Raw genomic sequence first — 115,343 nt, 5'->3', positions numbered from 1 at the left:
CGGGACTTGTAGCCCAACGACGGATCATTGGTGCAGAGGATAAAGGCGCTTCTAAAACGGTTGAACCGCGTCTAATTCTTTGAGTTCCAGACTCTGGGCCTTGCGGATTTTCAAGCGGAGAGTTTTTGTAATAATTATCATCATACCAGTCACTAACCCAATCAGTTGAATTACCCGAAAGCCCATATATTCCTAATTGGTTAGGTGCAAAGCGACCGACTGGGAAATTATGCTCTTCGTCTTCGATAGGAAAATTCTTTCCATAATCCAAGCTACCAGTATCAGTCGGAAATAATAAATGCTGCCCTCGACTGCGAGCGGCGTACTCCCACTGAGCCTCAGTAGGCAAATCCACCACATAACCGCTAAGATCGCCTAGCCATTGGCAATAGTCGTTAGCTTCCTGCCATCTTTTAGTTGGGGCAGGCAAATCAGACTGATAGAGAAATTTTAGATCCTCGCGCTTTCGATACTCCTCATCATAGAGCGGTTCACCATTGGCCACGAAAAACAGATCAAAATCCCCCAGCGTAGCTTGGTATTTCGAAAGATAATAACTGCTCAATTTAATCGGATGGACGAAATCATCATTGCCTTTGCTACTAATATTACAAAGCTGCTCCGGCTCCTGCCCGCAAGGCCAGGTACAAACATCTTTCTCGTCATACTCACAAATCCAGCCAAAATCCCCCATATCAAATTGCCCGCCCTCAACAAAAACCATATTGTCGATCGACTGCACAACCGTGTTGAGAACGTTGTCACGAAGCTCGCTGGAAAGGTCAGGGTATTTCGTTTTGATTGTCGTCGCGATCGAGGCCACCTTTTCAGGGGACATACTTTGACTGCTGGGTAAAGAACCCGATTCTGCACCGCATCCGGTGAAAAGCATCGTGCTTGCCAGGGCTAACGCATACGGACGTATCACTAAAAATTCCTTATAAAGTGCCCGAAAGGCAACGGCTAACCCGCATAAAAACCACGAAAAGCTGAAGAGCAACAGTCACATCATCAAAGCTGAGGCCCCGCATTCACAATGCATCTACTCAACCAGTTCCCCCGCCACGTCATACTTCACCACAACCTGATTCCGATAAAGCCTCTCCCTTTCCACCAACTGCCCCACCTGCCCTTTTTCCCTGACCTCTCGCCAAATCTCGTTCTCGCGAAACACCCTGCTGCCCTCTCGCACAAACCGGTGTGCCTCCTGGAACACGTGATAGCGATATTCCCTCACCCGATCACACAACAACTCCCCTTCGAGTTGTGTCTCTCCGACGTTCAACTTCAGCTGAAAGCTCCGATCCGTCGGGTTGTGCAGCACCAGATCAACGTAGTTGTAGAAAATCGCCGCCCCGGACCCGAACGGCAGCACCCGCCCCTCATCTGGAAACGGGTCGAAGCTGTGGTTGGAGCGCTCGACCACCACTAGCGGTGAATGAATCGCCATCCAGTGAATCAGGTTGCTCAGTTGGCAAATGCCGCCGCCGACCCCGCGTCGTGCCTCGCCGAATGACAGTTCCATGCCTTCAACGTAGCCTCGCTTCAACGTCGGACGGCCGACGAGGCGGCAGAAGGAGAAGTGTTCGCCGGGGGCGATGATGACGCCGTCGATGGCGGCGACGGCGAGTTTGAGGTTGATGACTTTGTTGTGTTGCAGGGCGAGGTCGGAGTTGCCGAGTTTGCGGATGAGTTTCGAGGTGTGTTTGAGGTAGCGATATGGCAGACGCTCGGCTGCGGCGACGGGGCGTGCGTAGCGTTTGCTGGAACAGTGCCAGGCGATCTGGCGGAACAGTCTTTTTTGCCACACGCGCAGCCAGTACAAGGCCGGGTGGTAGAGGGAAAGAGGTTTCATCCGTGACACAACGGCGTGCGCCGTTTCTTCCTTGAACCGTGAGAGGGGCGCGCATTTTATCCGCTTATGACCGGCAGCACCCCATGCATTTCATTAGACCAGCAGCCTCTCTTCGGCATACATCTACCGTCACATCCGCAAATTAAGGTTCGACTAAGGTTGCCTCGCTACGATCGCGGCAACGAAACCCTGTTGTCCTTGAATCGCAGATGAGTCCTTCCGACATGAACGCGTTTGATTTACCAGCCCAGCCAGCGTCGAATTTCAGCCTTGTCTTGGTAAATTACAAAACCCCGGACATCACCCGAATGTGCCTCGAGCTTTTGCGTGAGCACGTCCAGGAGCAGCGCATTCCGGTGTGGGTGGTGGACAACGATTCGGCGGATGCCAGTCTCGATTACTTGCGTTCGCTCGACTGGATCAACTTGATTGAACGGCCTTCCCCGGGCAAGGAAATCGGCCATATTGCGCACGGCAAGGCGTTGGATCTGGCACTGGAAAAAGTCGACACCGATTATTTGTTTCTGTTGCACACCGACACCTTTGTCTACGACAAGGAAGTGTTTGCGATGATGATGCGTGAATGCACGAAAAAACCGGATATGGCCGCAGTCGGTTGTGTAGAACAACTCAATCGCGGGGTTGTTCGTGACACTTGGCGGTTAACTTCGCGTTTCTGCAAGCACTATGCTCGTAAAGCGAAAGTGCGTCTGGGTCTGCGTTCGAAAATGCCAAGACCCTACAAAGAAACTCATCTGAAAAGTTTCTGCACATTGTGGAATGTCCGTCTGATGAAGTCCCTGGGCCTGCACTTCTGCATGGATGAGCAGGTGCCCGGTTATGCGCTGCAAGATCAAATGAGCAGCCTGGGCTATGGCATCAAGTTCCTGTCACCGCGCAAGATTTTCAGCTATCTGGATCACATTCAGTCCGGAACCGTCGCGGCGGCGGGCACCTACGGGGTAAATCACCGCAGGACAAAAATGTATCAGGCCACGCTGAAGCGCTTTCAAGGGGCAGCTAGACACAACTGAAGCGCACACCTCGGTCTAATTCACAGCAAACAAAAAGGGCGACTATCAAGTCGCCCTTTTTGTTTGCAGAAATTGTATACATCCACTCCGAAGAGGTGTTCGCCCAGTGTAATGGCCTGGCAATCCATGCACCGGTAAAGAGCCCTGACACTGGGCGAACGGGTAGGATTTTAATAGAAGTTGGCGCTTATGTCCTCATTCTTGAATATGAAATTTATGTACGGAAACGTTAATAGATATTTATCGGCGATTCCTTTCATTAAACTTTCAATGAGGTCAAACCACACTAATAGTATGACTACTCTCATACAAAAACTGTACAAGAGCAGTCACCCTGTAGAGTTAAAGCTCAACTTTCGTGTTGACTGGTCACTTTTAAGATATCGGTGTAAGTGACAATAACGCTCTGCCCTTCTTTCAGATCTTTCAGCTTGGCTTGAATTTCAGGCTGTTTCACGTCAAGAACTTTCGATTGACCTTGCGGGTTTTGCAGGGTCACCTGATTTGTCTTCAAATCAATTTTGGTGATTTTCAACTGCACCTGAACCTGACGATACGCCTCGCCACCGGGGTTATCGCTGCCCGGAGCCTTACGCAACTCACCAGTACGTTCGGTGGTACCAGTGCAGACCTTTATCCACATCGGTGTCGAGGTAAGCGGCGACAGAACGCTGCACCTGGATGGTGACCTGATCGCCGGCCTCGAGATTGTCGAGGTTTTTCGCCTTGTCGCTGAGCTGAACGTGAACCGGCTTGCCTTCGGCACCTTCCAGCACAACTTGATGGTTGGCGGCATCGACGGAGATCACTTTGGTGGTGACCTTATCCGCCTCGATGGAAGCGGACAGCGGAATATCGGCAGCGAAGGCGCCGAAGCTGGTGGCGGACAGTACGGTTGCGAGGGTGATGGCCTTGGCCAGTGCGTCGAGCTTCATAATCAATACTTTCCCTGTGATGAATGGCAGCGCTCGCCGCCGAATTGGCTTCGGCGACGAGCGTGCCACTGAGCATAGACGCAGTTCAGGGCTTGGCTTTGGTTTGTGACGGCGAGCTTTGTTGCTTGGCGGTGTCCTGCGCGGTGGATTCGCCACTGGGCGTGCCTTTGCCATTGTTTTCACGCTGTTTCGGGTCGGTGGGCCGCAGGGCGTCGTTGTCGCGTTCGGTTTCGCCCGGTGGACGGGGTTCGTCGGGGTGTTCGCCTTGGGTGATGGGTTTCATGGGGTTGTCCTCAAGCTTCGGGGTCGTCGAGTTCTCGGGCGACGTTGATCGCGGGTGAATCCTTGTGCAGGTCGTTGGCTTTGGCGCGCAGGATCTGCCATTGCTCAAGGTCGATGGCGCCTTGGCCGAGCAGGTCGTCGGCGATGCGTTGCAGATCGAAGTAATGTGCGTCGGGGGATTGCTGCCAGTAGGTCTGGTCGTCGAACAGGCGTTGCCAAGTGGTCATGTCTGGAGGTTGCAGGTCGTCGCTCATGGGGGAGTCCTCGACGGCGTTTCGCAAAGGTGTGAGAGATATTCGGTAGAGGGGTTGAGAAGTAGCGGAGTTCCAGCCAATTTCTCTGTGGTGTCTGGGCGGGCGCTTTCGCGAGCAGGCTCGCTCCCACATTTTGATCTCGGTCAGATCCGGATTCTGCGCCCGTTACAACTCACAGTTTTTACGAGGCGCTTTCAGTACCCGGTCATTTCCAGATAGCCTTGGCCGGGATGGCTGCCGCTGATGTGTACCGGGCCTTCCCAATAGGGAATGCGCAGGTTCATCCAGGCGTTGGGGTTGAGCGCGTCGAGGCTGATGTCGAGGTGTTTCTCGGGGATGCTGATCGACCATTTCACCGGCATCGCCCGGCCGGCGACCTTGGCCGTGGTTTGCGGGGTGAGCTGGATCTGCGAACTGCGCAGTGTTTGCGTCTGGCCGTCGGCAGCGATCCACGTGCCGGTGAGATACGGCGCACCGTCCTTCTGACGCATGCGGTAAAGCATCACGTGTTCGCCGCTGTCCAGGTGCAGAGAGAACCAGTCCCAACCGGTTTGATTGGCAGTCAGCGGCTGGCTGCTCCATTCGCGATCGAGCCATGCGGGGCCGCTGACGGTGTAGCTCTGGCCGTCAATCTGCAACGTGCCGTTGGCCTGAAAAAACGGCTGACTGTAGTAATACGACGCCTGACCTTCTTCGGATTTCTGGCTGAAACCCTTGTCGCCCTGCAACACCAGCGGGCGGTTGGAAGTCAGGTGCAGTTGATAGGCGAAGTCCTTGTCGCGAGCGCTGAGTTGCAGGTCGCTCAGGGGATCCTGCGCCTGACTGGCAAACCGCCAATCATCGATCCACGCCTCGAACGGCGCCAGTTGCACACCCGCCTGCCCCACCCCGCCTCGGGCGTAACGTTCGGCGGCGTGATGCACCGTGCTCGACGTCACCGCCGCATGCCCCAGCCAGATCGTTTGATTGCCCCACCCTGCCGTCTCCGCCACAGGTTTTAAAGCGCTGCGAAACAAGGTCCACTGCACGCCGAATTCATTGCCCTGCTGATCCTTGAGATTGGCGGTGACGTACCACCACTCAATGCGAAAGCCGTCATGCGCCCCGTGATCTGCGGGAAAACTGAACACCCGCCCCGGCACCACCGGCGTAAACGCCATCGCCTGATTGCCCATCCCGGCGAAGCCCTTCTGCTCCGGCGCCGATTGATCGCAACCGCCAAGCAGCAGCAAAACCAGGAGCACAAAGCGGTTAATCCTCATGGGCAAACGTCCTCAACAGGTCCGCCGGTTGCGTGCGGTACAACGAGTACAGCGGCCATGCCGACGCCAGCAATGTCGCCAGTAACGCCAGTCCCATCAGTTGCAGCAATTGCCATGGGAATATCCGCAACGGCAACCGCCAACCAAACGCCTGAACGTTGATCACCGCATCCAGGCACCACGCCAATGCGATCCCCAGCGGCAACGCTAACACCAGCGTCAGCACCGCCAACAGCCAGGTCTGACCAAGATTGAGCAGCATCAATTGCCGCCGCGTTACGCCCAACGCCCACAGCGGTGCGAGTTGTCCGAGGCGACTCTGGCTTTGCGTCAGCAGGCTGATGAACAGCGCCACACCCGCCACCGCCAGGGTCAAACTGTTCAACGCCGCCGTCGCCGCAAAGGTCCGTTCGAAGACTTGCACCGACCAGCCCTTGAGCCGCGCCTGATCAACGATGCGACTGTCATCGAGTTGAAAACGCGTCTGCAATGCAGCTAAAAATCCCGGGATGTTCTGCGGTTCGATGCGCAGATTGAAACGGTTCGGCGTCAGTTGCGGCCAGCCGCGCAACAGGTGGTTGATGTTGACCAGCAAATGCCCCTTGGGATTGCCGTAGTCGGCGTAGATGCCAACGATGCGCGGCGACCATGGGCCATTGGGTGTCGGAATCGCCACGTGTTCACCCACGTGCAATTTCAGGCGCCGGGCGATTTGCTCATTGAGCATCACCGCATCATCCGTCGCGAGATGCGCCCACGGATCGCCGCCAACGGCATCGAGCAGCGGCCAGTGCTGACGATAATGAGCGTGATCGATGACGCCGAACACTTCGGCCGGCCAGCCCTGCAGCGTCACCGCGACCTGCCAGTTGGGCAGAATCGCCGCGATGTTCGGCTGCTGCTTTAGCCAGCTGTACATTTCCCGCGACTGTGCCGGATTGCTCGGGTTGATATACAGCTCGGCGCTCAGGCGTTGTTCGAGCCAGTCATCGAAGGTCTGGCGAAAACCGGCGGTCATGCTGCCGGCACCGATGTTGGCGGCGAGCGCCAAAAGCAACGCCATCAGCGCCAGGCTCAGTGCCGGCAATTGCTGACGACAATCGGCGAGAAACCACTGCCCCAGCACCGAGCGACTGCGCCCGAGCAACTGATTCAACAACGCGCTGAGCAACACCGGCAAAGCCAACGCGGCGCCGATCAGCAACCCGGCCATCAGGACAAAACCGCTGGCCAGACTGTCACCCCAGATCAACGCCACCAAGGCCAGCAAACCGAGCACTGCCGCCAGCCAGCCTTGTCGGCGCAGCCAACGCGCATATTGCTGATGCCAGGCTTGCGGATCCGCCACGGCCAACAACGGCAAACGGGCGGCGCGCAGCAGACTGTTGGACCCGGCGAGCAACGCGCCGAGCAGGCTCAAGCCGATGCCGCTGAACCACCACCACGGACTGAGGCGCAACTGCCCCGCCACTTCCGCGCCATACAAACCGCGCAAGCTGGCGGCGACGTCCGGCAGCAAGACACTCGCCAACCAATAACCGCTGATCACACCGAACAATCCGCCGATCAGCGCCAGCACACCCAGTTCGACGATCAGACACACGATCAACATCCGCGCGCTGACCCCGCAGGCGCGTAACGTACGCAGCAGACCGCGTCGTTGCTCAAGAGCCAGGCCAATCGCGGCGTGGACGATGAACAAGCCCACCACGAATGACAAAAACCCTAACGCATCGAGATTCAGGTGAAAGCTCTCGGTCAGTCGCGTCAGATTGTTTTCCTCGCCGCTGCTTTTGAGCTGCAGCAGGCCTTTGAATGAATCTGGCAGCTCGGCGTGGAAATCCTTCGGCAGCAATAGCCGCGACAATTGCCCGGGTTGTTCCAGCAGCGTTTGCGCGACGCCGATGTCCACCAGCAACAGGCCAGGTGCCATGTCCTTTTGCGCGAGCAACGGTGGCAAGCGCAGCCCATTAGCCGTTTGTGGTGTGTCGCCTTCACGCAGATCCAGTGCCTGCAAGGTTTCCGGAGAAATCCAGGTAGTGCCGGGGGGCATGAAGAACTCGACGACACGCTCAATCGGCAGCGCCTGCCCGGCCACTGCGGAATCGGCCGGCAATGACACCGGCTCGATGCCCATCAATTGCAGGCGCTGATCTTCATGGCCCTTGAGCAGCAACCGCCCCTGCAGCAGCGGAGACACCGGCCAGCCCTGTCGGCGCAGGTCAACGAACCATTGCTGCGCGAACGTCGCGCCGTTCGGCGTACTGAGACTGGCCTGAGGTTCGCCGCCGATCAACTGGCTGGCCCGCGCGTAGCTGTCACGCGCCTGACTGTTCAGCGCCTCGACGCCAGTGAGCAGACTGGTCGCCAGCCACAAGCCGGTGAGCACGCTGAAGAACTGCACCGGATGACGCCGCCAATGGCTGAGCAGCGCGCGCAGGGTCTGGCGGAAAACGATCACGTCAGCCGCCCGCTGGACAACACCACTCGCTGCGCCAGTGCGCGCCGCGACGCGCGGGCTGTGGGTGACCATCAACAAGGTGGTCGGGGTGTCATCGAGCAATTCCAGCAACAGCCGCAGGACTTCGTCGCTGGTGGCTTCGTCGAGGCTGCCGGTGGGTTCATCGGCCAGCAGCAACTTCGGCTGCGACGCCAATGCCCGGCCCAAGGCGACCCGCTGCTGCTGGCCACCGGAAAGTTGCTCGGGATAACGCTTGAGCAAATCGCCCAGCCCTAAGCGTTGAACCAGATGCGCCTGCCATCGTGGTTCATGACGCCCGGCAAGACGCGCCTGAAACGCCAGATTGTCCTCGACGCGCAAACTGCCGATCAGGTTGAACTGCTGGAACACCAGACCGATTTCCGTCCGCCGCCAGTTCGCCAGTTGCGCTTCGTTCATCGCCTCAAGACGATGCTCGCCGCTGCGAATGCTGCCGCTGTCGACTTTGTCGAGACCGGCCACCAGGTGCAGCAAGGTGCTTTTGCCACTGCCGGATTCGCCCATCAGTGCCAGGCTGGTGCCGGACTCCAGCGTCAGGTCGACGCCTTGCAGCACCGGCAATGGGCCTTGCGGGGTGAGATAGCTTTTGAAGACGTTTTCAACACGAAGCATGCCGCCACCTGATCGGTCAGTGTGGGGCAAGGATAGCGGATGGCGATGACCGACTTGAACTCAGCGTTGAATTGACCGGCCCCTTCGCGAGCAAGCTCGCTCCCACAGGTTGATCGCATTTCAAAGGTGGGAGCGAGCCTGCTCGCGAAAGCGTCAGCCCAGCCAACTCAAACTTACTGCCCCGCCGCCACACTCGTCGGCGCCTGCGACGGCGTGACAATGCTGCCCAGATCAATGTGCTTCCACTCAGGCTTGGCCCCCAACCGTGCATTGAAGCGGTAGTTGAAGGTGAACTCATCCGCCGTCGCGACACTCAGTGGCTTGCCATAAACAGCCTCGATCCCCGCCAGGTCATAGCCCATCAACTGCAGCAACGTCGGAAAGATGTTGTAGTGGCTGGAGCGATCCTTGTTCGCCGCCAGTTGCGCCGACCAGTCCAGTGTCTTCAGATCGCTGCCCTGAATCACCACCAGCGGCACCAGCCCTTCCTCCTCCACCGGATCGCCACCGCAATGGGTGTTCAGGCCCGGATTACCGCGCTCATGTAAATCCTGACCATGATCAGAGGTATAGATCAGCAACGCATTGTTCAGATTGGCCTCGGCGAACACCCGCGCAAAGAATTCGCCGACATTCCACAACACAGTGTTCTTGTAGGCGTTGCGGTACAGTACCCAATCGTCTGGCTGACCGTTGAAACCTGTGCGTTCACCGGTATCGGCCACCTCGGTGAACTGCCCGCGCGGTAAGGTCGGGCGATAGGCCATGAACGCATCCGGGTATTTGTCGTGCACCGGAAAGTGCGCGCCGACCTTGTTGATCACCACCAGCTCTGACTGGTCGTCGTTGAGCAATTCGATGAGCTTCGCTGCCGCCGCCATGTCGCGATCGCGCACGCTGGTCTGGTCGAATTGCACAAACTGGTCGATGTCCTTCTTCTCGGTATCAGTCATCAGGTTCTGCAGATTGCCAGCCGTGCGCTGGGCATCGATGTATACCGTGCGCAGCCCAGCCTTCTTGGCGTACTGCCAGATCGACGGCAGTGTGCTGTTGATGCGCATGTAGTCGGCGCGGGTGCCGCCGTAACGCAGGGTCACGTTAGTGTCGGCGCTGCAATTGGCGATGGACGCAGCGTAGCCATAATTGAAGATGTCGACACCGGGATGCGCCTGCTTGAGGTTGCTGTGCACGCCGAACGGCGCGTTGATGTCCAGATAATTGCCGGAGATGCTTTCATCGATGATCAGCACAATATCGTGACCGACGGCTGGCGAGGTGCGCGTCAGTGTCACTGGTTCGCGCGGGCCGACGGTGTTGTGCAGGGCTTCATAGGCAAACAGGTTCAGGTAGGCCAGCGGCGTGTACATGATCGGCAAACCCCGCGCGCCCTCGCCCGCACGCAAGAACAGCACCGCACTGAGCAGCAACACGCCGCACAGCGGCGCCGCCACACGTAACGCGTTGGGAATCGCCAGGCCGTGGCGAGGCTTCAGACCGATGCCGAACAGCAACAGCAAACCACTGAGGGCGCCGTGCAGGATCGCGTCTCGATACTGGTACGCCGCTTCCTGGATGAAGCCGCCGGAATACACCAGCGAGACGAAGCTGCTGTAGCTCAGGTAATCCGCCGTGACCCGGGTGTAGACATCGAAAAACACCGCGGAGGCGAACATCACCAATGCGAATGCATGCCGGATGAGACTCTGCCGTATATAGGCCGTTAGATATAACGCTAAAGTTAGCGCCAAAAACATCGCGCCAAAAAGAAGTACAGCAAAACCGAGGCCGATAGCATTTAACCGCTCTATGTAATATTCGACATAAAGCAGAAAATAAATAATTAAAAGCAATTCTTTCGCATATCTGAACATGGCGATACCGGTCTTGCAAAACGGCGGAGAGTCAAAAGCTTGTCAATCAGAATCTGACACTAGCACCCGGCCATCAAAGCGCAAGAATTGACTGCCTTTTGTAAAAAGCGTCAAAAAACCGATGACTCAAATCTGACACACATCAAACCCCAGAAGCCTTTAAATTAAAGGCTTACGACCGTTTATCGCTTATTTTGAATCTGAACAAATCTGCAAAAAACCAACAAACTCAATCGCAGCAATGACTTGATGGCCAATCGCCAAAAAATGCTCAAGTGTTATACAGATGCAACATGTCATTTTGCTGACACGCTTTGCAAACCCTGCGCTATACCCCATTTACAGTCTTCTTCCGAACTTCTTCTTTTCGCTCTATCGAGGGTGCGCAGATGGACGTGAGCGTATTTGGCACGGGCTATGTTGGATTAATACAAGCCGCCGCACTTGCAGATGTCGGTCATCGCGTTTTATGCGTGGATATTGACCCAAACAAGATTAAACAACTGCAACAAGCGGTGCCGCCAATTAGCGAGCCAGGTTTGTCCAGCACTCTTGAAGAGAACATCAAGGCCGGCCGTCTGCTGTTCAGCACCCAGGCCAGCGATGCGGTCGAGCATGCCGAACTGATCTTCATCGCCGTCGGCACCCCGGCCGATGAGGATGGCTCTGCCGACCTCAGCCACGTGCTCAACGTTGCCCGGCAAATTGCCTCGCACATGGAGGCCGATCGCACCTTGATCATCAAATCCACGGTGCCCGTGGGTACGGCGGATCAAGTGCTGGCCACCGCCAACAGCGAATTGCAGCGCCGCGACAAGGCAGGTCTGACCGTACGGGTGGTCTCCAACCCTGAGTTTCTCAAGGAAGGCAGCGCCCTCGCCGACTGCATGCGCCCGGACCGGATCATCGTCGGCACCCGCGACGACCAAGCCCGTGAGCAAATGAGCGAGTTATACGCGCCGTTCTGCCGCAACCACGAAAAACTGATGTTCATGGACAACCGCAGCGCCGAACTGACCAAGTACGCCGCCAACGCCATGCTCGCCACGCGCATCAGCTTCATGAACGAACTGGCCAACCTCACTGAACTGCTCGGCGCCGACATCGAAGCGGTGCGCAAAGGCATCGGTTCTGATCCGCGCATCGGTTACCACTTCATCTATCCGGGCTGCGGCTTCGGTGGCTCATGCTTTCCCAAAGACCTGCGCGCCCTGCTGCACACCGCTGAACACAACGGCATGCCGTTGAAACTGCTGCGCAGCGTCACCGACGTCAACGACCTGCAGCGGCACATACTCTTCAGCAAACTGAAAGCGCAATTCCCGCAAGGCCTTGCCGGTAAGTCCATCGCGATCTGGGGCTTGGCGTTCAAACCCAACACCGATGACATGCGCGAAGCGCCCAGCCGCTACTTGATGGATGCGCTGTGGGCCGAAGGCGCCAGCGTGCAGGCCTATGATCCGGAAGCGATGTCCGAATGCCGGCGCCTCTACGGCTACCGCAACGACCTGCACCTGTGCGCCACCCGCGACGACACCCTGGAAGACGCCGACGCACTGGTGATCTGCACCGAGTGGAAAAACTTCCGCGTGGTCGATTTCGAGTTGCTCGCCGAAAAGCTCCGTTCGAAGGTGATCATCGACGGCCGCAACCTGTACAACCCGGAACAAGTGGCTGCCGCCGGTTTGCATTACAGCGGCATCGGCCTGCGCCACATTGCCCCCGAAGGGCTACGGCCATGAAGGTGCTGGTCACCGGTGCGGCCGGTTTCATTGGTGCCCATTGCGTGTTGCGGCTGCTGCGCGACGGGCATTCAGTGGTCGGTCTGGACAATTTCAACGCCTACTATGACCCGCAACTCAAGCACGACCGCGTGCAGTGGGTGCGTGAGCAGGCCGGCGATTTCCAGCTCGTCACGGTTGACCTGGCCGATGCCTCGGCCATTGACGCGCTGTTTGTCCGCGAACGGCCGCAAGTGGTGATTCACCTCGCCGCGCAAGCCGGGGTGCGTTACTCGCTGGATAATCCCAAGGCGTATCTGGACAGCAACCTCAACGGTTTCCTGAATATTCTCGAGAGCTGCCGGCATCACCCGGTCGAACACCTGATCTACGCGTCATCGAGCTCGGTGTACGGCGCCAATCAGCACACGCCCTACTCTGTGAAAGACGGCGTCAATCACCCGCTGTCGCTGTACGCCGCGACCAAGAAAGCCAACGAGCTGATGGCGCACAGTTACAGCCATCTGTTTGGCATTCCCTGCACCGGCCTGCGCTTTTTCACCGTGTACGGGCCTTGGGGCCGGCCGGACATGTCGCCGATCCAGTTTGCCCGGGCGATCAGCGAAGGCGAGCCACTGAAGCTGTTCAACTATGGCGAGCACCAGCGCGATTTCACCTACATCGACGACATCATCGAAAGCATCGCCCGCCTCACCGAATGCCCTCCGCACGCCGACCCGCACTGGGATCGCGAGCTGCCCGACCCGGCCAGCAGCATGGCGCCGTGGCGGCTGTTCAACATCGGCGGGCAGCACCCGGTCGAGCTGAAAACCTATTTGGCGCTGCTGGAAAAACATCTCGGCCAGAAAGCCATTGTCGAGCTGCTGCCGCTGCAACCGGGCGACGTGCTCAACACTTGCGCCGAGGCCAGCGACCTGGCCCAAGCCACCGGGTTTCAGCCCCGGATCGAGCTGGATGAGGGGCTTGGGCGATTCATCGCCTGGTTCCGCGACTACTACCCCACTGCCTATCGCCCACGCGCCGCTCGCGGCTGAATTAATGCGGAGGACTCCATGACTGGACATGAGAAAGGTGTGCCGATCCAGGAAATGCGCCGTGACAAGCGCGTTGACCCCGAGCACCGAATGCGTCTCGACGCGGCAATCCATCGCCAGGGTCGCGGCTGGTTCACTGGCCGCGACGGCGGTCGCCCATGGCAACTGTCACGCACCAATCGCGTGGTCGCCTGCCTCGGTGCGCTTATGATTCTGGTGCTGATCTCGCCACTGCTGCTGGGTCTGGCACTGGTCATCAAGTTCAGCAGCCCAGGTCCGGTGATGTTCGTGCAAAAGCGTACCGGTTACCGCGGCCGCAAGTTCGGCATGTACAAATTCCGCACCATGGTCGCCAACGCCGAAGAATTGAAAGAGTCGCTGCGTCACCTCAACAAGCACGGTGCCGACGCCATCGATTTCAAAATCGACCACGATCCGCGCATCACCCGCATCGGCGGTTTTCTGCGGCGCACCAGCCTCGATGAACTGCCGAACCTGATCAACGTGGTGACCGGTGACATGCGCCTGGTCGGCCCTCGCCCGACCTCGTTCAACGCTTACCGCTACAAGGACAATCACCTCGCCCGTCTGGCGATCTACCCCGGCATGACCGGCCTGTGGCAGATCTCCGGACGCAGCAATATCGACTTCGACCAGCGCGTTGAGTTGGACCTCAGCTACATCGCCGAGCAGAGCCTTTTGCTTGATCTGAAGATTCTGTTGAAAACCCCCTTCAAAGTATTCAGCGGCCACGGAGCAAGCTAATGGACGGTTCAACCAACAAAAGCCTGAGCATTGCCAACCCCAGCGAATCGAACCTGACCTCGACCGTGCTGGATCTCGACCTGCGGATCCTGTTCCTGACCGCCGCAAATCCCGGCGCCGGCACCACCACCAGTGCCTTGGCGCTGGCCAGCCAACTGGCGCAAATGAGCAGCGGCCAGGTGCTGCTGGTCGATGCCAGCCAGTCGGCGAGCAACCTCACGCAGCAGCTGAACCTGAGCAAGGAGCGCGGCCTGCGCGACTTGCTGTTCAACCCGGACAACCCGCCGCTGTTGCAGGACTGCGTGGTGCAGGTCTCGAGCCTGCCCTTCCACGTGCTGCCCAATGGCCGGCCGATCCGCACCATGGAGCACCTGACCGCCGAGCGCCTGAGCCCGTTGCTCGATCAATTGGGCAGCCAGTACCGCTTCGTGGTGATCGACGGCGACGCGGTGTATTCCGCTGCCGACACGCTGGTCATCAGCACTCAGGTCGACGGCGTGGTGTTTGTCGTACGCGCCGAAGACACCCGCTGGGAAGCCGCCCAGGCCGCCGTGCAACGCCTGACTCAGGCCGGAGCCAAAGTGGTCGGTAGCGTGTTCAACCGGCGCAAGTACTACATGCCCAAATGGCTTTACAAAAACCTCTAAGCGAACGCGAAGGATGACGCCATGAACGCCAAGATTCTTGTGCTGCTGATGCTGCCGCTTGCAGGCTGCTCGAGCACCTCCGAAACCCAGAACATGCCGGTGAATATCCTCACCGCCACCCCGGCCAACGCCCAGGCGACCGATATGCCGAAGATCGAGCAGACCCTGCGCCCGCAGGACGTGCTCGACGTGATCTTCCATATCAGCACCAGCGGCTCGGACGCTTACCGCGTGCAGTCGGGTGACCAGATCGGCCTGAACTTCACCGCTGCCAGCCAGCTCAACGGCAATCAACTGGTACTGCCCGACGGCACCATCGAACTGCCGGGCGCCAACACCTCGGTGAAAATCGCCGGGCTGACCAGCGATCAGGCACGCGAAGAAATCCAGCGCGCCTATCAGCGCAAGCAACTGTTCCAGCCCAACCGCAATCAGCTGACCGTGCAAATCATCAGCCCGCTGACCAATGAGCAAAACCTGAAAAGCGCGCTGAACCACCCGGCCACCGGCATGAGCCGCGAGATCACTGTCGGCACTGACGGCTACGCGAGTTTCCCGGAAATCGGCGCCGTGCCGCTGCAAGGCATGACCGTCAATCAACTGGAAACCTTCCTCAACCAGAAATACGCGCAACTGCCGGGCCGGATGACCGTGGACGTGCTGCTGAAATCCACCGCCGGCAACGAAATCTATGTGCTGGGCGAAGTCGGTCAACCAGGTTCCTACCCGATCCGCCGGCCGGTGTCGGTGCTTGAAGCACTGACCCTGGCCCGTGGCACCAACGTCAAGGCGCGCCTGGATTCGGTGGTGATCATGCGGCGCAATGGCAATCAGGTGCAGGCGGTGCATTACGACGTCGAAAAAGCCTTGTCCGGCGATGCCTCGCAGATCGCTTACCTGCAACCGGACGACATGCTGTTCGTGCCAAAAACCAAACTGGCCAGCGCCGGCGAACTCGCCCGCCAACTGGCCGATGTGGTGCTGTTCCAGGGCGTCGGGTTCAGCTTCGGCTACCGCGTCGACAACAAAGGCAGCAACAACAACTGACTCTCAGGTGACCGACATGAATCCAAAGGAAAACTACCTGCATGAGTTCTTCAGGATCTTCTTCGCCAACAAACAACTGGTGAAACGGGTCTTCCTGATCTTTGCAGTCATCGCCCTGCTCCTGCCGCTGGTGCTCAAACAGAGCTTCGATATCACCGCGCAGGTGATCGTGCAGTCGAAAAAACTCTCCCAGGGTGACGCCACCACGTCACTCACGGTGGACAACGCCACGTTTATTCCGCCGTCGCTGGCGGACATGGAAACCGAGAGCAATATCCTCCGCTCGCCGGCGCTGATCCGTCAGACCATCAGCGAACTGCGCGACAAGGGCGAATACACGCCTTCGCCGGGCATCTTCAGCAGACTGGTGGCCGAGCCGTTCAAGCGCTACGTCACTTCACCGCTGCGCCAATACGTGATCAATCCGCTGCGCAATGTGCTCGGGCTGGACACCGATCCGGTGCGTGACACCGCGCTCGACGCCTTCACCCAGCAAGCCATCGATAGCCTGAAAATCGAGACCCTGCCCGGCTCCAACGTGATCTCGATCATCTACAGCTTCCCCGATCCGCATCAGGGCACGACGTTTGTTTCAGCCTTGCTGCAGAACTATCTGTTCAGCCGTCAGGCCTTGCAGTCGATCGACTTGCCGCAGTCCTTCTATGAGTCGAAAAAGCATCTCTACCAGGTGCGCCTCGACGGCCTGGAAGGCAATCGCCAAGCCTTGCTGGAAAGTGTCGGCTCGTCGGATCCGAAGGAAGAAATCACCTTCCGCCTCAACGCGATCAACACCGAAGAGCAAGCCCTGAACCTGTATCAGGATCGCCTGTTGCAGAGCCAGCGCTGGCTCGAATATCTGAAAACCGCGTTGGCTGCGGCCAGCAATAACAAGCTCAACGACTACACCTTCCCCTACACCTTCACCACCACCGTCGACAACGTGGCGTTCGAAGATCGGGAAATCAAACAGATGGGCGAGCAACTGACCACCCAGGTCAGCCGCTACATGAATGACCTGGCGGTGTTCCAGCCCGGCAGTGAACCGATGCTGCTGACCCGCGAGCAGATCGCCCGCACCCGTCAGCAATTCCTCAAAGTGGTGAGTAACCGCATTCAGGAACGCACCAACGATCTGGCGGTGGTCAAGCAAGTGATCGATCAGAAAACCGCGCGCATCGCCGAGTTCAAGAACCGCATCCACGAGTTGCAGCAGACGCAAAGCAAGCTGCGGCAGATGGACACCGAAATCGATGCGCTGCACGCCGCCTTCTCGACTTACGCCCAACGTTTCGCCGAAAGCAGCACCACCGGCGCGCTCAACGACGATCTGTCCAACGCCCGGGTGCTCAGCCCGCCGTTCGAACCGACCGAAGCAGCGTTCCCGAAACCGGGCCTGATCATTCCATTCGGTTTGTTCACCGGGTTGTTGCTGGCGATTGCCTTGGTCTACGTGCGTGAGTTCTTCGATCACCGCTTCAAACACCCGGCGCAAATCAGCCACGAACTGGGTCTGCCGGTGCTGTTGGTGATCAACGACCAGAACGCGCTGCCGAGCAATCCGCACAAGAACTGGACGGTGCCAAGCTTCCTGCACTGGGTGCGCAATTGAGCACCGCATCCTCCCCGACTGCCGCGCTGCCGATCATTCATTTGCTCAGCAGCGGCGGCTTCTATGGCGCCGAGCGCATGTTGCTGGATCATTGTCTGGCGACGCCGGGTCAGCATCAGGTGCTGTTCCTCGACGCGCCGCCAGAACTGATCGCGCGCTTTCGCACGGCCGGGGTCGACTGTCGCGGCTGTGCCGGGCTGGGAGAATTGCTGCAGTATCTGCGTCAGCGCCGCAGTGAAAAACCGCTGATCAATACGCACAACTTCAAAGGGCTGTTGTTCGGTTGGGTCGGCGCAAGCCTGTTGCGCCTGCCGCTGGTGATCACCCAGCACGGCTTCACACCACGCAGTCGCAAGCAGAAGTTCTACACCTGGCTGAGTCTGCAACTGTGCCGCACCGCGTCGGTGGATCGGGTGGTTTGCGTGGCGGAAAGCATCGCCGCGCTGCACCGTCAGGCCAGCGTCCGCGCGGAGAAATTGCAGGTGATCCCCAATGGTTTGCCAGCCGCTGCGGCGCTGGTGCCTGACGCGGATCGGCAGCGCTGGCTGGTCGGTTACGTCGGCCGCTTGAGCAGCGAGAAAGGCCCGGATCTGTTTCTTGATGCGCTGATTCCGCTGTGTCACCAGCATCCACAACTGGATGCGGTGATGCTCGGTGACGGCCCGGAACGCGAAGTGTTGCAGACGCGGATCGACAACGCCGGTTTGCAGCAACGCATTCGTTTGCCCGGTTATCAGATCGCCATGCAACCGTGGTGGCGGCAACTCGATGCGCTGGTGATCAGCTCGCGCACCGAAGGCACACCAATGATTTTGCTTGAAGCCATGCAGGCCGGGGTACCGGTGGTGGCGTTCGGCGTCGGCGGCATTCCCGATGTGCTCGAACACCGGCACAACGGCTTGCTCGCCACACCGGCCGACTGCGCCGCCCTCGCCCGTCAGCTCGACACGTTGCTGAGCGAGCCGAAGCTGGCCCGGCAACTGCGCGACAACGCAAAACGCACACAACAGGATCGCTACGACCTCAAGGCGCTCGCTGAGCGCTGGTCGCAGCTGTACATCCGCACGGCACGGGAGGCACGCGCATGATTTTCCCGCTCTCGATCGTCAGTCTGCTCGGTCTGGTCTGCATCGGTTTGCTGGCCAGCCCTTATCCGTTTCTGGCGCCGGGGGCGGTGCTGGGCCTGGTGGGCTTTGCGCTGCTGTACCGCAAACCGACCTGGGGCCTGCTCGGCATTGCTGCACTGGTGCCGTTCGAGGGCTTTTTCAAGGACACGTCGTTCTCGGGCAGCAAGCTGATCGGTGCTTCACTGGCGGTGATCCTGATGCTGCAACTGGCGTTGCACCAGATTCCCTCGGAGCGCCTGCGCAGCAATATCTGGCGCTTCCTGATCTGGTTTCTGGTGCTGTACTTTCTGAGTTTGCTCAATACCGATGACCTGGGCATGTCGCTCGGCCACCTGCGCGAGCTCAGCGTCGGTCTGATTCTGTTTGTCATCACCCTGTTGATCGGCCGCGAGCTGAACCTCGATCTGTTCGCCCGCCTCGTCACCCTCGCCGTCAGCACCACCTGTGCGATGGCGATGTTCTCGGCCAAATTCCAGGATCAGGGTCGCGCCGCCGGACTGCTCGAAGACCCCAACGCGTTCGCCCTGCTGATCGCCTTTGCGATTCCGCTGGGGCTGCTACTGGTGATCCGCAGCCCGAACCTGCTGCACCGGTTGTTCTGGGGCGGTTGCTGCCTGATGCTGTTGGGCGGCATGACCAAAACCGAATCGCGCTCGGGTCTGGTGGTCTTGGCCTTGAGCCTGCTGATCGGCTGCTGGCATTACCGCACCCAACTGACACGGATTCGCCCTCGGCATCTGGGCTTCGCCATGCTTGGCGCAGCGATCGTGATTCCGCTGGCGATCTACGCAATGCCCGCCGGTTACATGGCGCGCATCCAGTCCCTGAGTATTCTCAGCGCCGGTTCCAAGGCTCAGGACGAATCCCTCGGGCGCCGCGCCTCGTACATCGTCGTCGGCAGTCAGATGATCCGCGAGAACCCGCTGCTCGGCTCCGGCCCCGGCACCTTCCCGCTGCACTACGCGACCACGGGTTACGCCAAGGCGTTTTCGGCCAACCGCAAAATCGGCGACCTCTATCGTCGTGCGCACAACACCTACCTGGAAATCTTCAGCGAACTGGGGATTCCCGCCGGGCTGTTGTTCGTCGGCATGCTCGGTCTCGGCCTGTACAACCTGATCCGCGCACGCGCCGCGTGGATGTTGCGCCGCGAATGGCATCAGGCGGACATGATGACCCACCTCGGCGTGAGCTTCCTGTCGCTGACCTTGTTCCTGATGTTCCTCAGCGCACCGAACCAGAAATACGTGTGGATCATGCTCGCCATGACCAGCGTCCTGCGCCTGAAAGCCGAGCAGGCGCCCCTGAGCACGGAGGCAAAGGCATGAGCCGCATCAGCATCGTCATCCCGATGTTCAACGAGGCGCGGCACATTGGCCGCACCTTGCTTGCCGCGCAAAAAGCTGCCCACGCGGCCAATGTCGAGTGCGAGTTGATCGTGGTCGACAACGGCTCGACCGATCAGGGACCACACATCGCCCGCCAGTTCGGCGCGCAGGTGCTGGTGCAGCCGGGTTTGTTGATCGGCGCCCTGCGCAATCGCGGCACGGCCATCGCCACGGGTGAATGGCTGGCCTTCATCGACGCTGACATTGAAATGCCGGAGAGTTGGCTCAAGCCGTTGTTCGACATTGAGGCCAGCGGCCAGGCCGATGTCTTCGGCCTTGATCTGCACACCCCCGCCGAAGCGCCGTGGTACGCCACAGCCTGGCAACGCCGCACCGCGCGCGCGTCGTCGCAGGCGTCCCACGTCGTTGACTGGCTGCCCAGCTCAAACCTGCTGATGCGCCGGGGCTGGTTCGACAAGGTCGGCGGTTTCAACGAAAGCCTGCGCACCGGCGAGGACAAGGAATTCACCCTGCGCCTGCACGAACAGGGTGCGCGGCTGCTGTCGATCAATGACAACGTCGCCCTGCACTGGGGTTACGAAATGAACTGGCGCGAATGGATGGGCAAGGAGTTGTGGCGTCAGGGCAGTCACCTGCAACTGCTGCGCACCCATGGCTTCAGCCTGCGCCTGTTGCGCTTTCCGGTGCTGTCGCTGCTGGTGTGGTTGCTGGACTTTCTGGCGATTTCAGCGCTGCTCGACGGCTTTCCGCATCACGCGATCGTCATGGTCAGCCTGACACTCCTACCGGGACTGGTGCTCAGCCTGCGGCAAAGCTTCAAACACCGCAATATCGGCCTGACCCTGCAGCTGTGGGGCCTGCACTGGGTGCGTCTGCACCTGGCCGGTGCCGCGTTCATTTTGAGTCTGTGTCATTGGAACGCCAGGAGGCCTGCCCGTGGCTGAGTTCATTTTCTGGATGTGCCTGGTGCTGCCGGTCTACGCCTATGTGGGCTACCCGCTGCTGCTGACGATTCTGGCGCCGCTGTTCCCGGCCTGGCGTCACACGCCGGCGCCGCCATTGAGCGTCAGCATCGTGATTGCCGCGCACAACGAGGCGCGGCACATCGAACACAAGTTGCGCACCTTGCTGGCGCAGGATTACCAGCCGGCCTCGCTGCAGATCATTCTCGCCAGTGACGGCTCGACCGACGACACCGTGACCTGCGCACACAAGGTCGTTGATCCGCGCATCACCGTCCTCGATCTACCGCGCCAAGGCAAAGCGGCGACGTTGAATGCCGGCGTGGCCCTCAGCACCGGCGACATTCTGGTGTTCACTGACGCCGACAACCAATGGTCGCGCGAAACCCTTGGGTATTTGCTCGCGCCACTGAGTGATCCGAATGTCGGCGGTTGTGCCGGGCACATGGTGATTCCGGTCACCGGCGGCGGTTTGAGCGTGGGTGACAGCCTCTATCGGCATTACGAAGGCTGGCTGCGCCGGGTCGAGAATCGCACCGGGTGCATGGTCTCTGCCGACGGCGCCCTGCTCGCCCTGCGCCGCGAGCTGTTCCAGAGCGTGCCGGCCGAGGTCAACGACGATTTCTTTATCAGCACCTGCGCGCCGGTCGCGCACAAACGCATCGTCTACGTGCCGGAAGCGCAAGTGATCGACCATGGCGTGGATGAGGCGGACAAGCAATTCCGCCGCCGCCAACGCGTCACCGTCGGCGGTCTGCAAAGCCTCGCCCAGCGCCGCGAACTGCTCAATCCGCTGAAATATGGCCTGTATTCGATCGCGCTGATCAGCCACAAACTGATCCGCCGTCTCGCACCGATCCTGTTGCTGCCGCTGCTGCTGAGCAACTTCTGGCTGTGGGAAGACCACGGTTTCTATCGCTTGGCCCTGATCGCGCAACTGTTCGGCTATGCCGTGGCGATTGCCGGTTTGCTGGATTCGCAACACCGCTTGCCGAAACCCTTCCGCCTCGCCGCGTTTCTGCTGGTCACCCTCGCCGGGATGAGTCTTGGCCTGTGGCAGTTCCTGCGCGGTCAGCGGTATGCCCAGTGGAATCCGGAACAGAACCGTTAAGAGGACCGAAGCCATGGCGATCAAACAATTACTCAAACGCACCAGTGGCTGGCTCTATCTCAACTCGTCCATGGGCCGCAACCAATTGCAGGGCGCCGGGGTGATTCTGATGCTGCACCGGGTGTTATCGAACGACCGCGCCGCCGACCTGCCGCACCGCAACGAACTCTGCGTAGGGCCGAAAGCCTTCGAGCATTTGCTGATGTGGCTGCGCAAGCATTTCGATTGCGTGCCGCTGATGGAAATCCTTCAGCCCAACTCACTGCGTACCGAACGCCCACGGGTGGCATTGACCTTCGATGACGGCTGGCGCGACAACGCGGTGAACGCCTTCCCGCTGCTGCAAAAACATCAGGTGCCGGCGAGCATTTTTCTCTCCACCGATTTCATCGGCAGCCGTCAGCGCTTCTGGTGGGAAAGCCTCGGCGAAACCCTGTGGGGCAGTCATGGCGACAAGGCGCGGATGCATCTGATCGAATGCCTGCATGCCATGCATCACCCGTTGCCGGTGCTGCTGGATGACATCGACGTCGACCGTCGCAGCCTGGCATTGCTCCATTACCTGCAAGGGCTGAAGTCGATTGACTCGCAGGAGCTGGAACGGCTGACCGATGAATGCCCGCAGGAGTCGCAACCGCAAGCGCTGGACTGGCATCAGGTGCGCGCGCTGGAGGCGTCCGGGCTGGTGCGTTTCGGTCCGCACGGCGCCAGTCACGCCATCCTCACCGGTCTCGACGATGTGCGCCTGAGCGAAGAAATCAGCCGCAGCCGTGACGCCCTGCACAACGGCTGCAATCGTGCGCTGCCGGTGTATTGCTACCCCAATGGCGACAACGATGAACGCGTGCGCCAACAGATTGCCCGTCACGATTACCCGTTTGCGCTGGGCACCGGCACCGGCATTTATCGCGGCGAAGGCGATCCGCTGAACCTGCCGCGCTTCGGTGTCAGTCAGCGCACCGCGCGTAATCCGGAGTTGCTGTCGTGGCGGATTTTTCGCGGGGCGCGGCCATGAGCCGAAGCAATTACCTCAAACATTTGGCGCTGAGCATGGGCACCAAACTGGCGATGATCGCCCTGCGCTTGCTGCGCAATGTGCTGCTGGCGCGGATTCTCGGGCCGAGCGAGCGCGGGCTGTTTGCGTTGCTCAGCACCCTGCCGGATCTGATCAGCGCCGCCACCAGTGGCGGCTTGAATTCGGCGGTGGGTTATCAGGCCGCCAAGCAGCGGCCGATGGGTTTGTTGCTGAGTCAGGTGTTGGTGTTCGGCTGTTTGCTCGCGGCGTTGCTGACCTTGCTGGTGGTGGCCCTGGTGCGTGAGTTTGGCACCGAGCTGGATGTGACGATGCAGCTCGGTTTGCTCGCTTGGCTGTTGTTGCTGGCAGTGCCGCTAACGGTATTGAAAAGCGGCCTGCTGACACTGCACAACGCCTCGGGTGGCGTAGTCGCATTCAATGCCTTGCGCCTGGTCGAGTCGCTGGCGCCGCTGTTGCTGTTTCTCGCATTGTTCTGGATGTGGCAAAGCGCGGCCCTGGAAGCGGCGCTGATCAGTTGGCTGGCCGGCATCAGTCTGGTAGTGCTGGTCGGTTGGGTCTGGCTCAAACGCGCACAACCGTTGCAACTGCAATGGGACCGCGCCAGCCAGAACGAACTGCTGCGCTACAGCGCGCGCAGCCATCCGGATCTGTTGTTCCAGCAAGTGATCCTGCGTTCGGATTACCTGTTCATCGGCGCCCTGCTCGGCAGCACCGCCCTCGGCCACTACGCTATGGCCAGCGCCGCCGCCGAACTGCTGCTGATCGTTCCGGAAGCAGTCACCACGCCACTGATGAAACGCCTGCTGCAGCAAGACGAAGGCATGGACAAGGTCACGCCGCTGGCCCTGCGCCTGACCGCCACGGTGATGCTCGGCGCGTGTCTGACCATGGCGGTGATTGGCGAATGGCTGATCGTCACCTTGTTTGGTACGGCGTACCAACCGGCGTATCCGGCGCTGCTCGCCTTGCTGCCGGGGCTGTTGGGCCTGTGCTACGCGAGCATTCTGCGCCTGGACCTGTTGGGCAAGAATCGTCCCGGCACGGTGTCGTTGCTGATGGGCCTCGGTGCCCTGCTCAATCTGGCGCTGAATCTGGTGCTGATTCCGGCTTACGGCATCGTCGGCGCGGCGGCGGCTTCGTCGATTGCCTACCTGGCGGTGACCGTGGCAATGCTGGTGCTTTACTGCCGTTTGAGCGACGTGCCGTTCTGGCAAACCCTGATCATTCTGCCGCGCGACGTCACACCGATGTGGCTGATGCTGCAACGGCGCAAAACCGCATGAAAGGCCTGGTCTTGCTGTTCGGTCTCGGCCTGTCGCTGGACGCCTTCGCGGCGTCGATGCGCTGGGCCGAGATTCGTGACGGCAGCCTGTATCTGCAAACCGATCGTCCGGACACGCTGACCGTGCGCTGGACGCCGGCGTGGCAGGCCGATGCCAATGAAGAGCATCTGTATTTGCTCGATGGCCAGGGCAAACTGGCAGGTGATCGTTTTATAAAGGCCAGTGAAATTCGTGGCAGTCAGAGCTGGCCACTGCTGCCCGGCGCGGCGAGTTATCGGCTGGAAATTCCCGGCTACAGCTTCCGCAATTACCGCGTCGAACATGACGAGCACACGGTCGCGCTGTTCGCCCCGGCGAAAGTGCATTTCAGCGTCGACACCCGCAACGGCGACGAGTTGTATTTCAAGGTTGCGCCAGGTGAACACGCGGTGCTGGCGGGCAAGTTTCACGGAGGTGTCAGCGGGTTGCAGGCACAGCGGGTCGGCGCTGAGCAGCAACTGACGCTGGCATTGAAACCGTATCGCGCCTACTGGCAGTTCGATCAGGTCGCCCTGCCCGTCAGCGAGCGCGAGCAAGTCTGGCGCTTGCGTCTGCAAGGCAGCGGCAAAGCGGCGTTCTGGCTGGATGGCACGGCCAACCTGTTCGCGCAGAACCCGCAGCAACTGAAAGCGCTGCGTGAAGACGCCGGTCAGACGCATCTGGTCTTGCACGACAAAGTGCTCGGGCGCACGCCGGACCTGGGCATCGCCCTGCCCTACGTGATGCCGCCACCCGCCAGTCATGCCGCGTTCGATGCGCTGAAACCGACGGCGGCGAGTTACTACAGTTTTGTCGACGTGACGGCGAAGAATCCGCAGTTCGAAGACGCGTTCCGTCAGGTGTATCAGGAGCGTTTCGGCATCAGGCAGGACATCACCTTGCTCGCCGGCAGTCAGCGCCAGGCTGACTTGCGCGCCGATGTGCAAAGCAACGGCGGGCTTGATGCGTGGTTAGCCAGCACCCGAGCGCTGGGTGGCAAGGGCACCCACTACATCGGTTTTGCCGATGAGCCGAACCTCAACTATTCCAGTTACGCGCAGTATCAGGCGATTTTCACCAGCATGGCGCGGCAGGTGCGCAGCGATCCGGCCAATGCCAAGGCCGGCGTGCGCATCGCCATGCCGGCCAGTTCGCGGCTGGTCAACGGGCCGTTTGCCAATAACGCTGCGGACAAGCGCGGCATCGATTGGGCGCGGCGTCTGCTCAGCGAATCCGGCGATCAGGTTGACGCACTGGCGTGGCACGAATGGATGATCCGCGACCTGCTCGCCACACGAGTCTATCGCGACAGCGTGCGCCGCGCGGCCGAATTGGTTGGCCTCGATGGCAAAGGCCAGCCGCGCAAAGCCTTGTTGCTCGACCAGACCAATCTGTCCAGCGGCTCCAGCCTCAGCCCTTATGATCAGGAAACCCACTACACCTCGCTGTGGTGGGCGTCGGTGGTGATCAACGCGTCGCAGGATGGCTTGTTGACGATGCTCAACTGGTTCCAGGCCGCCGATGAGCCGCAGTACCCCAAGGGCATGCTGCGCGTCTCGGCCGATGAACAACACTTCGAGCTGAAGCCGGTAGGCCTGGCCCAGCAATTCATAGCCCAACACTGGCTGCATCAGGTGCTGTGGCTGGAAAACGATGCCTTTGAAGTCGATGTGCTGGCGATGGCCGGCGACGATCAGCGCGTATTGCTCGGGGTAAATAAAGGCACTCGACTGCAACGTGTGGACCTGGCCGGCGCCAAGTGTCCGCTGAACAACGGCGCCCTGCGCTACTTCGGTGCTGACAATCGCAGTCGCGACGCGCCGTTTACCTGCCAGGACGGGCGTGTGCGTTTCGAGCTGCCGGGGCAAACCCTGTTCGCCCTCGGCTGGAGCGCTTCATGAACCGTCCGTTGATGTTCAGCCGCGCAGGCCTGTGGCCGCGCGATGCCTCGTCATCAGGAGCCAAAACCATGAACATGCTAAGCAAACTGACTGAACACCTGCGGCAGAAAGGACTCACTGCTACCGCCAAAAAAGCGTGGAAACACTACATCTTTTCCCATCAGGAACTGCTGTGGATGGAGCGCGATCTGGTCAGCCCGGTGCCGCCGCACAACCTCAAACCGTACCCGCCGCTGCGGGTGGTGAAGATCACGGCGGACAACGCCAGCGCCTTCGCGCGCTACTTCGGCGACCGCGTCGGCACCATGGCGGAGCTGGCCAAAGAAGGTCACACCGGGCACATGCACCTGGACGATCAGGGCGATGCCGTGGCGTTTATCTGGGGCAGTTCGCGGGACTATTTCGACCGGCACTATTACGGTTGCATGTTTCCGGTGAAACCCGGCGAGTTCTTCGAGTTCGGCGGTGAACTGACCCGCGCCTACTGGGGCAGCGAGTTGTCGGTGGATCTGCAACTGGAGCTGTGGAAAGCCATGGCTGCACAGGGTTGCGACAAGGTTGTCGACGTCTGCGAATTCCACAACATCCCGGCGCTCAAGCTGCACTTGCGCATGGGCTATACCGAGCAGAACCGCATCATGAATGTGTACACCTTGTTCGGTCGCTGGCGTTTCTACCGCGAAAGCCGCTACAGCGGTTCGCGTCTGGATGCGCTGCGCAAACCTTCCCGTCCACCCGTAACAGCCACGGCGGCCTGAGTCTATGGTGACGCGATTCGAATGGCGCACTTCGCTGTGCGCCGCCGATTTCCCGGAAGCAGCGTATGAAGCGCTGCGCCTGCGGGTGACGGATCACACGCCGTTCAACCACCTCGGTTGGTTGTGCGCGGCCGAGCAGGCCCTTGGCGCGGATGAGCGTTTGCACATTCTGCTGAGGTGGGAAGCGGACGAATTGCGTCTGTGCCTGCCATTGGTGGCGAGTCGCGAGCGCTTTGCCGGCCTGCCGTTCCGGGTCGTGCATCACTTGGGGTATCCACTGGCCGATCGTTTGGCGCTGTTGTCTTTGCTTGGCCATGAAGACATGCGCAAGGCCTTGCTGTTGATTCACCAACGGCTGCCCCACGCGTTGCTGCAACTCAATGAGTTGTCCGAACCTGCGGGTGAGGAAAGTGCGCTGACCGAATGGATGGCGCGCAGTTCCACCGCTGAACGACGCCTGAGTTGTCGGGTGCCGGTGCATCTGATCAGCGAGGCCGATCATCAGGAAGTCTCCGGCGACCCGCGCTACAAGCTGCGGCGGGCACGCAAGCGGATCGCCGCGTGCGGTGCCGAAGTGCGGCGCATCGTGCCCGATGCGTTGAGCATGGGCCCGCTGTTAAAGGTTATCAGCGACGTCGAAGCGGTGAGCTGGAAAGGCGACGAAGGCGTGGGGATTTTCGCCAGCGAACGCAGCCGCCAACTGATCGAGCGCGCCTTCACCGCCCTCGCCGGCCAGGGCCTGGTGCGGGTGGTGACGCTGGAACTGAATGGCCACTGCATCAGTTATCGCCTCGGTCTGCTGGAGCAAGGACGGCTCTACGATTACAACCTCGCCTTCCTGCCGCAATACGCCGATCTGGGCAGCGGCCGGGTGTTGCTGGAGGAATGGATTCGCTGGGGGCTGGACGACAACTGGCGCTGGATCGACGCCTCGCGGGTCAGCCTGGAAAACTCCAGTCATCAACTGCACGAACGCATGACCGGACAACTGGAGCACTGGCGCTGGAGTTTTTATTCCTGGCGGCCGAGTGGTCTGGTGCTCGGCCTGGGCCTGCGCCTGTGGCATCGCCTCAAACCGCACGTACAAGCCTGGCGCGCCCGTCGTACCGAGCCTGCGAAACCCACACCGAAACCTGTCGCGATCACCACGGAGGGCGAACATGCCTCGCCAAGTCATAGTCAACGCTGACGATTTCGGCCTTAGTCCGAACGAAAATTCGGTGATCTTCGCCGCGTTTCAGGCTGGGGTCATCAGTTCTGCCACCGCCATGGCCAACATGCCGGCGTTCGAAGCGGCGTGTGCCATGGCGCGGCATCCGACGTTGCAAGGTCGGGTCGGGCTGCACTTCAACCTGACTTACGGACGACCACTGAGCCTGGGGATTCTGGCGCGTCGCACCTTTTGCGATGACTTCGGCGTGTTTGACCTCAGCCTGCCCCGCCACAGTTTCTGGCTGGGCCGCGAGGATCGCGAGGCGGTACGCGAAGAATTGCAGGCGCAGTGGCAGCGCTGCGTCGATCACGGCATGCGTCCCAGCCACATCGATTCTCACCAGCACGTGCACAACATCTGGCCGATCGGCGAGATCGTCGCGCGGTTTGCCGCGCATCAAGGTGTACCGATTCGGCTGGCGCGCAACCTGGGGCAGAACCTCAATTTGCCCAAACGTGTGTTCAAGGGATTGCTCAATTGGCGTTTGCAGAGTCTGGCCGGCGTTACCGCCGACTATGTGTGCACGCCGATCGACCTGCGCAACGGCAACGCGCCGACCGACGGCGTGCTGGAAATCGTCGCCCACCCGACGCAACTCGGCGCCGATTTCGGTGACGCCTATCTCAACCCGAACGAGTCATTGAGCCTTGTGCTAGAGCAGCGGCTGACGGGCGTTGCGCGGGTTTCCTATAGCGATCTGAACAAGAATTTTCTACGCGGGGCGACGGCACTCGATTGAGTTACACACGTTGAAATACTTTCCAAAGTGGCCCTTTGAAATTAACTGGCCAGCCTGATCTATACCCACAAAAGCACCATCCACCACACCCGGGCTGCGGCCACGGAGGGCATCATGAGCGTGATCGAAAAACTACAAGAGCGCATCCGGCAAAAAGGCTTCGGCCGCACGTTCGGCACGTTGTGGAAACGCTACGTGTTCTTCCATTGGGAACTGTTGTGGATGGAGCGTGACCTGGTCAGCCCGGTACCGCCGCACAAGCTGCGGCCTTACGACGGACTGCGCAAAGTCGATATCACGCCGCAGAATGCCATCGCGTTCACCAAGCATTTTGGTGACCGGGTAGGCACCATGGCGGAACTGGCGGCCGAGGGTCACACCGGGCACATGTACCTCGATAAGGATGACCACGCCGTCGCGTTTATCTGGGGCAGCATTCGTGATTATCACGACCGTCACTATTATGGCTGCACCTTCCCGGTGAAGCCCGGCGAGTTCTTTGAATTCGGTGGTGAGATGACCCGTGCGTATTTCGGCAGCAGCCTGTCGGTGGACGTGCAGGTGGCGCTGTGGGAGGCGATGGCCGCGCAGGGTTGCGACAAGGTGGTGGATGTTTGCGAGACGCACAATATTCCGGCGCTGAAGCTGCATCTGCGCATGGGTTACCACGAGCAGGGCCGCGTGATGCACGTTTACTGCCTGTTCGGGCGCTGGAAGTTTTTCCGCGAAACGCGGTATGAGGGTTCGCGTCTGGAACCGCTGCGCAAACCGGGGCGGCCGGTGGTGAGTGCGGCGGCGCAGGCTTGATTCAACTCTGAAATATTCAGCGGCAGTGATGCCGTCATCGCGAGCAGGCTCACTCCTACATTTGAAATGCATTCCCCTGTAGGAGTGAGCCTGCTCGCGATGAGGCCGGTAGCCGCGCTGATTATTTTCAGGCCTTGCTGGCGACCAAGGTAAAACACATCGGCAGCTGCGCTTCCTGATTCAAATACCGGTCATACACCTCTTCCCGATTCGAATGCGCATACTCCCTGAAGTGCGCAATATTCAGCCCTGCCCCGATGGCACCACCGAAAATCGCCCCCAGCGTGTGCACAAACCAATACGACTTCGCCGCCTGCTGCTCAACCTTGCCGACATAGACAATCGGTTCTTCCTGCACAAACGGTTCGGCGCGGAAGTACGAACTGGCGAGGCGATAAGGATCTTCCGCATCCGGGTCGACCATTTCCAGGAACGGATGGGTTTCGTAGATCACCAGTTTCCCGCCCGGTTTCAGCGTTGAAGCGACATGGCGGAAAAACTCGCCGATGTCCGGCATCCAGTTCAAAACACCGATGGTGATCAGCGCCACATCGAAGCGATTGTGCAAGGACGCTGGCAAATGATGGATATCGCTTTCGATGAACTCGGCTTTGTGCGGTGAACGCTTGTTCAGCTCGCGGGCCTGTTCTAGAAACGCCGCCGATTGATCGACGCCGACCACGCTTCTGGCACCAAGCGCAAACAGCGAGAGACTCTCACGGCCATTGTTGCAGCCCAGTTGAATCACATCCTTGCCATCGACCTCCAGCAACCCGCTCAGGGTCTCATCGAGGCAAGAGAAATCCGCCTGTGCGACTTCGCCGAGCAAGGCCTGCCAATCAGGCGAATCCTGGTGATGGCGGGCGGAATCGTTCCACGCCTGTCGATTGCTTTCGATGGCGGTTTTATTGTTGGGCACTTCCATGGCGCACTCCGGACGATGCTCGTGATTGAGCGGATCCGAGTCTAGATCAGCCCGGCAATTGCGGTTGTTGCAAACTTGTAAGCCAATTCCTGCGGCAACTCCTACATATCAGGGTGTTCTGGCCTACAAATGTCGGCGAATTATCAAAACAGATAAAGGACACGGCTGACTATTCAACTCTGCTCACGTGGATACCCTCACAAAGCGCAGTCATCCGACGCGCACAAAAATGGCTAAGGAGGCTTAACCATGAGCCAGACTTTGACGAATTTCGACGTGATAGCACTGCTGGACAGTGACGAAGCCATCAGCGAATACCTGTCCCAGGTTCTTGCAAATGGGGATAACGAAGAGTTTCTTCGCGCAATCGGCTATGTGCTCAAGGCCTGCGCACAACCGGGGCACGTGGTCAATCACCCGGTTGTTTGAATGTCGGGCAGCTATAGTTAATAGCCTTGGGGAAAACCGCACTCGCAGGTGCCGCCATGCATATGCTCGATCGGCTGTTGTTGACCGGCTGTCTGCTCGCTGCCACTCAGGCGCAAGCGCTGGACAGCAATTTCAATTATTACGGGCCCAACCAGCCCTTCGCCCACCCTGCCCCGTATTCACTGAGTTCCACACCGCTTAAGCCTTACGACGATACGGCGCCGCAGGATTTTGTAGTGATCCCGGGTGACCATGAGTTCTACGATTCACAACTGCCGACTGTGGCGGACGCGACGGTGCGGGTGTTTATCCGCACGTACGATGCCGAGCGCGGGATTTATGTGAATGACGAGGTGCTGGATCCGGGTTGTTTGCTGGAGTGTTTGAGTCGGCAGCAGCATTGATCCTGACTACCAAGTATTAACCAGACACCACAAACCCTGTGGGAGCGAGCCTGCTCGCGAAAGCGGTGGATCAGTCACTTTAATGTTGGCTGACACACCGCATTCGCGAGCAAGCTCGCTCCTACAGGGGAAATGCGGTGTGCCTGGGTTACCACTGCCGTTTATCCGGGCGGGCGAGGCCGAGTTTTTCGATGCGGTAGCGCAGCATGTCGCGGCTCAGGCCCAGCAGGCGCGCGGATTTGGTGACGTTCCAGTCGGTCTTGTCGAGCATTTTGCGCACCATGTCGCGCTCGACTTCCGGCAGGTTCATCGACTCGGTGTTGCTCGCCGGCCGTGGTTCGTAGTGCATCGGTGCTTCATGAATATGCAGCGGCGGCTCGTCGACCAGGCTCATGCACACGTTGAGCTGATGCGCAGCGATGGTGTCGCTCGGCGCCAGCAACACGGTCTGCTCGAGCATGTTGCGCAGCTCGCGCACGTTGCCCGGCCAGGTGTAACTGAGCAGCAGCTCTTCGGCCTGCTGACTGAAATGCAGATTCGGTTTGCCATAGCGTTTGCCGTGGCTGGCGAGAAAGTGCCGCGCCAGCAACAGAATATCGTCGCCCCGGGCATACAGGCGTGGCACTTTGATCGAAATGATCCGCAGGCGGAAAAACAGATCGCGGCGGAATTTGCCCTGCTGCACCATCTGTTCAAGATTGCAGTTGGTCGCACTGATCACCCGCAGATTGACCTTGCGCTCCTTCACCGAACCGACCCGGCGAATGGTGCGGTCCTCCAGCAACTTCAAAATCTTCGCCTGCAAGAGCAGATCCATCTCGCCAATCTCATCCAGAAACAGCGTGCCACCATCCGCGGCTTCCACCAGACCAACGCGACGATCCTTGGCGTCGGTGAACGCACCTTTCTCATGGCCGAACAGCTCCGACTCGACCAGATTCGATGGAATCGACGCGCAGTTGAATTCAATGAACGGCCCTTTGCTACGCGGACCGTCGAAGTGCAACGCGCGGGCCACCAACTCTTTGCCGGTGCCGGTCTCGCCTTCCACCAAAACCGGCGGTAGATCGGTGTTGGCCATGCGTCGCTCGGCGTCGAGCAACTGGCCGATGGTATTTTTCAGGTACTGCATCGGCGCCGAATCACCAATCAGCGCCTGCACCCCGGATTTCTGCGCCTCGCGCTCCTGATAGAACGACAGCGTGCGCTCCATTCGTTCGGTGGCCAGAGCCTTGTCGAGCAGCAGTTTCAGCTCCGGTAAAGCCACCGGTTTGGTGACGTAATGAAAGGCGCCCTCCTTCATCGCCACCACCGCATCTTCGACGTTGCCGTAACCGGTCATCATGATCACTTTGAGATCCGGCGCGCTGATGCGCAGCTTCTGGATCAGGTCGTGACCGCTCATGCCCGGCAGCGAGTTGTCGGTCAGCACAATGTCGGGCATGAAGGTTTCCAGTTGCGCCAACGCGTCTTCGGCCGAATGGCAGACGGTCACCTCGAAGTCCTTGCGCTCCAGGTAGGTCTGAATATTCTCGGCCAGCAGTTCGTCATCCTCGACCAGCAGAATGCTGTGTTCCATATTCCCCTCCCGATGCCACTTTGAAGTTGAGACTGACGCGGGTTCCCTCCTGCTCGCGGCTGGTCAGCACGACCGAACCTTCAAAACGCTCCATGATTCTTTTGACCAACGCCAGACCAACCCCGAGGCCGCCCTGTTTGGTGGTGAAAAACGGTTTGAACACCAACAGTTGCTGCTGCGCGCTCATGCCCTTGCCGGTGTCGCTCACGGTCAGGCGCACGCGGTCGGGCTGCGGCGATTCGAATTCGACGCTGAGCACACCGCCCTTGGGCATCGCTTCCAGGGCGTTGGCAAACAGGCTATTGAGGATTTGCGTGAGCAGCACCTTCTGGCTGACGACCGGCGCGCAATTCTGCGCAGTGAAGCGCACTTCGACGTTGCAGCGTTTGATCAATGCTTCGAAGGCGCCAACGGTGTCTTCGACCGCCATCACCAGGTCCACCGCCTCGCCGTCGTCGTTCATCGGCCGCAGCGACACCAGCAACTCGCGCACCCAGCGCGACATGCGATCGACCTGGCTGATGATGTCGCCGATGTTGCGCTGCGCACCGGGGCTGGCGATTTCCTGGGCCAGTTCGGCGCTGGAGCGAATGGTCGCCAGCGGATTACGCAGACTGTGCGCCACCGCCGAAGACATCTCGCCGAGGGCGACAAAGGTCTCATTGCTGATCAACTGTTGCTGCTGGCTCTGCAGCAGTTTCGCCGCGCGGCGGACGATCCAGAACAACGCGAGAAAGATCGCCGCACCACCGAAACAGGTCGCCGCCCAGATCGAGGCGAATCCACGGTCGATGCGGTCGACCAGATCCGCCGGTTCCTTGTAGATCTCGACCATGGCGACGACTTTGCTTTTGTCGGCGTTGAACATCGGGATGTAGTTCTCGATGAACAAATACTTCGGCTCGCGCAGTAACTGCTGCTCGGGTTTCTCATCGTCGATCTTGTGATAACTGGAAGACACCGCGACTTTCATCTCGAACGATTCGTCGAGTTCGTCGTCATCCTCGAACTTGACCCCGATCAGTTCCGGATTGGTCGACCAGATCACCGTACGATCCAGCGCGTACACCGTGGCCAGGAGAACGTCGGGCAGGTGTTGGACATGGTCGAGGAACTCGGCGCGGGCGGCTGCATGGGCAACGGGATCGACATCGGGAAAGTTGTCGTCCTGGCGCGGGTCGAGCATTTCGCCCATGGTGCGCGCCGGGGTGATACCGGCGTGGCGTATTTCCGCTGCGCCGATGGCCTGAACGAATTGCGCCGTCAGCAACGCATCGCGCTCAACGCTTTCAGTGACGATGAAGCGCGTGGAGATATAGCCAAGGCCCACCGCCACGGCGGCAATGATGAAAAAACTCGCGAGCGAGAACCAGCGCAGCAGATTGAACTGTTCGCGCCAGCTCTTGCCCATTGCCGCCGGGGTGTCCGGCGCAGGTGTTTGTTGTGCTTCCAGTCGCTGCATGGGAGTGCCCTGGAGGTTTTGTATCGAGCCAGTTACTGCCATCAGTGTAGGTGGCTCTGACCGCGACACACGGTTCAATGATGCTATTTCGCCGCTACCGCATCTGACTCACCGTCGCGGCTGGATCGCCCGGTTTTACTGGCGTCAAAGCACCGTCGGCCACGGCCGTGGTGGATGGTTGCTGGCGCTCGGTTTCGTCACTGAGAAAATCGATGATCGACTGTGTTGATTGCTCGTCAAGGCGCAGGTTGGGCATCGGGATTCGCTCGAATTGTTCGTAGAGTTGCAAGGCAATCGGGTCTTTTTCCGCGAGCAGGCGATCCGGCTCGCGGATCCAGCGGTTCAGCCACTTCGGATCACGGTGACGGGTCACGCCGATCAGGTCAGGGCCGATGCTGCGCATGCCAAGGCCCTGGCCATCCATTGGGCCGAGGCTGTGGCAGGAGGCGCAGCGGGTGCGGAACAGTTCTTCGCCATTGCTCGGCGGACGAATGTCCGGGGCATTGGCGTAGCTTTCTTCGATGCTCGGCTGCTTCCAGTTCTGCAAGGTGTTGGCCAGTTGATCGGCGAGGATCCACGGGTTTTCGAACGGCGAAGCTTTCATCCAGCGCCCGGTGGTCTGGTTACCGACGATCAGGCTGAGGTTGTGGTCCTTGTTGCGGCCGTTGTCGACGCCTTCGATAAACAGCCCGAGTTTTTTGCGCAGGTCGGTGACGTCTTCGAACTCGCCGGTGAGAAACCTCCAGCCGGGGCCAACTTTAAAGCGCTGCGAATAGGCCTTGAGCACTTCGGGCGTATCACTGAGCGGATCGATGCTGATCGAGTAGAAAAAGATGTCCTGGCCGACCCGATCACCGAGCAGTTTTTGCACCTGGCGCAGGCGCGCGGTTTCCAAGGGGCAGGAATCGCTGCACGAAGTGAAGATGAAGTTGATCACCACCACTTTGTCTTTGATCAGGTCATCGAAGAAATGCACCTGCTGACCGTCCTGATCGGTCAGCAAGGTGTTGGGGAAATAGTCGCCACCCCACGGGGTGGCGGATTCACTGGCCGCAGGTGGTTCGCCGACGCTGGCCTGATGCGCCAGCAGCACACGGCTGGCGAGCACACAGACCACCAGCATCAACACCAGGTGCATGCCCAGCGCCCGGGAGCGCGGGGTATGCACGGGTTGGCTGTCACCGTGGCGACGGTTCATGGCTTGATCACCACTTGTGGGCCCATACCGTCGCCGCTGCGGAAGGTAGGCAGCGCGGCCGAGTTGACGTAGCGCACACCGTCCCAGCTTGGCAGTGGGGTTGGCATCAGTTGCAGCTGACCGGGTTTCTCCAGGTCCCAACGCAGCAGCATCGAGTTGTCCTCATGCTGAGTGTTGTGGCAGTGCTCCATGTAGGTCCCGGCGAACTCGCGGAAGTTGATCGCCATCTCGACGTTGTCCAGACCATCCGCTTCAGAACCAATCCGATAGACATCTTTGCGCGCCCATTTTTCCCATTCCGGCGGTGCCTTGCCGCCGCGACTGAGAATAATGCCCTCCTCGAAGTGCACGTGCACCGGATGGCTCCAGCCCGTGCCGCCAGCCTTGATCTTCCACACCTCCAGCGTACCGAACCCGGTGACACCGGCATCGGTCGGGCCACTGGACAATTGGGTCGAGGCATTGAGTCGGCGTGGGTCCATGTGGAAGCCGAACCCGCCGTCAGTCTTGACCGTCCACGGCGCTTCATCGGTGCCGTCGGAACGGCCGAAGGTGAAGGTGCGGTGGCGAGCCTTGGCCAGCACGGCTTTGTCGGCGGCGTTGTCGCGATGGAGTTTCAGCGGGATCATCACCAGCCCTTCAGCCTTGCCCGGTTTCGCCGGTTCGTAGGCTGCCGGGTTCATCGCCAGATCCTGACCGGTGTAAGCCTTGACGTTGAGCTGCAAGACCTTGCCCACCGCCGGATCGCCTCTGTCCCATTGCGGGCCTTTGCTGGTCTGCTTGATCACTGCCAGGTATTTTTCCGACAGGATGTCGCCCAACGGAATGACCTCTTTGGGTCCCTTGCCGTCGTCGTGGGCCTGCAGGTTGACGAAAAACAGCTTGTCCCCCGGCTTGATGCCGTTTTTCGAGAAGTTGACGATGATATCGAAGCGCTCGGCGATGCCCTGGGTCGGCAGGATCGCGTTGTGGTTCTGTTTATCGCCATCGGCGTCGAGGTCCATCGAGCCGTCGAACGGCACGCTGTGCTCCATGATGTTGCCGTCGTTGGCGATCATGTGGAACGGCACGCGGCTGTAGGTCACGCCGGAGTTTTTCGGCCCTTGGAACTCGCCGCCGCTGCCTTTGATTTCCCGCACCAACGCCAGTTTGAAGTAGCGCGACACCGAGCCATTGAGGATGCGGAAGCGATAACTGCGCGCACGCACGTCGAGGGCCGGTTTCCACTGCCAGTTGACCAGCACCTGATCACCGAGGAAGCCGTCGGTGTTGAACGGGTTGAACCACAACTGGCCTTCCTGATCCCACGCCTTGTCGGCGAACACCAGATTGACATCGTAGTCACGGTTACCCCATGGCAAGGCGCTGCCACTGGGGAATCGCAGGTTGACGCCGTCGTTCACCGACTCGTTGCCGCGATCCAGCGCGCTGTAGTAGTTCATCATCGCCGCGTTGCCCTTGTAGACGTTCTGCGCGGTGAAATCGAGCATGTGGTCATGGAACCAGTGGGTGCTCATGGTCTCGCGCCAGTCGCCCCGGATCTTGATGGTGCCGTTGTCACAGGTCTTTTTCGCCGGTGCGAGGTCGTTGACCCACAGGGTTTCACCCGGTGCGCACGGGAACGCCGCGCGCGGGTCTTCAGCCTTGGTGTTGATGCTGTCGTAACCGGCAAGCTGGATCGGCCAGCGATAGTCATAGAACTGCCCCGGAAAGAAGAACGCGTTGGCATAACCGTCGCTTTCTGCCGGCGCGTGACCGTTGTGCTCGTGGGTGCTGATGGTGTGCAGACCGAAACCACGGTTGGCCGACGGATCGATCGGCAAGCCGTTGTAGTGACGCATCATCACCGGTTGGCCGTAACGCACCATCAACAGTTTCGGCGGCAGCGTGCCGTCGAAGGTCCACACTGCGTTGTGGTTCTGCACCGGCATGGCCGGGTGGAAACGCGGGTCGACGCCTTTCGCAGTACCGTCAGTCAGCGGTACACCCGCGACGTTGTGGTACAGGCCACCGGGGCCGAATTCGCCCACCGCGTAATGGTGCATTTGCACGCTGTCACGCAGGCCACCATTGAGGCGCGCGCCGGTCTGCGCGGTTTTATAGGCGACCTGTGGGTAGAACTCGTTCCAGCGCTGGTGTGCCCAGCCTTTTCCTGGTGGCCGGCCTTCAGCGGACGAGCCGATGTGGCGATTGAGGAACACTTCGATCTGCGCCTGCCACGGGTTGCGGTCGACCACGTTAGAGAACTGGCTGGGAAACGGCGTCAGCCCCGGTTGGCGCAAAAACGCATCAAGGGCGGTGCCGGGTGGCGCGCTGCGGGCGACGTTGTTCGGGTCCTGAGCCGGTGCCGGGCCGATCGCAGCGGGCGGAAACGGCAATGGCGCGGCCGGGGTGGTCGGGTCGAGTTTTTCCGGGCCGAACTCTTCGAACAGGGTCAACTGCTGGGTGAACGGCTGCGCGCCATAGAGCGGGCTCGGCTTGCCGTTGGTGGGGTAGTTGAAACTGGTCTGCACGGCCGGCGGCAGGACGTTCTCCGTGCGTGTCGAGGCACGGGTGCCTTTGACGCCGTCGGGCAAATCGAAGGAGTCTTCGTTGGCCTCGGGCATGGTCAGGATGGCGTTGAGCGCCGTCGGTTCGTCTGCCGGCTCGTCGTAGTACGCCGACGGGTCGGAGGTTTCTGGCTGTCGTTCGTCATCGATCGGACTGGCGCGAACGCCGGCCACGGTGCCGAGGGTCAACATCAGAAAGACACTCAGAGGCGTCAGCAGAAAGGTATTGCTTGGGTTGCGCGTTGTTCTGTCCATCACCAGCCGCCTCATCAAGGAAGGGGTGATGGTGTTTTGCAACTAGTGCGCCAAGAAATTATTTCCAGTTGTAACAGGGACTTGGAAGGTCTGCGGGTTTCCCCACTCCCCGGTGACCGGGGCTTGACACCCAGTGATGGGGGAAGTTCATAAATTTTTGGCCCGTGAAATTCTGCAGCGGTGGAAGTGTTGATCGTTCCCACGCTCTGCGTGGGAATGCCTCAAGGGACGCTCCGCGTTCCATGGGACGCAGAGCGTCCCCGGCTGCATTCCCACGCAGAGCGAGGGAACGATCAGTCGATAGATCGCAGTCTTCGGCAGTCCGCGAAATGGAATAGGCCCGTCATTGGACTAATTGGAATGCCAATCGAACCGAGGTGCCCTCACCTTCGCGGCTGTCGAGGGTCACGCCGCCGCCGAAGCGCTCCATGATGCGTTTGACCAGCACCAGACCGACCCCGAGGCCGCCAGACTTGGTGGTAAAAAACGGCCGGAACGCCATGGTCCGTTGTTCTTCGTTCATGCCTTTACCCGTGTCACTGAGCACCACGCACACGCCACGGTCATCACTCGGTTCGAGGCTGACAGTCAATGTGCCGCCCTTGTCCATCGCCTCCAGCGCGTTGGCCAGCAGGCTGTTGAGGATCTGCGTCAGTTGTACCGGTTGGCTGAGCACCATCGGCGTGTGTTGCGGATGAAACACCACCTGCACGCCGGCCTTGGCGATCTGCTGTTCAAAAGCGACAAGGCTTTCGTGCAGCGCCGCTACCAGGTTCACCGGTTCCGGGTCATCGTTGAGCGGACGCAGGGACTGCAGCAACTCGCGCACCCATTTCGACATGCGGTCGACCTGGCCGATGATGTCCTTGATGTTCTTTTCTGCCGGGCCGGCATCGAACTCCAGCGCCAGTTCTGCACTGGAACGGATCGTCGCCAACGGGTTGCGCAGGCTATGCGCAACAGCGGAGGACATCTCGCCGAGGGCAACAAAGGTTTCATTGGCGATCAGTTGTTTTTGCTGGGCCGCGAGCAGAATCGCCGCGCGCCGGACGATCCAGTACAGGCCCAGGTAAATCAGCCCGCCGCCGAGCGCAGTGGCTAGCCAGATCAGGGCCAGCCCGCGCTCCATGCGCGTGATCAAATCCTTGGGTTCCTTGTAGATCTCGACCATCGCCGTAACGTTCTTGCCCTCGGCGTCGAACAGCGGAATGTAGTTCTCGATAAAGATGTAATCCGGCGGGATGACGAACTTCTGCTCTTCCCGGGCCTTGTCGACGTCGTGGTAACTGGCCGACACCGGAATCTTTTCGTTAAAGGAGCGATCAAGGTCTTCGTCGGCATGGATGCTGGTGCCGATGAGCGCTGGATTGGTCGACCAGATCACCTGGCGGTCCGGCGCGTAAATGTTGGCGAGAATCACGTCCGGCAGGTGTTCGATGTGGTCGAGAAATTCACCGCGCGCACCTGCCCGGGCCTGCGGGTCGACATCGGGAAAATCCTTGTCCTGACGTGGATCGAGCAACTCGCCCATCGTGCGGATGTTGGGAATCGACACGTGGCGCACTTCGGCGGACGCGATGGCCTGAATGAACTGCGCGGTGAGCAAGGCATCGCGCTGCACGCTTTCTTCGATCACGAAACGCGTTGAAACCGCGCCCAGTGCGATGGCCACGGTGCCGATCACGGCCATGCTGATCAGCGAAAACCAGCGCAGCAGGTTGAACGGTTGCTTGCGCGAACCCAAGCGTAGCGTGCCCTCCTCAACCGGAAGCGATTTCGACTGCATGTTCATGGCGGCGACTTCCCGATACGTCCTATAGGGTTATAGCCCACGGGTGGGGGTTTGCCCGGATGCGGGGATATCGACCCGGTTGAGTTGATCCCACAGACACCGCTAATCCCTTGTAGGAGTGAGCCTGCTCGCGATCGCGGTGGGCCTGTCGACATTTTCATCACAGACATACCGCTATCGCGAGCAGGCTCACTCCTACAAGGATCTGTGTTCGGCAGGCCATGATGGTCATCCCCACCGCCCCCGATTCTGGGGAATGACGCCCTTTCCCCGCGGGCCAAAAACCCCAACTTCACACCTGCAAATCCCTCTAATCCGGCCATCTCCCGCCCATCCACCACACCTTGGCATGGAAGGTGTACAGGCCCTGTGCAACTGACCCATCCCCAAGGGGCAGGTACTTCGATAGAGGGATTAACTCATGCACCCTTTACTGTCCAAAACCGCGACTGTCCTGGTCGTGAGCGCGTTGGCCCAGGGCATAGCCCAGGCCGCTTTGTTTGCTGTTGACCCGGGTCCGTACACGGTGGCCACTGGCGGTTTCGCCAGTTGGTATCAGGACACCCACGGTCGCACCCTGGATCTGTGCCTGTCCAAAGCACTCAGCTCACGCGTGCCGAGCACACCCGGCGCGCCTTCGTACATGTGCTCGCTGCTGCCGGCCCCCGGCATATTCGATGACGCTCAACCGCTGGCCTTCCCCAGCAACTTCCCCGACGAGGCGTTCTGGTTCACCGCTGACGGCACGATTGTCGACGCCGCGCGCGGCATCAACCTCTCCTACGGTTCGGCGATCGAAGCCGCGTTCAGTGGCGGTGACCCGGCGGAAGGCGATCAGATCAGCTTCGCGCGGATCCGCATCCGGGTCGATATTCCTACGGCCGGCACCTACGTCATCACCCACCCGTATGGCGTCGAAGTGTTCAACATCGACACGCCCGGCCGCCGCGCGATCAACATGACCCGCGACATCGGCATCGGCACACCGAAAACCTACGACGGCGCGCTCAAGGGTGACGTCGGACCGTTCCTGCGCAGTCTCAACGGGCCCTACACCGAAACCAACCCGGTGACTGGCTCGGCAGAACAGTTTGTCGGTGATCCGAACCTTGAAGAAGCCGTGACCGGCAGCCCGTTCAACACCAACTTCATCCGCATCGAAGGCCCCAATGGTCTGGATCTGCGGACGACGACATTTGCCGTCTCCGGCAAGTTGTCGACGGTAGTTCGACCCACACCAATGATTACCCAGCGCAGCACTTACTCACGCAAGGCGGGGACCAGCGCACCGGTCGCCCAGCAAGACGTGTTCGTCCTCGCACCACCAGCGCCCGGCACCGTCGCCGTGACCAGTTTCACCCCGGTGCTGAACATGACCGAAGCCAACTCCACCGGTGCCTGGTATGCGCAATCGTCGGCCAACCCGACCGTCCCGAGCGTCCTGCAAGTGACCGCCGACAACCACCTGGCCATCGCCAGCAGCACGCCGACCACCCTGCCCATGACCCTGACCGACCTGGTAGTGATCCAGAGCGCGCAATACAGCCTGAGCTCCGGACAACTCACCGTGGTGGCCTCGACCAGTGACGAAACCTCGCCACCCGTACTCACCGCCACCTCCGGCAGCGGCGCCGCCATCGGTGCACTGAGCGGCGACGGCGCGCTGAAAAGTCTGGCCACCGGGATCTCGCCGATACCGCCAGCCAAGGTGCGCGTGACGTCGTCCAACGGCGGCAGCGACACCGAAGAAGTGGTCATCGTGCAATGAACGCTCACATGCCCAGATCCGCATCAGGAGGCATCATGAACAAGTGGCCACGCTTTGCGCTCAACGCGCTCGGGCTCGCTCTCTCGCTGACCGGCAGTGCCTATGCGCAACTCGCCGCCGTCGACCCCGGCCCCTACACTTTTGCCACCGGGAAATTCCCGATGTGGTACCAGGACAACAATCTGCTGTCGATGGAGCTCTGCCAGTCGCGCGCCGCCAGCTCGCGAGTAGCGGTCAGCACGCCACCGGCCTACATGTGCACTCTGCTGCCGGAACCGGGCATCTTCGATGACAGCCTGCCGATGGTGTTCCCCGACAACTGGCCGCCGGAAGCCTTCTGGTTTCTCGCCGAAACCACTATTCCCAACAACGGCGCGGGCTATGGCATGGACGCTTATGTCGCGGGGATAGAAGCAGCGTTTTCCTCCGGTAATCCGGTGGACGGCGATCAAATAGCTTTCGCGCGAATTCGCATCCGGGTGAACGTTCCCGTAGCCGGCACATACACCATCACCCACCCGTATGGCGTCGAAACGTTCAACGTCACCACCCCCGGGCGCCGTGCGATCAACATCACCAAGGACATCGGCATCGGCGCGCCGGGCAACTTCAGCGGCGCATTGACCGGTGCCATTGGCCCGTTCCTGCGCAGCGTCAACGGCCCTTACACCGAAGTGAATCCTGACAGCGGCGGTGTCGAAACTTTCGTCGGTGATCCGAACCTCACCGAGGCCGTGACCGGCAGCCCATTCGACACCAACTTCGTACGCATTGTCGGGCCATCCGCTGCGGGTACGATTCAAACCAGCCTGTTTACCGTCGCCGGCAAAGTGCTCGACAACCGTCAGCAAACCGCTGTCGAACTCGACCGCGCCACCTATCGCCGCACCTCGGCCGGTGTGCGTGCCGAAGTGTTCGCCAAGGCTGACAGCAGCTCGACCCTGTGCTTCCGCGAAACCGTGGCGCTGCTGCCCGGCCCTCCGCCAACGCCTTGCCAGACCAGCCTGACCGGTGACAATACCGGTTTGTTCTTCGGTCAGCGCCTGGGCAACGGCACCCTGCCGTCAGTCATCGTCGTGACCGCGACCAACCCGGCCGGGACCACACGCCCGACATCGGTGTCGAGCAAGCTCACCGACGTGGTGAAAGTGCAGACTGCGCGCTACAACTGGTCCAACAAAACCTTGTTGATCGAAGCGACATCGACCGATGAAGTAGCGATCCCGGACATGGTTGCCCAAGGCTACGGACGTCTATCGAAGTCCGGCACCCTGCAGCGCATCACCGTCGCCGACCTGACTCAGCCACCGGCCACCGTGACGGTGAAATCCGCCGCTGGTGGCAGTGACACTGAAGCAGTCGTCGTAGTCGGCACCGCACCGGACACCGGCGAAAACCAGGCACCGATCGCTAACGCCGACACCGGCAGCACCAGTTTCGGCGTGCCGATCACCCTCAGCCTGTTGACCAACGACAGCGATCCCGACGGCAACAACCCACTGGGCATCACCGCGCTGACCCAACCGGCGGCCGGCCAAGGCACCGTCGCCCTCAGCGGCACCGCCGCCGTGGTCTACACGCCGCCAGCCGTGGTCAACACGCCACTGACCACGACCTTCACCTACAAAGCGCAGGACGCCAAAGGTCTGGCCTCGGCCAACCCGGCCACCGTGACGATCACCGTCGCGCCAAACCGGGCACCGACCGCCGTCGCCGACAGCGTCGCCACGTTGGGCGTTGCGATCCCGATCAACGTACTGGCCAACGACACCGATCCGGAAGGCAACGTACCGCTGGGCGTCGCCAGCCTGACCCAACCGGCCGCCGGCCGTGGCACGGTCAGCACTGACGGCACGGTAATCACCTACACCCCACCGGCCACCGTCACCACGGCGTTCACCACGACCTTCACCTACATCGCCCGGGACAGCTTCGGCGCCCTGTCGACGCCGGCCACGGTCACGGTGCAAGTGTCGCCACGGCCAGCAGCGGAAACCTTCACCGTTACCGCTTCCACAGTGCAGGCACGCTCGGGCGGGCGCTTCAACTGGGACTTCACCGGCACCTCGTCAGTGACCACCGGCAACACCATCACCGTGCAGGTCACCACCCCGACCGGGCTGGTCACCCTCGGCACCACCACCGTACCGGTCACCGGACGCTGGCGGCTGACGCTGAACAACACGACGGTAGTGCCATCGGCCAACCCGACCGCGACGATCCGCTCGTCCCAGGGCACCGTGCGCACGGTCTCGGTGACCACGCTGTAAACCAGACCCCCAGCCACTCGCGGGTGGCTGGGGCCGACTTCGAACCGGTTAACGCCTGACAGGATGTGAGCCATGAACACGCCGACCGCCGCCCTGCTTTGCCTGCTCCTGCTGTGCAGCACTGCGGGCGTGCGCGCCGACGACCTGATGGACAACGACGACCTGGCCCCGACCAGCAGCGACCTCGGCGAACTGCCCCCTCCGGTGGGTCAGCAAGCCCTGATCGACCAGCTCGGCCAGGCCAACGTCGCCCTGCTGCAACAGAACGGTCAGTCGCTGCTCGGGCAGATCGTGCAGTCGGGCAGCAATCAGGAGGCGTACATCCTGCAACAGGGCAGCGACCTGATGGCGCTGATCAACCAGAACGGTTCCGGCAACGCCGCCTCGATCACTCAGAACGGCAGCCACAACCGCGCGCAGATTTCGCAAAACGGCAACAACAACGACGCCAGCATCGAGCAGGCCGGCGCGGGGCTGCAAAGCGCCGTGACCCAGTCGGGCAACGGCATGAGCGTTTCGGTCAAGCAATATCGCTAAGCACTGCAAATCATCGGAGAGATCATCATGTTCAAACTGACGCCCCTCACCGCCGCCCTCCTGGTCATGATCAGTGCCCAGGCGATGGCCGACGACAGCCTGTCCAACCAAAGCCAGGTCGGTACCGCCAACATCGCCGACGTGAAACAGACCCAGGCACCGTTCAGCACCGCCACCCAGACCCAACTGGGCCAGGGCAACGACGCCGCCGCCGTGCAAGACCACGCCAGCAGCGTGATCACCCAGGACGCGGTCGGCGACTACAACGCCGGTTACGCCGAACAACTTTACGAAGACAACGCCACCATCACCCAGCAACAAGTCGGCGCCTTCAACACCGCCCACGCCAGCCAGTCGTTGGGCTTCGGCTCACCGAACAGCGCGCTGCAACAGCAGCAAGGCACGGGCAACTTCTCGTTCATCTATCAGGATTCGCAGAACGGCAGCGAAGGCAAAACCTTCCAGTTCGGCGACAGCAACGAAGCCAACATCGAACAACTCTATGAAGGCAGCGGCAACAGTTCAGTGATCACCCAATACGGCACCGCCAACTACGGCACCGCCGAACAGGTCACTCATAACGGCGGCCAGATCGGCATCAACCAGGCCGGCGAAAGCAACTACGCCTACGGCGACCAGCGCAACGGCACCGGCGGCAACATCACCATCAACCAGTTCGGCAACCTCAACGGCAGCGAAATCTGGCAGGACGCGCAACTCGCCAGTCAGGCCACCGTCAACCAATACGGCGACAGCAACGAAACCGTGGTCGACCAAAGCTTCGGCGAAAACAACAGCGCCGCCGTCACCCAGGTCGGCAACACCAACGCGATCTACGCCGACCAGTTCGAATCGGTCAACTCGACACTGGCGCTGTATCAAGTCGGCAACGGCAACGTCCACTACACCTACCAGAGCGGCGACGGCCACACGCTCAGCGCCACCTCCGTGGGCAACGACAACAAGGTCTACGCCAGCAACTGGAAAGGCCCGCAATCGGGTGGACAGTTCGGCAGCAACCAGCGTGCGACCGTCACCCAAGCGGGCAATGGCAACATCGCCAGCTTCACTCAGGATGGCGTCGGCCATGTGATGACCACGCACCAGACCGGGACTGGCAACAAGACCACGGTCAGTCAGGCGGAGTCGTATAACGAGCTGTATTTTGATCAGAACGGCAGCGACAACATTTTGATCTCGGATCAGCGCGGCACGGGTAACCTGGTGCAGGGTTCTTCGAATGGCACCGGCAACAGTGCTGAGTTTGATCAGTCCGGGTCTGGCAACCAGGCGTATACCGCGCAGTTGTATGGCAGTGACAACATGATCACGGTGAAACAGGCGGACACGATGAACGTGGCGTACGTGACCCAGGGCGGCACGGGGAACATTGCCAATGTCGATCAGAGTGGGGTTACGCAGACGGCGAATATTCAGCAGTTTGGGTCGGCTAACCAGGCGACGGTGTTGCAGCAGTAGGGGTTGGGTGTTGATGGGCCGCGATTCTCTGGTGAGGGGGGTCGCGGTTTTTTTGTGTCCGTAGGACCGATCAACGACACGCGTTGTTTAAAGCCCAGACGCGCCACGTCCTACAGAAAAATGAATGGTTTATGGAAAAGCTGCACGTTTTCCTACCACGTCTAGCGGTTGGCCGTCGGAAGCGGGGCGTCTAGGATTCTTTGGGACAAATTGATCCTCATGGAGCTTGACCAACGTGCTATTCATCCAGCCAGCGACGACAGCAAATGCTTTACCGAATAGACTTCGAGGCATTAAACCCGGAGGTGCCATGATCGACCCGTCTTTAATCGACCCACTGTGCCCAGTTGTTTCAGATCTTGACCCCGAAGAGCAGGCCGCGAGCTATGACCGTTGGTTAATCGCCAAAGTGCAGGCTTCGATGAGTGATACAAGACCGAGCATTCCAAATGATCAGGTTATGGCCGAGATGCGTGCCCTGATGGAAGCAAAGCGTAAAAAATACGATGCAGGTTGAGTGGCAGCCCGAAGCTCGGGCTGAACTCCTGAAAATACTTGATTACATCAGTGACAGGAACTTAGTAGCGGCTGACAGACTTTCCCAAGCTATCGAAGGCGCTACGGTTACCCTTGCTCAACATCCACACCTCTATCGAATGGGTCGAGCGCCCGGTACTCGCGAGATGGTCGTGCACCCCAATTACCTGATCATTTATCAAGTGGTGGGTCGGATAAATATTTTGAGCGTTTTGCATGCGCGTCAGGAATATCCATAACGCAGATCAAACGTAATTATTTGCTAACGAAAAAAGACGCGACCTTTTCCAGGGTCGCGTTTTTGTTTTCTATTTTTCCTGAGCTATGGGGAACTCTTTGATGTTGATTCCGAGCGAATCGAAGAGTCAGCCCAGTCCCGCACTGTTTGATCATCGATGACGCGATCAGCATCCACATCGGCCAACGCTTCCAAGGTCGGACGGAGCTTTTCCACTTCCTTATCGTTTTGGATCTTCGGGGAATTAGCCATCCTTCAGCTCGACGTGATCGAGGGCTTGATTCACCGCCAGTTCGCCCAGCATGACGATTTCCACCTATCGGGGTGTCCAGGGAAATTAGACCACTGCAGAAATTAGACCACTGCACGCAGCCCTCACCCTAGCCCTCTCCCAGAGGGAGAGGGGACTGACCGAGTGGTTTGGCAGAGGTACGCCGACGTGCGATACCGCGTTGAACTCAGGTTTTGAAAAGCCCAAAAATCGACGCCCTCTCCCTCGGGAGAGGGCTGGGGTGAGGGGTAGCCACAACACAAATCAACAGCCGAACACCGCTTGGCCCTTAACCACTCAATAGGCCGAGTGTCAGCTCGCCTGCTTTTGATCTTGATCCACAGGCGACGTCGGAAGGCTGAGTGGAGGGTTTCATCCGGGAGTGGGAGCGCAGCGACCGTTTGGCGCAGCCAAACACAGCGAGAGGAGGTGCAGCGAAGCAAACCGTAGGCGCTGCGCCCGGATGGAGCCCGGAGCGAAGGGACCCCGAGCCCCAGCGAGCGGGCCGTACGTAGGAGCAAGCGTTTTTTTGCTTACTTTTTTTAGGCGTTTGTAAAAAAAGTGAGTCGCCGTAAGGGCGAAACCCTAGGTGGCCGTTACCGCAGCAACGGATATGCACCCAGTCAACCAGAACTCACTGCCCAACCAGAACCTGGTCGGCCCGAAGGCCGCCACGTTCACTCCGCCTCCGGATCAACCTTGTTCTGGCTCAAATACCGATTCAAAACATCATCCTGCCCAGGCGTAGAAGCGTCCCCCGCCACCTGCCACAAATGCCGCTCAATCCCCTGCGCCACCATATGCCCCACCGCCGCCTCAATCGCCGACAACACACACAACTGCGCCGGCTCATTCGTCGTATACCCGACCTCAGCCTCAAGCAACTTCTTGAACTCGATAAACTTGAAAATCCCCGCGCTACGCGCCACCGAATAAATCGTCTTGCTGGTCATCACATTCGCCAACACCTGCCCGCTGCGAACATCCACCGCCCGCAAATTCACGGTCACCTGATCCACCCGATACTCACGCTGCAGATCAATCCCCAGATACCGCGCCCCTTCCCCACCGCTACGCACGTTAGTGTCATAAGCGATGATCCCACCCTCGAGCATCATGTTCGCCGCCTGCAACGGTGGTAGCTCACCCTGAATATTCACCGGCGTATTCGGCTTCTTCTGCGACGCGCGAATAATCTTGCGCTCGGTCAACAGGTTCTGCAGCCCTTCCCGCTCCAGCACCACAAACCAGCCACTGGCCTGCATCGCGTCCATCAACATCGACGCCGCACCCTGAGTCACGCTGGTGGAAAACGAACTCGCCGGCGTCGGCTTGTACTGCCCGGTCTGGTCACGGAACCCGTACACCACCGCCATCAATCGCCCCTTGGGCCGCGGCATCTTCAGCAAGTCGTAATAAGTCGAAGCCCTTGGAGTCAGGGTCGGGGTTTCGGTGTCCTGCTCGGCCGACATCGGCTCACGCAGACTGCACCCTTGTAATGTCGCCAACAGCAGCCCTAGCGCGATTAATTTTTTCATGTCCATCACTCCCCGGAACCGTCAGCCCGTCATGGGTTGAGGCCGTTCACCTGAATTTCCGAAACCTCACCGGTCGCTCGATCGGTCACTTCAATGCTCAGTGCCCCGGAGTCGTCGATGACGTTGACGATAAAAGAGTCGGTGGACAGGCTCCCCGTGTTGCCGGTGGAGATGTTGTCCAGCAACTGCCCTAGCAGCCGCGATTGCAATTGACTGGTGAAGCGCTCCAGCGCCGAGGTGCCGGCCACGGTCGAACGGCTCTTGAGATCAGGGTCGTCGTAATCGTTTTGCGCCTGCGCGTTGTTGAGCAGCCAGGTGCCGTTGAGCGGGTTGCCGCCGAACGACGGGTTGACCGGCGTGTAGACCAGTTCAGTGGCCTGGACAGCCGCAACGCTGGCGAGCCCGATCAACAACCCCGAGATCCAGAATCCGCTGCGCCGTGAGAACGTTGTGCTGTTCATAATTCGTCCTTCTCAAGGTCGGTGGTGTCCTGCAACAGAGCCTCCAGCTTGCGCTGGACAACCTGGCGTCGAACCCAGTCGGCGGCCGCGTAGGCCTCGTCCTTCAGTTCCACGGTGTTCGGCGGCAGGAAGCGCCGATAAACCAGGCGTTGCTGATATTCCACGGTCACCAGGCTGCCCCAGCGCGCGTCGGGGCGCTCGCGCACCACCAGGTTGAAATCCATCGGGCTGGTGTCGCGCAGGCGTTCACTGAACGAGTAGTAAAAGTCGTGGCCGATGTGCGAGATCGTGTCGTCGACGATGAAGCCCATCATTTCGTCTTCTTCACCGGCGTGGGCGCAGCACGCCACAGCGGTGAGGATCAGCGCGCACCACCATTGGCGAGTCATGGCTGCAACGCCTGCGGCAAATTTGACTGGCCTTTGGCCGGGCCCCCGCTACTAGTGCCAGTGCCCTCAAGAAAGGCTTTTTCAGCCACGAACTGCCAGTCCGAATAACGCTGCATGCCTTCGAAATCCGACCACTGCGACGGGAAGCCCGCCTGCTTCAACGGCAGCTCGGTCGACGGGCTGTTGAGGCCGGTGATGCGTCCATCGAAACCGCGTTGTACTGCCCATTCACCCTGACCGATCGGGTCTGGATAAAGCTGACGCAAATGATGTTTCGCTTCTGGAAAACGTTGATCGTCGAGCAGATCGACCAACTCTTTCGGGTACTGCGCCAGCCCCGGCGAACTGCGGTAGTAGCTGCGCAGCGCCTGCGCGTACTGAGTGCCGACCCAGAGCAACTGGCGTTCACGGTCGCGGCGCGAAGCGGTCGACCACAACTCGCCGGCACTGGCCAGGCCCATGCCCATCACCACAATCAGAAACAGCACGCCCAGGTAAGTGAAACCACCCTGCTGCGCACGGTTACCACTCGGAATACTGGCTGCCATCACGCGCCCTCCCGGTAGCACCGCTTTTGATGTCGGCCACACCACCGGCGACGCCGTCCGGTGGCGCGATCAGCACCCACTGGTCTTTGCGTTCGGTGATCGGATCGAGTGGTGCGTTGCGCAGGTAACGTTGTTCGATCAGTTGCTCGATGGAATCCGGATACCGCCCGGTGTCGCCGTAAAAGTGATCCAGCGCCTCGCGCATCGCCGACAGGCTCTGGCGCAAGGTGGTTTCCTTCGACGCTTCGAGGCTGTTGAAGTAGCGCGGCAGCGCTATGGTCATCAGCGTGGCGATGATCGCCATCACCACCATCAGCTCCAGCAAGGTAAAACCTTTTTCCCGGCGCATGAGGTTCACCACTCGCGATAGGCGATGCCGTTGAGGCCCTTGCCCCGGGCGTGGGAGTAGACGTCAAAGACGTCCTCGCCATCGCGCGGGTTCTGAGCCGAACTGTCGTAGGCGCGCACGCCCCAACCCCCTTCGTCATCCCGTTTCGCCGGCACCAGCGGATCGCGCGGGATGCGGCGTAAAAAGTAGAACTTGGCACCCTTCGCGCTGCGCACATCGCGCACGCCTTCGACCAGTACTTTCAGGTTCGGCGGGTAGCCGCTGCTGTTCAGCGACTTCTCGATGTACCCGGCATCGAAGGCGCGTTTGTAGGCGTCGATGCCGTCGCGAATCTGGTACAGCGCGTTGCGCAATTCCTGCTCCTTGCCACGCCGCACCAGGGTCTCGGTCAGCGGCGCGGCCATGCTCGCCAACAGGCCGATCAAGGCCAGCGTCACCACGACTTCGATCAGGGTGAAACCGCGTTGGGAGGCGTTCATGATCAAGGCTTCTCGACAGTGACGCGGGTGGTCGCCACGGCCGATTCACCGACGGCACGTGGCTGCGCGGCAGGCGACGGCATCACGTAACTCTGCGAACGATCCGGTGCCTGAATGTGCATGCTGGTTTCGGTGCCGGTGGAGAACTCCATGTCCGACGGGCTCTGGTACGGCAGGTTGCGCACGATCCGTGGGGTGATCGACAGCACCAGTTCGGATTTGCCGATGGTGTCTTTGTTGCTGCCGAACAAGCGGCCGAGTCCGGGAATGTCACCGAGGCCGGGAATCTTGTTGCCGGTGGCGCCGTGGTCGTTGCGCACCAGCCCGGCGAGGATCTGGGTTTCGCCGTCGTGCAGACGCAGCGAGGTCTGCGCGTTGCGGGTATCGACCTGCACCGGGATCGTGCCTTGGCGGGTCGGCTCCAGCGGCGTGGCATTACTCACTTCCAGGGCGATCTTGATCGCCACTTCGTTGTTCAGGTGTACGGTGGGGGTCACTTCGAGCTTCAGACCGACATCCAGATAGGTCACGCTTTCGGTGATCACCGGCCCCTGTGTCGACGGCACCGAGGTGGCGCTGATGATCGGCACACGCTGGCCGATGTGGATGCGCGCCTGCTCACGGTTGCTGACACGAATCACCGGGCTGGCGAGGGTGTTGATGTCGTTGTCCTGCGCGTTGATCTTGGCTTGCGGCGACGGGCCGATGGAGATGCGGTCGGAGTTGATGCCTTTGAGTTGCCCGAGCAGCGTGACCGGCGAACCATCGGAGTTGACCACGCCGAAGGTGCTCGGCCATTGCAGGCCAAGGTCGAGAATGCGCTGGGTGGCGACTTCCATCACCTCCACTTCGAGCACCACTTCCGGGTTGGACTGGTCTTGCGATTGCAGAAGTTTCTCGGCCATGCGCACGGCATCTTCGGTGTCGCGCATGGTCAGGGTATTGAGGCGTTCGTCGACAAACACGTCGCGGGTCTTGAGCATGGTTTTGACCATGTTCAGCGCGGTGTTGGCGTCGATGCTGGTCAGGTAGAAGGTGCGCATCACCAGTTCCTGGTAATCCTTCACTTTCTGCGGCGAATCGGGGTAGATCAGCAAGGTGTTTTCGTTCACCACTTTCTGGTGCAACTGGTTCTGTTGCAGCAGCAAGGTCACGGCGTCTTCGATGCGCACGTCACGCACGAATATTGTCGCTTTCATGTCCGGGCGCAGGTCTTTGTCGAAGATGAAATTCAGCCCGGCGACCTGCGACAGCACTTCGAAAATGGTCTTCAGGTTGGCGTCACGAAATTCCAGGGTCACCGGGCGATCGAGCTTGGTGCGCAGTTGCGGATAAGCAATCACGTTGCGGCTCTGCACCAGGCGAATGTTGCCTTGCAGCTCCAACGCACCTTCATTGGCCGGGTCGAGTTCGAGGATCTGTTTGACCTGACGATCAGCGCCGTAGATGTCGCCGCGACGCAGATCGCCACGGGCCAGCTCGAGTTTTTCATCCATGCTGCGCAGGTACTCCATCTGCTTCAGGGCATCCTGGGCGCGGCGGTTGTTCGGCTCGATGGTCAGCACGCGCATGTAAGCGGTGCGCGCCGAGGTGAAATCGCGACGCGCGCGGTCGGTGTCGCCGGCCGTCAGCAACGCCGTGATCGCCTTGGCCCGGCCGGTGTTAAGCAGCAGGTGCAATTCGGTGTCGCGAGGGTTTTCACGCAGGCCTTCTTCGATCCGCGCCAGCCCCGCCTCGTACTGACCCTGTTCAATCAGGTCGGCGGCTTCCTTGTTGGCCACCTGCGCAGTGCTGCACGCGGCCAGCCCGGCACACAGGCCCAGGCTCATCAGCAAACGGGAACGGTTCATTGCGTACTCCCCACAGACAAGGTCTGCGACAAATGCAAAGGCAGGTAAACCAGGCTCAATTCCAGATCGGAAATGCCGGTGATCTTCCAGGTGTCGTCGATCACATCCCCGTTGCGCACGACGTAGATCTTTTCGCCGTTCTGCAAAAACACTTGCAGGTCGCTGCGGTCATGCAGCCGACCGACGAACTGAAACGGCACCGGTGGCAGGCTCGGGGCTTGCACCACTGTGGCCGGGTTGATCGCTTGTTCGGTGACCGTGGCCAGGGTCGGCGCGGCCTTCCAGGATTTCGCCGCGAACAGATCGCCGGCCGGGCTCAGGTCCCTGATCGGCGCGTCTTTGGCCTTGGCGGTGCTGGCCGGCAGCGCGCCCCGGGTTTTCCCCGGCGTGGCGACGGCGACTTCGTTGGAATCGGCGTCTTCGCTCGGCGAGAAATACGCCGGCAACCACGCCAGCGCCGCCGCTACGCCGAAGAACGCCAGCCACCCTGTCACGCGCTTGGTATTCATCACGACCTCGACAGGTAAAGGGTCATACGGATCCGGCCATTGAGGTCGGTGTCGCCAATCTTCTTGCGTTGCAATTCGAGGTCTTCCACCACCACTGCCGGCAACTGACCGAGCAAGGCGTGCACGAAGCGGCGCAGTTGCGGGTAGCTGCCGCGCACTGGCAAGAGGATCTGATAGCGCGCCAGATGGGTTTTCGGGTCGACACCGAGGGCGTACTCACCGCGCGCCAGGGTGATGTGCTCCTGGGCTGCGAGGGCGTAGATGCGGTCGATGGCGACCGTGGCTTGCGGCTGCGCCGGCAGTTTGTTGCGGAAGTCGTCGAGCTGACGCTGCGGCACCACCGGCGGCGCGATGCTGCCGTCTTCAACCTTGGCCAGGTACGCGCTGGCTTCCTGAGTCTGCTGGCTCAAGTGCTGCAACGATTGCCAGCCCGGCAGCAAGCCACCGAGTGCCCAAGCCACGGCGACCAGCATCAGCGCCAACCCGGCCAGGCCCGGAATGCCGAGGCCTTGCAGGTATTCGTGGACGATCAGTCTAGGGATTCGCATCGCCCATCTCCCAGGTCGCCGACAGGTTGAATTGCACCGGTTGTTCCGGCGATTTGACGACAATTTCGTGGCTCAGCAGCGACACGTCGGACAGCTCGTCGCTGGCTTCCAGTCGTTTGTGGAAATCGAGCATCGCTTGCAGATCCCGCGCTTCAGCGCTGATGCGGACCTGGCCTTTGCGCGCATCCGGGGTCAGGCTCAGCAGCGCGACGTCATCGCGCGGCATCGCTTCGAGCATGGCGAACAGGCGTTCCCACGGCCGGCGCAGTTGTTGCGAGACCTTGCGCATCTCGGCGAGGTTCTGCGCTTGCTCGCGGATTTGCGCCGGGCTCAGGGTGGACTTGGCGCCGCTGTCACCGGTGAGCTGACGCTGCGTGGTTTGCAGATGACCTTGTTGCTGTTCGGTGTGCGCGTCGAGGTGCTGTTGAACGCCGAAGCACAGCAGCGCCAGCAGCACGCCGCCGCCGAGCAGGCTCCAGCCCAACGGGCCGGAACGTGGCCGTGGCTGAAAATCGAGGTTGAGGGTGCGCATGTCAGGCCACCGCCCGGGACATGACGTACAAGCCGTCACGCACGGTCATCGCGTCGTCTTCAAGGGTGCGCAGTTGCACCCCCGCCACGTCCGGATGCGCATCGAGCCGCGCCGGCGCATGCAGATATACATTGAAGGCGCGTTCGCTGGTCGAGGCTTGCAACTGCCGTTCGCGACCGATCAGTGCATTCAACGCGGCATCGCTGTCGCTGCCGCCCACCGAACGCACGCCAGCCCAGCGCCCTTCCCTTGCGAGCAACAACACGCTGCGCTGCGGCTCGGCGACGACGAAGAGGAAGTCGCCGGCATCGAGACTTTTGTCGAAGCGGTTGAACGCCGCCATCAGGTACGGCTGCACCGAGCGCAGACGCAAGCCGCGAGCGCTGACCAGCGTGCGCAGGCGTTCGAGCAGGTCTTGCGGCAAGGCGCTGGCGATGCGGTCGTAACCGGCAGGTTCGGCGGACAACACCAGACTCCACGGCTGGGTTGGTGCACCGAACAGGTCTTCGAAACACAGTTGGGCAAAGCCGCGCAGTTCCTCAGGGCTGCTGATCTGCGCGCTCCATGGCACCAGGCAGAAGCGGCTGAAATGCCCGGAGATGACCACGCTCAATTCGGCACCGGCGCGGGCGTGTTCACCGAGCAGGCGATCGAGGGTGTCCAGCGCCACCGCGTAGCTCTGGAAGCCTTCGTCGATGTAGCCGACGCTGCCCAGCCACAGGGTGTCGCTACCGCGCCGCTGACCGAGGCCAACACCGCTGGCGCCGACCACGGCGACAAAACGCTCACGAGATAAATGTGACACGATTGATCTCCTCCAGCGTGGTGCGACCTTGTTCCACCAACTCCAGCGCCGATTCGCGCAGCAGGCGCAAACCACGGGCACAGGCCAGGGCTTTGATTTGGGTGATCGGTTGGCGCTCGACGATCATCTGGCGCAGTTCGTCGTCGAGGTGCAGCAGCTCGGCAATCGCCGTGCGCCCGCGATAACCGCTGCCCCGGCAGTGTCCGCAGCCCTTGCCGTGGACGAAGTGGTAGTGGTCGACTTTCTGCGGATCGAGGCCCGAGGCGCGCAGTTCTTCATCGCTCGGATTGACCGGCGCGCTGCAACTGGCGCACACCAGCCGGATCAGGCGCTGGGCGAGAATCGCGTTGAGCGCCGAGACCAGGCTGTAGGGGTCGATTTCCATTTGGGTGAAGCGGCCAATCACGTCGAAGACGTTGTTGGCGTGGATGGTGGTGAACACCAGGTGGCCGGTGAGCGCCGACTGAACGGCGATCTGCGCGGTGTCGGGGTCGCGGATCTCACCGACCATGATTTTGTCCGGGTCGTGGCGCAGGATCGAGCGCAGGCCACGGGCGAAGGTCAGGCCTTTTTTCTCGTTGACCGGGATTTGCAGCACCCCCGGCAATTGATATTCAACCGGGTCTTCGATGGTAATGATCTTGTCCACGCCGTGGTTGATCTCGGTGATCATCGCGTACAGCGTGGTGGTTTTGCCGCTGCCGGTCGGGCCAGTCACCAGCACCATGCCGTAGGGCTCGGCGGCGAGGCGGCGCAACTGGCGCAGTGTTTCGTCTTCAAAGCCCAACGCCTGCAATTGCACGCCGCAGACCTTGTCGGCCAGATCCTGTTTGTCGAGCACCCGCAGCACCGCGTCTTCGCCGAAGATGCTCGGCATGATCGACACGCGAAAGTCGATCTGGCGGCCACTGATGCCGATCTTGAAGCGACCGTCTTGCGGCACGCGTTTTTCGCCGATGTCCAGTTCGGCCATGACCTTGACCCGCGAAATCACCTGCTCGGCGAATTCGTTGCCCTGGACTTTGCTGATGTTGTTGAGCACGCCGTCGATGCGGTACTTGATCACCAGGCCATGGCCGGTGGTGCCGAGATGGATGTCGCTGGCGTGCATTTTCAGCGCGTCATAAAGGGTCGAGTTGACCAGTTTCACCACGCTGCTGGCGTCTTCGCTGATGCTGGTCAGCGACAGGCTTTGCAGGGTGTCGATTTCGTGGTGAGTGTCGCCCTGAGCGTTCAGCGATTCGACGGCATGAAAGCTTTCTTCGTGGCGGGCCAGATAGGCCTTGAGGTCATCGGCGTGCACCAGATACAGCGGCGCGCCGTGCAGGCAATCGTCGATCCAGGCCAGCCGCGCCGGGTCGAAGGGGTCGGCAAATACGCCGATGACTTCGTCGTTGTGGCGCAGCAGGATGAATTCACGTTTCAGGCATTGCGCGAGGGTGACCCGGTCGAACACCGGCGTCGCGGCAAACAGGCTGTCGGTGTCGAGCACCGGGTAATGCAGGGTGGCGCCAAGGGTGTGAATGAACGGCATCGGCGCCAGTTCGCAGAGCACGCCGAGGGCTTCTAGGACGCGTTCGCCGGAGGTGGCGGCCCGCGCCCGGGCTTGGGCAAGCTGTTCACTGGAAAAACGCTCTGGGGCGCTTTCGGCCAGCAGCGGTTCGACGACAACGGACAGACGTTCCATGGCTTGCTCTCCAACCGGGGCTCAGAGCCCTGTCGGCGCGGCAAACCTTGGCGGCAAGTGCCGGAACGTCTGTTCGCGCCATTACTCCCCGGTGAGCATTTGATCGTCGTCCGGTGCCATGGCGTGCAACTGTCGTCGCCGATCCGCCAACACCCAACTGCCATCGTACAACTGCAACGGGAAGCTCTCGGTCCTGCTCTGGCGTCGTTCGACAAAACCCTCGGAAGGGCTCGCACCGGGTTTCGCTTCGCGCTTGATGCCCAGAAGGTCGCAGACCGCCCGCGCCAGTTCCGCCAAGGGAAACGGTTTGAACAGGATGTGGCTGACCCCCAGTTGCCGCGCCCGCTCACAGACTTCAGCGGTCGGGTGACCCGTTATCAGCACAAAATGGCACGTCCTGTTCTGGCGGACCGCGTCGAGCACCTCAAAGCCTTCCATATCGGGCAAGCGGTAATCGAACACCAGCACGTCGGGGGCAAAGGTTTCGGCCAAACCGATAGCCGTCGCTCCGTCATGTGCAATCGCGACGTCCAGCCCCTGCGCCGACAGATAATCCTGAAGGTTCTGTGCAAGCAGCTGCTCGTCTTCGACAACCAGTACTTTGTTAACCAAGGTCGACTCCTTGAAACAGCAGGTCCGATGACCCCGCCCTGAGAGTGCGCCTTACCAGGGGTAACGCACACTTCATGCCAGGCTGAGCGCCGGTAATTTTATCTGTTCATGTCCTTGAATTTAATGACAATGCCCGCTCGTCCTGGTACCCCGTTCCCCAGAAACGGGGAAGCACCTGAATGGGCATCGAAGCCATTCCCCACTATTGGGGGGGAACCTTCAGTCGTCGTCAATTCGTTCGATCCTGTTCTGCACCCGTAATTGCGCGAGCACTTGGCGACGAGCCTGGGTCTGTTGCTGTCGGGCGAGCTCTGCCCTGACTGTATCCAGCCCCTGTAAATCTGGGACATCGGCGGCCTCCAAGTGGTTCGGCAAATAAATCACGTGCCAGCCAAACGGTGAACGCAGTGGTTGGCTGGCAAAACTCGCCCCGCTGACAATCGAGGCGCGCATTTGCATCAAGCGTAGACGCGCTTGAGCCACTGTGGCTGCATCTGCTTGCACGGGCACGCGGATCAACAGGTGACGGGGTTGCAAGGTATTGGCGCGGATCAGTTCGGCGAACATCTGCTGCGCCGCCAGTTCGCGGCGGGTGTACTCGGTGAAGGAGACCTCATCGAAACCGGCGTCCTGCAAGCGCCGGACGAATTTATCCGCGCCGCCGATGGCCATGCGGGTTTGCTCGATCTGCTGACGCAGCGCTTGCTCGTCGATCTGCCGGCCACGTTTCTGCGATTCCTGCCACAGCAATTCTTTGTCGATCAGCATTTGCAACGCGGCCTGGCGCAGTTCCTTGTAGGCCTTGGGGCTGCGAATACTCGTCACCGCGCGGCCCTGATCTTCCAGGTATTCGGCGAAGAAGCGCTCGAAGCGAAACCCGGAAATCTCCGCGCCGTTGACCCGTGCCACGGCCGGCTCGTTATTCGCCCACGCCAGCGGCAGCCAGCAAGTCAGCAGCAAGATCAGCGTTGTGAGTTTCATGATCGGGCCCTCCGTTCAGGGGCTGGCAACCATCGGTTTATAGGGTGCGACCAGATAGAAACGTTGATCGGGCAAATCCACGGTAACCACATGCGCGCCGCTCAAGCCCAGCCGTCGACCGGGACCGAAACTCAGGCGCGGGGTCAGGCCGGTGTCGAAGTCGTGCAGGCCTTCCAGCGCCGTCACCAGTTTCTCGCGGCTGGCGTCGCGGCCAGCCTGTTTCATGCCCTCGCTGAGCAGCAGCATCGAGGCGTAGGCGCCGACTTGCAGCACCGCGTGCTGAGCGCCGAGGCCTTGGCCTTCACGCAGTAACGTCAGGGCCATGCGCCCAGCCTCGGGTCCAGTCGCTGGGCACGAACGGATAGGCGAGAAACACCCGCCGGGTGAATCCGTCGGGGACTTGCAGCAGATCACCCGCCACCTGACTAGAGGCGGCAAACAGGTAAGGCACTTGCCCGGCGCTTTGCAGCCGCGTCGCCAGACGACTGAAGCCGCCGCCAGTGCCCAGATAAAACACCGAACGCGAACCCAGCGGCAGCGCATCCGCCGCCGGGTCGTAGGCTTGCAGATGGACTTTCTGCCAGCCGTGATCCTGCAAGTACTGGCCGAGGTTTTGCGCGGCTTGCGTCTGGATCGGGTCATCGGGATAAGCAATCAGTGTCGGCCCTTGCAGCACGCGCAAACTGGCCGTGGCGTAATCGGCCAGCGCGATCAACTGCTCACGCAATCCCGGTAATGGCTCGAATATCTGCGGACTGGCCTGCAGGGTGCCGAGGATCGACATCGGCCCGATCAGCGGCATACCGGCCTGTTCCAGGCGTGCCCCCAGTTCGCTGTCAAGAGCCGGTGCCAGTGGTGCGATCAGGGCGAACACCTGCTCCTGCTCGATCAACTGCTGCAAGGCTTGCTCGGCACTGGCGCGGTCCGGGCCGGGATCGATCACCGTCAAGCGCAACTGCCGGCCGTGAATGCCACCGGCCTGATTGATCCGCGCGACACTGCCGTTGAGCACCGCCGCAACGGTCATACCCTCCTCGGCCAGCGGCCCTTGGCTGGGCAGTAAGGTGCCCAGATGCAAGGTCTCGGCATCGAGGCCGGGATCACGCTCATCGGCGAGGCGTTTGAGATAGGCGGTGAGGTTGCGCTGATCCTTCATCGACAGCAGAAAGCGCGGCATGCTCGGGTCGAGACGGTTGTGGCCGGGGTCTCGGCCCTGCTCAATGGCCGTGGCCAGCGTGCTTTCGCTGTAGGCCGGATAGCTGCGGCCGTTGACCTGTTGCTGGCCATACGTGCTGGTCAGTCGCGCCCAGTTCAATTCGGGGGGACGCACGCCACCTTCAGGTCGGCCGAGGCCATCGGCGCCATGGCAATTGGCGCACGGCAGGCTGGTCGCCGGCAGCAACACATCCGCCGCGCCGACCCGTGCCATGATCGCTTCGCCACTGGCCGACAAACCTTGGCGGTACAAGCGTTTTCCCGCCGCCTCTTCGGGTGTCAGCGGCGCAGCGCTCGTGCCAAGGCTGACGCCGGCGAGCAGGACCAGGGCGAGGACGCGGCAGCGTTTCATGGCGCGGACTCAGCGGCCGGCCACGGGCATTGTCAGCAACTGCAAGCGCTGGGCAATGGCGGCAGCCGGGGCGTCGGGACGGATTTTGCTCCAGCGTTTATTGGCGACATCGCCGACGATCAACTGCGTGGAGTGTTGCTCTGGCGTCGGTACGATTTGGCCGATGCGACTCAATACCAAGTCCATCTGCGCCTTGTCGCCGGTGAGAAAAAGCCAATGAGGGTCATCGGAACCCTGCTTCAAGGTGTAAGCCTTGAGCACCGCCGGCGTGTCGCGCAGCGGGTCACTGGTAAGGGAAATGAAGGTGATGTCCTGCGCCTTGTCACCCAGCAGCTCGCGAACTTCCTTGAGCTTTTGCGTGATCAGCGGGCAGGCGTCATTGCAACTGGTGAAGATCACGTTAAGCAGGACGATGCGGTTTTGCAGCGCATCGCTGTAGAAGCGCAGGGTCGCGCCGTTCTGATCCTGTAAAGGCGTGTCGGTGAACCAGGTTTTCGCGTCGTGGGTGCCTTTGGCCGGGGCGGCGGCCACAGCGGCTGGCGGCTCAGAGACGTGGTCTTCGTGAGCAAACGCGACGTTACCAAGAATCCAGAAGCACACGGTCAGGGCGATCCAGTCGAGCAGTCTCATGGCTGTTGCTCCATGGCGATGGCTGTGTGTTTGGCGTGGGTGCGCAGGCCGCTGAGTTTTTCCACTTCCTTGGCCAACAGTGCTGGATCGGTGAAGCCGTAATAGCGCATCCAGTGACGATTGTTGCCGTCGCCGACGAGGATCAACGGTTGGTGATTCTTGAAGTCGCCGCTGAAACTGCCGAGGCCCTTGAGGGTTTCATTGATCGACTGCGGCGAGCCGGTCAGCCAGCTCCAGCCCGGCCCGCGCTGGAAGGTGCGGGCATAATCCTGCAGGCGTTTCGGGTCGTCGCGCTGCGGGTCGATGCTGATCGACACCAGTTGCACTTCGTTGCCGACCCGCGCACCGAGCTTTTTCTGCACCTTGCCCATGATCGACGAGACCACCGGACACACCGTGGTGCAACTGGTGTAGATGAAGCTCATGACGACGATTTTGCCCTGCACCAGATCCTGCTCCAGGCGCACTGTTTTGCCGTTCTGGTCGAGCAGCGGCACGTTGGCGAATTTCACCTGGGCGTGTTCCTGAGTGCTGCTGGCCGGGGCTTTGTGCCCAGCGTGTTCGTCTGCCGAGTGAGCGTTGGCGTATTGGATGCCAAGGCTCAACAGGCACAGGGTCAGCAGGCCACTGGATGCAAATCGGTTCATGTCGAAACTCCTCTTCAACGGGCTTGGCCGGGGCTACCCGAACACTGGCAAAGGTCTTGTCATCGAAACCGGCGCCCAAAGAGGCCGCACGCACATGCAGATACCAAGCGCCGCTGCGGTCGAGGGTGATCGGCGCTTCGTACACGCCGTCGGCGACTTCCAGCGCCGCCACTTCGCGGGGATGCGAGGTGGGCGCGAGGTAGTAGCGCAATTGCACGTCTTTCACGCCGCTGCGCTGGGTTTTGTCTTTGCCCTGCACGATGCGGAAACGCACGACGTAGGGGTCGTTGAGCGCCACGGCAGTCTTGTCGAGGAGGAACTCGACTTTCGGTGCGCCGAAGTGTTTTACCAGGGCGCCATTGGTTTCGATCTGCGCGGTAAAGCAGTGAATGATGTTCGGTTGATTGAGCAGGAACGCCACGTCAAAGCGCCCCGCTGCCGGCAGTTTCACGCGGGCGCTGTAGAGGCCCGGCGAGACTTCGCGCAAGCTGCGATCGATGACCATGGCGGCGCGGGCGATCTGGCCACGGTTGGGGTAGCCGGACATCGGCGCGTTCATGCCTTCGGCGTAGAAGTAGGTGGTGTTGTCGACCGGGTTGACCACGAACACCGCGTTGTCGTCGCGCGACACCGCCAGGCTTGAGGCCAGCGGCAAATCCCCAGCCAGACGCGGCGCTTGCGGGCCGGCTTCGAAACTCTGGCTGATCGGCTGGCGGCCTTCGCCTAAAGAAGACAGGTTGATCATGGTGACTTTCGGTGAAGCGAGTCCGCGGATGTAGGCGTAGGCCTGGGTGAACACCACCTGGTAGGGTTCGGCGCTGACGTCGAGGTCGTGAATGGCGCCGTTGGTCGCGGCGTCGATGATGCTGGCGCGGTTTTCCACGGTGTTGAGCACCACGCCGAAGCGGCCGTCGGCGCTGAAACCCATGGGGCCGAGGCCTTGTTGCAGTTTGATCACCCGGCGGATGGCGTGCGTGTTGGCGTCGATCACGGTCACGGTGCCGTCCTTGCCATCGGCCACATACACCGCGCCGGACAATGGCGAATAGGCAACTGATAACGGATGCGAGCCGGTTTTGATTTGCTCGACGATGTTCAGGCTGGCGATGTCGACCACGCTGACGGTGCCGTCGTCACGGTTGCTGACGAAGGCGAAGCGGCTGTCCTTGCTGAAGCTGATTTCGTGGTGGCCGCGCCCGGTCTGCAAGTATTTGAGGGGTTTGAGGCTTTGGCTGTCGATCACTGTGACGCCGGAGTCTTCGGTTTTGCTGGCGTTGTTGCCGACCCAGAGCAGACGTTCATCCGGTTGCAGCGCCAGGCGCACCGGTTGGCTGCCGGCTTTAATCGAATCGAGAACCTTGAATTGTTCGCTGTCGATGACGGCCACTTCGCCGGCCGTCGGCATGGAAACGAACACGCGTTTGTTGTCTTTGGGCGTGACCCAGTCCATCGGCGATTGCTTGAGTTCGATTCGCGCGAGCGTGCTGGTGATGCCGCCGACCGACACCGACGGATCGACCACAGCGATGCTCGCGTCGCGGTTCATCACCAGCAGGAAATAGCTGTTGAGGTCGAGCAACGGTCGCGCACCGATGTTGGATTTGAGAAACACCCCGACCCGGGCCTTGCAGCTCTGGTCGCGGCCCTGGGCCTGATCGGCGGCGAGGGTTTGCGGATCGACCCAGTGCCCCCGGCGCTACCCCGGACAACGGCTGGCCGGAGGCGCTGTCGGTGACGCGAAACTGCACATCGGCGAATTCACCTTCACGCAGTTTGCCGTCAGCGGCCAATGGCTTGAGGTTGAAATCCACCGCCACGCCGTCGCGGTTCAGCGTCTGACCCGCACCGGTTTGTGCCAGCGCAATCTCACTCAGCGTCAGCAACGCACCGGCCATGGCCAGCGTGCAAATACCGATGATGTTGATGATCCTGTTCATCTAACTCTCCCCTACCTCTTCACCTGGCAAAACACCGCCCCCCATGTGGGAGCGAGCCTGCTCGCGAAAGCGTCTTCCGCCTCACCCTCACAAACCGAGTTGCCCCCATTCGCGAGCAAGCTCGCTCCCACAAGGGATTTGCGTACATCCACTTCCTCACTGCCAACCACTGTCCCCTGTGGGAGCGAGCTTGCTCGCGAAAGCGGTCTGTCAGCCAACACACCTGTTGCATGTGCCGCCCTCTTCGCGAGCAGGCTCGCTCCCACAGGGATTTGCATCCACCGGGGCATTGCCGCTCTGCTACTGCCCCTGCGGCGCCGGTTCGGGTTCGTTGGTTACCCGCAGCAGTCCCCATAACCCGGAGGTGTTGCCGTAGGCGGCGTAATCGCGGAACAGATAATCCCCCGGGATCGCATTGCTGCCACCAGCGCTCGGGATCATGAAGCTGAAGTGCGCGGCCGGCAGGACGCTTTCGTGGGCGCCGATGTACATCGACATCGGGTTGTAGCCGAAGCGCACTGAGCCGACGCCCGGCGAGCCCATCGGATAGCCACCGACATCGCTCTTCTCGGCCTGGAACGGGTTCACTGACCAGACGTGCCCGTCGAGCTGGAACGTGGTGCCGCGACTGCCACCGCTCGGCATCAAAATATGCGTGCGGAACGGTTGCCCCGGTTTGGCATACAACACCGGCGTCTGCGGATCGCCACCCACCAGCGCATTGCTGTAGGCCATGTGCGCGTTGGTCATGTCGCCATAACCCGCGCCATCGGCATGCCCGAACGGTGCATCCGGGGCGAGGCCGAAGCGGTACCACAGCGGTTCGGTCTTGTAGTTGATCGCCATGCTCGAGTTGTCCTGCGGATCGGTCGGCACGCCGAAACCCTCAGCAGCAATCCCTTCCACCGGCCGACCATTGGCCCAACGGGTGTTCAACGCCTTGTGCCAGACCATCGCAAAGTCGCGGTAGCTGGTTTGCCCAGGCGCGGTGACCGTGGCGTTGACCTTGCGTGCATCGTCAATCCAGGTCGCGCCGATTGGCAGAATGCTCATCGCACCACCGAGGCCTTTTTGCGGTTGCTTGATCACGTCCGCCGGGGTGATGTTCAAGCCGCCGAACTCCACCGCTGTGGCGTTGATGTTGTCGACGCTGCGGCCCAGTTGAGTTACCGGTTTGCCTTCACGCTCCAGGTGCCCGGCGTAGTACTGATAGGTACGGGTCGGGTACGCGCCGCTGTTGCCGACACGCGGTGGCACGGTCTGAATCGGGTTGGCGCCGACATTGGCGCCGTCGGATTTGGTGATGTCGTACGCCAGCAATTGCGCATGCAGGCCGACGTGGCTGGACGGCCGCATCAGGTTGTTGCTGAAGGTGGTCGAGCCCAGACCACTGTTGCGATCACGCTTGACCATACCTTGCATCACCGCAGTTTGGGTCAAGTCGGGCATCACGCTCGGCAGACGGTTTTCCAGAGTGATGTTGATGCAATCCCCCGCGGCTGCACGCAGCACCAACGGCTCGACCGGAATGCCGGGTTTCAGCTTGCCACTCACCGGATCGAGATCGGATTTACGCACATAGAGAATCGCGGTCGGGTCATGCAACGGCCCGCTCTGCCCGCCGATGGTGATGGTTTCGCCATCTTCCGGATCGGTCACGGTGACTTGGGGAATGCTCACCGTGCGCGAGTTCAGCACCAGGGTGCCACCCGCCGGATTCAGCGGCCCGCCGACATGCTGACCAAGCCCTTCCGGGTCGCCGATGGTCAAGCCCAGCGCATTGCCGAGAATGTCGTTGGCCAGCGCCGCGACCACTTCGTAGTTGCGCTGCACCGTAGGCCGGGTGCCAATGCCGTTAGGGTTGGCGCCATAGCGCGGGCAACTGCCCTCGAACGCCACGGTGTTGCGCATGCCCGCCGGATTCGGGTTGTTGGGGATGGCGAACAGGTCGGCGCGTTTGGCGGTGTAGTTGCGCATCACGCCCCAGATACCGCTCCAGTAGCCTTCGATCGAAGCGTCCATCGAGTACAGATAATCACCCGTGGTCGCCGCCGAACTGGAGAGCATCGACACCGGCGCAATGAAGCCCATCTGCTCGGAAATACCGATCATCTGCGACGCGCGCCAGCCAGAGTTGGAGCTGTTGCCGAAACCGGAACCGCTCTGCAGCCATTTCACACCGTGCAGGGTGACGTTGTGCTCTTCCTCATGGCCGCCGGCATGCACCCGCAACCGCACGTTGTCGCCGGTATAGGTGCGCAGCATCGGCGTGAACGGATCGCCCGGCTCGGCGCCGCCCTTGTTGATGTGCGGTGGAAACAGCGTGGTACCGCCGGTGGGTCCGGTCGCCGAAGTGAGCAGATTCGGCGCCAGATTCATCGCCGGAATGGCGCGGTCGGTACGGCTTTGCATGGCGAACGACAGATCACCGCCGAGGCCGTCAGCCTGCATGCCGCGTTTGCCATCCGGGCCGACCTTGTTCGGGTCGTACACGCGCAGGGCCAGCGGTTCGTTGCGATAGTTGACGACGAACATGCCCGGATCATCCACCGAGATCGCCTGCGGACATGGCCGGCTCGGGCAGCCCGGCACCTGACCGCCCTGCACTTCCAGCACGCCTTCTAGCAAGTTGCTGGCGTTGTTGCGCACTGGCGGGTTGATCGCGTAACGGAAGCTGTCGGCGGTGGCCGGGAACGCCTGCGCATTCGGCACACCGTTAGGGCCGGCACCGACGTAAACGCCAGCTTCATAGGCGTGCTGGAAGTCGCTGTATTCGAGGAAGAACTCGCGGAAGCTGTCGTTCTTGCCGTCGCCATCGAGGTCGCCGGTGTTGATCACCGCCTGCCATGAGGTCGGCCCACCATCCTGGCGCGCGCCGCTGTACAACGGCTCGCCGGTTTCGGCGTGGAACCAGGTGGAACCGGCCGGCTCGGCAAGCACAGTCGCGTACAGTCCAATCTGCTGATGCGTCGATGGGCCTAAGTGGTCGTGGGTGAAGATGGTGCCGAGGCCGCGATCGACGCCTTTGGCGTTGACCACCGGATCGACGAACCAGCGCTGCATCGCCGTGCGCGCACCCAGCCAGTCGGCGCGACCATACTGGCCGAAAAATGGGTGGTTCCTGGCTATCGGGCAGGCCTGGGTGCCGTCACGTGGATCGGTGCCGGCGCACTGGTTGAACTCGCGGATCGCATGAATGCGTTCCTGCACGGCGCCGGGTGAGAGCACGCCGTCCTCGTAGTTCCAGCCGTTGGAGGAGCCGTCCGCCGAGGTCAGATCCCACTTCGGCAAGTGAATGTGCTGGCCGATTACGTCGGTCGGCGTGCGCACCTGATAGTCGTCCATCTCATAGGTGGCCGGGACCAGGTTGGTTTGCTGGTATTGCACGCAATCGAAAGTGTTCATGCGCATCACCAGCGGCTCTGGTGGACGTTGCTTGGTGATCACCGGCCAGGCGTCTTCCCACAGCGCGAGAATGCGCGCCTGCGGAAAGTGATAACCGACTTTGTTGTACACCGCGTCGAACTGAATGTTGGCGGCTTTGTAGATCCGTGGCCGGTCGGCGGTGAAGCTCGAGGCGCCGACAAAGGACATACCGTCGATGCGCTCACCGCTGGCGAACTCGCCGCTGCCGGCGTTGCTGGTCAGGCGTTTTTGCCGATCGTCCATGCACGGCTCGTAGTACGGCGCGCCGGCCATCGGCAAGGCACCGTTGGTGCGGAACGCCTTGGCGACCACTTGATTACCGGGCAGCAAGGCATAGCTTGGGTGATCTTTCTTCGCGTGGAAGGCCATCGCCGCTTGTTCGACTTCGGTGCCTTCTTCAGGCAGGTAAATCGGCTTGGCACGGCTGACTTCCTTGGAGAAGTCCAGCGAAGTGGTCACGGTGTGCGCTTCGCCACCGGCCGCGACGCCATCCAGTGCGTGACGCTGCAAGCCGCCATTCCAACCGCCGGACTGCGCCGGGTCGAGATTGGCCCACAGTGCCTTGCCGCTGGCCTTCAAAGACTGCGCGGTGGCCGCGTCGAGCATGTCCAGCGGCGGCGTTGGCGGACGTTGGCCGACCGAGCTTTCCATGCCGCCGATCCAGAACGGATAGCCAGGGTTTTTCAGGCTGCCGTCGGCATTGCGATTGGCTTCGCTGCGATCGACCAGCGCCAGCGAACCGATGGCTTGACCAGCGGCATTGCCGCCATGGTGCTCACCGTCGTCATCGCCCTCTTCTTCGTCATCGTCGTGATCATTTTCGGCGACCAGGATTTCGCCGATCTTCGGCACGACCACGACTTTGCCCGGCATTGGCGCCATGGCTTTGCCTGGAAGCGGCACGATGGCCGGAATCGGCGTACCGGCGACGATTTCGCCATCGGGCAAGGCCCGTGCGCCAGCCGCCGGTTTGCCACTGCGCAAGGCAAACGGTTCGCTGTGATAGCCGTCGGCGCCCTGCTGCGAAACATCGAGTCGCGTGCCTTCTTCGAACACGTCGTGCACCCGCCACATGGCCCACATGCCTTGGGCGAAGTGCGGATAGAAATGGCAGTGATAGATCGCATCACCGGCCACGCGGTTGCGGTTGCCCGAGCCACCGTTGGCAATTTCATAGGTATAACCGGCACCCGGGCCGATACCCTGGGCGTCGACGTAATCGGAGTTGTCGTCGTTGGGATTGAACAGCCACTGATGGCCGTGCAGGTGGAAGATGTGCTGCTCGTGGCCATTGTGGGTGTTGCGGAATTTGACGAAGTCACCGATGTAGCTGTGGTTGACGTTCGACGGCTCCGACGGATACAAGGCCATGGTGGCTTTCACACCGATCTGATCGGCGCGCGGTGTCTGCCCCGGGGCGATGTTCTCCAGCCCGGTGTTGGCCGGCACATCCACCAGCATCGCCACATCACCGACGGTGTGCGAGCTGAGGAAGAATTCTTCATAGGCACACGACAGGCAGTCGTGCATCGGCCCCACACCCAAGCGGTTGGCGACCACTTCGGCGCCCATACCGCCGGAGCCGTAGTTGATCATGAACGAGTCGCGGGTCGGCTCCAGCACATGGGCCATTACCGGGTCAGCCCAATAGGCCGGGAATGCTTGAGTAGCGGCGGTTTCGTCCTGGAATTGCGAGGCGAAATCGCGGAACGCTTCGAGGCGATTGGGAATCGCCGGGTTGCGTTTGCCCATCGACTCCAGCGGGTAGGTGCTGGATGGGAAACTGCCGTCGGCGTTGCTGCCCATGACAATCGCATCGCTTTCGCTGGAGATGATTTCATTGCCGTCGACCATGCCGATGATCGGCGTACCGGCCTTGCCTTCGCGCAACCACGGTTCGCGCTGCGGGTAGCGCGCCTGGTAATCGACGATCGGTTGGCCGGTGGGTGCGCGGCCGGTGGTGGCCAGGCGCATTTCTTCTTCGGTGAGGGTATTGCGATAGGTGCGACCGCCCTTGGGCAGCACGACGACCTGGCCGAACAGACCATTGGCAACGTTGCCGGCCGCGCCCTCGCCACCAAACGTCGCGCCTCGGCTGCTGACGGCAAACGCGCCCTCACGTTCGGCGAACAAGGTGTAGGAACGGCTGGAGCCCGGAGGCACCAGGCTGTTGGCGTTACGCCCGGTGAATGAAGAGATGTCATCAATGCTGTTCACTGCTTGCAGGCCGTTGACCTGGAAACCGACGTGACGATCCGCCACCTGCTCATCGACTTTGAAGGCTTCGGCGCCGTTGGCGTTTTCCGCGCCCTCTTCTTCGCCCAGGTTTTCAAAGTGCTTGTTCGGGTTGGCCTTATAGTCGAGCAGGTTCTGCAGATTGATCGTCAGGCAATCGCCGGCGGCCACACGCAATACCAATGGCCGAGGGCGCTTGTCCGGACGCAGCGAGACTTTGCCCGGCACTGCGGCGCCGCCGTAAGCCAGCGACTGCTCATGTTCATCGACCACGTCGCGGCGCAGGGCGAACATCATGCCGTTGATGTTCTGCGCACCGAGGCGGTTGAACATCAGTGGTTGATCGAAGGCGACGACGTTGGCCACCAGGTTGCGCTCGCAACGCACGGCCGCGCCGGCCAGCTCGACGCTGAGCATCGAGGCCAGAATCACCAGCCAATTCAACAGAGACGGAGCGTGATGAATGCCAACCATGATCAGTAACCTCGTAGTGGGTGCTCTTGGGAACACTTCTCGACAAATGCCTCGGAGCAATCCGCGTGCCACAAAAAATCTCATTACCGTTCAACCAGTTACCGCAACCATTTGAGGATCCGGGGGATATTCCCCACCGGTTTTCCCCACTTTTCGGGCCTCTGCGGTTTGCCCCCGAATGTGGGGAAAACCGGGTTGGGTCACAACGGCGCATCCATGGCCAGGCCCTGCAGACGCCGGTACTGACGCAATACGTTCGGTACATAACGCTGGGTTTCGGCGAACGGCGGAATCACCCGGCCACGGCTGAGCACCGCGTCGGGCCCGGCGTTGTAGGCCGCCACGGCGAGAGCAATGTCGTTGTCGAACAAGGTCATCAGGCGTTTGAGATATTTCGCCCCGCCCTGGATGTTGGCCTTGGGGTCGTAGACGTCGGTCACACCGAGTTCGCGCGCGGTGTCGGGCATCAACTGCATGAGTCCGCCCGCGCCTTTGGCTGAGGTCGCACCAGGGTTGTAGTGGGATTCGGCGTTGATCACCGCGTGCAGCAGCGCCTCGGGCAATTGATTGACCTTGGCCGCCGCCGACACCAGTTCCGCGTAGGGCTGGTTGGCGATCATTTGTGGCTGTTGATCGAGGCTGGCCACAGGCATTTCAGCCTCGTGGATCACCCGTTCGTAGGTGCGTCCGGGCCGGTGAACGTTGGACAGGACATAGCTGCCCTTGGCGTCCACGGAGATGAATACGTCGGCTTGCGCGGCGCCGCTGAGCAGCACACATCCGAGCAATCCGCTGGCGAGAAATTTCATGTCGGGCCTCCCCGGATCGACCCCGATAAATTGGGGGAAATGCCCCAATGGCCGATCACGTTTGAGCCATACGCAAGCACTGTGCCGACTCTTGAAATGCCCGATTTACAAGGGCTTCAGCCAATCAGCCGATTTTCAGTGAGGCTGAGCATGGCAATTGCATAGGCCCTTCAGGCGACACGGCTGCCACTTACGGGAGGTCATCATGAAGCTGCAATTTCGTCCGCGTGGCCAACGCGGTTTTACCCTGCTCGAATTGCTCGTGGTGCTGGTGGTACTCGGCCTGTTGGCCGGGATCGTCGCGCCGAAATACTTCGCCCAACTCGGTCGCTCGGAAGTGAAAGTGGCCAAGGCGCAGATCGAAGGGCTGAGCAAAGCGCTGGATATCTATCGACTGGAAGTCGGCCACTACCCGTCCACCGAACAGGGCTTGCAGGCCTTGGTCACTGCACCGAGTGACGAAGCGAAATGGACCGGCCCGTACTTGCAGAAAAAGCTCCCGCAGGATCCGTGGGGACGTAATTACACCTACCGCTATCCCGGCGAAAACAGCGAGTACGACTTGCTCTCGATGGGCAAGGACGGCCAGCCCGGCGGTGAAGGTGAAAACGCTGAAGTGACCAACTGGCAGTAAACGGAGCGCGGCCCATGCGATTTCATTTGAAAGCGGTCGGCAAGGCGGGCGTGGTGTCCTTGAGCGTCGAAGCGGCGGGTGACAGCGACGCACGGCGGATCGCCGAGGATCAGGGCTTGCGTGTGCTCAGCTCGCACGCCGACAAGCATTGGCGCTCACTGAAACTGCGCCAGCGCGAGACCTTCAACCTGGTGTTATTCAGCCAGGAATTGACCACCCTGCTCAACGCCGGCCTACCGTTGATCGATGCGCTGGAAAGCCTCGCCGAAAAAGAAACCGCCCCCGCTGCCCGGAAAACCTTGAGTGAGCTGGTGCGCCTGCTTTATGAGGGCAAATCCTTCTCGCAGGCGTTGGGCCAGTTGTCGGCGGTGTTCCCGCCGTTGTACGTGGCGCTGGTACAGTCCAGCGAGAAGACCGGCGCGGTCGGCGATGCATTGGGCCGTTACGTCAGTTACCGGCAGCGCATGGACGAGGTGCGGCAGAAGATCATCAGTGCCTCGATCTACCCAATGCTGTTGCTGATCGTCGGTGGTGGCGTGGTGTTGTTCTTGATGGGTTACGTGGTGCCACGCTTCAGTCTGGTGTTTGAAGGCTTGGGCAATAACCTGCCGTGGCTGTCGCAGGTGCTGATGAGCAGCGGCATGTTTTTGCATGCGCATCAGGCTGAGTTTTTTGGCGGGCTGGCGGCGCTGGTCATTGCCCTCGCCGTCCTGCAGAAGCAACCGGCGTTTCGCCGTGGGCTGGATCGGCTGGTGGAGAAACTGCCAGCCGTGCATCAACGGATTTTCATGTATGAGCTGGCGCGGTTTTATCGTTCGCTGGGGATTCTGCTGCAAGGCGGAATTCCGCTGGTGACCGCCATGAGCATGGTGCGCGGCTTGCTCACCGTTGCCTCGCGGGTGCGCCTGGATCAGGCCTGCGAGCGGGTGCGCGAGGGGCAGTCATTGTCCACCGCGCTGGAGCTCAATCACCTGGTGACACCGGTGTCCCTGCGCCTACTGCGCGCCGGCGAACAGTCCGGCAACCTCGGGCAGATGATGGAACGCAGCGCCGACTTCTACGACGAGGAAATCAGCCGCTGGCTGGAGTGGTTCGTTAAATTGTTCGAGCCGCTGCTGATGACCTTCATCGGCCTGCTGATCGGGGTCATCGTGATCCTGATGTACATCCCGATTTTCGAACTGGCTTCGAGTATTCACTGACCCCCGGGAACGGGTCCGGTCCCTGCAACAATGCACTTTTACGTTCCCAACAAAACCACAAAGACGGAGAACGATATGCACATTCAAAAGCTCGTGCTCGCAATGGCCATCGGCGCAGTTCTGTCAGCGTCTACGGTGCTGATTCCGGACAGTTTGTCCGGGGTATCCAGTGCTCATGCCAAGGATGGTGGGAGTGGTGGTGGAGGCAGTGGTGGCGGTAGCGGAGGGGGCGGCGGCGGCGGCGGCGGAAATGGTGGGGGCGGAGGTGGAGGAAGTGGCGGGGGCGGGGGCGGTGGCAACGGTGGTGGCAGCGGTGGAGGTGGCAGCGGTGGAAATGGTGGGGGCGGAAGTGGCGGCGGAGGCAGTCACGGCGGTGGCGGCAACAGTGGCAGTGGTGGCAACAGTGGCCACAGCGGCAGCGACCACGGCTCGGGACACTCGGGCGACAGCGCCTCATCCGGCCGCAACGGCGCCCATGCTGAAGCGGGAGATGATCATGGCGTCCACCGCGCCGGTGAAGTCGGCGATGACCACGGGGTCCACCGCGCTGGTGAAGTCGGTGATGATCGTGGCGTCCACGCTGCGGCTGAAGCCGGCGATGATCGCGGCGTACATGTCGGCGGCGAGCCGGGCGATGACAAGCGCGCCAACTGATCATTAGACACACCGCAAAACCTGTGGGAGCGAGCCTGCTCGCGAATGCTGTGGGTCAGCCAATGATGTTTTGACTGACACACCGCTTTCGCGAGCAAGCTCGCTCCCACAGGGTTTTGTGGCATACGCAGATTACGCAGACAACCACCATCAATTGTAGGAGTGAGCCTGCTCGCGATAGCAGTCATTCAAACACTGAAGCTGTGACAGACAGAACGCTATCGCGAGCAGGCTCACTCCTACAGGGTTTTGCGGCGTTTACAGATTACGCAGACGACCTTTATCAACTGTGGGAGCGAGCTTGCTCGCGAATGCTGAGGGTCAGCCAATGATGTTTTAACTGACACACCGCTTTCGCGAGCAAGCTCGCTCCCACAGGGTTTTGTGGCGTGCGCAGATTTCACAGACAACCACCATCAATTGTAGGAGTGAGCCTGCTCGCGATAGCGGTCATTCAGACACTGAAGCTGTGACAGACGAAACGCTTTCGCGAGCAGGCTCGCTCCCACAGGGTTTTGTGGCGTGCGCAGATTTCACAGACAAACACCATCAATTGTAGGAATGAGCCTGCTCGGATAGCGGTTGTTCAGACACTGAAACTGTGACAGACAGAACGCTATCGCGAGCAGGCTCACTTCTACAGGGTTTTGTGGCGTGCGCAGATTTCACAGACGACCTTTATCAAATGTGGGAGCGAGCTTGCTCGCGAATGCTGAGGGTCAGCCAATGATGTTTTAACTGACACACCGCCATCGCGAGCAGGCTCACTCCTACAGTTTGATCTGCGTATAAATCAGAGGTCGACGTGGCTCTCGTTCAGGCGTTCACGCAAAAACTCGACCAGCGCCTGCACCGGCCTTGAGGCCTGACGATGCTGCGGATACACCGCCGATAACGTCAGCGGCTCGGGGCGCAAGTCATCCAGCACCGGCACCAACCGGCCATCCTTCAGCGCCGCGCCGACAATGAACGTCGGCAAATAGGTAATGCCCATCCCCTGCACTGCGGCATCCCTGAGCAACTCGCCGTTGTTAACGCGCATGCGCCCGGTGACATTCACCAACAACGGCTTACCCTGCCCCGCGTTAAAGCGCCATTGCACCGAACGCCCATGGCCATAAGGCAGGCAGTCATGGCTGTGCAGGTCTTCAGGCTTGAGCGGTGTGCCGCGCTCGGCGAGGTATGCCGGGCTGGCGCAGTACACGCGTTCGATCGACGCGATGCGCCGGGCAATCAGCGTCGAGTCTTCGAGCACGCCAATGCGCAGCGCCAGATCGTAGCCCTCACCGAGCAAATCCACCGGCCGATCACTCAGATCGACCTCTACCGTAACCTCACGATAGCGCTGCAAGAACAGCGGCAGCAGACAGCCCAGATGTGCCACGGCAAACGACAGCGGCGCGCTCAAGCGAATCGTCCCGCGTGGTTCGGCGGTTTGCCCGGCGATGCCCTGCTCCACTTGCTCGACTTCACCCAACAGGCGCAACGCCGATTCGTAATAACTCTGCCCCAGCGGCGTCACGTCCAGACGCCGAGTCGAGCGGTTCAACAACCGCACGCCGAGACGCTCTTCCAACTGCATCAAGCGACGGCTGACGAACTGCTTGGACAGGCCTAACTGATCGGCCGCCGAGGTGAAGCTGCCGGAGTCCATGACCTGGCAAAAAATACGCATGTCTTCGAACGGGTTCATTGTCACTCTCTGGTAGACAGTTAAACGCTTTATAGCCGCTTTTTCACTTTTGAGCAGCCCATTAATCTGTGCTCACGGTGTTGCTGAGGCCTGAAGCCCAGCGCCACAGCAGCCCGCAACCCAGGCATAAAAAATCAAAAACATTCAAAAGGATTTCCACCATGAACATCGTCAAGAAAACCCTCACCGCTTCCCTCCTCGCCCTGTCCATCGGCAACGCTTTCGCCGCCGAAAACAGCGGTGTCGAACACAACACCCAAGCCTTCCTCAACGCCCTCGCCGCCGGCGGTGGCAAACCCCTTGAGCAACTGAGCCCGAAAGACGCCCGCGCAGTACTGACCGGCGCGCAGGCTTCGGTGAAAGTGGATCTGTCCGGTGTTGAAGTCAGCGACAAGGCGATCAAGGTCGATGGCCAGACCCTCAACCTGAAAGTGGTGCGTCCGGCCAAGGTCAAAGGCGAGTTGCCGGTGTTCATGTTCTTCCACGGTGGCGGCTGGGTGCTCGGCGATTTCCCGACCCACCAACGCTTGATTCGTGACTTGGTGGTGGGTTCCGGTGCGGTCGCGGTGTACGTCGACTACACACCGTCGCCGGAAGCGCAGTACCCGACCGCGATCAACCAGGCCTACGCCGCGACGAAATGGGTGGCTGAGCACGGCAAGGAGATCGGTGTCGACGGTAAGCGCCTGGCCGTGGCCGGCAACAGCGTCGGCGGCAACATGGCGGCGGTCGTGGCGTTGATGGCCAAGGAGCAGAAAGCCCCGGCGCTGCGCTTCCAACTGCTGATGTGGCCGGTGACCAACGCGCAGTTCGACGACGGTTCGTACCAGCAATTTGCTGAGGGCCACTTCCTCACCAAAGGCATGATGCAGTGGTTCTGGGACAACTACACCACCAACCCGGCCGAGCGTGCGCAGATCCATGCCTCGCCGCTGAATGCCAGCGCCGAACAGCTCAAGGGCTTGCCTGCGGCACTGGTGCAGACTGCCGAGTTCGATGTGCTGCGTGACGAAGGCGAAGGCTATGCGCGGCACCTGGATGCGGCGGGTGTAGCGGTGACCTCGGTGCGCTACAACGGGATGATTCATGACTTTGGTTTGCTCAATCCGCTGAGTCAGATTCCGGAAGTGAAAGCGGCGGTGCGTCAGGCGGCGGCTGAGCTGAAGACTCATCTGAATCCTTAACAGCAAAAGATCGCAGCCTGCGGCAGCGCCTACATTGGAATACGTTCTTCTGTAGGCGCTGCCGCAGGCTGCGATCTTTTTATTGGCAGACACTGCGGAGCATCGGCCATGACCTTTTTCTACACTCACCTGCTGTCCTGGAGCGCTGCCCTGCTGCTGCTCGACGCGGTGCTCTGGCACTTCTCGCCCTTCAGCCATCGCGCCCCGAGAGTCGGAGTGCGCTTGGTGTTGTTTCTGGCGTTCACGGCGCTGGTGATCAACGCCGGCGTCAGTCCGTTGCAAGCACCACAATTCACCGATGATCGCGTGGCGCAACTGGGTGCGACGGCACAGGGGATTCTCTGGTGGCTGTACGCCGCGCGGGTGCTGACCGAAGTCATCGGCCTGGCGCTGATGCGCCGCATCGGCCACAGCGGTCGTTTGCTGCAGGACGTGATCGGCGCCCTGGTGTTTCTGGTCGCCACCGTCGCCGCAGCCGGTTACGTGTTGGAATTGCCGGTAAAAGGACTGCTGGCAACCTCGGGCGTGGTGGCCATCGTTGTCGGTCTGGCGCTGCAAAGCACCTTGGCCGATGTGTTTTCCGGGATCGTGCTCAACACCACCAAGCCGTATCAGGTGGATGATTTCGTGGTGATCGACGGCGTCGAAGGCAAAGTCTTCGACATCGACTGGCGCGCTACGCACTTGCTGACCAGCGCTGGCACCATGGCCGTGGTGCCGAACTCGGTGGCGGCCAAGGCGAAGATCGTCAATCTCAGCCGCCCGAACAACATGCATGGCGTGTCGATCAGCATTCAGGTGCCGAATCACATCCGCCCGCGGCGGGTACTCGATGCGCTTGATCGCACTTTGCAGGGCAGCAGTTCGCTGTTGCTGACGCCAGCGCCGAAAGCCGTGCTGAAAGAGGCCGGCGAAACCATGTCGGAGTACGTCGCCAGCGGGTTCATCGCCGAGCTCGGCAAGAAAAGCGAAGTACGCAATCAACTGTTCGACCTCGCCCACCGGCATCTGGAAGCGGCAGGGATTTCGCGGCATCCGGATGGCGTGATCGAACCCTCGACCCGCGCCCGTGCGTTGCTCGATGAAGTGAAAATCTTCCGCTCGCTGAGCAGTGATGAGCGCGATCGTCTGGCGGAATCGATGGTTGCCCAGCAGTACACGGCGGGCCAGGTGGTGCTGGATCTGGACGAGGTTCCGGACAGTCTGTTCGTGATTGCCACCGGGGTGGTCAGTGCGACGGTGCCGGACGGCGACAGCCAGGTCGAGGCCGGGCGCATGGGGCCGAGTGAGGTCATGGGTGAACAAAGTATTCTCGCCGATACGCCGTCGCAGGCGACGTTCACGGCGTTGACGTCGAGCATCATTTATCGACTCGACAAGAGCCTCACCCGTCAGTGCATGGAGCACCGCACGGAGGTGGGTCAGGCGTTGAATAAATTGCAGGCGGTGCGTCAGCAGAACAGTCGCCTCGCGTTGATGGCTAAACCGGTGGCGGTGAGGAAAGGTGGTTTTCTCGGTTGGTTGCAGAAGCGTTGAAGCGGCAAGATCAAGATCAAAAGCCTCCCCCTCACCCCAACCCTCCCGAAACGTCGGACCGCCCCCAAGGGGGCGAGGGGGAAAGGGAGCCGATCTCCATGTATTTCAAGATTGAAGTTCGACTCGGTATTGCAGGTCGACGTACCACGAAAGGAGTCGATCTCCGGGCATTTCAAGACCTGAGTTCGGCTCGGTATTGCACGTCGGCGTACCTCGCAAGACCCCCTCGGTCAGTCCCCTCTCCCTCCGGGAGAGGGTTAGGCGGGCGGCGTTCCGATGAGGGGTTCTTCAAGATCAGCCGATTACTTGGCAGTGAACTTGGTATAGCTGTTGATCAAATTGCGATAGTTAGGCAGACGCTCCGACAGCAAATGCGCCAAACCTTCCATGTCGTTGCGCCAGTCACCCTGCAGCTCGCACGCCACCGAGAACCAGTTCAGCAGGTGGGCACCCGCCGCCGACATCCGCGCCCACGCCGCCTGCTGCACGGTGGTGTTGAAGGTGCCGGACGAGTCAGTCACCACAAACACTTCGTAGCCTTCAGCAATCGCCGACAGGGTCGGGAACGCCACGCAAACGTCCGTCACCACACCGGCGATGATCAGTTGCTTGCGACCGGTGGCCTTGATCGCTTTGACGAAATCTTCGTTGTCCCACGCATTGATCTGGCCCGGGCGCTGAATGAATGGCGCATCCGGGAACTGCTCGCGCAGCTCAGGCACGATCGGGCCGTTGGGGCCGGCATCGAAACTGGTGGTGAGGATGGTCGGCAGCTTGAAGAACTTGGCGATGTCGCCTAGCGCCAGCACGTTGTTCTTGAATTCGTTCGGAGTGAAATCCTGGACCAGCGAGATCAGACCGGTCTGGTGATCGACCAGCAATACAACCGCGTCATCTTTGTTCAGACGTGTGTAAGGAACGCTCATGGGAAAACTCCTGATGGACGGATGGATGGATGAAGCGTGAAGCGCCGACCGGATGGCCGGCGCTTCAGGGAAAATCAGAAAGCGAAGCAGGAACAGCCAAACGCGCCCCAGAAACCGGCGAAATCGCTGACCGGTGCGTTCGACATCCGCGCCTTTTCATGGCTGTGGGTGTGCACCGCACACGGCCCGCTGCACTGATGAACCTGCGCCTGCAACGGCGAATTTGGCCGCCAGTGGCCCGGGACTTTGACCACCGGCGACCAGTCCGGCAGCACCGGAATCGAGCGTGGGCCGAGGTCTTCGAAGTCGCCGGCCGCGTAGACAATCTTGCCGCCGACCACGGTCATGACCGATTCGATCCACTTGATTGCTTCTTCCTCGACATGGAAGAAGTCCGCGCTCAGCGCCGCCAGATCCGCCAGTTGCCCAACCTTGATCTGGCCTTTCTTGCCCTGCTCCGAGGAGAACCAGGCACTGCCGTGGGTGAACAGTTCCAGCGCGGTGGTGCGCGGCAGACCTTCTTCGTACAAGGCCAGACCGCCGACGGTGCGACCGCTGACCATCCAGTACAGCGACGTCCACGGGTTGTAACTGGAAACGCGCGTGGCATCGGTGCCGGCGCCGACCGGAACACCTTCGGCGAGCATGCGCTTGATCGGTGGCGTCGCTTCGGCGGCTTGCTTGCCGTAGCGGTCGACAAAGTATTCGCCCTGGAACGCCATGCGATCCTGAATCGCAATGCCGCCGCCCAGTGCTTTCACCCGTTCGATGTTTTGCGGGGTGATGGTTTCAGCGTGGTCGAAGAACCACGGCAGACCGTTGAACGGAATGTCGCGATTGACCTTCTCGAACACGTCGAGCATGCGGCTGATCGACTCGTTGTAGGTCGCGTGCAAACGGAACGGCCAGCGCTGTTCGACCAAGTGGCGCACCACCGGCTCCAACTCCTCCTCCATTGTCTGCGGCAGGTCCGGGCGCGGTTCGAGGAAGTCTTCGAAATCGGCTGCCGAGAACACCAGCATTTCCCCGGCGCCGTTGTGGCGCAGGAAGTCGTCGCCCTGATGCAACTTGACGCTGCCGGTCCAGTTCTGGAAATCGCTCAACTCTTCTTTCGGCTTCTGGGTGAACAGGTTGTAGGCGATGCGCACGGTCAACTGGTCGTCTTTGGCCAGTTGCTCGATCACCTGATAATCGTCCGGGTAGTTCTGGAAACCACCGCCGGCATCGATCGCACTGGTCAGGCCGAGGCGATTGAGTTCGCGCATGAACTGGCGGGTCGAGTTGACCTGATATTCCAGCGGCAGCTTCGGCCCCTTGGCCAGCGTCGAGTAGAGGATCATCGCGTTAGGCCGCGCGACCAGCATGCCGGTCGGGTTGCCGTTGGCATCGCGAACGATCTCGCCACCCGGCGGGTTCGGCGTATCGCGGGTGTAGCCGGCCACGCGCAGGGCGGCGCGATTGAGTAGCGCACGGTCATACAGGTGCAGGATGAACACTGGTGTGTCCGGCGCGGCCTGGTTGATTTCTTCGAGGGTCGGCATGCGTTTTTCAGCAAACTGGAATTCATTCCAGCCACCGACCACGCGCACCCATTGTGGCGTCGGTGTGCGATCGGCCTGATCCTTGAGCATGCGCAGCGCGTCGGCCAGCGACGGCACGCCTTCCCAGCGCAGTTCGAGGTTGTAGTTCAAACCGCCACGGATCAAGTGCAAGTGCGAGTCGTTGAGACCCGGAATAACGCAGCGGCCATGCATATCGACCACTTGCGTGTTCGGCCCGCGCAAGGCCATGGCCTGGTTGTCGTTGCCAACGACCACGAAGCGGCCGTCGGTGATGGCCACGGCACTGGCCAGCGGTTTGGTGCGGTCTACGGTATGAAACTGGCCATTGAATAAAATCAGATCGGCGCTCATCGCAGTTCCTCAAGCAAAGTGAAAAGGAGCAAACCCCGCGCGCTCAGCGTGGCGAGGTCTCTTGGGAATCGAGGTGTTCATGGGCTTGGCTGGCTTCGAGCCACGGCGTAAACAAACGGGTTACCGGCGGCATCACCACGTACACCACCGACAGAACGATGGTCAGGGTGATCAGGAACGTGGCCACCACGTAGTTGGAAAGAATCGGATGCAGCGCCAGCAGCGGTCCCCAGATCAGCGGCACGAGCAAGGTGTGCGGCAGAATCACCAGCAGCGTGACGACCGCTTGCTTCCAGCGCGGCGGCGGCGAAGCGGCATCGGCCAGTGGTGTAAACCAGAACTCCTTGATCGGCGCGACTTCAGTCTGATCGCCGTCAGCCAGCATCGGCGCCGCTTCGGCGACCAGTGCCTGACGCTGCGGCGACTCCAGCCACCCCTGCATCGCTTCAGTGGAGCTGAAACGCAGCACGCAAGTGTAAAAATCGAGACGCCCGCGCTTGCCGCGCACCACGTCCACGCCCAAATGGCCTTCACGCTGGCTCGCGACGCGGACGATATTGCGCAGCCAGGTTTCATACGCTGACTCAAAACCGGCCTTGACCCGGTGCTTGATGATCAGCGTGACCGTCTCATCGGCCCCCGACGTTTGTGGATTGAGGACTTCAGGCATAACGCAGCACTCCGGGCAAACGAACAGGAATCACCAGCCGTCCCGGCCCGGCGATCAACACAGTGGTAAACAGGATCAACAGCAACCAGCCGAACTGCCCTTCGGCCACACTCCATTGCGGATGCACGACCAGCAGTGCCACCAGCAGCACAAAGAGAATAGGCAAGCACGCCAATCGTGCCAGCACCCCGGCGACGATCAGTAGTGGACAGAGGACTTCGGCGAAGATCGCCAGAATCAACGTGAGGTGAGATCCGAGGTGGAACGGGTCTTCGATCAGTTGCAGTTGCGCAGTGAAGTCGAGCAGCTTGGGCAAGCCGTGGACCCAGAGCAGAAACAACCCGCCGCTGACCCGCAGGAACAGCAAACCGATGTCGCGTGCCTGTTCATCTGTTGAGGCATTCATGACCCGACCCTTGAAATGTCATTGACTGGAATCATGCCAATGATGGTCGGGAGGAAATTGGATAGATGTGCTCAGTTCTGCGACATTCCAAAATTCTTGGAGCACCGCAAATCCCTGTGGGAGCGAGCTTGCTCGCGAAAGCGGCGTGCCATTCAAAGTATTTATAACTGACCCGACGCCTTCGCGAGCAAGCTCGCTCCCACAGGGAATGGGTTCAGGCCGGTGGTTCGAGGTTATCCAGCACCCGATTCACCGCCAGTTCACCGAGCATGATCAACTGCGCAATCCCCAACAACGCCCGACGCTGCGGCGCGGGCAACAGGTGGGCGACGTCCTGGGCGATGGTTTTGGCCGATGCAAGTGTTTCGCTGGCGTCAGTCAGCAGTTCTTCGGCTTTGGTGTCGGCGGTTCCGCGAGTTCTGCGTGGCGGTGGCGTGGAGCCGGGTGGAAGGAGGTAGTGGTCGAGGTGGCGACCGTATGCAGGTTAGCGAACCGGTAAAAAGGCAACCCGGTAGACCCGAAGGTCTCCCGCATACAGCCGCCATAGCGAAGTGCAGACGATAGCCTGCTACGAAGTATGGAGCGCTGATGCACTTTTTTTGGTCCGAGTCGCTAAACCCGATCGCTGAGTTTTCAGCGACCACCAAACGATAGAGACCCGACCGCAAGCGCACAAGCCGGCGGATTCTGGCGTAGCTGTAGGCAAAGGCGCAAGGTTGCGTAGCCTGAAAGAGTGTCTGATGGTGTTGCTTAAACGGCGATGTTTAAACCACCAACAACTCAGGGATCACGCCGTCCCAATGTGGGAGCGAGCTTGCTCGCGAAAGCGGTGTGTCATTCGAAATATTTATCGACTGATACGACGCCTTCGCGAGCAAGCTCGCTCCCACAGGGATCAGTGCTGTATTTGAGATTGGCGTAGGGATTCAGCTAGCCGGGATATTCAGCGGCGCCGCCATGAACTGACTGATCCGCGAGCGCAGCCATTTCTCCGCCGGATCGTTGTCATGCACCCCGCTCCAGGCCATCGACAATTGCGCCGCATCGATCGGAAACGGTGGATCTTCGGCGCGCAGCGCACACCCTTCAACCAACGCGCAGGCGGCGTAATCCGGCACAGTGGCGATCATCTCGGTGCCGGCGAGCAAGGCGCGCAGGCCGCTGAATTGCGGCACGCCCAACACCACGCGGCGGGTACGACCGACCTTGGCCAGGTCCATGTCGATATTGCCGCTCAGGTCGCCGGAGAACGACACCATCGCATGCGGACGCTCGCAGTATTCGTCGAGGGTCAGCGGCCCGGGACGGTCGTCGCCGCGCAGGACTTTGCAGGGAATGTCGCGCAATGTCTTGCGCTTGGCGTTGGCCGGCAGATCGGTGGTGTAGCTGACGCCCACTGAGATTTCCCCAGAGGCCAACAGTGCCGGCATCAACAAGTAATTGGCGCGGCGCACGACCACGACAATCCCCGGCGCCTCTTGCTGAAGCTGACGCAACAACGGCGGAAACAGGCCGAATTCGGCGTCGTCCGACAGGCCGATGCGAAACACGTCGCAACTGCTCGCCGGTTCAAACTCCTTGGCCCGGCTGACCGCGCCAGAGATGACGTCCATCGCCGGTTGCAGCTCTTTGAGAATCGCTAGCGCCCGCGCGGTCGGCTCCATGCCGCGACCGTTGCGCAGCAGTAACGGATCGTCGAACAGATCACGCAAACGCCCCAACGCCGCGCTGACGGCCGGTTGCCCCATGAACAGCTTTTCGGCAACGCGGGTCAGGTTCTTTTCGAACATCAGCGCTTCGAAAATCACCAGCAGGTTCATGTCGACGCGACGCAGATCGTTACGGTTCATGGGCATGTTTTCCTTTTCGGTGTCAGCTGCTTTTGCGGGTGGGCGCTGCGCACTTTACTCGATTAACGGCACCTTGGCCGCGCGCTTGTATGGACCGTATTCCACGGGCACCCACTGAAAATGTTTGCCCTGCGCGGTAATGTGACCGATGCCCGGGAACGGCAGGTGCGCCGCCGTCACCCACGTCTTGCTGGCGACCGCCGCACTGAAGACTGCCTGACGCGCATTGATCGCTTGCGCACTGTTGACGTCAAAGCCGATGGACACCTCCGGATGCTCAAACTGCACAGCGAGGTTATGCACCAGATCCCCCATGAAGACGATGCTCTGAGTCTGCGAGGTGAACCGGTAGGTGGTGCTGCCCGGTGTATGTCCGGCTTCCAGTGTCGCTTCGACTAACCCCGGCAACGGCGACTGGCCCGCGGCGAAGGTCTTGAAACGCCCGGCGGCGACGTAGGGCGCGGTTGAGTCCTGGGCAATCTTGAAAAACTCTCGGGCGCCGACCGGAGCTTTGGCCAGCGCGGCCGGATCGAGCCAGTAATCCGCTTCAGCCTTGGCGGCATACACCGTGGCATGGCTGAACAACGGTTGTTTCTGGGCATCGACCAGACCACAGACATGATCAAGGTGCAGGTGCGTCAGCAAAATCGTATCGACCTGCTCTGGCTGGTAGCCGGCGGCCTGCATATTCGCCACGAGCTGCCCGGCGGTGGCGCCGATGCATTGCCCGGCGCCACTGTCGACCAGAATCAGTTGCTTGCCGGTGTTGACCAGAAAGGCATTGAACGCCGTCTGGACACCCGGGGTTTCAATCGAACGGCGTGCCAGCAGTGCGCGGATCTGACTCTGACTCATGCCCTGCAACAGCTTGGGCGACAGGTCGTTGTAGCCATCGAACAACGCGGTGACCTCGTAATCCCCCACGGCCAGGCGGAAATAGCCCGGCGCCTGAGTGCCCTGCTGTGGTGCCTGCGCCATCGCGCTGGAAGTGGCCAGCGCAAACGTCAGCGCCGCCGCTTTGAAAATGCCTTTCATTTGATTCCCCTTGGACCTGCCGATTGCGGCGCCCCCTCGGTTCGCCACGCTTGCAGTCATCGTGCCGCAAACCGCGGGGCGCAGACTTGCAGGGATGTGCTGAGTTCAGGCCAATGCGCTGGAATTAACAACGATTAACTCGTCAGCCTCCCGCCCTCGGCCAACAATGAAATCCTCTGCGCAGCGTTGTTTTTTTGACCTGAGGGGATGCGCCGACCGTGCATTCCCCATCAACACGGACTTTGGCCATGGCTCACTTACAGCACAGCGTCGCCCTTGCCCCTGCCAACGAACCACGCAAGACCGGGGTCGGCGGACTCAGTCCGCAACGCGAACGACAGGTCAAACAACTGATCCTCGAACGCCTCGGCGAAAGCCTGGAAGTCACCGAACTGGCCCGCGCCTGTTCACTGTCACGCAGCCATTTTTCCCGCGCATTCAAATGCAGCACCGGGGTGTCGCCGCAGGACTGGATTCGCACCCAGCGTCTCGCGCGAGCCAAGCTGCTGATCCAGCACACCGACCTGAGCCTGACGCAAATCAGCCTGGAATGCGGGTTCTGCGATCAGGCGCATTTCTGCCATATGTTTACCCGCAGCGAGGGCATTAATCCGTTTGCCTGGCGCTGCCAGATCATGCGTGAACCCAAAGCCCAGCGTTCACAACCCGCCATGTTTTGATCGCGGCACCCGTTGCACTGACGCTCAAACCTGAGGATTATGCCGGGACACCCCGGAATAGAAGGCCTGCGCACGCGCCCGGCCCTACTCCGCTCTGTCCGCCGCAGCACCGCAGGAGTGAGCTGTTGAGTCTTTCCCCGAATCAGGCCCTCGGTTTTGGCCCCTATCGGATTCATCCCGGCCAACGCCTGGTGCTCGAAGGCGAGCAGCCGTTGCGCCTGGGCCGACGGGCGATGGACATCCTCCTGATTCTGCTGGCCCATGCCGGCGAAGTGGTGAGCAAGCAGCAACTGATGGCCGGGGTCTGGCCGGACAGCGTGGTCGAGGACATCAACCTGCGGGTGCACATGGCGGCACTGCGCAAAGCCCTCGGTGACGGTCAGGCCGGCCAGCGTTACATCATCACCGTGGCGCAACGCGGTTACAGTTTCGTCGCCCCGGTTCTACCGCAATCCATGGAGGAGCGTCCTGTGGGCGATGCTGGCGGTCGGCACAATTTGCCCTTGCGGCGCACGCGGATGCTCGGCCGCCAAGCGCTGGTCGACAGCTTGATGACGCAGTTGCCGCGCCAACGCTGCATCACCCTGGTCGGCCCCGGCGGGATCGGCAAGACCACGGTGGCCTTGCGCGTGGCCGAGCAGTTGATCGGGCATTACCGCGACGGTATTCGGCTGGTGGACCTGGCACCGCTCAACGATCCGCGGCTGATTTGCTCACACCTGGCCGCCGTGCTCGATCTGGCACTCCCCGAAGGCGATCCGCTGGCGGCGCTGGTCAATGGCCTGCAACAGCGACAGATGCTGTTATTGCTCGACAACTGCGAACACCTGATCGATGCCGTCGCGATGCTCAGCGAAAGCATTCTGCGCGGCGCGCCGAAGGTGCATATCCTCGCCACCAGCCGCGAGAGCCTGCGGGCGGAAGGCGAATTCGTGCAGCGTCTCGATTCGCTCGAATACCCATTGATGAACGCGACATTGAATCGTCAGCAAGCGCTGGATTATTCGGCGCTGCAACTGTTCATCGAACGGGCCACGGCCGCGCAGGAAAGCTTTGAACTGAGCGATGCGCAGTTGCCGCAAGCAATCGAAATCTGCCACCGACTCGACGGTATTCCTCTGGCGCTGGAGCTGGCGGCAGCGCAGGTCGCCGAACTGGGCCTGGAAGGTTTGCTGAGCCAACTGCAGGGCCGTTTGCCACCGCTGGCAGCGGGTAATCAAAGCAGTCTTGAGCGCCATCTCACCCTGCGCGCCACGCTGGACTGGAGTTTCAACCTGCTCGACCGGTGCGAACAAACCTGCCTGCGCCGTCTGAGCGTGTTTTGCGGAGGGTTTACCCCGGAGTCGGCGGCGGCCGTCATCGTCGGCCAACAGATCGATCCGGGTGTGGTGTGTGTATCGATCACCCAACTGGTGGCGAAATCCCTGCTCAGCGTCGAAGTCGGTGACGAAGAGGTGTTCTATCGTCTGCTCGACACAACCCGCCGCTATGCACTGGAAAAACTCGAGCACGCCGCCGAATGCGAAGAAACCCGCGAACGCCATGCCGAACGCTGCCTGGCATTGATGCAACAGGCGCAAAGCGATTGGGAAATGACACCGACGGCTTTGTGGATCGAGCGTTACGCCCGAGGGCTGGAAGACCTGCGCGCGGCACTGGACTGGAGCCTGAACGGTGTCAGCCCGGATAGTCTGGGGATTCGCCTGACAGCAGCGTCGGCGCCCCTGTGGCAAGAGTTGTCGCTGCTCAAGGAGTATGGCGGCTATGTGCGGCGGGCGCTGAGCCTGCTCGATGAACTCGGTGCCCCCTGCCCGCGTCTGAAAATCTCCCTGAAACTGGCCCTCGGCAGTGCCTGTTATCACACGTGGGGAGGCACCCCGGAAACCATCCAGGCGTTCGTCGAGGCTCGCCAGTTGGCCCTTGAGCACGACGACGTCGCCGGGCAATTGCGCGCGGTGTCCGGACACATGGCGGTCAACCTCAGTTGCGGGCACTACCGCATGGCGCTGGCGCAGAGTGAGCACTTCGATCGCCTCGGCGTGCACGGCGACCCACTGCTGTCATTGAGCACCCACCGTTTACGCGTGCTGGCCCTGCACTATGCCGGCGACCAGCCGCAGGCGCGCATTCATGCCGAGCAGGTGCTGCAGCGCATGGCACACAGCGGCCACGTCAACCGCTTCACCCACGGTTTTGGCGTGCAATACGACCAGAGCGTCGCGTCGCTGACGGTGCTGGCGCGGGTGCTATGGATGCAGGGATTGCCGGAGCAAGCGTGGCATTCGGCGCGACTGGCCCTGGATATTGCCGTGCAGATCGACCATGGCACCTCGATTTGTTACACCCTGGCACTGGCCAGTTGCCTGATCGCTCATTACAACGGCGATCAGCAGAACGCCCGGGCGCTGTTGCAACTGCTGCTGGAACAATCGCAGAAGCATTCGGTGCTGCTGTTCAACACGTGGGCGCGACATTACGCGCAGGTGATCGACACGCAAACCAGCACGCCCGTGCCGAAGAACAGCAGTGGGCTGATTCGGGAAATCATGGTGACGCTGGATGACCGCTTTGTGGATGACGCACTGTTTGAGCGAGCGCTGAGTGGTGATGCGGGATGGAGCACGGCGGAGATTTTGCGGGCTCGGGCTGCTGCGTTATTGAAAGACGATCCGGATTGCCTGGACGGGGCCCTTCGCGAGCAAGCTCGCTCCCACAGGGATTTTGGGTGTACTCGGAACCCATGTGAGAGCGAGCTTGCTCGCGAAGAGACCCTCAAGGAAGCCGAAGCACTCCTGCAACAATCGCTGACCATCGCCCGCAGCCAAGGTGCGCTCGCCTGGGAACTGCGCAGTGCCACCTCACTGGCGCAACTCTGGCAGCGCCAATCGCGCAGCCAAGAGGCGCTGGATTTGCTCACGCCGATCTATCAGCGCTTCACCGAGGGCTACGCGACCCCGGATTTGCGCAAGGTGCGCCTGCTGATCGACGATTTACGCGAGCACAGGCACGCCTGAGGCCCGGCGTATCCGGTTGATATAGAGCGTATGCCGGCGCTCAAGATCAATCCCTTCACCGCAACGCTCCAGTTGCTTACGCGCATAGCAGCGAGTGGTGTGGAGCATTCGGTATCGGCCTGTGCTGCCGCCCCGCTCCGCCACCAGCAATGACTTGCACGCCAGGCCTTCAATGATCGCAGCAAGCCGCGACGACGCGAGTTGCGCGCAACTGATCACCGCCAGTGCCGCCTCCAGGGTAAACGCCATTTTGAACACCGATAAACGCTGTAGCGCGCGTTGCTCCTGCTCGCTCAAGCGTTGATAGCTCCAGTCGAGTGCTGCCTGCATCGATTGATGCCGCGGTACCGCGGTGCGCCGGCCATGGCTGAGCACTTGCAGACCATTGCTCATTTGCGCCTGTAAGCCGACCAATGCCAAGGCATCGATCTGCGCCGCCGCCAGTTCGATCGCCAGCGGCAAACCGTCGAGTTGGCGACAGATCTCCAGGACGGCTTTGACATCCTGTTCACGCAGGCGGAAATCATGCTGTCGTGCGCGAGCGCGGCTGACAAACAACTGCACCGCAGAATGGCCCATGGCTTCAGTGATGCAATCGCCTGCGGAACGTTTCGGCAGGGTCAGCGGTGGCACGCCCTGAAGGGTTTCCAGACCGACCTGCAAGGCCTCGCGGCTGGTGGCGAGAACCGACAGGCGGGGAGCGGCCTCGAGCAACGTTTCAACTGCTGCCCGGCAAGCGCCGAGACGGTGGTCACAGTTATCCAGCAGCAGCAACGCATGGCGAGTCGACAGTCCGGGCAAATCGCTTTCAAGAGTGCGTAGCACCTGATCGAGCAGCGGTGTGTCGTCGTCGATCAAGCTCAGATCGATCTGCCACACGCCGTCTCTGTAGTACTGCAACAGCAGTTCCGCGACCCGCAACGCGACAGTGGATTTACCCACACCAGCCGCCCCCGTGACGGTCATCAGCCGACACAGCGGCATTTGCCGCACCAGCCCGCCGACCAGCGAGTCGCGCCCGGCGACCGGGGTCAGTCGCGCCGGCAGATTATGCTCGGGCGTTCGCAGCCCCTCAAAGACCACTTGCGCGACGCTGTCGCAACGCACCGGGGCGATAAAACTGTAACCGCATTGCGGCACGTTAACGATGTAGCGCTGACCGTTTTCGCCGTCACCCAAGGCGCGCCTGAGCGCGGCGATGTGCACGCGCAGGTTGATCTCCTCGACCACCGACGTTGGCCAAACCAGGGCAATCAATTGCTCCTTCCTGACCACTCGCCCGGCACGCTCGACCAGCACCTGCAAAATGTCCAGCGCACGACCGCCCATGCGTAAAGGCCGATCTCCGTCGAGTATCAGCCGTTGGCGCAGGTGGAAGGCGAAGGGGCCGAAATGCAGCACCGACGCCGTGTTCAAATCGATGAGGCTATCCATGCCAACTATCTTGGCAGCCTCAGATGAGGCGACAACCGCTACACGAGACTCAATTCGGACATACGGGTGCGCCAGACGGACAACAGCGCTCTAGCTGAACTGTTCGCGGTATTGCGCGGGCGTCAGGCCGAGCTTTTCAGCGAACAGCGAACGCATGTGCCGCACACTGCCGAAACCACTTTTGTAAGCCACGGTTTTAAGGGGCAGATCGCTGGTTTCCAGCAAGTTTCGTGCGCAGTCGATGCGCGCACTTTGCAGAAACTCCATCGGCGTCATGTTGATGTCGCGGGTGAACACCCGCGCGAAGTGCCGCGCGCTCATATTGGCAATCGCCGCCATGCGCTCGACCGTGAAGGCTTCGTCGAGGTGTTCCAGCACGTAACTCTGCGCGCGGGTAATCGGCGTTTCCTGCGGTGCCACGGCAGCCATCAACGGGCTGAACTGCGCCTGCCCGCCCTGGCGTTTCATCACCACCAGCAGGACTTTGGCCACATCCTGCGCGAGCTTCTTGCCGTGATCGCGGGCGATCACAGCCAGCGCCATATCGATCCCCGCCGTAACGCCTCCCGAGGTGATCAGGTTGCGATCCTCGACATAGATCTGATCAGTCGTGACATGGGCTTTCGGGAACCCCTTGATCAGGCGCTCGGTGTAGTTCCAGTGCGTGGTTACACGGTAACCGTCAAGCAAACCGGCGTGCCCCAGGACAAAAGCACCAGTGCAGATAGATCCGAAGTACTCGACGCGCCGGACTGCGTCTTTGAGCCAGGCAAACAACGACGGGAACTGCTGGTTGTAGGCACCGGGGCCTCCCGGCACCAGCAGCAAATCATAACGCTCGGTGTCGTCGCCAATGATCCGGTCGGCCTGCACCATCACACCATTGGAGGCCCGCAGCGGGCCCTCTTCGGTGCCAAGGGTGATCAATTGATAATGCGCATCGGGTTTCAGGTAGCGATTGGCAACCGAAAAAACCTCCAATGGCCCGGCCATGTCGAGCAGAAGAAAGTCGGGAAACAGCACCATTGCCACGGTTTTCATGGGAAGACATCACTTCAATCAGAGAGACATGATACGGACCAGACATTATGGCCAACTGTAGCCGTTTGAGCGCAAAAGTTTTGTGTGAAGGCTATCGCAAAACTGTCAACCTGACAGGGACAGTCTTTCAGTTTTCATCTACTTATTGCGCAGTACAGTAAACAGTAACCTTCTCCTCACTCGGACGAATTCACGTCCCGCAAGGAGATTTCATCATGCTGACCCTTCGCAAAGCCTCCGATCGTGGCCTCGCCAATCATGGCTGGTTGAAGTCCTTTCACACCTTTTCCTTTGCCAGCTACCGTGACCCGCGTGAGCAGGGTTTTTCCGATCTGCTGGTGATTAACGATGACCGCGTCGCTGCCGGCAAAGGCTTCGGCCAACACCCGCATCGCGACATGGAGATCTTTTCCTACGTGCTGGAAGGTGCACTGGAACACAAAGACACCTTGGGCACCGGTTCGGTGATCCGCCCAGGCGATGTGCAACTGATGAGTGCTGGTAGCGGCGTAGCGCACAGCGAGTTCAACCATTCGGCGACCAAACCGGTGCATTTCCTGCAGATCTGGATCGTGCCGGAAGTCAGCGGTGCCAAACCGCGTTATCAACAGGAACATTTCAGCGCACAGAAAAAACGCGGTCGCCTGCAATTGATCATCTCGCCGGACGGCAACGGCGGTTCGCTGAAAGTGCGTCAGGACGCACGGGTCTTTGCCGGGCTGTTCGACGGTAAAGAAACTGCCACGCTGGAGCTGCCAGCCAACCGTTATGCCTACGTGCATGTGGCGCGTGGCAGTGTTGAACTCAATGGCCAGCCCTTGCAGGAAGGTGACGGCGTACGGGTTCGCGAAGAACAGTTGCTGACCTTGAGCAATGGTGTCGATGCCGAGGTGCTGGTGTTCGACTTGCGGCCGCAGGAGTTGCCAGAAATGCCATGATGCGGTGTTTCAATGCTCACGAAAAACGGCCTTCTTTGAAGGCCGTTTTCTATTGTGGTGATTCGGGTGCTTGTTGCGAAGCAGGTCTTGGTGCACTTATATCCTTGCCGATCTGGATTGCGGCGAGTGTCGTCTGCAAGGTGGTTAATACCGCTGCTTGATTGGCAAAGTGCGCCCCTACGACGACGGTGATCATTCCGAGAAAATGAACGGCGGTCGTCGCCCAGTAATGCGCCTTCACTGTCGAGGCATGTTTGATGGCTTCTTTTGAGTCTTCGGCGATTTGTTGTACGCCGTCCCACATCAGATCGTATCGTTTGTCCCTCTCCGCCTGAGTCAAAAGATAAGCATCGATTCTCGCCGACACACCTTCGACCCGAGCGTCCATCCTGCTCTCAATGGTCTCGATCCTGGCATTGAATTCTTCACGACTGATAGCGTTCATGGCTTGAGTATTCCGACCTTTGCTCGCAAGGTCACTGATTGGGTTTTGACTGAATTCCGTGGTTCTCAATTCGACACCTTCCTGGGTTTACCGATACCGTCCCTGGTATCAACATCAGTGCGAGCCCTGCGCCCCTCACCGACATGACGAAACAATAGGCCCCATCCAACCGCCTCACAAGCCGGGAGATTCTGCCTCTGATGTAGGCCGTTTCGTCAGAGCTTGTAGCCCTGCCAAAAGAACGTCTGCCTAGTCATTCTCCGACGCGAACACGTCGACAATCTGCTCAATCACCGCCCGCACCCGCGCGGTATGCCGCAAGTCCGCGTGGGTCACCAACCACACTTCGTACGGCAATGGTCGAGTGCGCTCCGGCCAGAGCCTGATCAGGCCATCGCGCTCGCCCATGTACACCGGGATTTCTCCTACACCCAACCCTGCGGCAATTGACCGGCGGACGAGCAAACTGGAACTGAGGCTGGCGACGATGCGACCGCGACTTAGCGGCTCCGACACCAGGGTCAGGTCCTTTTTGCTTTGCAGATACGGTTGATAGACCACCAGATCATGCCCCTCAAACGCTGTGTCCGGTTGCGGCACGCCATTGGCGTCTATATAGGCCTGAGAGGCGAACAGGCCCACCGGCCATCGGGCGATTCGCCGAGCGATCAGATCAGGATTGTCCGGCCGGGTGTTGCGCACCGCGATATCCGCCTCGCGCTTGGCCAGGCTGAGGATCTGCGTGGACGCGTCCAGTTGCACTCGTACGTCCGGGTGCTGCTCGTGCAAACGGGCGATGGCCGGGATCAGAAAGTCGATCGCCAGCGAATCCGTGGTACTGACGCGCACCGTGCCGGTCAGGCGATCATCCAGGCCCTGAATCTGCCGCTCCAGCTCCAGTGCCGAATGCTCCATTTTCTCCACAATCCTGAGCGCCGCCTCACCGACAGCGGTCAACGCGTAGCCGTCGGAGGTGCGCAGGAACAACGTAGCGCTCAGGGACTTTTCCAGCGCCGTGATCCGTCGCCCGACAGTGGCCTGATCCACCCCCAAAACCCGTGCAGCGCCACGTAGCGTCGACTCGCGGCAAACGGCCAGAAATACCCGTGCGTCATCCCAATTCATGCTGCCTCCAAGTGATGCAAATTCGCATCGCAGCAACGCTAAATCGCTGCATTAACGCAGCAACAATAGCCGATATGCTGAACGCCATAAACCTTCCGCGAGATCGCTATCATGCGCACTTCAACCTCCACCGGTATCTGGCTGCCGATTTTCGCCGGCCTCTGCGCCAGCCTGGTCAGCATCGGGCTGGCGCGTTTCGCTTACACCCCATTGATCCCTTCGCTGATTGAGGCGCAGTGGTTCAGCGCCAACGATGTGGTCTACCTCGGTGCGGCCAATCTGGTGGGCTACCTGATCGGAGCTCTGCTCGGCCGGCCGACAGCGCGCCAGCTCGGCAATAAAAATGCCTTGCGATTGATGATGCTGGTGGTCACGGCGGCATTTTTTGCCTGCGCGTTTCCGTTGTCGGTGAGCTGGTTCTTCGGCTGGCGACTGCTGTCGGGGATTGCCGGCGGTGCGATCATGGTGCTGGTAGCCGCGACAGTTCTGCCGCATGTTCCGCCGGCGCGTAAAGGGCTGGCCAGTGGCGCGATCTTTCTCGGCATCGGTCTTGGCATTGCCGGTTCCGGGACGCTGGTGCCGCCGCTGTTGAGCCTCGGTTTGCAAGCGACATGGCTGGGCCTGGGGGCTTTGGCTTTGTTGCTGACGGCGCTGAGCTGGTTCGGCTGGCCGTCCGATTTCCCGCACCCACAGGCTGCGCAGGAAAAGGCGCCCGTTGAACCGACACCGCGCGGTGTGTATTTGCTGTTCGCCCAATACGCCTTCATGGCCGCCGGCCTGGTGCCGGCCATGGTGTTTCTGGTGGATTACGTGGCGCGTGGACTCGGTGCCGGGGCGCATATCGGCGCGCTGATCTGGGTGATGTACGGTTTGGGCGCAATTGTCGGCCCGGTGAGTTATGGCTTTCTTGCCGATAAGCTTGGCGCACGTTCCGGCATTCGCCTGGTGCTGGTGGTGCAGGCGATTGCCCTTGGGTTGCTGGCAATGACTCACTCGTTTCTGGCGCTGGCGTTGCTGGCGGTGATTCTCGGTTCATTTCCGCCCGGCATTGTGCCGCTGGCTCTGGCGCGAGTGCATGAGCTGGTGCCGGAACATCATCGCCAGCAGATCGCCTGGAGCCGTGCCACGGTGTCATTCGCCACCTTTCAGGCGCTGGCCGGATTTGCCTATTCAGCGCTGTTCAATGCCAGCGGCGGTCATCACGCGCTGTTGTTCGTCATTGCCGCTGGCGCAATCGTCGTGGCGCTGCTGCTGGAGCAAGCCATGAAATGGCTGCCCGCCCCTACTGAGTCGCGCTGCTGTGCAAATTGAAGGGAATCATTGCTTGCACAGCACGCTCCCATCTACAGAACTTATGCCAACAGGAATCGATATGTCCCTGCCCAACGAAATGACCCGAATCGAAATCAGCGAACCCGGTGGCCCCGACGTCTTGCAACCCAAACGCGTGGCGCTTCCAGCCGTCGCAGAAGGCGAGGTGCTGATCCGCGTACACGCCGCCGGGATCAACCGGCCGGACGCCTTGCAGCGTGCCGGCAAATACCCGATGAAACCCGGCATGAACCCAATTCCCGGGCTTGAGGTCGCCGGCGAAATCGTGGCACTCGGAGCCGGTGTCAGTCAGTTCGCCGTGGGCGACAACGTCTGCGCGCTGACCAACGGCGGCGGTTATGCCGAATACTGCGCCGTCCCCGCCGGCCAGACCCTGCCGATTCCACACGGTCTGGACTGGGTGCACGCCGCCGCAATCCCGGAAACCTTCTTTACCGTGTGGGCCAACCTGTTCGGCCTCGGTGGCGCCAGTCGTGGTCAGCGCGCACTGATTCACGGTGGCACCAGCGGCATCGGCACAACCGCACTGATGCTGTGCCGCGAATTCGGTATTGAAGCGTTTGCCACCGCCGGCAGCCCGGACAAATGCGCAGCGATTCGCGATCTCGGTGGCGCAGCGATCAATTATCGCGATGAGGATTTCGCGGCAGTCATCGCCGAGAAAACCGCAGGCCAAGGCGTCAATGTGATCCTCGACATCATGGGCGGCTCGTACCTCAACGATAACGTCAGCGCCCTGGCGATGGATGGCCGACTGGTCATGCTCGGTTTCCTCGGCGGCGCACGGGCCAATGACTTTGACTTGCTGGCAATGATGGCCAAACGTGCGGTGATCACCGGTTCCCTGTTGCGCGCCCGTACCGCTGCTGAAAAAGCTGCGATTGCCGATCAACTGCGCGAGCACGTATGGCCGGCGCTGGCTGCCGGGCGCTGCCTGCCGATGATCGACAAGGTCTACCCGCTCGCCGACGCCGCTCAGGCTCACGCGCACATGGAGGCTGGCGACCATATCGGCAAGATCGTTCTGCAGGTCGTGTGAGTCTTTGCAGCATTTGGTAATTGTTGCGCCGGGGCAGTGGTCGAAAAACTCACGCGCAGACCGAGGCATCTGGTAAAAAGCCTTCTTTGTCTGCGCCTGGGTGAAACGTTTAATGTTCCTGTCCTTCATGACGCGTCTGCGACGCCGCCGTTTGGCGTTTGCCTGCATGGCCGCGCTGATTATCGGCGTGCCGACCAGTTGTGCCGTGCTCGAACACACCGAACGCAAACTGCTGTTTCGCATCGAACCGGGCACCGCCGGTTGGTATCGCGGCTTGCCCGGCAGCGTGCAGGAACTCGACCTGCAACCGAAAAGCTTCAAGGCCGGGGAAAACATTCATGCCTGGTGGTGGCCGGCGGAAAAAGCCAATGCGCCGGCCATTCTCTATCTGCATGGCGTGCGCTGGAACCTCACCGGGCAGTTGTTCCGCATCGAGCAACTGCGCGCTGCGGGCTATTCCGTGCTGGCCATCGACTACCGAGGATTCGGCAAGAGCCATGGTGATCTGCCGTCGGAAAGCAGCGTTTACGAAGATGCGCGGGTGGCGTGGGAACGCTTCAAACTACTGCAACCGGACCCGGCCAAACGCCTGATCTATGGCCACTCCCTCGGTGGCGCCGTGGCCATCGATCTGGCCGCGGAACTCGGCCAGGCCGCCGCTCGCGATCATTCTGCATTGCCGGTTCGCGGACTGGTGATCGAGTCCACCTTCACCACGCTGGCGGATGTTGCCGCGTCGGTGGCCAACACTTCGCTGCCGGTGCGCTGGCTGCTGTCGCAGAAATTCGACTCGATCGACAAGATCGCGGATATCCACATGCCGCTGCTGGTGGTCCACGGTTTAGCTGACGCTTTCGTGCCGCCGCGCTTCAGCGAGCAACTGTTCAACGCCGCGCAACAACCCAAGCGCCTGCTGTTGGTGCCGGGCGCGACGCATAACAACAGCATGGCGCTCGGCGGGCAGAATTACCGTAAGGCGCTCGACCGCCTGATGCAGAGCAAACCGGCCCCCCGGGTGGCCGGACCTGCCACCGTGCGCAACGGGCGGGACACTTAACGGTAGCCGCGAGCCTGCAAATCGAACAGTTCCGCGTAATGCCCAGCGGCGGCGATCAATTGATCGTGGCCGCCCTGCTCCAGAATCCGGCCTTGTTGCAGCACGATGATGTGGTCGGCATTGCGCACGCTGGAAAACCGATGGGAAATCAGCAACGTCATGCGACCTTCGCTGTGCTGGCTGAAATGCTCGAACACCGCCGCCTCGGCCGCCGGGTCAAGGGCGGACGTTGGCTCATCGAGGATCAGAATATCGGCATCACGGCGCATATACGCGCGGGACAAGGCAATCTTCTGCCACTGCCCGCCAGACAATTCCTGGCCACCGGCAAACCAGCGTCCCAACTGCGTGGCATAACCCTTGTCGAGCCCTTCGATGAAGGGGGCCGCCATGCCTTGGGCCGCGGCCTCCTGCCAGCGTTGCGCGTCGTTGAACGCCAGGGTATCGCCGACGCCAATGTTTTCTCCGACGCTGAACTGGTAGCGGATGTAGTCCTGAAAAATCACCCCAATGCGCCGACGTAACGCGGTCTCCTGCCAATCCTGCAAATCGCTGCCGTCGAGCAGAATGCGCCCTTGATCGGGGCGGTAGAGCCGGGTCAGCAACTTGATCAGCGTGGTCTTGCCTGAACCGTTCTCGCCGACCAGCGCCATGCTCTGGCCTGGCACCAGTTGCAGGTCAATGTTTTCCAGCGCTGGCCGACTGGCACCCGGATAACGGAAACCGACGTTCTCGAAACGCAAACCATCGCCCGGGCAGACGCCGACCGTCAGGTGACCGCTATCGACCTGAACCGGTTCGGCCAGGTATTCATACAGACTGGTCAGGTAGAGACCGTCTTCGTACAGGCCACTGATCGCACTCAGACTGCTGCTCACAGCGCTTTGGCCTTGCTTGAACAGCACCAGATACATGGTCATCTGACCAAGGCTGATCTGGCCATGTACGGCATCGATGACCACCCAGGCATAGGCCGCATAGAAGGCCGCGGTATCAAGCAGGCCGAGGCCGAAACCCCAGCCATCGCGCCGCAACGTCAAACGGCGGTCTTCGGCATACAGCCTGGCGAACGTGTCGCGGTAGCGTTGCAGTAACAGCGGCGCGAAGCCGAACAGCTTGACCTCTTTAATATAGGTTTCGTGGGACAGCAGGGTTTCGATGTAATTCTGCTGCCGACTCTCCGGCGCACGGCGAGTAAACAAACGAAAGGCGTCACCGGAAAAATGCGCTTCGGCAAAAAACACCGGTAACGCACCGACCACCAGCAACGCCAGCGCCCAAGGGGAAAAATGCACCAGCAGCACCCCGAAGCTGATCAGCATGATCAGGTTTTGAATCAAACCCAACGACTTCATGACCAGCGCCAGTGGCCGGGTCGAAGCCTCGCGACGGACACGCACCAATTTGTCGTAGAACTCGGAGTTTTCGAACTGCACCAGTGACAGGGTCTGCGCTTTCTGCAAAATCAGCGTATTGACCTTCTGCCCCAGTTGCACCCGCAACAGCGATTGCTGCACCGACAGTGCCCGTTGCGTGCCGGACAACAGCGCCAATACACCGGCCTCCAACAACACGTAACGCAACACGGGCCACAGCGGCGCACTGCCGTGCTGCGCGTGCAACTGCATCGCTGCCACCACCGCATCGACAATCCGCTGGCCCAACCATGCCGCCAGCGCCGGCAGCAAACCGGCAACCAACGTTGCCAGCACCAGCCCCAGAAACAAGCCACGCGATGTCCCCCAGACCAGGCGCAAGGCTCGCTGCGCCTGATCGAACAAAGAGGTGAAGCGCGATAGATCAGGCATGGGGCATTGGACTCTGCAGGTGATGATTGTGCGTCATGGTACTCCAGCGCTACGACTGAACTTCAAACAACGACCGCGTTATCGTCGACGTGCTTTTCAGAACAAAAACATCTGGAAGACTCTGCCCTTTCCGGCGTCCAACGCTCTGCTATGGTTTAACCGCCCTACGCGGAATTCGGCGACCCCACGCCCGCTCCGCGCCTGACTGCCGGGAGCAGAGACATGAGAATCAATCCCTACCTGATCTTCAACGGAGATTGCCGCGCGGCCTTCAACTTTTACGAGCAAGCCTTGCAAGGAAAGCTTGAGGCGATGATGACTTTCGGCGAAACGCCCGCCGCCGAACATGTGCCCGAAGAACACCACAACCTGATCATCCACACCTGCCTGAAAGTGGGTGATCAAATGATCATGGCCTCGGACACCACACCCGATCGCCCGACTCAGGGCATGAGTGGCTGTTCGATTTCGCTGAACGTCGACAGCATCGCCGAAGCCGAGCGCGTGTTCAACGCGCTGGCCAAGGACGGTCGCGTCGATATGCCACTGGAAGCGACGTTCTGGGCGGCGCGTTTCGGCATGCTGGTCGATCGTTTTGGCGTGTCGTGGATGGTCAATTGCGAGAGCGAAAAGTAACCCTGACATTTCGTCAGCCATGAAAAAGCCCAACCGGTTCAGGTTGGGCTTTTTGCTTCAGCGCTGGGCCAATTCGTGGCGTACACATTGTTCGTAATAGGTCTGCTTGACAGCTGCAGGCTTGAGTTTCGACGTGCTGTTGTAGGTTTGCTCGGTGATTCCCATCGCGGTCATACGCATCCACGGTTGCTGGAATCGTCGCACCTGCAATTGTTTGCGCGCGCCATACAGCGAGACGCCTGACAGCTTCGATTGCTGAGCACCGGCAGCGATATCCGAACCCCAGGTGCAGGCAAAGCGATGGCTTTTGCTTAACTCTTTCGCCTGCACGCCTGTGGCGAAGACAGCCAGGGAAAGCGTTGCAACGGTGATAACAATCGTCCGCATAGAGCCCACCTAACCTTTTGAAAAAAGGCGATTTTGCCGGGGAAGCGAACGCCCGGGGGCCAGCAATTTGCCGCCTTTTCAGAGTTTTTTGCGGGCCAAAAAAAGGCGACAGGATTTCCCGATGAAATCCTGTCGCCCTGTTCATGACCAATCAACTGCCAATGACCTCAACACGCAGTCGATCGGCACCCTCCTCGCGACAATCAATACGAACCGGCAAGAACAGCTCGATCACCGCGATATTGCTGTGCAAATGCTCGGTCATTCGCGGCGTGGTGAACGAGCCACCACCGGCCAGCGCCATTGGCAACAGCAACTGATCGGCGAGGTGCTCAGCGACCGCAGCGCCACTGCGCAACCAGTCGGCAGCCTGACTGATCGCAGCATCGGCAACCTTCTCTGCGCGCAATGACACTTGGCCGAACGCGCTGAACACCTCGGTGACGTGTTCGAAAGCGTACTCCAGCAGCAACACGTTACCTGGCCCGCGGGCTGGATCAAGTGTCACAGAGTGCAGCGCCGTAGCCGGAAGATTCAAGCGCTTGGCCACTCGGCTCAGCTCACGTTGGGCGACCGTAGGTCCAAGCCCGGCGGTCAGAGCCCACGCGCTTGGTGAAATCGCTTCGCCACGGTCACACAGATCGAGTCGCGTCAGGTTCGCCGGTTGCACATTCACCTCAATCTCGCCACCGCCGGCCGGGGCAAAACCATGGCGCAACAAGTCCAGCTCAACGTTGGCACCCATGCGGCGCAGCAGCGGCAGCCAACTGCGCGTGAGAAAATCGGCCGGCGGCGCCAGCGGGTTATGCGTGCCACCGGAAATCCGCAGCCGACTCGCCTGCGGTGCCCTTAACAGTGCCGGCAACAAGGTCTGTAACACCAGTGTGCAACTGCCGGCCGTGCCGATGGCGAATTGAAAGTCGCCAGCGCGAATCGCGTCGGGTTCGAAGCTCAAGGCTTGCGAACCCAAATGTGCACCGCCAACCGTAGCACCACACACCTCGGCCGCCGCCATCACCGCCGTCAAGTGTTGGCGCAGCAGTCCCGGACGGCTGCGCCTGGCACGAATCTGTTTAATGCGAAACGCCCTGCCCGTCACCATTGACAGGCTCAAGGCGCTGCGCAACACCTGGCCGCCACCGATGGCACCGTCCAGTTCTATCACTTCCTGTTTCATGGCATTCCTTACGCGTACAGCCCGACGGTATCCCGGAGGTACTGATCCAGCCGTCGCGAGTCTTCCTGAGTTCTGAGTAATGTGGGCACTTCGCGCTCGAGTTCGGCCGCGATGAACCCGTGCAACGCCGGTCGACGCGGCCCATAGGCGCTCTCATCGGCATTGCGTTTAAGGGCGAGCAATTCGTCGACTTCATCGAGCAACGCGCGGTCGTCGACGGTGGTCAGGAGGTCGGCAAACGTCATCGGTGGCCGGCCTCGTCCCTGATCGATCCAGCGCACGGCCAATAATGGTCGCAGCACGTAGAAGTACTTTTTGAAACGCACGGTTTCACCTTGCAGGTAACCGCGAAAGTTCTTCTTTGCCATCGACAGATAGTGATTGCGCGCTGCTGGCGGGCTGTAGAACGCTTCGGCGAGTTCGCGCAGCTGTGCCACCTGCGCGGTTTCACTGCGATAAACCAGCGGCGAGTCGAGCCACTCCAGCAAGGTCGGATTGGATTTGCGCAATAACCCGAGGGTCTTGCGCAGCTCCCAACCACTGACGTCGAGTTCATCGTCCAGCGGACGCTCGATCACATCACGCGGCGCATCGACCTGAACGAACCACTCGGGCTTCTCCACGTAGACAAACCGCACGTCGTAATCGCTGTCGGTCGAGGCAAAACCCCAGGCCCGACTGCCGGATTCACAGGCGTACAGCACCGTGACATTGCGCTCGCGTTCTATCCGCGCCAGCTCTTCCAGAACCCGCGCGCGCATGGTGGTGCACAGCGGGTGACGTTCTTCCAGTTCCATGACTTGCTTTCCTTTTATCCTTTGACGCACACCACCTGACGCAAGGTGTGCAGCACTTCCACCAGCTCACGCTGGGCGTGCATGACTTTGTCGATGTCCTTGTAGGCCATCGGAATCTCGTCGATCACCGCCTCGTCCTTGCGGCACTCCACATGGGCCGTGGCGCGAATCTGATCCTCGACAGTGAACGTATTCTTGGCCTTGGTCCGACTCATGGTGCGGCCGGCGCCGTGACTGCAGGAACTGAAGGATTCTTCGTTACCCAGGCCACGGACAATGAAACTCTTGGCGCCCATCGAGCCTGGAATAATCCCCAACTCGCCCTTCTTCGCCGACACCGCACCTTTGCGCGTGACCAGTACCTCTTCGCCGAAATGCCGCTCTTTCTGCACGTAGTTGTGGTGGCAGTTGACCGCTTCCAGCGCCACTTCGAACGGCTTGCGGATAATCTGCCGTGTCGCTTGAATCACCGCGCGCATCATCAGCTCGCGGTTCTGTTTGGCGAAGTCCTGCGCCCAACCCACCGCTTCCACGTAATCATCAAAGTGCTGACTGCCCTCTTCGAAGTAGGCCAGATCACGATCCGGCAGGTTGGCGATGTGCTGTCGCATATCCGCCTGAGCCATCTGGATGAACAGGTTGCCGATGGCATTGCCGACGCCACGCGAGCCGCTGTGCAACATGAACCAGACCCGGTTGGCTTCATCCAGGCACACTTCGATGAAGTGGTTGCCGCTGCCGAGCGTACCGAGGTGCCCGCGGTTGTTGGTGTTGGCCAGTTTCGGGTACTTGTCAGTGATCAATTTGAACCGTGGCTGCAGCCCCGCCCAGGCCTGATCGGCTTGCTGCGGGATCTCATCCCAGGCGCCCTTGTCGCACCGCGAACGGGTCGAACTGCGGCCATGTGGCACCGCTTGCTCGATAGCGCTGCGCAGCCCGTGCAGGTTGTCCGGCAGATCGGCAGCAGTCAGTGACGTGCGCGCGGCAATCATGCCGCAGCCGATGTCGACGCCGACCGCTGCCGGAATGATCGCGCCGACTGTCGGGATCACGCTGCCGATGGTCGAGCCCTTGCCCAAGTGCACATCCGGCATGACCGCCAGATGTTTGAAGATGAACGGCATTTTTGCGGTGTTCATCAACTGCTCGCGGGCCTCGTTTTCCACCGGAACGCCTTCGGTCCAGAGTTTGATCGGTTTGCCGTTGGCGACTTCGAGCAATTGGTAAGTGTGATCTTTCATGTCTTTATTCGACTGCGTATTAAAGAAATTTGAGTTGGCCATCATGGCGTCTCGCTGGGTTTTGCTGTTCGTTGCGATAGACATAGCAGCGGCCGTGCCAGGTTTTCAATCCCCCTGAAAAAACTTCATAACTCTCTGTTTTAAATGACCTTTATTATCCATCGACTTTTTGAGTGTTTGAATTGACGACAAACCCTGCGTAGAAAAATTATCATTAGATATCGTTTTTTATCTTTAGAGATAAGCATGCAAAATAGACGTACCGTCGCCATCGGTTTTATCGGAGCCACCCTTGATCGCGTGGGTAAAGGCGCCAATCGCTGGAGCCATTGGCGCCCGAGCGTGGGTCTCTGCCAGCAGGCGGATGTGCTGATCAATCGGCTTGAGCTGATTCACGGCATCGACGCCCGCGACGTCAGTCTCGCCGAGCGGGTGCGCGCCGACATTCAGCAGGTGTCACCGGAAACCGAAGTGCGCCTGCACTCGATAGCGTTGCGCAATCCGTGGGATTTTGAAGAGGTCTACGGCGCGCTGCACGATTTCACCACTGCCTACGCGTTCGACACCGAACACGAGGACTACCTCGTCCACATCACCACCGGCACCCACGTCGCGCAGATCTGCTGGTTTCTGTTGACCGAGGCGCGCTACTTGCCCGCTCGCCTGATCCAGACCTCCCCCGCCAAGCGCAAGAGCGAAGATGAGCACGCCTGCGGCACCCATGCCCTGATCGACCTAGACCTGTCGCGATACGATCGCATCGCCTCACGCTTCGCCAATAAACGCCTGGAAGGGCTGGCATTTCTGAAGTCCGGCATCGCCACACGCAATGCCGCGTTCAACCGTTCCATCGAGCAGATCGAACGCGTTGCGGTACGCTCGAAAGCCCCCATGTTGCTGATCGGCCCGACCGGTGCCGGCAAATCCTTTCTGGCTCGACGCATCTACGAACTCAAACGCAACCGCCATCAGATGCAGGGGCGCTTTGTTGAAGTCAACTGCGCCACCCTGCGTGGCGACGGCGCGATGTCGACCTTGTTCGGCCACAGCAAAGGCGCCTTCACCGGCGCACAGAACGCCCGCGACGGCCTGCTGCGCGCGGCCGATGGCGGCATGCTGTTCCTCGATGAAATCGGCGAACTGGGCGCCGACGAGCAGGCGATGCTACTCAAAGCGATTGAAGAGAAACGCTTCTTTCCACTGGGTTCTGACAAGGAGGTGGAGAGCGACTTCCTGATCATCGCCGGCACCCATCGCGACCTGCGCAGCCGGGTCGCTGAAGGCCTGTTTCGCGAAGACTTGTACGCACGCATCAACCTCTGGACGTTCGACCTTCCCGGCCTCGCCGGCCGCCGCGAGGATATCGAGCCGAATATTGATTTCGAGTTGCAGCGCCATGCCCGTGAGCATGGGCAATTGGTGCGCTTCAACCTTGAAGCACGCCGCCGCTATCTGGCCTTCGCCAGCTCTAGCGAAGCGGCGTGGCTGGGCAATTTCCGCGAACTGTCTGCGTCGATCACGCGCATGGCGACATTGGCGGATAGCGGGAGAATTGATGAGGCGCAGGTGCAGGAAGAGATTGAGCGGTTGCGTTATGCCTGGGGCCTGACCCAAGCGGGAAGCAACTCAGAAGATTTGCCAGGGAATGAAGAGAGCATGGATCTGTTTGACCGCTTGCAGTTGCGGGCAGTGCTCGAGGTCTGCCGGCAAGCAGACAGCCTGTCAGATGCCGGTCGCCGCTTGTTTGGCATCTCGCGCCAGGCCAAGGCGCAGCCTAATGATGCGGACCGCTTGCGCAAGTACCTGGCCCGGTTCGGGATTGAATGGAGCCAGTTGGCGCCGTAGATCTCTTAGACGTATAACGCCTGGCCACCTTACTTGACCTGATGCCGCTGGTCTGATGTACCGCACCTTCGCCCTGTGAGTTCTTCCAATGCAGTACATCCCCGACCTGGAAGACAACCTCATGAACAAGCGAATGATTGCTATCGGATTGGCAAGCCTGCTTTCACTGTGCCCACTGCTTTCCCTTGCGGCTGAAAAAACAGGCGGCTCCTCAGTTCCAGCCACTGCGATTCCCGGCGTAAACCAAGGCGGATCCGAGTCAAAAGAAGACAAAGCCGACAAGAAAGGCGAGGAAGCATCAGGATCAAATTCCGGTGCCGAAGCACACGAAACACAGAAGGATGCCAACACCTCGAGCGATTCCGCAGATGTTAAAAAACCCAGCCAGTGAACCTCTGCTTTTGGCCGATGAACAGATGGTAGCGCCGAGCCATGAATGCTAACGTTCCCGGCCAACATTCAGGGATGGCGTGCCATGTTCAATCGGTTTCTGGCGACAACGGCAATACTGCTCACTTTCAGCTTTGCAGCACACAGCGCACCCTTGCCCAGCGAATATCTGGAAGAGTGCCAGCGAGTCGAAAATTCGGCCAAAGCCATCATGAAAGCCAGGCAAGGAGGCGTGCCCCTCTCCTCCGTCCTGGAACTGGCCGACAACGCAGGAAAGGAGAGCGAGTATGTGGGTAGTTTGTACAAAGCCTTGATCGGGCAGGCCTACGACATGCCTAGGGAGTCGGACGCGAGGAAGCAGGAGAAGGTGGTGGCTGACTTTCAGCAAACTTTTTATTCGCTTTGCATCGATTCGGCGCAGAAAACGGCGAGTGAAAGAAGCTGACGGGAAATGCTCTTCTATAGAGAGCAAAAATCACTGCGCATGAAAAAGCCCAATCTTTTCAGATTGGGCTAAGTCATTGAATTATATGGTCGGGACGGAGTGATTCGAACACTCGACCCCTAGCACCCCATGCTAGTGCGCTACCGGACTGCGCTACGCCCCGACTGGTTTTGCAACTGTTCTTCACCTCGAAGAACGCTCAAGAATATAGCGCAAGCGTTTGAAAACTGGAAGTATTCAAACGCTGCTTTTTATTTCTTGAGAACCACCAGCACATCTTCCAATTCGGCAATCATCTGCCGAATCATCTGCTTGTATTGGGTCGTGTCGTCTTTGGCTTCATCGCCGGACAGGCGCAAGCGTGCGCCGCCGATGGTGAAACCCTGATCGTAAAGGAGCGCGCGGATCTGCCGGATCATCAGCACGTCCTGGCGCTGATAATACCGGCGGTTTCCGCGGCGTTTGACGGGGTTGAGTTGAGGAAACTCCTGCTCCCAATAGCGCAGCACGTGTGGCTTTACGGCACACAGCTCGCTGACTTCACCGATGGTGAAGTAGCGTTTGCCCGGGATGACGGGTAGTTCGTCGTTATGACTTGGTTCCAGCATAAGCCTCAACTCGGGCCTTCAACTTCTGCCCTGGACGAAAGGTGACCACACGGCGAGCCGTGATCGGGATTTCTTCCCCCGTTTTCGGGTTGCGGCCAGGCCGCTGGCGTTTGTCCCGAAGGTCGAAATTGCCGAAACCGGACAATTTGACCTGCTCGTTGTCTTCAAGAGCGTGCCTGATTTCCTCGAAAAACAGTTCTACCAATTCCTTGGCTTCCCGCTTGTTCAGGCCCAGCTCTTCATACAGACGTTCCGCCATCTCAGCTTTCGTCAAAGCCCCCATACGTCACTTCCTTAACGTGGCGTTCAACCTTTGTTCGAGCGAGGTGAGGATATTTTGCGTCGTCGAATTCACCTCATCGTCATTAAGAGTGCGCGATGGATGCTGCCAGGTCAAGCCAACTGCAAGGCTTTTTCTATCAGGATCAATGCCTTTACCCTGATACACGTCAAACAGCCTGAGATCCGTGAGCCATTCGCCTGCATTTTCACGGATTACGTCCAGTACGGCCGCGGACGCGACGTCTTTGTGCGCAATCAGTGCAAGGTCACGACGCACTTCAGGAAAGCGCGACAACTCGTGGAATTTCGGCATTTTACCGAGTGCCACTTCAGCCAGAACCAGCTCGAAAACGAAGACCGGACGGTCCAGACCCAAGGCTTTCGACAATTCCGGGTGAATGGCGCCGATGAAACCGACTTCACGCCCTTCGCGCTCGATGCGCGCGGTTTGACCCGGGTGCAACGCAGGGTGTTTGCCCGGAGCGAAGGTGAACGAATCCAGTGCACCGGCGAAGCCGAGCACCGCTTCCACATCAGCCTTGACGTCGAAGAAATCAACCGTGTCGCGACCTTGCGCCCAACCTTCCGGCAGGCGGCTACCGCAAACCACGCCGGACAGCATCGGCTCTTGCTTCAGGCCTTCGAGCTGACCAACGAAACGCAGACCGCTTTCGAACAGACGCACGCGATCTTGCTGACGGTTGAGGTTGTGCTGCAGCGCCTTGACCAGACCCGGCCACAGCGACGAGCGCATGGCTGCCATGTCATTAGAGATCGGATTGGCCAGCAACAGCGGCTCGACGCCCGGACTGAACAGTTCGAACTGACGCGGATCGATGAAGCTGTAAGTGATCGCTTCCTGATAACCACGCGCTACCAGCAGGCGGCGCAGTTCCGGCAGATCGCTACGCGCTTCAGCTTTGGCTTGTGGCGCCAGACGCGCTTGCGGGTAACGAACCGGCAGACGGTTGTAGCCGTACAGACGCGCCAGTTCTTCGATCAGATCGACTTCCAGACTGATGTCGAAGCGATGGCTTGGCACTTCTACGCGCCACTGGCCTTCGCCATCGGCAGTAATACCTAGACCCAGGCCGCCGAGCAAACGCTCGACCTGGGCGGAATCCATTTCCATACCCAGCATCTGGGTGATGCGCTGGGAACGCAGAGTGATCGGTGCGATCGACGGCAGATGTTGCTCGCTGACGGTCTCGATGATCGGGCCGGCTTCGCCGCCAGTGATGTCCAGCAGCAAGCCAGTGGCGCGCTCCATGGCTTCCCGGGCCAGTTGCCAGTCAACGCCACGCTCATAGCGGTGCGAAGCATCGGTGTGCAGGCCGTAGGAGCGAGCCTTGCCAGCAACAGCGATCTGGTCGAAGAACGCACTCTCCAGGAATACGTCGCGAGTCGTCGCAGAGACGCCGCTGTGTTCGCCGCCCATCACACCGGCAATCGCCAGCGCGCGGGTGTGGTCGGCGATGACCAGCGTATCGCTACGCAGGCTGACTTCCTGACCGTCGAGCAGAACGAGCTTCTCGCCCTCTTCCGCCATGCGTACACGGATGCCGCCGTTGATTTCGGCGAGATCGAAGGCGTGCAGCGGCTGACCCAGCTCGAGCATCACGTAGTTGGTGATGTCGACAGCAGCGTCGATGCTGCGCACGTCGGCGCGACGCAGACGTTCCACCATCCACAGCGGCGTTGGCTTGGACAGGTCAACGTTACGGATAACGCGGCCCAGGTAACGCGGGCACGCGGCTGGGGCCAGCACTTCTACCGAACGCACTTCGTCGTGCGCGGCAGGAATGGCCATGACCACCGGACGGGTGACCGGCGCGGCATACAGTGCGCCGACTTCACGGGCCAGACCGGCCAGGGACAGGCAGTCGCCACGGTTCGGGGTCAGGTCGACCTCGATGCTGGCGTCTTCCAGATCCAGGTACACACGGAAGTCTTCGCCCACCGGTGCATCGACCGGCAGTTCCATCAGACCGTCGTTGCCTTCACCGATCTGCAGCTCGGCTTGTGAGCACAGCATGCCGTTCGACTCGACGCCGCGCAGCTTGGCCTTCTTGATCTTGAAGTCGCCCGGCAGCTCAGCGCCGATCATGGCGAACGGAATCTTCAGGCCCGGACGCACGTTTGGCGCACCGCACACGACCTGGAAAGTTTCCGCGCCATTGCTGACCTGGCACACACGCAGCTTGTCGGCATCAGGGTGTTGCTCGGTGCTCAGCACCTCACCCACCACCACACCACTGAAAACACCGGCGGCCGGGGTCACGCTATCGACCTCAAGGCCCGCCATCGACAGACGAGCAACCAGCTCGTCGCGATTTACCTGCGGGCTAACCCAGCCACGCAGCCATTGTTCACTGAATTTCATCCTGCTCTCCTAAGAATTCGTTACGACTAGCGAAATTGCGCGAGGAACCGCAAGTCGTTGTCGAAGAACAGACGCAAGTCGTTCACGCCGTAACGGAGCATGGCCAGACGCTCGACACCCATGCCGAAAGCAAAACCGGAGAACTCTTCCGGATCAATGCCGGACATGCGCAACACGTTCGGGTGAACCATGCCGCAGCCCATCACTTCCAGCCAGCCAGTCTGCTTGCAGACACGGCAGCCTTTACCGCTGCACATCACGCATTCCATATCGACTTCAGCGGACGGCTCGGTGAACGGGAAGTACGAAGGACGGAAACGTACGGCCAGCTCTTTTTCGAAGAACACCCGCAGGAATTCTTCGATGGTGCCTTTGAGATCGGCAAAATTGATGTCGCGATCAACCAGCAGGCCTTCGACCTGGTGGAACATCGGCGAGTGGGTGATATCGGAGTCGCTGCGATACACGCGGCCTGGGCAGACGATGCGAATCGGCGGCTGTTTCGATTCCATGGTGCGGACCTGTACCGGCGAGGTATGGGTGCGCAGCAGCATGTTGGCGTTGAAATAGAAGGTGTCATGCATCGACCGGGCCGGGTGATGGCCTGGGATGTTGAGCGCTTCAAAGTTGTGATAGTCGTCTTCGACCTCAGGGCCTTCGGCGATGCCGTAGCCGATGCGGGTGAAGAACTGTTCAACACGTTCCAGAGTCCGGGTCACCGGATGCAGACCACCAGAGGTCTGGCCACGGCCCGGCAACGTCACGTCAATGGATTCGGCGGACAGTTTGGCAGCCAGTTCGGCTTCTTCAAACAGAGCCATGCGCGCATTGAGTACGCCTGTGACACGTTCCTTGGCAACGTTGATCAGGGCGCCGACTTGCGGACGCTCTTCTGCCGGCAAATTCCCCAGGGTCTTCATCACCTGAGTCAATTCGCCCTTTTTGCCAAGGTATTGAACCCGGATTTGCTCCAGGGCATTGATATCTTCAGCGCTTTGCACAGCCTCTAGTGCTTGAGAGACCAGCGCATCCAGGTTTTCCATGTACAGACTCCAGATACAAAATAGGGGAAGAGCTTGAAGGCTCTTCCCCTATTTAAGACGTTTACCACCTGGCCCCACGGAAGTGAGGCCGGGTGATTGTCGGGGGTACTTAAGCCAAGGTGGCTTTAGCTTTCTCGACAATCGCAGCAAACACCGCTTTTTCGTTCACTGCCAGATCAGCCAGAACCTTACGGTCGATCTCGATGGACGCTTTTTTCAGGCCAGCGATGAAACGGCTGTAGGACAGACCGTTAACACGAGCACCAGCGTTGATACGAGCGATCCACAGAGCGCGGAACTGACGTTTTTTCTGACGACGGTCACGGTAGGCGTATTGGCCTGCCTTGATTACCGCTTGCTTGGCAACACGGAATACGCGGGAGCGTGCGCCGTAGTAGCCTTTAGCAAGTTTCAGAATTTTTTTGTGACGCTTACGGGCAATGACGCCACGCTTTACACGAGCCATGAGTTACTTCCTCTATTCTTGACTAAATTAACGAAGGCGCAGCATGCGCTCGACTTTTGCCACGTCAGACGGATGCAGCAAGCTGCTACCGCGCAGTTGACGCTTACGCTTGGTCGACATTTTAGTCAGGATGTGGCTCTTGAAAGCGTGCTTGTGCTTGATACCGTTAGCAGTTTTCAGAAACCGCTTAGCAGCACCACTTTTGGTTTTCATTTTTGGCATGTTCGGATACTCCGCATTCAGTTGATAAACATAATCAGAAGGCCTGCCGTGCCCTGTTGATTACTTCTTCTTTTTCGGGGCGATGACCATGATCAGCTGGCGTCCTTCCATCTTAGGATGCTGTTCGACCGAACCGTACTCGAGCAGGTCAGCTTCAACCCGCTTGAGGAGTTCCATCCCCAGCTCCTGGTGGGCCATCTCACGGCCGCGGAATCGCAAGGATACCTTGGCCCTGTCCCCATCACTCAGGAAACGTACCAGGTTGCGCAGTTTTACCTGGTAATCCCCTTCCTCCGTCCCTGGACGAAACTTGATTTCTTTTACCTGAATCTGCTTCTGGTTCTTCTTCGCCGCGGCAACCTGCTTCTTCTTTTCGAAGATCGATTTGCCGTAATCCATCACACGGCAAACCGGTGGGATTGCGTCTGCGGAGATTTCCACCAGATCAAGCTTTGCTTCTTCAGCAATACGAAGCGCTTCATCAATCGAGACGATGCCAATCTGCTCGCCATCAGCGCCAATTAACCGAACCTCGCGTGCCGAGATATTCTCGTTGATCGGGGCTTTCGGTGCAGCTCGTTTATCTTGTCTCATTTCACGCTTAATAATAATTACTCCGAATCTGGGCGACCACGCCGGGAAACCGCTTGCGCGAGAAACTCAGCGAACTGGGCGACGGGCATCGAGCCCAGGTCAGCACCTTCACGAGTACGCACAGCGACAGTCTGCATCTCGACTTCCTTATCTCCGATAACCAAAAGATAGGGAACCTTGAGCAAAGTATGCTCGCGGATTTTAAAGCCGATCTTTTCATTTCTCAAGTCGGACTTGGCACGAAATCCGCTTTCGTTGAGAGTTTTTTCAACTTCTGCAACAAAATCTGCCTGTTTATCAGTGATATTCATGATCACCGCCTGGGTTGGCGCGAGCCACGCAGGGAACGCACCTTCGTAGTGCTCGATCAGAATCCCGACGAAACGCTCGAAGGAACCGAGGATCGCACGGTGCAACATCACTGGGTGTTTGCGGCTGTTGTCTTCAGAGACGTATTCAGCGCCCAAACGGACAGGCAGGTTAAAATCGAGCTGCAGAGTACCACATTGCCAGACCCGACCAAGGCAGTCTTTCAGCGAGAACTCGATCTTCGGACCGTAGAACGCACCTTCACCCGGCTGCAGATCGTACGGCAGGCCCGCAGAATCAAGGGCTGCAGCCAATGCAGCTTCAGCGCGATCCCACAATTCGTCGGAACCGACGCGTTTTTCCGGACGAGTGGACAGTTTCATCTCGACATCGGTAAAGCCGAAGTCACGATAAACGTCCATGGTCAGCTTGATGAATGCGGCGGATTCAGCCTGCATCTGCTCTTCAGTGCAGAAGATGTGGGCGTCATCCTGAGTGAACGCACGCACACGCATGATGCCGTGCAGCGCACCCGATGGCTCGTTACGGTGGCAGGCACCGAACTCGGCCAGACGCATCGGCAGCTCGCGGTAGCTCTTCAGGCCCTGATTGAACACCTGCACGTGGCACGGGCAGTTCATCGGCTTGATCGCGTAGTCGCGGTTTTCCGATTGAGTGGTGAACATGTTGTCGGCGTAGTTGGCCCAGTGACCGGATTTCTCCCACAGGCTGCGATCAACGACTTGCGGCGTCTTGATCTCAAGGTAGCCGTTGTCGCGCTGGATCTTGCGCATGTACTGCTCAAGCACCTGGTACAGAGTCCAGCCGTTCGGGTGCCAGAACACCATGCCCGGGGATTCTTCCTGGGTGTGGAACAGGCCCAGACGCTTGCCGATCTTGCGGTGATCGCGCTTCTCAGCTTCTTCGATGCGTTGGATGTAAGCCGCCAGCTGCTTCTTGTCTGCCCAAGCGGTGCCGTAAACGCGCTGCAATTGCTCGTTCTTGGCGTCGCCGCGCCAGTAGGCACCGGACAGCTTCGTCAGCTTGAAGGATTTCAGGAAACGCGTGTTCGGCACGTGCGGACCGCGGCACATGTCGACGTATTCTTCGTGATAGTACAGACCCATGGCCTGTTCGTTCGGCATGTCCTCGACCAGGCGCAACTTGTAGTCTTCGCCACGAGCCTTGAACACTTCGATCACTTCGGCGCGCGGAGTGACTTTCTTGATGACGTCGTAATCTTTTTCGATCAGCTGTTGCATGCGCTGTTCGATAGCGGCCATGTCGTCCGGAGTGAAAGGACGCTCGAAGGCGATGTCGTAATAGAAGCCTTCGTCGATGACCGGCCCGATGACCATTTTCGCAGTCGGGTACAGCTGCTTGACCGCGTGGCCAACCAGGTGCGCGCAAGAGTGGCGAATGATCTCCAGCCCCTCTTCATCCTTAGGCGTAATGATTTGCAGGGTCGCGTCGCTGCTGATGATGTCGCTGGCGTCGACCAGTTGGCCATTGACCTTGCCGGCCAGTGTGGCTTTGGCCAGACCGGCACCAATGGATGCGGCGACCTCGGCTACGGAAACCGGGTGATCGAATGAACGTTGACTGCCGTCGGGAAGAGTAATAGTTGGCATGGCGCCTCCTCTCCTAGTGGTGACCCCTACCAAAGGTCACGTGGGTTGGGATGAGCCAGTACAAGATCCGATCCAGGCCATTCAATGACGAACGCCTGCCTTACAGCGGCAGGAGCCTTGCGGCCAACCGGAAAACCGAACCAGAGTGACTGGGATTCAAATCGAAAATATTCGCACGTTGACCGCTGCCGGGACTGAAGGTCATCCGGCGCCAGAGAACGCTTGAGCCCGGCATGCTAGCACAGATGAGCGGTCACTTATGCCTCTGTTTGATCAGAAGGCAAATCGTCTGTTTTTATGCCAGAGTGCTGAACTTGATAGGCCTTTCAGCCCTCAGATAACAAGACATTGACCCACAAGGAGCATCCTCGCATGCGTCTGAATACCCTGTTCGCCGTAGTCGCCCCTATCGTTATGCTGCTGCCACTGAGCGCCCACGCCGACTGGCCGAAGGGCGAGCGCGAGAAGTACATGGCGCAGTGCACCCAGGCGGCTACTCCGCAAATTGGTGCCGCCGCGGCCAAATCGCACTGCGCTTGTGGCGCTGATGCCATCAAGTCCTATCCTGCCGCCGATATTCAGGCGCTGATGGACAACAAGGCCACCCCTGAACTGCAGCAGAAAGCGCTGGGCCAAATCGCCAAATGCAAGGCGAATACTCCGGCGAAAAAGTAAGAAAAAAAGCGTCCTGACTCGGCCCAGCGCCCTTGAAAAGGGCTGAATTTGCGTCTTTTCAGACGTTTTATGCAGGTTTTACAGGTTTTTTTATCGTCTTTACGTTCCGCTAAAAGCCTTGTAAACCGGGGCCTTCAGCCGATAAAGGCAGTAAAGAAAACACGACTGATTGGCAAACAGCACGTCCGGGGGGCTACCAAAGCGAACATTTCGACTATGATACCCGGGTGTGCCCAGTTGGCCTGAGCAGCACAGTACTGAAAAATATATGTTTCTTGGAGATACACCATGTCTAATCGCCAAACCGGCACCGTTAAGTGGTTCAACGATGAAAAAGGCTTCGGCTTCATCACTCCTCAAGGTGGCGGTGACGACCTGTTCGTACACTTCAAAGCTATCGAATCCGACGGTTTCAAAAGCCTGAAAGAAGGCCAGACCGTCTCTTTCGTGGCTGAGAAAGGCCAAAAGGGTATGCAAGCTGCACAGGTTCGCCCAGAGTAATTTCTGCGCGCACTAAAAAACCCCCGTCCATGTGACGGGGTTTTTTATGCCTGCAACAAAAGTGGCGCGTGATCAGCCGCAGTTGACGCGAGTGATCACCAGATTGTTGTCGGTGTTCAGGTTCAAGCGATCGGAGCGGTACTCAAGCGTGATCATGTCGTTCGGCTTGAGGAAGCGGGCATTTTGCGCCCCGGCTTTGCTGCGCGCCTGCTCCAGAAGCTCTGGCGAAGCTTTCTTGCCAATGGCGAATTCCGCCGCCGATGCTTCACAGCGGCTGTGACCAGCTTCGGTTGCCGCAGATTCCTTTGCCGACTCGCTGGAGGTCGTACTGCAACCGGCCAGCATGGCAGCGGCCATAAGTGCACCCAGTGTCGCGAACTTCAAAGGCATGAAGCCTCCTTGTTTTCAAAATGGTTAAGCTGAGATCGTGCGACCGCCATTCAAGCGATTGGTTTCACAGCCAAGGCCATCACCAATCACCCTGCCCCACGATCGGAAAAACGCCGAGTGTGCCTGAGGGGCATGCGTCACTTCATCAATCAATCGTGACTGAATATTAACGGCGCTCAATAGACGTCGATGTAGTCATACGGCGGATTCGGCCAGTTGTCCTTCAGCGCATTGAAAATCTGCATCACCCATACCTCGTCACTGGCCGCGACATTGCCCACGTAGCCCGAGCCCTTGGCCCAGGTTTCCAGGCGAAACAGCAAGCCGTCGATATCCTGCCCACCGGTAACGCCGGAGGAAATGTAAGCGATACCGCCCTTGGTCACGCGCAGCTGCGTGTGTTCGTCATCACTGGCCGAGGCGAGCAACTGGCGCACCGCGTCGAGCGTCAGGCCGTCAGGGGTGTTCAAATCGATCTGCACAGCACAATCCTTGGAAGCCTCAAAAGACCAAGTGTCGCATAGCGCTCCGCTCATGCCTAAGTCGCAGTGCCAAATGCCCGACAAAATGGTTAACTCAAACCCAAGATCTTCCGACTATTCGAGCGCTCTCATGACCACGATCAGCATCGACGCCGCCATTAATGCCAAATGGGCAGACGGACACAGCTCTTACAGCCCGGGAACCACCGAGGAGCTTGCGCTGATTGGTATCGATTTATTGGTCAAAGAGTTGGGCACAGAAGCGGCCAAGCAATTCATCAAGCAGATTTTCGAGCGCTACCCAACCGAACAGGTCGAACACGAACACGCAGAGAAAGGGTAAACCCGCAGGCTGGCACCTGCGGGCGAGTGGCTTACTTCAGACGTTTCAGGCGTTCGGTGAGCAAGTCAAAGAAGCCTTGCGCGTCGCCATTTTCCACCCAGAAGGCGTTTTTCGGCGCCTTCAGGCCGTCGTACCAATCGACGATGGTCTGACCGAAAGTCGGCCCTTCACGGCTATCCACCACGACATTCACCGAGCGACCGGTGAACAGTTCCGGCTTGAGCAGATACGCCACAACGGTGGCGTCATGCACCGGGCCACCCGGAATACCGTAGTGCTCCATATCGCCTTTGATGTACTCGTTGAGAATGTCGCCGACAATCTTGCTCGCGTTGTTGTTCAGCGCAGCGATCTGTTTCAGGCGCGCATCACTGGTGAGAATCTTGTGGGTCACGTCCAGCGGCAGGTAGGTCAGTTTCAC

The 115,343-nt window shown here is 60.2% G+C and carries 102 protein-coding genes, 1 tRNA gene and 5 pseudogenes (2 of these 108 cut by a window edge); 44 read left to right on the top strand and 64 right to left on the bottom strand.

The genetic code is table 11. The features are described from left to right. Together AB4O11_RS19385 and AB4O11_RS19380 are read right to left on the bottom strand one after the other, a co-directional pair. On the bottom strand, positions 1–928 hold the 5' portion of the coding sequence (locus AB4O11_RS19385; protein WP_460127926.1) for a formylglycine-generating enzyme family protein. 65 nt of this gene lie to the left of the window's left edge; only the first 928 of its 993 coding nucleotides appear in the window; its start codon is at positions 926–928; its stop codon lies off the left edge, out of view. Between the two features lie 114 nt (positions 929–1,042). Continuing rightward, positions 1,043–1,855, bottom strand: coding sequence for a VanW family protein (locus AB4O11_RS19380; RefSeq protein ID WP_460127924.1), 813 nt, complete (start codon positions 1,853–1,855; stop codon positions 1,043–1,045). A 224-nt stretch (positions 1,856–2,079) separates the two neighbouring features. On the opposite strand from AB4O11_RS19380, the gene AB4O11_RS19375 reads away from it, so the two are divergent. Then, positions 2,080–2,889 carry a glycosyltransferase family 2 protein gene (locus tag AB4O11_RS19375; protein WP_460090426.1) on the top strand — a complete coding sequence of 270 codons (810 nt, stop codon included), beginning with the start codon at positions 2,080–2,082 and terminating at the stop codon, positions 2,887–2,889. A 349-nt stretch (positions 2,890–3,238) separates the two neighbouring features. Here the strand turns inward: AB4O11_RS19375 and AB4O11_RS19370 are convergent. From AB4O11_RS19370 to AB4O11_RS19340, 7 genes and pseudogenes are all read right to left on the bottom strand, one after another. Then, positions 3,239–3,824: pseudogene (locus AB4O11_RS19370) on the bottom strand (hypothetical protein). Between the two features lie 85 nt (positions 3,825–3,909). Further along, positions 3,910–4,107 carry a hypothetical protein gene (locus tag AB4O11_RS19365; RefSeq protein ID WP_093439111.1) on the bottom strand — a complete coding sequence of 66 codons (198 nt, stop codon included), beginning with the start codon at positions 4,105–4,107 and terminating at the stop codon, positions 3,910–3,912. Between the two features lie 10 nt (positions 4,108–4,117). Beyond that, a complete protein-coding gene (locus AB4O11_RS19360) occupies positions 4,118–4,360 on the bottom strand; it encodes a hypothetical protein (protein WP_460127922.1) in 243 nt (80 codons plus the stop codon). Positions 4,361–4,554: 194 nt separating this feature from the next. Further along, entirely contained in the window at positions 4,555–5,622 is a 1,068-nt protein-coding gene (locus AB4O11_RS19355) for a lipocalin-like domain-containing protein (RefSeq protein ID WP_460127920.1), read from the bottom strand. Further along, positions 5,612–8,083: an FtsX-like permease family protein gene (locus tag AB4O11_RS19350; protein ID WP_460131118.1), complete on the bottom strand. Its 2,472-nt coding sequence runs from the start codon at positions 8,081–8,083 to the stop codon at positions 5,612–5,614. Before AB4O11_RS19350 ends, AB4O11_RS19355 begins: the two co-directional genes overlap by 11 nt. 213 nt (positions 8,084–8,296) lie before the next feature. Next, positions 8,297–8,626 (bottom strand): annotated as a pseudogene (locus tag AB4O11_RS19345) (ATP-binding cassette domain-containing protein); the annotation flags it as partial. 281 nt (positions 8,627–8,907) lie between these two features. Continuing rightward, entirely contained in the window at positions 8,908–10,605 is a 1,698-nt protein-coding gene (locus AB4O11_RS19340) for a sulfatase-like hydrolase/transferase (protein WP_460127918.1), read from the bottom strand. A 389-nt stretch (positions 10,606–10,994) separates the two neighbouring features. Between AB4O11_RS19340 and AB4O11_RS19335 the strand changes: the two genes are divergently transcribed. From AB4O11_RS19335 to AB4O11_RS19255, 17 genes are all read left to right on the top strand, one after another. Next, positions 10,995–12,347 carry a UDP-glucose dehydrogenase family protein gene (locus AB4O11_RS19335; RefSeq protein ID WP_460127916.1) on the top strand — a complete coding sequence of 451 codons (1,353 nt, stop codon included), beginning with the start codon at positions 10,995–10,997 and terminating at the stop codon, positions 12,345–12,347. Further along, a complete protein-coding gene (locus AB4O11_RS19330; RefSeq protein WP_093439143.1) occupies positions 12,344–13,381 on the top strand; it encodes an NAD-dependent epimerase in 1,038 nt (345 codons plus the stop codon). The genes AB4O11_RS19335 and AB4O11_RS19330 overlap by 4 nt, the downstream gene beginning before the upstream one ends. A gap of 18 nt (positions 13,382–13,399) precedes the next feature. Beyond that, the gene (locus AB4O11_RS19325; RefSeq protein WP_093439148.1) at positions 13,400–14,146 is read left to right on the top strand and encodes a sugar transferase; all 747 of its coding nucleotides are present in this window, start codon (positions 13,400–13,402) and stop codon (positions 14,144–14,146) included. Beyond that, entirely contained in the window at positions 14,146–14,793 is a 648-nt protein-coding gene (locus tag AB4O11_RS19320; RefSeq protein WP_093439152.1) for a CpsD/CapB family tyrosine-protein kinase, read from the top strand. The genes AB4O11_RS19325 and AB4O11_RS19320 overlap by 1 nt, the downstream gene beginning before the upstream one ends. A gap of 21 nt (positions 14,794–14,814) precedes the next feature. Next, complete coding sequence (locus AB4O11_RS19315; protein WP_093439157.1) at positions 14,815–15,840, top strand: polysaccharide biosynthesis/export family protein; 1,026 nt, start codon at positions 14,815–14,817, stop codon at positions 15,838–15,840. A 16-nt stretch (positions 15,841–15,856) separates the two neighbouring features. Then, the gene (locus tag AB4O11_RS19310) at positions 15,857–17,449 is read left to right on the top strand and encodes a GumC family protein (RefSeq protein ID WP_460127913.1); all 1,593 of its coding nucleotides are present in this window, start codon (positions 15,857–15,859) and stop codon (positions 17,447–17,449) included. Continuing rightward, a complete protein-coding gene (locus AB4O11_RS19305; RefSeq protein WP_093439165.1) occupies positions 17,446–18,537 on the top strand; it encodes a glycosyltransferase family 4 protein in 1,092 nt (363 codons plus the stop codon). Before AB4O11_RS19310 ends, AB4O11_RS19305 begins: the two co-directional genes overlap by 4 nt. Then, the gene (locus AB4O11_RS19300) at positions 18,534–19,904 is read left to right on the top strand and encodes an O-antigen ligase family protein (protein WP_186624623.1); all 1,371 of its coding nucleotides are present in this window, start codon (positions 18,534–18,536) and stop codon (positions 19,902–19,904) included. The genes AB4O11_RS19305 and AB4O11_RS19300 overlap by 4 nt, the downstream gene beginning before the upstream one ends. After that, positions 19,901–20,869, top strand: coding sequence for a glycosyltransferase (locus tag AB4O11_RS19295; protein ID WP_460127911.1), 969 nt, complete (start codon positions 19,901–19,903; stop codon positions 20,867–20,869). The genes AB4O11_RS19300 and AB4O11_RS19295 overlap by 4 nt, the downstream gene beginning before the upstream one ends. Further along, a complete protein-coding gene (locus tag AB4O11_RS19290) occupies positions 20,862–21,998 on the top strand; it encodes a glycosyltransferase family 2 protein (protein ID WP_460127909.1) in 1,137 nt (378 codons plus the stop codon). The genes AB4O11_RS19295 and AB4O11_RS19290 overlap by 8 nt, the downstream gene beginning before the upstream one ends. A gap of 13 nt (positions 21,999–22,011) precedes the next feature. Then, complete coding sequence (locus AB4O11_RS19285) at positions 22,012–23,013, top strand: polysaccharide deacetylase family protein (RefSeq protein ID WP_186624626.1); 1,002 nt, start codon at positions 22,012–22,014, stop codon at positions 23,011–23,013. Next, entirely contained in the window at positions 23,010–24,317 is a 1,308-nt protein-coding gene (locus AB4O11_RS19280; protein WP_460090410.1) for a lipopolysaccharide biosynthesis protein, read from the top strand. Before AB4O11_RS19285 ends, AB4O11_RS19280 begins: the two co-directional genes overlap by 4 nt. After that, positions 24,314–26,236 carry a hypothetical protein gene (locus AB4O11_RS19275; protein ID WP_460127907.1) on the top strand — a complete coding sequence of 641 codons (1,923 nt, stop codon included), beginning with the start codon at positions 24,314–24,316 and terminating at the stop codon, positions 26,234–26,236. The genes AB4O11_RS19280 and AB4O11_RS19275 overlap by 4 nt, the downstream gene beginning before the upstream one ends. A gap of 68 nt (positions 26,237–26,304) precedes the next feature. Next, on the top strand, positions 26,305–26,994 hold the full coding sequence (locus AB4O11_RS19270) for a GNAT family N-acetyltransferase (RefSeq protein WP_099759405.1): 690 nt from the start codon (positions 26,305–26,307) through the stop codon (positions 26,992–26,994). 4 nt (positions 26,995–26,998) lie between these two features. Next, entirely contained in the window at positions 26,999–28,183 is a 1,185-nt protein-coding gene (locus AB4O11_RS19265; protein ID WP_186624629.1) for a GNAT family N-acetyltransferase, read from the top strand. Further along, complete coding sequence (locus tag AB4O11_RS19260; protein ID WP_460127905.1) at positions 28,155–28,946, top strand: ChbG/HpnK family deacetylase; 792 nt, start codon at positions 28,155–28,157, stop codon at positions 28,944–28,946. Before AB4O11_RS19265 ends, AB4O11_RS19260 begins: the two co-directional genes overlap by 29 nt. Before the next feature lie 114 nt (positions 28,947–29,060). Beyond that, positions 29,061–29,753 carry a GNAT family N-acetyltransferase gene (locus tag AB4O11_RS19255; protein ID WP_093439495.1) on the top strand — a complete coding sequence of 231 codons (693 nt, stop codon included), beginning with the start codon at positions 29,061–29,063 and terminating at the stop codon, positions 29,751–29,753. A gap of 127 nt (positions 29,754–29,880) precedes the next feature. Here AB4O11_RS19255 and AB4O11_RS19250 read toward each other — a convergent pair whose 3' ends face one another. Beyond that, a complete protein-coding gene (locus AB4O11_RS19250; protein WP_460127903.1) occupies positions 29,881–30,678 on the bottom strand; it encodes a class I SAM-dependent methyltransferase in 798 nt (265 codons plus the stop codon). Positions 30,679–30,927: 249 nt separating this feature from the next. Here AB4O11_RS19250 and AB4O11_RS19245 point away from each other — a divergent pair, with 249 nt between their 5' ends. Continuing rightward, on the top strand, positions 30,928–31,107 hold the full coding sequence (locus AB4O11_RS19245) for a helix-turn-helix domain-containing transcriptional regulator (RefSeq protein WP_460127900.1): 180 nt from the start codon (positions 30,928–30,930) through the stop codon (positions 31,105–31,107). Positions 31,108–31,163: 56 nt separating this feature from the next. After that, positions 31,164–31,511: a hypothetical protein gene (locus AB4O11_RS19240; RefSeq protein WP_460090402.1), complete on the top strand. Its 348-nt coding sequence runs from the start codon at positions 31,164–31,166 to the stop codon at positions 31,509–31,511. 148 nt (positions 31,512–31,659) lie between these two features. Here the strand turns inward: AB4O11_RS19240 and AB4O11_RS19235 are convergent, their stop codons facing one another. The 5 genes from AB4O11_RS19235 to AB4O11_RS19215 all read right to left on the bottom strand — a co-directional run bounded on the left by AB4O11_RS19235 (position 31,660) and on the right by AB4O11_RS19215 (position 40,346). After that, positions 31,660–33,090 carry a sigma-54-dependent transcriptional regulator gene (locus AB4O11_RS19235; protein WP_099758598.1) on the bottom strand — a complete coding sequence of 477 codons (1,431 nt, stop codon included), beginning with the start codon at positions 33,088–33,090 and terminating at the stop codon, positions 31,660–31,662. Continuing rightward, complete coding sequence (locus AB4O11_RS19230) at positions 33,059–34,552, bottom strand: sensor histidine kinase (protein ID WP_099758597.1); 1,494 nt, start codon at positions 34,550–34,552, stop codon at positions 33,059–33,061. The genes AB4O11_RS19235 and AB4O11_RS19230 overlap by 32 nt, the downstream gene beginning before the upstream one ends. Positions 34,553–34,646: 94 nt before the next feature. After that, positions 34,647–35,750 (bottom strand): SCO family protein, encoded by a 1,104-nt coding sequence (locus AB4O11_RS19225; protein WP_460127898.1) that lies wholly within the window; start codon positions 35,748–35,750, stop codon positions 34,647–34,649. Next, positions 35,747–38,554, bottom strand: a complete 2,808-nt coding sequence (locus tag AB4O11_RS19220) for a multicopper oxidase domain-containing protein (protein ID WP_460127896.1) — start codon at positions 38,552–38,554, stop codon at positions 35,747–35,749. The genes AB4O11_RS19225 and AB4O11_RS19220 overlap by 4 nt, the downstream gene beginning before the upstream one ends. A gap of 343 nt (positions 38,555–38,897) precedes the next feature. Continuing rightward, positions 38,898–40,346 carry a sensor histidine kinase gene (locus tag AB4O11_RS19215; RefSeq protein ID WP_427119513.1) on the bottom strand — a complete coding sequence of 483 codons (1,449 nt, stop codon included), beginning with the start codon at positions 40,344–40,346 and terminating at the stop codon, positions 38,898–38,900. A 421-nt stretch (positions 40,347–40,767) separates the two neighbouring features. Here AB4O11_RS19215 and AB4O11_RS19210 point away from each other — a divergent pair, with 421 nt between their 5' ends. From AB4O11_RS19210 to AB4O11_RS19185, 6 genes are all read left to right on the top strand, one after another. After that, the gene (locus AB4O11_RS19210) at positions 40,768–42,114 is read left to right on the top strand and encodes a hypothetical protein (RefSeq protein ID WP_093439210.1); all 1,347 of its coding nucleotides are present in this window, start codon (positions 40,768–40,770) and stop codon (positions 42,112–42,114) included. A 35-nt stretch (positions 42,115–42,149) separates the two neighbouring features. Further along, positions 42,150–44,384 (top strand): Ig-like domain-containing protein, encoded by a 2,235-nt coding sequence (locus tag AB4O11_RS19205; RefSeq protein WP_460127895.1) that lies wholly within the window; start codon positions 42,150–42,152, stop codon positions 44,382–44,384. Positions 44,385–44,456: 72 nt separating this feature from the next. Next, on the top strand, positions 44,457–44,921 hold the full coding sequence (locus tag AB4O11_RS19200) for a curlin (RefSeq protein ID WP_008077339.1): 465 nt from the start codon (positions 44,457–44,459) through the stop codon (positions 44,919–44,921). 27 nt (positions 44,922–44,948) lie between these two features. After that, on the top strand, positions 44,949–46,400 hold the full coding sequence (locus AB4O11_RS19195) for a curlin (RefSeq protein WP_099758591.1): 1,452 nt from the start codon (positions 44,949–44,951) through the stop codon (positions 46,398–46,400). A 310-nt stretch (positions 46,401–46,710) separates the two neighbouring features. Continuing rightward, positions 46,711–46,917 carry a type II toxin-antitoxin system RelB family antitoxin gene (relB, locus tag AB4O11_RS19190; RefSeq protein WP_083368637.1) on the top strand — a complete coding sequence of 69 codons (207 nt, stop codon included), beginning with the start codon at positions 46,711–46,713 and terminating at the stop codon, positions 46,915–46,917. Beyond that, positions 46,907–47,176 (top strand): type II toxin-antitoxin system RelE/ParE family toxin, encoded by a 270-nt coding sequence (locus AB4O11_RS19185; protein ID WP_150650815.1) that lies wholly within the window; start codon positions 46,907–46,909, stop codon positions 47,174–47,176. Before relB ends, AB4O11_RS19185 begins: the two co-directional genes overlap by 11 nt. A 947-nt stretch (positions 47,177–48,123) precedes the next feature. On the opposite strand, the gene AB4O11_RS19180 is transcribed toward AB4O11_RS19185, so the two are convergent. The 20 genes and pseudogenes from AB4O11_RS19180 to AB4O11_RS19085 form a co-directional block, all read right to left on the bottom strand. Further along, entirely contained in the window at positions 48,124–48,984 is an 861-nt protein-coding gene (locus AB4O11_RS19180) for a CsgG/HfaB family protein (RefSeq protein WP_320337163.1), read from the bottom strand. Between the two features lie 29 nt (positions 48,985–49,013). After that, positions 49,014–49,445 (bottom strand): curli assembly protein CsgF, encoded by a 432-nt coding sequence (locus tag AB4O11_RS19175; RefSeq protein ID WP_093439234.1) that lies wholly within the window; start codon positions 49,443–49,445, stop codon positions 49,014–49,016. Then, positions 49,442–49,834, bottom strand: a complete 393-nt coding sequence (gene csgE / locus AB4O11_RS19170; protein WP_093439237.1) for a curli production assembly/transport protein CsgE — start codon at positions 49,832–49,834, stop codon at positions 49,442–49,444. The genes AB4O11_RS19175 and csgE overlap by 4 nt, the downstream gene beginning before the upstream one ends. Then, a complete protein-coding gene (locus AB4O11_RS19165) occupies positions 49,831–50,382 on the bottom strand; it encodes a type II secretion system protein (RefSeq protein ID WP_093439240.1) in 552 nt (183 codons plus the stop codon). Before AB4O11_RS19165 ends, csgE begins: the two co-directional genes overlap by 4 nt. After that, complete coding sequence (locus AB4O11_RS19160; RefSeq protein ID WP_007919395.1) at positions 50,357–50,731, bottom strand: type II secretion system protein; 375 nt, start codon at positions 50,729–50,731, stop codon at positions 50,357–50,359. The genes AB4O11_RS19165 and AB4O11_RS19160 overlap by 26 nt, the downstream gene beginning before the upstream one ends. Before the next feature lie 5 nt (positions 50,732–50,736). Further along, entirely contained in the window at positions 50,737–51,210 is a 474-nt protein-coding gene (locus AB4O11_RS19155) for a type II secretion system protein (RefSeq protein ID WP_099758586.1), read from the bottom strand. A 2-nt stretch (positions 51,211–51,212) separates the two neighbouring features. Next, positions 51,213–53,060: a secretin N-terminal domain-containing protein gene (locus AB4O11_RS19150; protein ID WP_093439246.1), complete on the bottom strand. Its 1,848-nt coding sequence runs from the start codon at positions 53,058–53,060 to the stop codon at positions 51,213–51,215. After that, a complete protein-coding gene (locus AB4O11_RS19145) occupies positions 53,057–53,569 on the bottom strand; it encodes a hypothetical protein (RefSeq protein ID WP_099758584.1) in 513 nt (170 codons plus the stop codon). Before AB4O11_RS19145 ends, AB4O11_RS19150 begins: the two co-directional genes overlap by 4 nt. Next, positions 53,569–54,117 carry a GspMb/PilO family protein gene (locus AB4O11_RS19140; protein ID WP_186624642.1) on the bottom strand — a complete coding sequence of 183 codons (549 nt, stop codon included), beginning with the start codon at positions 54,115–54,117 and terminating at the stop codon, positions 53,569–53,571. The genes AB4O11_RS19145 and AB4O11_RS19140 overlap by 1 nt, the downstream gene beginning before the upstream one ends. Next, positions 54,104–54,649, bottom strand: coding sequence for a PilN domain-containing protein (locus AB4O11_RS19135; RefSeq protein WP_460127889.1), 546 nt, complete (start codon positions 54,647–54,649; stop codon positions 54,104–54,106). The genes AB4O11_RS19140 and AB4O11_RS19135 overlap by 14 nt, the downstream gene beginning before the upstream one ends. A gap of 1 nt (position 54,650) precedes the next feature. Beyond that, a complete protein-coding gene (locus AB4O11_RS19130; RefSeq protein ID WP_460127887.1) occupies positions 54,651–55,454 on the bottom strand; it encodes a hypothetical protein in 804 nt (267 codons plus the stop codon). After that, a complete protein-coding gene (locus AB4O11_RS19125; RefSeq protein WP_460127885.1) occupies positions 55,435–57,141 on the bottom strand; it encodes a GspE/PulE family protein in 1,707 nt (568 codons plus the stop codon). The genes AB4O11_RS19130 and AB4O11_RS19125 overlap by 20 nt, the downstream gene beginning before the upstream one ends. Before the next feature lie 81 nt (positions 57,142–57,222). Next, the gene (locus tag AB4O11_RS19120) at positions 57,223–57,753 is read right to left on the bottom strand and encodes a response regulator (RefSeq protein ID WP_034152602.1); all 531 of its coding nucleotides are present in this window, start codon (positions 57,751–57,753) and stop codon (positions 57,223–57,225) included. A 219-nt stretch (positions 57,754–57,972) separates the two neighbouring features. Further along, on the bottom strand, positions 57,973–58,734 hold the full coding sequence (locus tag AB4O11_RS19115) for a peptidylprolyl isomerase (protein WP_460127883.1): 762 nt from the start codon (positions 58,732–58,734) through the stop codon (positions 57,973–57,975). A 15-nt stretch (positions 58,735–58,749) separates the two neighbouring features. Beyond that, positions 58,750–60,301 (bottom strand): annotated as a pseudogene (locus AB4O11_RS19110) (ABC transporter substrate-binding protein). Between the two features lie 9 nt (positions 60,302–60,310). Next, the gene (locus AB4O11_RS19105; protein WP_093439276.1) at positions 60,311–60,931 is read right to left on the bottom strand and encodes an SCO family protein; all 621 of its coding nucleotides are present in this window, start codon (positions 60,929–60,931) and stop codon (positions 60,311–60,313) included. Further along, the gene (locus AB4O11_RS19100) at positions 60,928–61,578 is read right to left on the bottom strand and encodes an SCO family protein (protein ID WP_460127882.1); all 651 of its coding nucleotides are present in this window, start codon (positions 61,576–61,578) and stop codon (positions 60,928–60,930) included. The genes AB4O11_RS19105 and AB4O11_RS19100 overlap by 4 nt, the downstream gene beginning before the upstream one ends. 22 nt (positions 61,579–61,600) lie before the next feature. Beyond that, a pseudogene (locus tag AB4O11_RS19095) lies at positions 61,601–63,515 on the bottom strand (YncE family protein); the annotation flags it as partial. Positions 63,516–63,815: 300 nt separating this feature from the next. Continuing rightward, complete coding sequence (mnxG, locus tag AB4O11_RS19090) at positions 63,816–69,650, bottom strand: manganese-oxidizing multicopper oxidase MnxG (protein WP_460127880.1); 5,835 nt, start codon at positions 69,648–69,650, stop codon at positions 63,816–63,818. Positions 69,651–69,850: 200 nt separating this feature from the next. Then, positions 69,851–70,459 carry a lytic transglycosylase domain-containing protein gene (locus tag AB4O11_RS19085; protein WP_093439292.1) on the bottom strand — a complete coding sequence of 203 codons (609 nt, stop codon included), beginning with the start codon at positions 70,457–70,459 and terminating at the stop codon, positions 69,851–69,853. Between the two features lie 205 nt (positions 70,460–70,664). On the opposite strand from AB4O11_RS19085, the gene gspG reads away from it, so the two are divergent. The 3 genes from gspG (at position 70,665) to AB4O11_RS19070 (ending at position 72,949) form a co-directional block, all read left to right on the top strand. Further along, positions 70,665–71,093 carry a type II secretion system major pseudopilin GspG gene (gspG, locus tag AB4O11_RS19080; protein WP_064120121.1) on the top strand — a complete coding sequence of 143 codons (429 nt, stop codon included), beginning with the start codon at positions 70,665–70,667 and terminating at the stop codon, positions 71,091–71,093. A gap of 14 nt (positions 71,094–71,107) precedes the next feature. Then, a complete protein-coding gene (locus AB4O11_RS19075) occupies positions 71,108–72,295 on the top strand; it encodes a type II secretion system F family protein (protein ID WP_093439294.1) in 1,188 nt (395 codons plus the stop codon). Positions 72,296–72,370: 75 nt separating this feature from the next. After that, on the top strand, positions 72,371–72,949 hold the full coding sequence (locus AB4O11_RS19070) for a hypothetical protein (RefSeq protein WP_460127877.1): 579 nt from the start codon (positions 72,371–72,373) through the stop codon (positions 72,947–72,949). A 793-nt stretch (positions 72,950–73,742) separates the two neighbouring features. Here AB4O11_RS19070 and AB4O11_RS19065 read toward each other — a convergent pair. Continuing rightward, positions 73,743–74,642, bottom strand: a complete 900-nt coding sequence (locus AB4O11_RS19065; RefSeq protein WP_460090375.1) for a LysR family transcriptional regulator — start codon at positions 74,640–74,642, stop codon at positions 73,743–73,745. A gap of 161 nt (positions 74,643–74,803) precedes the next feature. Between AB4O11_RS19065 and AB4O11_RS19060 the strand changes: the two genes are divergently transcribed. Next, a complete protein-coding gene (locus AB4O11_RS19060; protein WP_460127875.1) occupies positions 74,804–75,826 on the top strand; it encodes an alpha/beta hydrolase in 1,023 nt (340 codons plus the stop codon). Between the two features lie 108 nt (positions 75,827–75,934). Beyond that, on the top strand, positions 75,935–77,362 hold the full coding sequence (locus AB4O11_RS19055; protein ID WP_460127873.1) for a mechanosensitive ion channel domain-containing protein: 1,428 nt from the start codon (positions 75,935–75,937) through the stop codon (positions 77,360–77,362). Positions 77,363–77,664: 302 nt separating this feature from the next. Here the strand turns inward: AB4O11_RS19055 and ycaC are convergent, their stop codons facing one another. The 7 genes and pseudogenes from ycaC to AB4O11_RS19020 form a co-directional block, all read right to left on the bottom strand. Next, complete coding sequence (gene ycaC / locus AB4O11_RS19050) at positions 77,665–78,288, bottom strand: isochorismate family cysteine hydrolase YcaC (RefSeq protein ID WP_007913541.1); 624 nt, start codon at positions 78,286–78,288, stop codon at positions 77,665–77,667. 74 nt (positions 78,289–78,362) lie between these two features. Then, complete coding sequence (locus AB4O11_RS19045) at positions 78,363–80,201, bottom strand: amidohydrolase (RefSeq protein WP_257358136.1); 1,839 nt, start codon at positions 80,199–80,201, stop codon at positions 78,363–78,365. A 43-nt stretch (positions 80,202–80,244) separates the two neighbouring features. Beyond that, positions 80,245–80,871 (bottom strand): antibiotic biosynthesis monooxygenase, encoded by a 627-nt coding sequence (locus tag AB4O11_RS19040; RefSeq protein WP_460127871.1) that lies wholly within the window; start codon positions 80,869–80,871, stop codon positions 80,245–80,247. Further along, positions 80,864–81,277: a DoxX family protein gene (locus tag AB4O11_RS19035; protein ID WP_460090371.1), complete on the bottom strand. Its 414-nt coding sequence runs from the start codon at positions 81,275–81,277 to the stop codon at positions 80,864–80,866. Before AB4O11_RS19035 ends, AB4O11_RS19040 begins: the two co-directional genes overlap by 8 nt. Before the next feature lie 214 nt (positions 81,278–81,491). Further along, positions 81,492–81,758 (bottom strand): annotated as a pseudogene (locus AB4O11_RS19030) (DUF6124 family protein); the annotation flags it as partial. 445 nt (positions 81,759–82,203) lie between these two features. After that, positions 82,204–83,127 carry a LysR family transcriptional regulator gene (locus AB4O11_RS19025; RefSeq protein ID WP_093439319.1) on the bottom strand — a complete coding sequence of 308 codons (924 nt, stop codon included), beginning with the start codon at positions 83,125–83,127 and terminating at the stop codon, positions 82,204–82,206. A gap of 54 nt (positions 83,128–83,181) precedes the next feature. Then, the gene (locus AB4O11_RS19020; RefSeq protein WP_460127867.1) at positions 83,182–84,162 is read right to left on the bottom strand and encodes an MBL fold metallo-hydrolase; all 981 of its coding nucleotides are present in this window, start codon (positions 84,160–84,162) and stop codon (positions 83,182–83,184) included. Positions 84,163–84,410: 248 nt separating this feature from the next. On the opposite strand from AB4O11_RS19020, the gene AB4O11_RS19015 reads away from it, so the two are divergent. Beyond that, positions 84,411–84,842 carry a helix-turn-helix domain-containing protein gene (locus AB4O11_RS19015; protein ID WP_093439325.1) on the top strand — a complete coding sequence of 144 codons (432 nt, stop codon included), beginning with the start codon at positions 84,411–84,413 and terminating at the stop codon, positions 84,840–84,842. Positions 84,843–84,967: 125 nt separating this feature from the next. Then, entirely contained in the window at positions 84,968–87,856 is a 2,889-nt protein-coding gene (locus tag AB4O11_RS19010) for an ATP-binding protein (RefSeq protein ID WP_460127865.1), read from the top strand. Here the strand turns inward: AB4O11_RS19010 and AB4O11_RS19005 are convergent. Further along, a complete protein-coding gene (locus AB4O11_RS19005) occupies positions 87,833–89,290 on the bottom strand; it encodes an ATP-binding protein (RefSeq protein WP_460127863.1) in 1,458 nt (485 codons plus the stop codon). The genes AB4O11_RS19010 and AB4O11_RS19005 overlap by 24 nt on opposite strands. A gap of 90 nt (positions 89,291–89,380) precedes the next feature. Further along, positions 89,381–90,331, bottom strand: a complete 951-nt coding sequence (locus AB4O11_RS19000) for a GlxA family transcriptional regulator (RefSeq protein WP_093439335.1) — start codon at positions 90,329–90,331, stop codon at positions 89,381–89,383. A 215-nt stretch (positions 90,332–90,546) separates the two neighbouring features. Here AB4O11_RS19000 and AB4O11_RS18995 point away from each other — a divergent pair, with 215 nt between their 5' ends. Beyond that, the gene (locus tag AB4O11_RS18995) at positions 90,547–91,269 is read left to right on the top strand and encodes a pirin family protein (protein ID WP_093439338.1); all 723 of its coding nucleotides are present in this window, start codon (positions 90,547–90,549) and stop codon (positions 91,267–91,269) included. 49 nt (positions 91,270–91,318) lie between these two features. Here AB4O11_RS18995 and AB4O11_RS18990 read toward each other — a convergent pair whose 3' ends face one another. Both AB4O11_RS18990 and AB4O11_RS18985 read right to left on the bottom strand, forming a co-directional pair. Then, on the bottom strand, positions 91,319–91,714 hold the full coding sequence (locus AB4O11_RS18990) for a hypothetical protein (RefSeq protein WP_093439504.1): 396 nt from the start codon (positions 91,712–91,714) through the stop codon (positions 91,319–91,321). Between the two features lie 249 nt (positions 91,715–91,963). Further along, complete coding sequence (locus AB4O11_RS18985; RefSeq protein WP_460127861.1) at positions 91,964–92,839, bottom strand: LysR family transcriptional regulator; 876 nt, start codon at positions 92,837–92,839, stop codon at positions 91,964–91,966. 111 nt (positions 92,840–92,950) lie between these two features. Here AB4O11_RS18985 and AB4O11_RS18980 point away from each other — a divergent pair, with 111 nt between their 5' ends. The 3 genes from AB4O11_RS18980 (at position 92,951) to AB4O11_RS18970 (ending at position 96,267) form a co-directional block, all read left to right on the top strand. After that, positions 92,951–94,150, top strand: coding sequence for a YbfB/YjiJ family MFS transporter (locus tag AB4O11_RS18980; protein ID WP_460127859.1), 1,200 nt, complete (start codon positions 92,951–92,953; stop codon positions 94,148–94,150). 61 nt (positions 94,151–94,211) lie between these two features. Beyond that, entirely contained in the window at positions 94,212–95,210 is a 999-nt protein-coding gene (locus AB4O11_RS18975) for an NAD(P)H-quinone oxidoreductase (protein WP_093439347.1), read from the top strand. A 112-nt stretch (positions 95,211–95,322) separates the two neighbouring features. Continuing rightward, positions 95,323–96,267 (top strand): alpha/beta hydrolase, encoded by a 945-nt coding sequence (locus AB4O11_RS18970; protein ID WP_460127857.1) that lies wholly within the window; start codon positions 95,323–95,325, stop codon positions 96,265–96,267. Here the strand turns inward: AB4O11_RS18970 and AB4O11_RS18965 are convergent. After that, a complete protein-coding gene (locus AB4O11_RS18965; RefSeq protein ID WP_460127855.1) occupies positions 96,264–98,075 on the bottom strand; it encodes an ABC transporter ATP-binding protein in 1,812 nt (603 codons plus the stop codon). The genes AB4O11_RS18970 and AB4O11_RS18965 overlap by 4 nt on opposite strands. 222 nt (positions 98,076–98,297) lie before the next feature. Between AB4O11_RS18965 and AB4O11_RS18960 the strand changes: the two genes are divergently transcribed. Beyond that, positions 98,298–98,711 carry a VOC family protein gene (locus AB4O11_RS18960; RefSeq protein ID WP_460127853.1) on the top strand — a complete coding sequence of 138 codons (414 nt, stop codon included), beginning with the start codon at positions 98,298–98,300 and terminating at the stop codon, positions 98,709–98,711. A 57-nt stretch (positions 98,712–98,768) separates the two neighbouring features. Here AB4O11_RS18960 and AB4O11_RS18955 read toward each other — a convergent pair whose 3' ends face one another. The 4 genes from AB4O11_RS18955 to AB4O11_RS18940 form a co-directional block, all read right to left on the bottom strand. Continuing rightward, positions 98,769–99,098, bottom strand: a complete 330-nt coding sequence (locus AB4O11_RS18955; protein ID WP_093439361.1) for a hypothetical protein — start codon at positions 99,096–99,098, stop codon at positions 98,769–98,771. A 151-nt stretch (positions 99,099–99,249) separates the two neighbouring features. Next, entirely contained in the window at positions 99,250–100,275 is a 1,026-nt protein-coding gene (gene rtcA, locus AB4O11_RS18950; RefSeq protein WP_460127850.1) for an RNA 3'-terminal phosphate cyclase, read from the bottom strand. 8 nt (positions 100,276–100,283) lie between these two features. Then, on the bottom strand, positions 100,284–101,072 hold the full coding sequence (locus tag AB4O11_RS18945; protein ID WP_186624919.1) for a nucleotidyltransferase domain-containing protein: 789 nt from the start codon (positions 101,070–101,072) through the stop codon (positions 100,284–100,286). Between the two features lie 14 nt (positions 101,073–101,086). Next, the gene (locus tag AB4O11_RS18940; protein ID WP_460127848.1) at positions 101,087–102,313 is read right to left on the bottom strand and encodes an RtcB family protein; all 1,227 of its coding nucleotides are present in this window, start codon (positions 102,311–102,313) and stop codon (positions 101,087–101,089) included. A 246-nt stretch (positions 102,314–102,559) separates the two neighbouring features. On the opposite strand from AB4O11_RS18940, the gene rtcR reads away from it, so the two are divergent. From rtcR to AB4O11_RS18925, 3 genes are all read left to right on the top strand, one after another. Beyond that, positions 102,560–104,158, top strand: coding sequence for an RNA repair transcriptional activator RtcR (rtcR, locus tag AB4O11_RS18935; protein ID WP_460127846.1), 1,599 nt, complete (start codon positions 102,560–102,562; stop codon positions 104,156–104,158). 121 nt (positions 104,159–104,279) lie between these two features. Continuing rightward, positions 104,280–104,549 carry a hypothetical protein gene (locus AB4O11_RS18930; protein ID WP_460131115.1) on the top strand — a complete coding sequence of 90 codons (270 nt, stop codon included), beginning with the start codon at positions 104,280–104,282 and terminating at the stop codon, positions 104,547–104,549. An 84-nt stretch (positions 104,550–104,633) separates the two neighbouring features. Further along, positions 104,634–104,993, top strand: a complete 360-nt coding sequence (locus tag AB4O11_RS18925; protein WP_093439384.1) for a hypothetical protein — start codon at positions 104,634–104,636, stop codon at positions 104,991–104,993. 86 nt (positions 104,994–105,079) lie between these two features. On the opposite strand, the gene AB4O11_RS18920 is transcribed toward AB4O11_RS18925, so the two are convergent. The 9 genes from AB4O11_RS18920 to thrS form a co-directional block, all read right to left on the bottom strand. Next, positions 105,080–105,156: transfer RNA gene (locus AB4O11_RS18920), tRNA-Pro, on the bottom strand. Between the two features lie 88 nt (positions 105,157–105,244). Beyond that, positions 105,245–105,601, bottom strand: a complete 357-nt coding sequence (locus tag AB4O11_RS18915; protein ID WP_003179985.1) for a MerR family transcriptional regulator — start codon at positions 105,599–105,601, stop codon at positions 105,245–105,247. Continuing rightward, positions 105,582–105,884 (bottom strand): integration host factor subunit alpha, encoded by a 303-nt coding sequence (gene ihfA, locus AB4O11_RS18910; RefSeq protein ID WP_002553164.1) that lies wholly within the window; start codon positions 105,882–105,884, stop codon positions 105,582–105,584. The genes AB4O11_RS18915 and ihfA overlap by 20 nt, the downstream gene beginning before the upstream one ends. 3 nt (positions 105,885–105,887) lie before the next feature. After that, positions 105,888–108,266 carry a phenylalanine--tRNA ligase subunit beta gene (gene pheT / locus AB4O11_RS18905; RefSeq protein ID WP_099758549.1) on the bottom strand — a complete coding sequence of 793 codons (2,379 nt, stop codon included), beginning with the start codon at positions 108,264–108,266 and terminating at the stop codon, positions 105,888–105,890. A 26-nt stretch (positions 108,267–108,292) separates the two neighbouring features. Next, a complete protein-coding gene (gene pheS / locus AB4O11_RS18900) occupies positions 108,293–109,309 on the bottom strand; it encodes a phenylalanine--tRNA ligase subunit alpha (protein ID WP_003226365.1) in 1,017 nt (338 codons plus the stop codon). Between the two features lie 109 nt (positions 109,310–109,418). Then, positions 109,419–109,775: a 50S ribosomal protein L20 gene (gene rplT / locus AB4O11_RS18895; protein WP_007913489.1), complete on the bottom strand. Its 357-nt coding sequence runs from the start codon at positions 109,773–109,775 to the stop codon at positions 109,419–109,421. 27 nt (positions 109,776–109,802) lie between these two features. Beyond that, positions 109,803–109,997, bottom strand: coding sequence for a 50S ribosomal protein L35 (gene rpmI / locus AB4O11_RS18890; protein ID WP_002553160.1), 195 nt, complete (start codon positions 109,995–109,997; stop codon positions 109,803–109,805). Between the two features lie 60 nt (positions 109,998–110,057). Continuing rightward, positions 110,058–110,609 (bottom strand): translation initiation factor IF-3, encoded by a 552-nt coding sequence (gene infC, locus AB4O11_RS18885; RefSeq protein ID WP_171057393.1) that lies wholly within the window; start codon positions 110,607–110,609, stop codon positions 110,058–110,060. Next, positions 110,609–112,531 (bottom strand): threonine--tRNA ligase, encoded by a 1,923-nt coding sequence (gene thrS / locus AB4O11_RS18880; RefSeq protein WP_007913488.1) that lies wholly within the window; start codon positions 112,529–112,531, stop codon positions 110,609–110,611. The genes infC and thrS overlap by 1 nt, the downstream gene beginning before the upstream one ends. Before the next feature lie 372 nt (positions 112,532–112,903). Here thrS and AB4O11_RS18875 point away from each other — a divergent pair, with 372 nt between their 5' ends. Next, positions 112,904–113,206: a hypothetical protein gene (locus tag AB4O11_RS18875; protein WP_093432157.1), complete on the top strand. Its 303-nt coding sequence runs from the start codon at positions 112,904–112,906 to the stop codon at positions 113,204–113,206. Between the two features lie 288 nt (positions 113,207–113,494). After that, on the top strand, positions 113,495–113,707 hold the full coding sequence (locus tag AB4O11_RS18870; RefSeq protein WP_003179963.1) for a cold-shock protein: 213 nt from the start codon (positions 113,495–113,497) through the stop codon (positions 113,705–113,707). 72 nt (positions 113,708–113,779) lie between these two features. Here the strand turns inward: AB4O11_RS18870 and AB4O11_RS18865 are convergent, their stop codons facing one another. Next, complete coding sequence (locus tag AB4O11_RS18865) at positions 113,780–114,097, bottom strand: I78 family peptidase inhibitor (RefSeq protein WP_093432154.1); 318 nt, start codon at positions 114,095–114,097, stop codon at positions 113,780–113,782. A 176-nt stretch (positions 114,098–114,273) separates the two neighbouring features. Next, the gene (locus AB4O11_RS18860) at positions 114,274–114,579 is read right to left on the bottom strand and encodes a hypothetical protein (RefSeq protein WP_007913485.1); all 306 of its coding nucleotides are present in this window, start codon (positions 114,577–114,579) and stop codon (positions 114,274–114,276) included. A 130-nt stretch (positions 114,580–114,709) separates the two neighbouring features. Between AB4O11_RS18860 and AB4O11_RS18855 the strand changes: the two genes are divergently transcribed. Then, complete coding sequence (locus AB4O11_RS18855) at positions 114,710–114,922, top strand: hypothetical protein (RefSeq protein ID WP_093432151.1); 213 nt, start codon at positions 114,710–114,712, stop codon at positions 114,920–114,922. A 31-nt stretch (positions 114,923–114,953) separates the two neighbouring features. Here AB4O11_RS18855 and AB4O11_RS18850 read toward each other — a convergent pair whose 3' ends face one another. Further along, positions 114,954–115,343, bottom strand: the end of a protein-coding gene (locus AB4O11_RS18850; RefSeq protein WP_093432149.1) for a nucleoside hydrolase. The gene runs 639 nt beyond the window's last position; only the last 390 of its 1,029 coding nucleotides appear in the window; its start codon lies off the right edge, out of view; its stop codon occupies positions 114,954–114,956.

The sequence above is a fragment of the Pseudomonas sp. H1_D05 genome (assembly GCF_054682705.1).
Note: the sequence above shows the minus strand (reverse complement) of the source record. Positions and strands in the feature narration are given on the sequence as shown.

Bases quoted from the DNA above. Each gene is read 5' to 3' on its own strand.
- AB4O11_RS19380 (WP_460127924.1), bottom strand. From the start codon at position 1,855: ATGAAACCTCTTTCCCTCTACCACCCGGCCTTGTACTGGCTGCGCGTG.
- AB4O11_RS19375 (WP_460090426.1), top strand. From the start codon at position 2,080: ATGAACGCGTTTGATTTACCAGCCCAGCCAGCGTCGAATTTCAGCCTT.
- AB4O11_RS19365 (WP_093439111.1), bottom strand. From the start codon at position 4,107: ATGAAACCCATCACCCAAGGCGAACACCCCGACGAACCCCGTCCACCG.
- AB4O11_RS19360 (WP_460127922.1), bottom strand. From the start codon at position 4,360: ATGAGCGACGACCTGCAACCTCCAGACATGACCACTTGGCAACGCCTG.
- AB4O11_RS19355 (WP_460127920.1), bottom strand. From the start codon at position 5,622: ATGAGGATTAACCGCTTTGTGCTCCTGGTTTTGCTGCTGCTTGGCGGT.
- AB4O11_RS19340 (WP_460127918.1), bottom strand. From the start codon at position 10,605: ATGTTCAGATATGCGAAAGAATTGCTTTTAATTATTTATTTTCTGCTT.
- AB4O11_RS19335 (WP_460127916.1), top strand. From the start codon at position 10,995: ATGGACGTGAGCGTATTTGGCACGGGCTATGTTGGATTAATACAAGCC.
- AB4O11_RS19330 (WP_093439143.1), top strand. From the start codon at position 12,344: ATGAAGGTGCTGGTCACCGGTGCGGCCGGTTTCATTGGTGCCCATTGC.
- AB4O11_RS19325 (WP_093439148.1), top strand. From the start codon at position 13,400: ATGACTGGACATGAGAAAGGTGTGCCGATCCAGGAAATGCGCCGTGAC.
- AB4O11_RS19320 (WP_093439152.1), top strand. From the start codon at position 14,146: ATGGACGGTTCAACCAACAAAAGCCTGAGCATTGCCAACCCCAGCGAA.
- AB4O11_RS19315 (WP_093439157.1), top strand. From the start codon at position 14,815: ATGAACGCCAAGATTCTTGTGCTGCTGATGCTGCCGCTTGCAGGCTGC.
- AB4O11_RS19310 (WP_460127913.1), top strand. From the start codon at position 15,857: ATGAATCCAAAGGAAAACTACCTGCATGAGTTCTTCAGGATCTTCTTC.
- AB4O11_RS19300 (WP_186624623.1), top strand. From the start codon at position 18,534: ATGATTTTCCCGCTCTCGATCGTCAGTCTGCTCGGTCTGGTCTGCATC.
- AB4O11_RS19295 (WP_460127911.1), top strand. From the start codon at position 19,901: ATGAGCCGCATCAGCATCGTCATCCCGATGTTCAACGAGGCGCGGCAC.
- AB4O11_RS19285 (WP_186624626.1), top strand. From the start codon at position 22,012: ATGGCGATCAAACAATTACTCAAACGCACCAGTGGCTGGCTCTATCTC.
- AB4O11_RS19280 (WP_460090410.1), top strand. From the start codon at position 23,010: ATGAGCCGAAGCAATTACCTCAAACATTTGGCGCTGAGCATGGGCACC.
- AB4O11_RS19275 (WP_460127907.1), top strand. From the start codon at position 24,314: ATGAAAGGCCTGGTCTTGCTGTTCGGTCTCGGCCTGTCGCTGGACGCC.
- AB4O11_RS19270 (WP_099759405.1), top strand. From the start codon at position 26,305: ATGAACATGCTAAGCAAACTGACTGAACACCTGCGGCAGAAAGGACTC.
- AB4O11_RS19265 (WP_186624629.1), top strand. From the start codon at position 26,999: ATGGTGACGCGATTCGAATGGCGCACTTCGCTGTGCGCCGCCGATTTC.
- AB4O11_RS19260 (WP_460127905.1), top strand. From the start codon at position 28,155: ATGCCTCGCCAAGTCATAGTCAACGCTGACGATTTCGGCCTTAGTCCG.
- AB4O11_RS19255 (WP_093439495.1), top strand. From the start codon at position 29,061: ATGAGCGTGATCGAAAAACTACAAGAGCGCATCCGGCAAAAAGGCTTC.
- AB4O11_RS19250 (WP_460127903.1), bottom strand. From the start codon at position 30,678: ATGGAAGTGCCCAACAATAAAACCGCCATCGAAAGCAATCGACAGGCG.
- AB4O11_RS19245 (WP_460127900.1), top strand. From the start codon at position 30,928: ATGAGCCAGACTTTGACGAATTTCGACGTGATAGCACTGCTGGACAGT.
- AB4O11_RS19240 (WP_460090402.1), top strand. From the start codon at position 31,164: ATGCATATGCTCGATCGGCTGTTGTTGACCGGCTGTCTGCTCGCTGCC.
- AB4O11_RS19235 (WP_099758598.1), bottom strand. From the start codon at position 33,090: ATGGAACACAGCATTCTGCTGGTCGAGGATGACGAACTGCTGGCCGAG.
- AB4O11_RS19230 (WP_099758597.1), bottom strand. From the start codon at position 34,552: ATGCAGCGACTGGAAGCACAACAAACACCTGCGCCGGACACCCCGGCG.
- AB4O11_RS19225 (WP_460127898.1), bottom strand. From the start codon at position 35,750: ATGAACCGTCGCCACGGTGACAGCCAACCCGTGCATACCCCGCGCTCC.
- AB4O11_RS19220 (WP_460127896.1), bottom strand. From the start codon at position 38,554: ATGGACAGAACAACGCGCAACCCAAGCAATACCTTTCTGCTGACGCCT.
- AB4O11_RS19215 (WP_427119513.1), bottom strand. From the start codon at position 40,346: ATGAACATGCAGTCGAAATCGCTTCCGGTTGAGGAGGGCACGCTACGC.
- AB4O11_RS19210 (WP_093439210.1), top strand. From the start codon at position 40,768: ATGCACCCTTTACTGTCCAAAACCGCGACTGTCCTGGTCGTGAGCGCG.
- AB4O11_RS19205 (WP_460127895.1), top strand. From the start codon at position 42,150: ATGAACAAGTGGCCACGCTTTGCGCTCAACGCGCTCGGGCTCGCTCTC.
- AB4O11_RS19200 (WP_008077339.1), top strand. From the start codon at position 44,457: ATGAACACGCCGACCGCCGCCCTGCTTTGCCTGCTCCTGCTGTGCAGC.
- AB4O11_RS19195 (WP_099758591.1), top strand. From the start codon at position 44,949: ATGTTCAAACTGACGCCCCTCACCGCCGCCCTCCTGGTCATGATCAGT.
- relB (WP_083368637.1), top strand. From the start codon at position 46,711: ATGATCGACCCGTCTTTAATCGACCCACTGTGCCCAGTTGTTTCAGAT.
- AB4O11_RS19185 (WP_150650815.1), top strand. From the start codon at position 46,907: ATGCAGGTTGAGTGGCAGCCCGAAGCTCGGGCTGAACTCCTGAAAATA.
- AB4O11_RS19180 (WP_320337163.1), bottom strand. From the start codon at position 48,984: ATGAAAAAATTAATCGCGCTAGGGCTGCTGTTGGCGACATTACAAGGG.
- AB4O11_RS19175 (WP_093439234.1), bottom strand. From the start codon at position 49,445: ATGAACAGCACAACGTTCTCACGGCGCAGCGGATTCTGGATCTCGGGG.
- csgE (WP_093439237.1), bottom strand. From the start codon at position 49,834: ATGACTCGCCAATGGTGGTGCGCGCTGATCCTCACCGCTGTGGCGTGC.
- AB4O11_RS19165 (WP_093439240.1), bottom strand. From the start codon at position 50,382: ATGGCAGCCAGTATTCCGAGTGGTAACCGTGCGCAGCAGGGTGGTTTC.
- AB4O11_RS19160 (WP_007919395.1), bottom strand. From the start codon at position 50,731: ATGCGCCGGGAAAAAGGTTTTACCTTGCTGGAGCTGATGGTGGTGATG.
- AB4O11_RS19155 (WP_099758586.1), bottom strand. From the start codon at position 51,210: ATGAACGCCTCCCAACGCGGTTTCACCCTGATCGAAGTCGTGGTGACG.
- AB4O11_RS19150 (WP_093439246.1), bottom strand. From the start codon at position 53,060: ATGAACCGTTCCCGTTTGCTGATGAGCCTGGGCCTGTGTGCCGGGCTG.
- AB4O11_RS19145 (WP_099758584.1), bottom strand. From the start codon at position 53,569: ATGAATACCAAGCGCGTGACAGGGTGGCTGGCGTTCTTCGGCGTAGCG.
- AB4O11_RS19140 (WP_186624642.1), bottom strand. From the start codon at position 54,117: ATGCGAATCCCTAGACTGATCGTCCACGAATACCTGCAAGGCCTCGGC.
- AB4O11_RS19135 (WP_460127889.1), bottom strand. From the start codon at position 54,649: ATGCGCACCCTCAACCTCGATTTTCAGCCACGGCCACGTTCCGGCCCG.
- AB4O11_RS19125 (WP_460127885.1), bottom strand. From the start codon at position 57,141: ATGGAACGTCTGTCCGTTGTCGTCGAACCGCTGCTGGCCGAAAGCGCC.
- AB4O11_RS19115 (WP_460127883.1), bottom strand. From the start codon at position 58,734: ATGAAACTCACAACGCTGATCTTGCTGCTGACTTGCTGGCTGCCGCTG.
- AB4O11_RS19105 (WP_093439276.1), bottom strand. From the start codon at position 60,931: ATGAGACTGCTCGACTGGATCGCCCTGACCGTGTGCTTCTGGATTCTT.
- AB4O11_RS19100 (WP_460127882.1), bottom strand. From the start codon at position 61,578: ATGAACCGATTTGCATCCAGTGGCCTGCTGACCCTGTGCCTGTTGAGC.
- mnxG (WP_460127880.1), bottom strand. From the start codon at position 69,650: ATGGTTGGCATTCATCACGCTCCGTCTCTGTTGAATTGGCTGGTGATT.
- AB4O11_RS19085 (WP_093439292.1), bottom strand. From the start codon at position 70,459: ATGAAATTTCTCGCCAGCGGATTGCTCGGATGTGTGCTGCTCAGCGGC.
- gspG (WP_064120121.1), top strand. From the start codon at position 70,665: ATGAAGCTGCAATTTCGTCCGCGTGGCCAACGCGGTTTTACCCTGCTC.
- AB4O11_RS19075 (WP_093439294.1), top strand. From the start codon at position 71,108: ATGCGATTTCATTTGAAAGCGGTCGGCAAGGCGGGCGTGGTGTCCTTG.
- AB4O11_RS19070 (WP_460127877.1), top strand. From the start codon at position 72,371: ATGCACATTCAAAAGCTCGTGCTCGCAATGGCCATCGGCGCAGTTCTG.
- AB4O11_RS19065 (WP_460090375.1), bottom strand. From the start codon at position 74,642: ATGAACCCGTTCGAAGACATGCGTATTTTTTGCCAGGTCATGGACTCC.
- AB4O11_RS19060 (WP_460127875.1), top strand. From the start codon at position 74,804: ATGAACATCGTCAAGAAAACCCTCACCGCTTCCCTCCTCGCCCTGTCC.
- AB4O11_RS19055 (WP_460127873.1), top strand. From the start codon at position 75,935: ATGACCTTTTTCTACACTCACCTGCTGTCCTGGAGCGCTGCCCTGCTG.
- ycaC (WP_007913541.1), bottom strand. From the start codon at position 78,288: ATGAGCGTTCCTTACACACGTCTGAACAAAGATGACGCGGTTGTATTG.
- AB4O11_RS19045 (WP_257358136.1), bottom strand. From the start codon at position 80,201: ATGAGCGCCGATCTGATTTTATTCAATGGCCAGTTTCATACCGTAGAC.
- AB4O11_RS19040 (WP_460127871.1), bottom strand. From the start codon at position 80,871: ATGCCTGAAGTCCTCAATCCACAAACGTCGGGGGCCGATGAGACGGTC.
- AB4O11_RS19035 (WP_460090371.1), bottom strand. From the start codon at position 81,277: ATGAATGCCTCAACAGATGAACAGGCACGCGACATCGGTTTGCTGTTC.
- AB4O11_RS19025 (WP_093439319.1), bottom strand. From the start codon at position 83,127: ATGAACCGTAACGATCTGCGTCGCGTCGACATGAACCTGCTGGTGATT.
- AB4O11_RS19020 (WP_460127867.1), bottom strand. From the start codon at position 84,162: ATGAAAGGCATTTTCAAAGCGGCGGCGCTGACGTTTGCGCTGGCCACT.
- AB4O11_RS19015 (WP_093439325.1), top strand. From the start codon at position 84,411: ATGGCTCACTTACAGCACAGCGTCGCCCTTGCCCCTGCCAACGAACCA.
- AB4O11_RS19005 (WP_460127863.1), bottom strand. From the start codon at position 89,290: ATGGATAGCCTCATCGATTTGAACACGGCGTCGGTGCTGCATTTCGGC.
- AB4O11_RS19000 (WP_093439335.1), bottom strand. From the start codon at position 90,331: ATGAAAACCGTGGCAATGGTGCTGTTTCCCGACTTTCTTCTGCTCGAC.
- AB4O11_RS18995 (WP_093439338.1), top strand. From the start codon at position 90,547: ATGCTGACCCTTCGCAAAGCCTCCGATCGTGGCCTCGCCAATCATGGC.
- AB4O11_RS18990 (WP_093439504.1), bottom strand. From the start codon at position 91,714: ATGAACGCTATCAGTCGTGAAGAATTCAATGCCAGGATCGAGACCATT.
- AB4O11_RS18985 (WP_460127861.1), bottom strand. From the start codon at position 92,839: ATGAATTGGGATGACGCACGGGTATTTCTGGCCGTTTGCCGCGAGTCG.
- AB4O11_RS18980 (WP_460127859.1), top strand. From the start codon at position 92,951: ATGCGCACTTCAACCTCCACCGGTATCTGGCTGCCGATTTTCGCCGGC.
- AB4O11_RS18975 (WP_093439347.1), top strand. From the start codon at position 94,212: ATGTCCCTGCCCAACGAAATGACCCGAATCGAAATCAGCGAACCCGGT.
- AB4O11_RS18970 (WP_460127857.1), top strand. From the start codon at position 95,323: ATGTTCCTGTCCTTCATGACGCGTCTGCGACGCCGCCGTTTGGCGTTT.
- AB4O11_RS18965 (WP_460127855.1), bottom strand. From the start codon at position 98,075: ATGCCTGATCTATCGCGCTTCACCTCTTTGTTCGATCAGGCGCAGCGA.
- AB4O11_RS18960 (WP_460127853.1), top strand. From the start codon at position 98,298: ATGAGAATCAATCCCTACCTGATCTTCAACGGAGATTGCCGCGCGGCC.
- AB4O11_RS18955 (WP_093439361.1), bottom strand. From the start codon at position 99,098: ATGCGGACGATTGTTATCACCGTTGCAACGCTTTCCCTGGCTGTCTTC.
- rtcA (WP_460127850.1), bottom strand. From the start codon at position 100,275: ATGAAACAGGAAGTGATAGAACTGGACGGTGCCATCGGTGGCGGCCAG.
- AB4O11_RS18945 (WP_186624919.1), bottom strand. From the start codon at position 101,072: ATGGAACTGGAAGAACGTCACCCGCTGTGCACCACCATGCGCGCGCGG.
- AB4O11_RS18940 (WP_460127848.1), bottom strand. From the start codon at position 102,313: ATGAAAGATCACACTTACCAATTGCTCGAAGTCGCCAACGGCAAACCG.
- rtcR (WP_460127846.1), top strand. From the start codon at position 102,560: ATGCAAAATAGACGTACCGTCGCCATCGGTTTTATCGGAGCCACCCTT.
- AB4O11_RS18930 (WP_460131115.1), top strand. From the start codon at position 104,280: ATGAACAAGCGAATGATTGCTATCGGATTGGCAAGCCTGCTTTCACTG.
- AB4O11_RS18925 (WP_093439384.1), top strand. From the start codon at position 104,634: ATGTTCAATCGGTTTCTGGCGACAACGGCAATACTGCTCACTTTCAGC.
- AB4O11_RS18915 (WP_003179985.1), bottom strand. From the start codon at position 105,601: ATGCTGGAACCAAGTCATAACGACGAACTACCCGTCATCCCGGGCAAA.
- ihfA (WP_002553164.1), bottom strand. From the start codon at position 105,884: ATGGGGGCTTTGACGAAAGCTGAGATGGCGGAACGTCTGTATGAAGAG.
- pheT (WP_099758549.1), bottom strand. From the start codon at position 108,266: ATGAAATTCAGTGAACAATGGCTGCGTGGCTGGGTTAGCCCGCAGGTA.
- pheS (WP_003226365.1), bottom strand. From the start codon at position 109,309: ATGGAAAACCTGGATGCGCTGGTCTCTCAAGCACTAGAGGCTGTGCAA.
- rplT (WP_007913489.1), bottom strand. From the start codon at position 109,775: ATGGCTCGTGTAAAGCGTGGCGTCATTGCCCGTAAGCGTCACAAAAAA.
- rpmI (WP_002553160.1), bottom strand. From the start codon at position 109,997: ATGCCAAAAATGAAAACCAAAAGTGGTGCTGCTAAGCGGTTTCTGAAA.
- thrS (WP_007913488.1), bottom strand. From the start codon at position 112,531: ATGCCAACTATTACTCTTCCCGACGGCAGTCAACGTTCATTCGATCAC.
- AB4O11_RS18875 (WP_093432157.1), top strand. From the start codon at position 112,904: ATGCGTCTGAATACCCTGTTCGCCGTAGTCGCCCCTATCGTTATGCTG.
- AB4O11_RS18870 (WP_003179963.1), top strand. From the start codon at position 113,495: ATGTCTAATCGCCAAACCGGCACCGTTAAGTGGTTCAACGATGAAAAA.
- AB4O11_RS18865 (WP_093432154.1), bottom strand. From the start codon at position 114,097: ATGCCTTTGAAGTTCGCGACACTGGGTGCACTTATGGCCGCTGCCATG.
- AB4O11_RS18855 (WP_093432151.1), top strand. From the start codon at position 114,710: ATGACCACGATCAGCATCGACGCCGCCATTAATGCCAAATGGGCAGAC.